The 107,027-nt window shown below is 60.6% G+C and carries 88 protein-coding genes, 3 tRNA genes and 1 other RNA gene; 55 read left to right on the top strand and 37 right to left on the bottom strand.

The genetic code is table 11. The features are described 5' to 3' along the window. Nucleotides 1-889: 889 nt before the first annotated feature. Complete coding sequence (locus CRO75_RS24335; protein ID WP_097138735.1) at nt 890-1,273, top strand: hypothetical protein; 384 nt, start codon at nt 890-892, stop codon at nt 1,271-1,273. Between the two features lie 221 nt (nt 1,274-1,494). On the opposite strand, the gene CRO75_RS24330 is transcribed toward CRO75_RS24335, so the two are convergent. Next, nucleotides 1,495-3,414 (bottom strand): methyl-accepting chemotaxis protein, encoded by a 1,920-nt coding sequence (locus tag CRO75_RS24330; RefSeq protein ID WP_009042080.1) that lies wholly within the window; start codon nt 3,412-3,414, stop codon nt 1,495-1,497. A 382-nt stretch (nt 3,415-3,796) separates the two neighbouring features. Between CRO75_RS24330 and CRO75_RS24325 the strand changes: the two genes are divergently transcribed. The 3 genes from CRO75_RS24325 to CRO75_RS24315 all read left to right on the top strand — a co-directional run bounded on the left by CRO75_RS24325 (nt 3,797) and on the right by CRO75_RS24315 (nt 5,821). Beyond that, nucleotides 3,797-4,453, top strand: a complete 657-nt coding sequence (locus CRO75_RS24325; protein ID WP_097138733.1) for a histidine phosphatase family protein — start codon at nt 3,797-3,799, stop codon at nt 4,451-4,453. Nucleotides 4,454-4,478: 25 nt separating this feature from the next. Then, nucleotides 4,479-5,345: a phosphatase PAP2 family protein gene (locus CRO75_RS24320; RefSeq protein WP_097138731.1), complete on the top strand. Its 867-nt coding sequence runs from the start codon at nt 4,479-4,481 to the stop codon at nt 5,343-5,345. A gap of 140 nt (nt 5,346-5,485) precedes the next feature. After that, nucleotides 5,486-5,821, top strand: coding sequence for a hypothetical protein (locus tag CRO75_RS24315; RefSeq protein WP_097138729.1), 336 nt, complete (start codon nt 5,486-5,488; stop codon nt 5,819-5,821). 89 nt (nt 5,822-5,910) lie between these two features. Here CRO75_RS24315 and CRO75_RS24310 read toward each other — a convergent pair whose 3' ends face one another. From CRO75_RS24310 to CRO75_RS24285, 6 genes are all read right to left on the bottom strand, one after another. Then, nucleotides 5,911-7,365 carry a phospholipid carrier-dependent glycosyltransferase gene (locus tag CRO75_RS24310; RefSeq protein ID WP_097138727.1) on the bottom strand — a complete coding sequence of 485 codons (1,455 nt, stop codon included), beginning with the start codon at nt 7,363-7,365 and terminating at the stop codon, nt 5,911-5,913. Between the two features lie 240 nt (nt 7,366-7,605). Then, nucleotides 7,606-8,373: an ATP-binding cassette domain-containing protein gene (locus CRO75_RS24305; protein ID WP_097138725.1), complete on the bottom strand. Its 768-nt coding sequence runs from the start codon at nt 8,371-8,373 to the stop codon at nt 7,606-7,608. Between the two features lie 21 nt (nt 8,374-8,394). Beyond that, nucleotides 8,395-9,108 (bottom strand): ABC transporter permease, encoded by a 714-nt coding sequence (locus tag CRO75_RS24300; protein ID WP_097138723.1) that lies wholly within the window; start codon nt 9,106-9,108, stop codon nt 8,395-8,397. Continuing rightward, nucleotides 9,105-9,794: a histidine ABC transporter permease HisQ gene (gene hisQ, locus CRO75_RS24295; RefSeq protein WP_097138720.1), complete on the bottom strand. Its 690-nt coding sequence runs from the start codon at nt 9,792-9,794 to the stop codon at nt 9,105-9,107. Before hisQ ends, CRO75_RS24300 begins: the two co-directional genes overlap by 4 nt. Nucleotides 9,795-9,888: 94 nt before the next feature. Next, entirely contained in the window at nt 9,889-10,677 is a 789-nt protein-coding gene (locus CRO75_RS24290) for an ABC transporter substrate-binding protein (RefSeq protein ID WP_097138718.1), read from the bottom strand. 73 nt (nt 10,678-10,750) lie between these two features. After that, nucleotides 10,751-11,920: a M20 aminoacylase family protein gene (locus CRO75_RS24285; protein ID WP_097138716.1), complete on the bottom strand. Its 1,170-nt coding sequence runs from the start codon at nt 11,918-11,920 to the stop codon at nt 10,751-10,753. 152 nt (nt 11,921-12,072) lie between these two features. Between CRO75_RS24285 and CRO75_RS24280 the strand changes: the two genes are divergently transcribed. Next, nucleotides 12,073-13,026, top strand: coding sequence for a LysR substrate-binding domain-containing protein (locus CRO75_RS24280; RefSeq protein ID WP_097138713.1), 954 nt, complete (start codon nt 12,073-12,075; stop codon nt 13,024-13,026). Nucleotides 13,027-13,154: 128 nt separating this feature from the next. After that, complete coding sequence (locus CRO75_RS24275) at nt 13,155-13,499, top strand: hypothetical protein (protein ID WP_009042086.1); 345 nt, start codon at nt 13,155-13,157, stop codon at nt 13,497-13,499. A gap of 6 nt (nt 13,500-13,505) precedes the next feature. Here the strand turns inward: CRO75_RS24275 and CRO75_RS24270 are convergent, their stop codons facing one another. Next, nucleotides 13,506-14,060 (bottom strand): GNAT family N-acetyltransferase, encoded by a 555-nt coding sequence (locus CRO75_RS24270; protein WP_097138711.1) that lies wholly within the window; start codon nt 14,058-14,060, stop codon nt 13,506-13,508. A gap of 339 nt (nt 14,061-14,399) precedes the next feature. Here CRO75_RS24270 and CRO75_RS24265 point away from each other — a divergent pair, with 339 nt between their 5' ends. Then, a complete protein-coding gene (locus CRO75_RS24265) occupies nt 14,400-14,717 on the top strand; it encodes a hypothetical protein (protein WP_097138709.1) in 318 nt (105 codons plus the stop codon). Nucleotides 14,718-14,796: 79 nt separating this feature from the next. Here the strand turns inward: CRO75_RS24265 and CRO75_RS24260 are convergent, their stop codons facing one another. Then, on the bottom strand, nt 14,797-15,402 hold the full coding sequence (locus CRO75_RS24260; protein ID WP_097138707.1) for a TetR/AcrR family transcriptional regulator: 606 nt from the start codon (nt 15,400-15,402) through the stop codon (nt 14,797-14,799). Nucleotides 15,403-15,532: 130 nt separating this feature from the next. Between CRO75_RS24260 and CRO75_RS24255 the strand changes: the two genes are divergently transcribed. The 3 genes from CRO75_RS24255 to CRO75_RS24245 all read left to right on the top strand — a co-directional run bounded on the left by CRO75_RS24255 (nt 15,533) and on the right by CRO75_RS24245 (nt 19,305). After that, nucleotides 15,533-16,609, top strand: a complete 1,077-nt coding sequence (locus tag CRO75_RS24255; RefSeq protein WP_097138705.1) for a sugar phosphate isomerase/epimerase — start codon at nt 15,533-15,535, stop codon at nt 16,607-16,609. A 2-nt stretch (nt 16,610-16,611) separates the two neighbouring features. Next, entirely contained in the window at nt 16,612-17,493 is an 882-nt protein-coding gene (locus CRO75_RS24250) for an alpha/beta hydrolase (RefSeq protein WP_097138703.1), read from the top strand. A gap of 174 nt (nt 17,494-17,667) precedes the next feature. Continuing rightward, nucleotides 17,668-19,305, top strand: a complete 1,638-nt coding sequence (locus CRO75_RS24245) for a glycosyltransferase family 39 protein (RefSeq protein WP_097138701.1) — start codon at nt 17,668-17,670, stop codon at nt 19,303-19,305. A 39-nt stretch (nt 19,306-19,344) separates the two neighbouring features. Here CRO75_RS24245 and CRO75_RS24240 read toward each other — a convergent pair whose 3' ends face one another. Both CRO75_RS24240 and CRO75_RS24235 read right to left on the bottom strand, forming a co-directional pair. After that, nucleotides 19,345-20,445, bottom strand: coding sequence for a polyamine ABC transporter substrate-binding protein (locus CRO75_RS24240; protein ID WP_097138699.1), 1,101 nt, complete (start codon nt 20,443-20,445; stop codon nt 19,345-19,347). Between the two features lie 245 nt (nt 20,446-20,690). Next, nucleotides 20,691-21,596: a LysR family transcriptional regulator gene (locus tag CRO75_RS24235; protein ID WP_097138697.1), complete on the bottom strand. Its 906-nt coding sequence runs from the start codon at nt 21,594-21,596 to the stop codon at nt 20,691-20,693. A gap of 109 nt (nt 21,597-21,705) precedes the next feature. Here CRO75_RS24235 and CRO75_RS24230 point away from each other — a divergent pair, with 109 nt between their 5' ends. Further along, complete coding sequence (locus CRO75_RS24230; RefSeq protein WP_097138695.1) at nt 21,706-22,944, top strand: SGNH/GDSL hydrolase family protein; 1,239 nt, start codon at nt 21,706-21,708, stop codon at nt 22,942-22,944. 142 nt (nt 22,945-23,086) lie between these two features. On the opposite strand, the gene CRO75_RS24225 is transcribed toward CRO75_RS24230, so the two are convergent. The 16 genes from CRO75_RS24225 to CRO75_RS24145 all read right to left on the bottom strand — a co-directional run bounded on the left by CRO75_RS24225 (nt 23,087) and on the right by CRO75_RS24145 (nt 45,731). Beyond that, nucleotides 23,087-23,473 carry a hypothetical protein gene (locus CRO75_RS24225; protein ID WP_097138693.1) on the bottom strand — a complete coding sequence of 129 codons (387 nt, stop codon included), beginning with the start codon at nt 23,471-23,473 and terminating at the stop codon, nt 23,087-23,089. Nucleotides 23,474-24,167: 694 nt separating this feature from the next. Further along, complete coding sequence (locus CRO75_RS24220; protein ID WP_097138691.1) at nt 24,168-25,103, bottom strand: restriction endonuclease; 936 nt, start codon at nt 25,101-25,103, stop codon at nt 24,168-24,170. A gap of 24 nt (nt 25,104-25,127) precedes the next feature. Further along, entirely contained in the window at nt 25,128-26,546 is a 1,419-nt protein-coding gene (locus tag CRO75_RS24215; RefSeq protein WP_097138689.1) for a restriction endonuclease subunit S, read from the bottom strand. Then, complete coding sequence (locus tag CRO75_RS24210; RefSeq protein ID WP_097138687.1) at nt 26,539-28,086, bottom strand: class I SAM-dependent DNA methyltransferase; 1,548 nt, start codon at nt 28,084-28,086, stop codon at nt 26,539-26,541. The genes CRO75_RS24215 and CRO75_RS24210 overlap by 8 nt, the downstream gene beginning before the upstream one ends. Nucleotides 28,087-28,153: 67 nt before the next feature. After that, nucleotides 28,154-29,665, bottom strand: coding sequence for an RNA-binding domain-containing protein (locus CRO75_RS24205; protein WP_097138685.1), 1,512 nt, complete (start codon nt 29,663-29,665; stop codon nt 28,154-28,156). A gap of 98 nt (nt 29,666-29,763) precedes the next feature. After that, the gene (gene hsdR / locus CRO75_RS24200) at nt 29,764-33,228 is read right to left on the bottom strand and encodes a type I restriction-modification system endonuclease (RefSeq protein WP_097138683.1); all 3,465 of its coding nucleotides are present in this window, start codon (nt 33,226-33,228) and stop codon (nt 29,764-29,766) included. 289 nt (nt 33,229-33,517) lie between these two features. After that, nucleotides 33,518-33,793 carry a hypothetical protein gene (locus tag CRO75_RS24195; protein ID WP_081095874.1) on the bottom strand — a complete coding sequence of 92 codons (276 nt, stop codon included), beginning with the start codon at nt 33,791-33,793 and terminating at the stop codon, nt 33,518-33,520. After that, entirely contained in the window at nt 33,790-34,770 is a 981-nt protein-coding gene (locus CRO75_RS24190) for an integrase domain-containing protein (RefSeq protein WP_097138681.1), read from the bottom strand. The genes CRO75_RS24195 and CRO75_RS24190 overlap by 4 nt, the downstream gene beginning before the upstream one ends. Before the next feature lie 943 nt (nt 34,771-35,713). Next, complete coding sequence (locus CRO75_RS24180) at nt 35,714-36,970, bottom strand: integrase domain-containing protein (protein ID WP_097138679.1); 1,257 nt, start codon at nt 36,968-36,970, stop codon at nt 35,714-35,716. 187 nt (nt 36,971-37,157) lie between these two features. Beyond that, nucleotides 37,158-37,549, bottom strand: a transfer-messenger RNA (tmRNA) gene (gene ssrA, locus CRO75_RS24175). Between the two features lie 79 nt (nt 37,550-37,628). Next, entirely contained in the window at nt 37,629-37,916 is a 288-nt protein-coding gene (locus CRO75_RS24170) for a hypothetical protein (protein ID WP_009042107.1), read from the bottom strand. A 231-nt stretch (nt 37,917-38,147) separates the two neighbouring features. Then, a complete protein-coding gene (locus tag CRO75_RS24165) occupies nt 38,148-40,958 on the bottom strand; it encodes an FAD-binding and (Fe-S)-binding domain-containing protein (RefSeq protein WP_097138677.1) in 2,811 nt (936 codons plus the stop codon). Continuing rightward, entirely contained in the window at nt 40,955-41,626 is a 672-nt protein-coding gene (locus CRO75_RS24160) for a lactate utilization protein (RefSeq protein ID WP_097138675.1), read from the bottom strand. Before CRO75_RS24160 ends, CRO75_RS24165 begins: the two co-directional genes overlap by 4 nt. Beyond that, the gene (locus CRO75_RS24155) at nt 41,623-43,080 is read right to left on the bottom strand and encodes a LutB/LldF family L-lactate oxidation iron-sulfur protein (RefSeq protein WP_097138673.1); all 1,458 of its coding nucleotides are present in this window, start codon (nt 43,078-43,080) and stop codon (nt 41,623-41,625) included. Before CRO75_RS24155 ends, CRO75_RS24160 begins: the two co-directional genes overlap by 4 nt. After that, a complete protein-coding gene (locus CRO75_RS24150; protein ID WP_053259597.1) occupies nt 43,077-43,901 on the bottom strand; it encodes a (Fe-S)-binding protein in 825 nt (274 codons plus the stop codon). Before CRO75_RS24150 ends, CRO75_RS24155 begins: the two co-directional genes overlap by 4 nt. 144 nt (nt 43,902-44,045) lie before the next feature. Beyond that, nucleotides 44,046-45,731 carry a lactate permease LctP family transporter gene (locus CRO75_RS24145; RefSeq protein WP_097138671.1) on the bottom strand — a complete coding sequence of 562 codons (1,686 nt, stop codon included), beginning with the start codon at nt 45,729-45,731 and terminating at the stop codon, nt 44,046-44,048. 261 nt (nt 45,732-45,992) lie between these two features. On the opposite strand from CRO75_RS24145, the gene CRO75_RS24140 reads away from it, so the two are divergent. Beyond that, entirely contained in the window at nt 45,993-46,760 is a 768-nt protein-coding gene (locus CRO75_RS24140) for an FCD domain-containing protein (RefSeq protein ID WP_097138669.1), read from the top strand. A 79-nt stretch (nt 46,761-46,839) separates the two neighbouring features. Here the strand turns inward: CRO75_RS24140 and smpB are convergent, their stop codons facing one another. Beyond that, on the bottom strand, nt 46,840-47,322 hold the full coding sequence (smpB, locus tag CRO75_RS24135) for an SsrA-binding protein SmpB (protein ID WP_009042112.1): 483 nt from the start codon (nt 47,320-47,322) through the stop codon (nt 46,840-46,842). Between the two features lie 117 nt (nt 47,323-47,439). Here smpB and CRO75_RS24130 point away from each other — a divergent pair, with 117 nt between their 5' ends. The 3 genes from CRO75_RS24130 to CRO75_RS24120 are packed head-to-tail and all read left to right on the top strand — an operon-like array spanning nt 47,440 to nt 49,598. Further along, nucleotides 47,440-48,843 carry a sodium-dependent transporter gene (locus tag CRO75_RS24130; RefSeq protein ID WP_097138667.1) on the top strand — a complete coding sequence of 468 codons (1,404 nt, stop codon included), beginning with the start codon at nt 47,440-47,442 and terminating at the stop codon, nt 48,841-48,843. Between the two features lie 7 nt (nt 48,844-48,850). Beyond that, entirely contained in the window at nt 48,851-49,285 is a 435-nt protein-coding gene (locus CRO75_RS24125) for a type II toxin-antitoxin system RatA family toxin (RefSeq protein WP_007920838.1), read from the top strand. After that, complete coding sequence (locus CRO75_RS24120; protein ID WP_177409785.1) at nt 49,278-49,598, top strand: RnfH family protein; 321 nt, start codon at nt 49,278-49,280, stop codon at nt 49,596-49,598. The genes CRO75_RS24125 and CRO75_RS24120 overlap by 8 nt, the downstream gene beginning before the upstream one ends. Nucleotides 49,599-49,656: 58 nt before the next feature. Here the strand turns inward: CRO75_RS24120 and CRO75_RS24115 are convergent, their stop codons facing one another. Further along, nucleotides 49,657-50,184: an outer membrane protein assembly factor BamE gene (locus tag CRO75_RS24115; protein WP_007920839.1), complete on the bottom strand. Its 528-nt coding sequence runs from the start codon at nt 50,182-50,184 to the stop codon at nt 49,657-49,659. Nucleotides 50,185-50,282: 98 nt separating this feature from the next. On the opposite strand from CRO75_RS24115, the gene fur reads away from it, so the two are divergent. Next, nucleotides 50,283-50,687 carry a ferric iron uptake transcriptional regulator gene (gene fur, locus CRO75_RS24110; protein WP_007920840.1) on the top strand — a complete coding sequence of 135 codons (405 nt, stop codon included), beginning with the start codon at nt 50,283-50,285 and terminating at the stop codon, nt 50,685-50,687. A gap of 90 nt (nt 50,688-50,777) precedes the next feature. On the opposite strand, the gene recN is transcribed toward fur, so the two are convergent. Further along, nucleotides 50,778-52,451: a DNA repair protein RecN gene (gene recN, locus CRO75_RS24105; protein WP_062823704.1), complete on the bottom strand. Its 1,674-nt coding sequence runs from the start codon at nt 52,449-52,451 to the stop codon at nt 50,778-50,780. 253 nt (nt 52,452-52,704) lie between these two features. Here recN and grpE point away from each other — a divergent pair, with 253 nt between their 5' ends. The 8 genes from grpE to CRO75_RS24065 all read left to right on the top strand — a co-directional run bounded on the left by grpE (nt 52,705) and on the right by CRO75_RS24065 (nt 63,183). Next, complete coding sequence (gene grpE, locus CRO75_RS24100) at nt 52,705-53,271, top strand: nucleotide exchange factor GrpE (RefSeq protein ID WP_009042116.1); 567 nt, start codon at nt 52,705-52,707, stop codon at nt 53,269-53,271. Between the two features lie 102 nt (nt 53,272-53,373). Further along, complete coding sequence (gene dnaK / locus CRO75_RS24095; protein ID WP_025810034.1) at nt 53,374-55,290, top strand: molecular chaperone DnaK; 1,917 nt, start codon at nt 53,374-53,376, stop codon at nt 55,288-55,290. A gap of 324 nt (nt 55,291-55,614) precedes the next feature. Then, the gene (gene dnaJ, locus CRO75_RS24090; RefSeq protein ID WP_009042118.1) at nt 55,615-56,739 is read left to right on the top strand and encodes a molecular chaperone DnaJ; all 1,125 of its coding nucleotides are present in this window, start codon (nt 55,615-55,617) and stop codon (nt 56,737-56,739) included. 10 nt (nt 56,740-56,749) lie between these two features. After that, nucleotides 56,750-57,556 carry a 4-hydroxy-tetrahydrodipicolinate reductase gene (gene dapB, locus CRO75_RS24085; protein ID WP_097138663.1) on the top strand — a complete coding sequence of 269 codons (807 nt, stop codon included), beginning with the start codon at nt 56,750-56,752 and terminating at the stop codon, nt 57,554-57,556. 258 nt (nt 57,557-57,814) lie between these two features. After that, nucleotides 57,815-58,951, top strand: a complete 1,137-nt coding sequence (gene carA, locus CRO75_RS24080; RefSeq protein ID WP_097138661.1) for a glutamine-hydrolyzing carbamoyl-phosphate synthase small subunit — start codon at nt 57,815-57,817, stop codon at nt 58,949-58,951. Nucleotides 58,952-59,055: 104 nt separating this feature from the next. After that, entirely contained in the window at nt 59,056-62,277 is a 3,222-nt protein-coding gene (carB, locus tag CRO75_RS24075; protein WP_007920860.1) for a carbamoyl-phosphate synthase large subunit, read from the top strand. Next, nucleotides 62,274-62,750 carry a transcription elongation factor GreA gene (gene greA / locus CRO75_RS24070; RefSeq protein WP_009042122.1) on the top strand — a complete coding sequence of 159 codons (477 nt, stop codon included), beginning with the start codon at nt 62,274-62,276 and terminating at the stop codon, nt 62,748-62,750. Before carB ends, greA begins: the two co-directional genes overlap by 4 nt. 28 nt (nt 62,751-62,778) lie before the next feature. Then, on the top strand, nt 62,779-63,183 hold the full coding sequence (locus tag CRO75_RS24065; RefSeq protein ID WP_062823700.1) for a hypothetical protein: 405 nt from the start codon (nt 62,779-62,781) through the stop codon (nt 63,181-63,183). Nucleotides 63,184-63,195: 12 nt separating this feature from the next. On the opposite strand, the gene CRO75_RS24060 is transcribed toward CRO75_RS24065, so the two are convergent. Beyond that, nucleotides 63,196-63,504, bottom strand: coding sequence for a YhbY family RNA-binding protein (locus tag CRO75_RS24060; protein ID WP_007920867.1), 309 nt, complete (start codon nt 63,502-63,504; stop codon nt 63,196-63,198). 106 nt (nt 63,505-63,610) lie between these two features. On the opposite strand from CRO75_RS24060, the gene rlmE reads away from it, so the two are divergent. From rlmE to trfA, 19 genes are all read left to right on the top strand, one after another. Next, on the top strand, nt 63,611-64,240 hold the full coding sequence (rlmE, locus tag CRO75_RS24055) for a 23S rRNA (uridine(2552)-2'-O)-methyltransferase RlmE (protein WP_097138659.1): 630 nt from the start codon (nt 63,611-63,613) through the stop codon (nt 64,238-64,240). Between the two features lie 201 nt (nt 64,241-64,441). After that, nucleotides 64,442-66,346, top strand: coding sequence for an ATP-dependent zinc metalloprotease FtsH (gene ftsH, locus CRO75_RS24050; RefSeq protein ID WP_097138658.1), 1,905 nt, complete (start codon nt 64,442-64,444; stop codon nt 66,344-66,346). 8 nt (nt 66,347-66,354) lie between these two features. Further along, the gene (gene folP / locus CRO75_RS24045) at nt 66,355-67,206 is read left to right on the top strand and encodes a dihydropteroate synthase (RefSeq protein ID WP_097138656.1); all 852 of its coding nucleotides are present in this window, start codon (nt 66,355-66,357) and stop codon (nt 67,204-67,206) included. Nucleotides 67,207-67,222: 16 nt separating this feature from the next. Further along, entirely contained in the window at nt 67,223-68,560 is a 1,338-nt protein-coding gene (glmM, locus tag CRO75_RS24040) for a phosphoglucosamine mutase (protein WP_097138654.1), read from the top strand. A gap of 66 nt (nt 68,561-68,626) precedes the next feature. Further along, nucleotides 68,627-69,382: a triose-phosphate isomerase gene (gene tpiA / locus CRO75_RS24035; protein WP_007920876.1), complete on the top strand. Its 756-nt coding sequence runs from the start codon at nt 68,627-68,629 to the stop codon at nt 69,380-69,382. 4 nt (nt 69,383-69,386) lie between these two features. Then, complete coding sequence (gene secG, locus CRO75_RS24030; RefSeq protein ID WP_009042126.1) at nt 69,387-69,770, top strand: preprotein translocase subunit SecG; 384 nt, start codon at nt 69,387-69,389, stop codon at nt 69,768-69,770. A gap of 29 nt (nt 69,771-69,799) precedes the next feature. Beyond that, nucleotides 69,800-69,885: transfer RNA gene (locus CRO75_RS24025), tRNA-Leu, on the top strand. Between the two features lie 96 nt (nt 69,886-69,981). Further along, nucleotides 69,982-70,058: transfer RNA gene (locus CRO75_RS24020), tRNA-Met, on the top strand. A gap of 130 nt (nt 70,059-70,188) precedes the next feature. Then, nucleotides 70,189-70,647, top strand: a complete 459-nt coding sequence (rimP, locus tag CRO75_RS24015; RefSeq protein ID WP_007920877.1) for a ribosome maturation factor RimP — start codon at nt 70,189-70,191, stop codon at nt 70,645-70,647. Nucleotides 70,648-70,694: 47 nt separating this feature from the next. Beyond that, nucleotides 70,695-72,176, top strand: coding sequence for a transcription termination factor NusA (gene nusA, locus CRO75_RS24010; RefSeq protein ID WP_007920878.1), 1,482 nt, complete (start codon nt 70,695-70,697; stop codon nt 72,174-72,176). A 26-nt stretch (nt 72,177-72,202) separates the two neighbouring features. Beyond that, the gene (infB, locus tag CRO75_RS24005; protein WP_007920879.1) at nt 72,203-74,716 is read left to right on the top strand and encodes a translation initiation factor IF-2; all 2,514 of its coding nucleotides are present in this window, start codon (nt 72,203-72,205) and stop codon (nt 74,714-74,716) included. 159 nt (nt 74,717-74,875) lie between these two features. Next, nucleotides 74,876-75,271 (top strand): 30S ribosome-binding factor RbfA, encoded by a 396-nt coding sequence (gene rbfA, locus CRO75_RS24000; protein WP_007920881.1) that lies wholly within the window; start codon nt 74,876-74,878, stop codon nt 75,269-75,271. 3 nt (nt 75,272-75,274) lie between these two features. Next, nucleotides 75,275-76,192 (top strand): tRNA pseudouridine(55) synthase TruB, encoded by a 918-nt coding sequence (gene truB, locus CRO75_RS23995; RefSeq protein WP_007920884.1) that lies wholly within the window; start codon nt 75,275-75,277, stop codon nt 76,190-76,192. 141 nt (nt 76,193-76,333) lie between these two features. Beyond that, a complete protein-coding gene (rpsO, locus tag CRO75_RS23990; RefSeq protein WP_009042128.1) occupies nt 76,334-76,603 on the top strand; it encodes a 30S ribosomal protein S15 in 270 nt (89 codons plus the stop codon). Nucleotides 76,604-76,799: 196 nt separating this feature from the next. Continuing rightward, the gene (gene pnp, locus CRO75_RS23985; RefSeq protein WP_097138652.1) at nt 76,800-78,905 is read left to right on the top strand and encodes a polyribonucleotide nucleotidyltransferase; all 2,106 of its coding nucleotides are present in this window, start codon (nt 76,800-76,802) and stop codon (nt 78,903-78,905) included. Between the two features lie 138 nt (nt 78,906-79,043). Continuing rightward, nucleotides 79,044-79,119, top strand: a tRNA-Thr gene (locus CRO75_RS23980). Between the two features lie 166 nt (nt 79,120-79,285). Next, nucleotides 79,286-80,245, top strand: a complete 960-nt coding sequence (locus CRO75_RS33330; protein WP_239990633.1) for an integrase arm-type DNA-binding domain-containing protein — start codon at nt 79,286-79,288, stop codon at nt 80,243-80,245. A 139-nt stretch (nt 80,246-80,384) separates the two neighbouring features. Beyond that, the gene (locus CRO75_RS23970; protein ID WP_097138650.1) at nt 80,385-80,588 is read left to right on the top strand and encodes an AlpA family phage regulatory protein; all 204 of its coding nucleotides are present in this window, start codon (nt 80,385-80,387) and stop codon (nt 80,586-80,588) included. Between the two features lie 5 nt (nt 80,589-80,593). Then, entirely contained in the window at nt 80,594-82,432 is a 1,839-nt protein-coding gene (gene trfA / locus CRO75_RS23965; protein WP_097138647.1) for a plasmid replication initiator TrfA, read from the top strand. A gap of 79 nt (nt 82,433-82,511) precedes the next feature. On the opposite strand, the gene CRO75_RS23960 is transcribed toward trfA, so the two are convergent. Then, nucleotides 82,512-82,904 carry a hypothetical protein gene (locus tag CRO75_RS23960; RefSeq protein WP_239990632.1) on the bottom strand — a complete coding sequence of 131 codons (393 nt, stop codon included), beginning with the start codon at nt 82,902-82,904 and terminating at the stop codon, nt 82,512-82,514. Here CRO75_RS23960 and CRO75_RS23955 point away from each other — a divergent pair. The 3 genes from CRO75_RS23955 (at nt 82,879) to CRO75_RS23945 (ending at nt 88,722) form a co-directional block, all read left to right on the top strand. Beyond that, nucleotides 82,879-83,289, top strand: coding sequence for a putative toxin-antitoxin system toxin component, PIN family (locus CRO75_RS23955; RefSeq protein WP_097138643.1), 411 nt, complete (start codon nt 82,879-82,881; stop codon nt 83,287-83,289). The genes CRO75_RS23960 and CRO75_RS23955 overlap by 26 nt on opposite strands. 3 nt (nt 83,290-83,292) lie before the next feature. Next, nucleotides 83,293-86,289 (top strand): Tn3 family transposase, encoded by a 2,997-nt coding sequence (locus CRO75_RS23950; RefSeq protein WP_097138641.1) that lies wholly within the window; start codon nt 83,293-83,295, stop codon nt 86,287-86,289. A 687-nt stretch (nt 86,290-86,976) separates the two neighbouring features. After that, the gene (locus CRO75_RS23945; protein WP_275657185.1) at nt 86,977-88,722 is read left to right on the top strand and encodes a restriction endonuclease; all 1,746 of its coding nucleotides are present in this window, start codon (nt 86,977-86,979) and stop codon (nt 88,720-88,722) included. 251 nt (nt 88,723-88,973) lie between these two features. Here CRO75_RS23945 and CRO75_RS23940 read toward each other — a convergent pair whose 3' ends face one another. Beyond that, nucleotides 88,974-89,669, bottom strand: coding sequence for a hypothetical protein (locus CRO75_RS23940; RefSeq protein WP_177409784.1), 696 nt, complete (start codon nt 89,667-89,669; stop codon nt 88,974-88,976). 380 nt (nt 89,670-90,049) lie between these two features. Continuing rightward, nucleotides 90,050-91,063, bottom strand: a complete 1,014-nt coding sequence (locus CRO75_RS23935) for a hypothetical protein (RefSeq protein ID WP_097138639.1) — start codon at nt 91,061-91,063, stop codon at nt 90,050-90,052. 338 nt (nt 91,064-91,401) lie between these two features. Between CRO75_RS23935 and CRO75_RS23930 the strand changes: the two genes are divergently transcribed. Continuing rightward, complete coding sequence (locus tag CRO75_RS23930; RefSeq protein ID WP_177409783.1) at nt 91,402-91,698, top strand: DUF6388 family protein; 297 nt, start codon at nt 91,402-91,404, stop codon at nt 91,696-91,698. A 66-nt stretch (nt 91,699-91,764) separates the two neighbouring features. Here CRO75_RS23930 and nadC read toward each other — a convergent pair whose 3' ends face one another. Further along, nucleotides 91,765-92,613, bottom strand: coding sequence for a carboxylating nicotinate-nucleotide diphosphorylase (nadC, locus tag CRO75_RS23925; protein ID WP_009046940.1), 849 nt, complete (start codon nt 92,611-92,613; stop codon nt 91,765-91,767). 342 nt (nt 92,614-92,955) lie between these two features. On the opposite strand from nadC, the gene CRO75_RS23920 reads away from it, so the two are divergent. The 4 genes from CRO75_RS23920 to CRO75_RS23905 all read left to right on the top strand — a co-directional run bounded on the left by CRO75_RS23920 (nt 92,956) and on the right by CRO75_RS23905 (nt 98,849). Next, nucleotides 92,956-95,160 (top strand): DUF1631 domain-containing protein, encoded by a 2,205-nt coding sequence (locus tag CRO75_RS23920; protein ID WP_097138635.1) that lies wholly within the window; start codon nt 92,956-92,958, stop codon nt 95,158-95,160. 62 nt (nt 95,161-95,222) lie between these two features. Beyond that, on the top strand, nt 95,223-95,783 hold the full coding sequence (ampD, locus tag CRO75_RS23915) for a 1,6-anhydro-N-acetylmuramyl-L-alanine amidase AmpD (RefSeq protein ID WP_097138633.1): 561 nt from the start codon (nt 95,223-95,225) through the stop codon (nt 95,781-95,783). Further along, a complete protein-coding gene (gene ampE, locus CRO75_RS23910; protein ID WP_097138631.1) occupies nt 95,780-96,616 on the top strand; it encodes a regulatory signaling modulator protein AmpE in 837 nt (278 codons plus the stop codon). Before ampD ends, ampE begins: the two co-directional genes overlap by 4 nt. Nucleotides 96,617-96,818: 202 nt before the next feature. Further along, complete coding sequence (locus CRO75_RS23905) at nt 96,819-98,849, top strand: methyl-accepting chemotaxis protein (protein WP_097138629.1); 2,031 nt, start codon at nt 96,819-96,821, stop codon at nt 98,847-98,849. Between the two features lies 1 nt (nt 98,850). Here CRO75_RS23905 and CRO75_RS23900 read toward each other — a convergent pair whose 3' ends face one another. Then, nucleotides 98,851-99,639, bottom strand: a complete 789-nt coding sequence (locus CRO75_RS23900; RefSeq protein ID WP_097138627.1) for a TatD family hydrolase — start codon at nt 99,637-99,639, stop codon at nt 98,851-98,853. A gap of 2 nt (nt 99,640-99,641) precedes the next feature. Further along, nucleotides 99,642-100,637 (bottom strand): catabolite repressor/activator, encoded by a 996-nt coding sequence (gene cra, locus CRO75_RS23895; protein WP_009042138.1) that lies wholly within the window; start codon nt 100,635-100,637, stop codon nt 99,642-99,644. A gap of 296 nt (nt 100,638-100,933) precedes the next feature. On the opposite strand from cra, the gene ptsP reads away from it, so the two are divergent. The 4 genes from ptsP to CRO75_RS23875 form a co-directional block, all read left to right on the top strand. Continuing rightward, a complete protein-coding gene (ptsP, locus tag CRO75_RS23890) occupies nt 100,934-103,795 on the top strand; it encodes a phosphoenolpyruvate--protein phosphotransferase (RefSeq protein ID WP_097138624.1) in 2,862 nt (953 codons plus the stop codon). After that, a complete protein-coding gene (pfkB, locus tag CRO75_RS23885) occupies nt 103,795-104,736 on the top strand; it encodes a 1-phosphofructokinase (protein ID WP_097138623.1) in 942 nt (313 codons plus the stop codon). Before ptsP ends, pfkB begins: the two co-directional genes overlap by 1 nt. A gap of 11 nt (nt 104,737-104,747) precedes the next feature. After that, the gene (locus tag CRO75_RS23880; protein WP_097138621.1) at nt 104,748-106,490 is read left to right on the top strand and encodes a PTS fructose-like transporter subunit IIB; all 1,743 of its coding nucleotides are present in this window, start codon (nt 104,748-104,750) and stop codon (nt 106,488-106,490) included. A 324-nt stretch (nt 106,491-106,814) separates the two neighbouring features. After that, on the top strand, nt 106,815-107,027 hold a 213-nt coding region (locus CRO75_RS23875), incomplete at its 3' end, for a helix-turn-helix domain-containing protein (RefSeq protein WP_139217379.1).

The raw sequence follows: 107,027 nt of genomic DNA, 5'->3' as shown, positions 1-107,027 counted from the left end.
TCAAGTTGGGTCGCTTTGATTTGAAAGATGCCCAGGACGGTTACATCAGGCTCAGTCCGGCGTCATAGGCCTGATTTGGTGTTACCTATGTGCCTGAACTTTTCTGTTACCTATGTGGTTGTCCCGTTCACGCCCCTGGCGTACGGCCTTCGCTGCGCTCAGGTTCCCTCGCTCCGGCGTCCATCAGGGGGCATCGACTCCGGTCGGCTTCGCTTCGACCTCCATACGATGTCCTCGACTGCGTCGAGGGGCGCTGCGCGCCATCCCCCTGATGAACGCCTCCACTCGGCCTCCCGATGGGGCGGGTAGATCAAAATCAAAAGCCAAAGCTGCGCCATGCGCGACCTACCGGTCGGCGCTAGCCCTGTAGCCGCTGCCGAGCTTGCGAGGCTGCGATCGACCCCGAAGGGGGCGCAGGGATTTTGAAACCGCTGGAGGACCTTCGGTCCTATCGCAGCCTCGCGGGCTCGGCAGCGGCTACAGACCGGTTATATCGGCGCTTTTTGTAGGAGCGAGCTTGCTCGCGATCAGGTCCCGCGGCTGACAGGTTTGTCGTGTAGGACGCTGTCTGAAAGTGAGGCTCTTCGCTTTCTTTTGTAAGGCTTTTCCGAGAAACTCCGGGGCGCTTGCGTCTGGGAAGGGGGCTCTCTAGCCTCGGGTTCGTCACCGGTTTTTCGGTGATCGGGTTTAGCAGCTCGCTTCCAAGTCACGCAGGTATCGCTGTCAGCTCAACCAATGATGTTCGGTTGCTGTTTGCTGTCATGGCGGCTGTGCGTGGGGCACCTTCGGGTGCGCCGGAATCTTGGACCGGTCTGCTAACCCGCGTACAGCTGCCACCCTCATTCGTTTAGCAGCGGTAGGTGGTGGCTCCATTCCAAGAGGATCCGCCATGAAAAAGCTCGTCCCCGATCCACCCGTTTCCCTTCCGTGCTCACGTAGAAATCCTGAGCATGATCGTGCCAATGAAAGCATGCTTCAGGCGCTGTGCCGGCATCGTGGTGATGGTTCGCCGATGGATGCGCTCAAGCCAACCGTGGGGACTGTCGTTGGCCGTGACTCGTTGTTTTGTGTTCGCGAGGGCATCAGCGCCGAGGAGGCGTTGCTTCACGTTTCGATCCTGCTCAAGGCCGCCGAAGAGGTGTCCGATGAGATCACCGAGCGGGCCAGTGGCGTGGAGCGTGGCCTGATCTGGTCGATGATCCACAACGTGGAGATGGCGCGGGGTGTGGTGGATGCGCTGCTCGACGGCAGCCGCCCGCCAACGCAGGTCTGAACCCGAACCCCGAACCCCGAACCCCGAATCTGGAATCTGGAACCCGAACCCTGTAGCCGCTGCCGAGCCCGCGAGGCTGCGATCGGCCGCGAAGCGGACGCAGGGGCTTGAGACCGCTGGAGGACCTTCGGTCCTATCGCAGCCTGCGGCAGCGGCTACAGGGATTGGGGAGGGTGGGCGGCCTGTCGCGAGCGAGTGTGCTCGCGACAGGGCCTTGAGGGTCAGACGCGGAAGTGGCTGACCATCATTTGCAGCTGGTTGCCCAGGCGCGCCAGTTCGACGCTGGAGGCGGCGGTTTCATCGCTGGCGGCGGCGGTCTGTTCCGAGACGTCGCGCACGTTGATGATGCTGCGGCTGATTTCCTCGGCCACGGCGCTCTGCTGTTCGGCAGCGGCGGCGATCTGCTGGTTCATCGACTGGATGTTCGACACCGTGCGGGTGATGTTCTCCAGGGAGACACCGGCCTTGCGGGTCAGGTCGACGCTGCTGTCGGTCAGGCTGCGGCTGTTGTTCATCACATTGGCCACTTGCTGGGTGCCGTTCTGCAGGCCGGCCACCAGGCCTTCGATTTCCTCGGTGGACTTCTGCGTGCGTTGCGCCAGGGCGCGGACTTCGTCGGCGACCACGGCGAAACCGCGACCGGCTTCACCGGCGCGGGCGGCTTCGATGGCGGCGTTCAGCGCCAGCAGGTTGGTCTGTTCGGCCACGGCCTTGATCACGTCCATGACGCTGCCGATCTTCTGGCTTTCCTGTTGCAGCACGCTCATGGCGTCGGTGGAACGCACCACTTCGCTGGCCAGGCGTTCGATCTGGGCGATGGCTTCGGCCACCACCTTGTCGCCTTCGCGGGCTTCGCCGTCGGCGGCGGCCGCGGCTTGCGAGGCTTCTTCGGCGTTGCGCGCGACTTCCTGCACGGTGGCGGTCATCTCGTGCATGGCGGTGGCCACCTGGTCGGTCTCGACCTTCTGGCTGTTGACCCCGGCGCTGGTTTCCTCGGTCACCGCCGACAGCTCTTCGGCGGCGCTGGCGATCTGGGTCACGCCGTCGCGGATGCCCGTGATCAGTTCGCGCAGGGTCACGCCCATGCGGCCGATGCCTTGTTGCAGCACGCCGAGTTCGTCGCGGCGGGTGACGCGCACGTCCTGGGTCAGGTCGCCGGACGCGATGCGCTCGACCACGGTCATGGTTTCACGCAGTGGGCGGGTGATCTGGCGGGTGATGATCACCGCGGCCAGGATGCCCACCAGCAGCGCCAGCAGGGTGCTGATCAGTTGCAGGCTGCGGGCCTGGACGCTTTCTTCGTCGCGGCGGTCGAGCTGGAACTGGTACAGCTCTTCGCTCTGGCTGACGATCAGGGCACCCTGTTCGGTCATTTCCTTGCGCGCCTGGCCGGCTTCGCTGACCGCGGCCTTGAAGGTCAGCAGGGAGGTGCGGTAGTCATCCAGCGCTGTTTTCAACTGGCGCAGGGCATCGCCCTGGGTGCTGCTGAAATGGCTGTCCAGGCCACCCAGCGCGGCAATCGCCGCGTTCATCTGGGCGGCGGCATTGCGTTCGGCTTCCGCGGTGCTGTTGTAGATGTATTCACGGACTTCGAAACGCGCCAGCAGGAACTCCTCACGGGCCTTGGTGATGGCCTGGAACTGTTCGAAGCGCTGGTCGCTCAGGGGCATTTGCTGAACGCGCGTGGTGATGCTGTTGATCAGGTTGCGCGCCGTTTCCGAGTTGCCGTTCATCACCGCGCGGGCGGCGTTGGCGTTGCGGTAGGCATTGCGCATCTTGTTCAGGGACGCCTGGTAGGCGCTGATGGTGGCGCCCTGTTCCTTGAGCAGCTTGATGTTGGCCGGGTTCTTGAAGCTGTTCTGCAGCTTTTGTTGCTGGGCCGAGAAGTCGTCCAGGGAGGCCTGCACATTCTGCGCGGCGGTTTCGTCGCCGTTGGTCAGCATGTATTGCAGGCGGGTCACGCGCAGCTTGGTCAGCCCGGCGTTCAGTTGGGTGATGTCGCTCATCCAGTTGCTGCGGTCGATCAGACCGCCCAGGCTGGTCCAGCCCGTGATGGCGAGGATGGTAGTCAGGGCCAGGACCAGGCCGAAGCCCAGGCCTAACTTGAGATTGACGCTGATGTTGCCGAACCAGCTATTCATGCAATTCCTCCAGGAACGTTGTGCTGCTTGATCGTGTATCGCTGGAAGATTGTTGTTATTGGTGGCCAGCAAGGATTTGTTCGCAGGTGTGTATCGGCGGCAAGGGCAATAGCTGAAACGATTTCGTCGCATTAGTTTTTTGCACCATTTTGGGGCTTTTCAAGGGCCGGATTTCGCTCCAGAAACCGCCTGGCCGATTGAGCTTTTTTTCACATCCGTTTCACCCCTGGCCCACGCCAGGCTCCCTAGAGTCCGTCCATCGATCGGGTGCCTCGCACTCGATTTGTCATGAGCGGCGGTTAGCGTCTGCTGCGCTGCTCAACTCAATGTCTGGTGGTCATATAGGGGCGGCTCGCACGTGGCGTCAGGACTCAGTCTTCCGGTGGCAAAGCCCGCGCTCGTCGCGAGCCGTTTTGCCCGTTATCGCAATACCCTGGTGATCGCCCTGGTGGCCTTGCTGGTGCTGCCGCTGGTGTTCTTTGTGCTCAAGCCCGCGGCGGTGCCGGACCTGGCCCACGGCAACCTGGCCGGCGCCAGGGCCTTGAGCGCCGGCTGGGCCAAGGGCCAGATGATTGTGCTGATTCGTCACGTCGAGCGTTGCGACCATTCCAGGGCCGCCTGCCTGAACGTGCCCGACGGCATCACCGACCGTGCCCGTGACGTGGCGGTGGGTGTGGGCGCGCAGTTCGAACACCTGGGGCTGGACAAGGCCGACATCTACCACAGCCCGCTGACCCGCGCGGTACAGACCTCGGGTTATATGTTCAGCAAGGCCGGCAGTGGCGAAGACTGGCTGTTCGACTGCAAACGCAGCCTGTTGCGCGATGCCCTGGCGCACAAGGTGGCCGGGCGCAACCTGGTGCTGGTGACCCACAGCGAATGCATGGCCGCGCTGGAGAAGGCGCTGAAGCTGCCGTCCTCGACCCTGGGCTACGGCGCCTCGTTGTTCGTCTCCACCGATCCCCTCGACGGGCGTCCGCACATGCTCGGCTTCATCGAAGCCAGCGACTGGCGTTCCGTTGCCTTCAATCGCCCCTGACCGTCCCTTGCCCGAGACTCTGCATATGCCGGCGCTTTCCCGTTCCCGCTTTACGGCCTGGAGCTTTTATAAATGGAACCTTGGCCTGCCGCTGCTGTGCGCGGCGCTGGTGTTCCTGATGTTCGACATGACCCGGATCGACATCGCCTTCAGCGACCTGTTCTTCGATCCGCTGAGCCAGACCTTCCCGCTGGATCACTCCCATCTGTTCGAGAAGATCACCCACAAATGGGCGCGGATCATCCCCAACTGGACCGGCGAGCTGGCGCTGATCGGGCTGCTGCTGTCGTTTGTCTGGCCGTTGTTCAAGGGCGCAAGGTTCGGCCGCGGCAAGGCCTTGCTGGAGAGGCTCCGCGTGGCGCCGGTATTGCGTTTTACCGCGCGCCATCGCCGGGACCTGCTGTTCGTGGTGGTGGCCTTCGCCCTGTGCACCGGGGCTATTCACTACCTCAAGGGCCACACCAGCGTGTACTGCCCGGTGGAAACCACCCAGTACGCCGGCAAGATCGAGCACAAGGAGTGGTATGAGAACTTCGAGCTGTTGAAGACCGCCGGTGACGGCCGCTGCTGGCCGGGCGGCCATGCCTCGGGCGGTTTCACCCTGCTGGCACTGTACTTCGTGGCCCGGCGTTATCGCTGGCGCCACGCCAAGGCGCTGCTGTACGGCTCGCTGCTGCTGGGTTTCGTCTATGGCACCACCCGGGTGCTGCAGGGTTGGCACTACATGTCCCATACCTTCTGGGCGGGGATCGTGGTGTGGATCACCTGCCTGCTGACGGCGCTGCTGTTTTATGGCCGCGCGCGCCTGGAACAACCGGTGCTGGCGCACAGCGAACCGGGGGCCGAGCAGTCCGCGGCGCCGATCGATAACGGCGCTTCAGTAGCTGACTGAATCGTCAGTGCGAGGCACCTGGCGGGAGAGGGCCCCGGCGCAATTTTTGGCGCTTGCCGATGTTTTTTGGGTGACCAGAACTGTTAGGGTGCGCGCCCCGGAGAAAAGAGTTCCCGGGTTCCTGGTTTATGGAGTCATGCATGAAACACTTGAGCAAAGTTGCCGCCTCGGCGCTGGTTGTCCTGGCCATGGCTGGCTGCACCGGCACTGCGATGAAAACTCAGCAACTGGATAGTAGCCAGTACACCGTGGTCGGTCACAGCGAAGCAACGGCTACCGGCATCATGCTGTTCGGGGTCATTCCAATCCGGCAGAACAACCGCTTCGTCCGCGCCCAGACTGCGGCCATCCAGGCCAAGGGCGGTGACGCGATGATCAACACCCAGATCCAGGAAAACTGGTTCTGGGCCTGGGTCCTGAGCGGTTACACCACCAAGGTCTCCGGCGATGTGGTCAAGCTGAAATCCGTTCAGTGAGCCATGTCGGCGCCGGTGCGAAAGCCTGGCGACGAGATAAAAAAAGGCACCCATGAGGGTGCCTTTTTTATGGGCGCTCACTGTGCCGGTCAGTGGCCGACAAAGTAGTAGGCCTGGCGACTGACCGTGACCTTCTTCAGTACCTTGAGCGGTGGCTTGGGGTCTTCCTCCAGGGCCATGACCGCTACGTTGTTCGGCGAGGTGCCGAGAAACTCATTCAGTTGGGCTTCGGTCTGCACATCCTTGAGCAGGCTCTGGGTGTAGAACACGCTGGCGCCGGCCGCGCGTTCGTTGGCCTGATACAGCGCCACCTGTTTCCCGGCGGCCTGTAGCGTCTGGATCTCGCTGATCAGCGGCACAAAGGACAGCTTGCGATCGGCCCGTGGCGCGGCCCACTGCGCGGCCACCAGGTAACTGCACACCACCAGCGTCAGCACGCCAATGGCCAGGCCGCGGCGCTGACGCCCCACGATGCTCCAGAACCCATCACCCGCGGCGCGCTGGCGCAGGCGTTCGTACAGCACTGCCGCGTATTCGGCCGCCAGCACCGCCGCGGCCGGGGTCAGCGACATCAGGTACACGGTGCGCTTGCTCGACGCCAGGCACAGCAGGGTGAACTGGGCTACGAGCCACAGGCTGAAAAACAGCAGGTAGCGGTTTTTCACCAGGCTTTTGCGAAAGTGCCACAGGCCCAGGTAGACCAGGATGTTCCACGGCAGGAAGGCTTGCGGCAGCTTAGCCAGGTAGTAATAGAAGGGCTCGTAATGCCCGGCCTCGACAAAGGAGCCATCGAAACGCCCGACGCTGTTGGTCCACAGCACTTCGCCCAGGGCTTGCAGGCCCCCGCGCTGGTACAGGAAATACAGCCAGATCAGCAGTGGCACCAGACCGAGCAGGGTCAGCAGGGCGGGTTTGAGCCAATGGCCGAGGGCGAAGCGCTTTTCGATCAGGCTGTCGGCCAGCAGCCAGGCGAAGATCACCACGCCCGGCATCGCCAAGCCCAGCACGCCCTTGCTCAGGGTGGCGATAGCGATGCCGAGGGCGAACAGCAGCCAGCCCAGGGTGGCCGGCTGGCCTTCGGCCTGGCGCCGTTGGGTGTGGAAAAACGCCAGCAGCGCCAGGGTCACGCCGAGGCTGAGCAGGGCGTCTTCACCAACCCCGCGCACATTGCCCCAGTAACTGGCCATGGTCGCCAGCATGGCCCCGGCGACCCAGGCCACCGCTGGCGGCCGGCCGAAGCGGCGCAGCATGGCGTACAGCAGCATCACGCTGAACAGCCCGGCGAAGGCCGAGGCCAGGCGCACCGCCCACGGCGTGCCGCCGAATACGCGGATGGCGCTGGCATCGAGCCACAGGCTCAGCGGCGGTTTTTCCAGGAAGGGCTGGCCGAACAGGCGCGGCGTCACCCAGTCATCGTCCAGGTGCATCTGCATGGCGATCCCGGCGACCCGGGCTTCGGTGGAGCCTTGCAACTGGTGGTTGCCCAGGGCGAAGAAGAACAGCAGGGCGGCAAGCAGAAGCAACAGCGGTGCGGGTCGCGACATGAGGGGACTGCCGAAGAGATTGCGCCGGGGAGGATCAGGCGCTCCGAGTATACGGAGGTGATTCTTAACAAATCGTGAACGAGGGAGGGATTGGGCGGCGACGCTGGCGGCTGGCGGTTTATCCGGGGCGGTGGCGAAGTACCGCGCTCCCGGGCGCCAGGCCAATCCCTGGTCCTGGCGCCCGAACGCGGCCCCGCCGCCGGGTGTAAGGGGCCACACCCGACGGCCTTGCTCAGGACTCTATTTGAGGCTGCCGCAAAGAAACTGCTTCAAGCGCTCGCTGCTGGGGGTTTCCAGTACGCGCTCGGGCGGTCCTTCCTCTTCCACCCGGCCCTGGTGCAGGAACATGACGTGGTTGGAGACTTCGCGGGCGAAGGCCATCTCGTGGGTAACCACCACCATGGTCCGGCCTTCCTCGGCCAGTTGCTGCATGACCCGCAGCACCTCCGACACCAGCTCCGGGTCGAGGGCCGAGGTCGGCTCGTCGAACAGCATTACCTGTGGCTCCATGGCCAGCGCCCGGGCGATGGCCACGCGCTGTTGCTGGCCGCCGGACAGGTAGGACGGGTACTGGGCCTCGACCTTGGCCGGCAGGCCGACTTTGTCCAGGTACTTGCGGGCCCGCTCGATGGCCTCGTCACGGGCGATGCCCAGCACATTCATCGGGCATTCGATGATGTTTTCCAGCACTGTCATGTGGCTCCACAGGTTGAAGTGCTGGAACACCATCGCCAGCTTGCTGCGCATCGCTTGCAGCTGCTTCGGGTCGGCCGCGCACAGTTCGCCCAGGCGGTTCTTGCGGGTGCGCAGCTCTTCGGCGTTGACCACGATGCGTCCGCCGGACGGTTGTTCAAGGTAGTTGATGCAGCGCAGGAAGGTGCTTTTGCCGGAACCGGAGGAGCCGATGATGCTGATCACATCGCCGGCCTTGGCCTTGAGCGACACACCCTTGAGCACCTCGTGGCTACCGTAGTTCTTGTGCAGGTCTTCGACGATCAATTTGTACATGCGAGCCTCTCCCGTAAGGGATCAGTGAGTCTGTGGCTTGAGGTAGGCCAGCCAGCGCAGTTCGGCGCGGCGGAACAGCCAGATCAGGACAAAGGCGCTGCAGGCGTAGAGCACGCCGGCAATGCCGAAGGCGCTGAAGGAGGCGTAGGTGGCCGAGTTGACGTCGCGGGCGACCTTGAGCAGGTCCGGCACCGTGGCGGTAAAGGCCACGGAGGTGGAGTGCAGCATCAGGATCACTTCGTTGCTGAAGGACGGCAGCGCCCGGCGCAAGGCCGATGGCAGGAGGATGCGCCGGTAGAAGGTGAAGCGGTTCATGCCATAGGCCTTCGCCGCTTCCACCTCGCCATGGGCGATGGAGCGGATGGAGCCGGCGAAAATCTCCGTCATGTAGGCGCAGGTGTTGAGCCCGAACGCCAGCACCGTGCAGTTGAAACCGTCGCGAAAGAACGCGTCGAGAAAGTCCTGGGCGCGCACCACGCTCAGGCTGTAGACCCCGGCGTAGAAGAACAGCAGCTGGATGTACAGCGGCGTGCCGCGAAACACATAGGTGTAGAGCCACACCGGGGTGCGCAGCAGTGGGTTGCGGCTGACCCGGGCCAGGGACAAGGGTACCGCCAGGGTGAAGCCGACCAACACCGACAGCACCAGCAACCATAGGGTCATGGCCAGCCCGGACAGCTGCGCGGCATCGCTCCACAGGTAGGCCTGCCAGTACTCCTGGAGAATATCGGTCATAGCGCGGCCCTCTTCACACCGACCGAGTAACGCTGGCTCAGCCAGATCAACACCAGGTTGGAAAGACTGGTGATAGCCAGGTATATCAGGCCGCCGACCAGGGTGAAGTAAAAGAACTGCATCGAACCCTTGCCGGCGTCCTGGGTGGCCTTGACCACGTCGCTCAGGCCGATGATCGACACCAGCGCCGTGGACTTGATCAGCACCAGCCAGTTGTTGCCGATGCCCGGCAAGGCATGGCGCAACATCTGCGGGAACAGCACTTTGCGAAAGGTCTGGGCGCGGCTCATGCCGTAGGCCCTGGCCGCTTCCTGCTGGCCCCGGGGCACCGCCTGGAACGCGCCGCGAAAGGTCTCGGTGAAGTAGGCACCGTAGATGAAGGCCAGGGTCAGCACCCCGGCGAGGAATGGGTCGATGTCGATCTGCGCCATCTGCAGCCAGTCGGTGAGCTGGTTGAGCAGCATCTGCAGGCTGAAGAACAACAGCAGCATGATCACCAGGTCGGGCATGCTGCGGATCAGCGTGGTGTAGCCGCCGGCGAGCGCTTGCAGGCCACGGTTGCCAGAGGCCTTGGCGCTGGCGCCGAGCAGGCCCAGGAGCACCGCCAGCAGCAGTGACGACAGGGCCAGTTTGAGGGTGGTCAGGGTGCCCTGCAGAATCTGCGGGCCAAAACCTTCCAGAAGCATTTCACGCCCCTTGTTGTTATTAGAGTGAGCTGAAAAAGGCGGCGACGCGGCCGTGGCGGCGGCGGGCGTCGCGCCTGGCGTTGCGCAGTCGCGGTCAGGGCCCGCCGTAGATGTCGAAGTCGAAGTATTTGCGGTTGATCCTGGCGTAGGTGCCGTTGGCCAGGATGGTCGCCAGCGCCTTGTTCAGGTCCTCGCGCAGTTCCACATCGTCCTTGCGCAGGCCGATGCCGTCGCCGACACCGAAAAAGCCCGGGTCGCTGAGGGTGTCGCCGGCGAACTCGAAATCCTTGCCCATGGGTTTGGACAGGAAGCCGTAGCTGGCCTGGATCGACGACTGCAACGAGGCGTCGAGACGCCCGACGATCAGGTCGGCGTACACCTGGTCCTGGCTCTGGTAGGAGAGAATCTGCACCCCTTGGGCGCCCCACTTGGCCTTGGCGTAGGCCTCCTGGGCCGAGCCCTGTTCGACGCCGACCCGCTTGCCCTTGAGCGAGTCGAGGGTCGGCACCAGGCCCGCGCCGCGCTTGGCGATCAGCCGCGCGGGGGCGTTGGATATCTTGTCGGTGAAGGCGATGCGGGTCATGCGCTTGGGGGTGACGGTCATCGACGAGGCGATGGCGTCGAACTTGCGCGCCAGCAGGGCGGGGATCATCCCGTCCCAGCTGCTTTCGACCCACACGCAGCGGGCCTTCAGCTCGGCGCACAGGGCTTCGGCGATGTCGATGCCAAAGCCGCTCAGCTTGCCGTCGGGGTCTTTGTATTCCAGGGGCGGGTAGGTCGGGTCCACGCCCAGCTTCAGCACCTTGCCCGACCAGTCGGCCGCGCCGGCGCTGGCCGACACCGACAACAGCACCCATGAAACCGCAGCGATCATTTTTTTCATTGTTTTTTCCTCGGTTAATCGCCGGCTACGTCAGTGATGACACTGCTACAGCCTTTTGTCGCTACCTGACCACTCAGCCAAGAAAACGCTCGGCCAGCTTGACCCAATAGGTCGCGCCGATGGGCAGGCAGTGGTCGTTGAAGTCGTAACCCGGGTTGTGTAGCAGGCAGCTACCCTCGCCCTGGCCATTGCCGATCACCAGGTAGCTGCCGGGGCAGCGTTCGAGCATGAAGGCGAAGTCTTCGCTGGCGGTGAACGGCTTGAGGTCGTGGATCAACTGTTCGTCGCCCAGCCACTCGCGGGCCACTTCCCGGGCCAGGGCGGTTTCCTCGGGGTGGTTGATCAGCACCGGATGGCAGTGCTGATAGTCGATCTGCGCCTGGGCGCCAAAGCTCGCGGCCTGGCCGTGCACCAGCTCGGTGATGCGTCGTTCGAGCAACTGGCGCACCTCGGGCGTCAGGGCGCGCACGCTGATGCTCATGTCGGCCGAAGCGGGGATCACGTTGGAGACGGTGCCGGAATGGATCGCGCCGACGCTGACGATGGCCGTGTCCTGGGGGTTGATATTACGCGCGACGATGCTTTGCAGGGCGACCACGATCGAGGCACAGACCAGCACCGGGTCGACCGCCTTGTGCGGCACCGCGCCATGCCCGCCATGGCCGATGATCTTCACGCTCACGGTGTCGGCCGAGGCCATGAACGGGCCGCTGTAGAAGCCCAGATGCCCGGTCGGATGGCCCGGCACGTTGTGCATCGCGAACACCGCGTCGCAGGGGAAACGCTCGAACAGGCCGTCATCGAGCATCGCCCGGGCGCCGCCCAGGCCTTCTTCGGCGGGCTGGAAAATCATCTGCAGGGTGCCCTTGAAGTTGCGCGAGCGCGCCAGGTAGTGCGCCGCCGCCAGCAGGGTGGCGGTATGCCCGTCGTGGCCGCAGGCATGCATCACCCCGTCGATCCGGCTGGCATGGGGCACGCCGCTGGTTTCCTGGATCGGCAGGGCGTCCATGTCGGCCCGCAGGCCGAGCGCGCGGCCCTGGCCATTCTTCAGGGTGGCCACCACGCCGGTGCGGCCGACGCCGGTGCTGACTTCATAACCCCATTCGCGCAGTTGCCCGGCCACCAGTTCGCTGGTGACGAACTCTTCGAAACCCAGTTCGGGATGGGCGTGGATCCTGCGGCGCAGGGCGATCATCGCGTTCTGCTGCTCGGCTATTTCGGGTAGCACGTAACGGGCGTTCATGGTGGGGCTCCTCGGCCAGGGTCGCTCGCCAGCTCGGACCCGTCGGGCGAATCGTCGAGGCGCTGTCGGGCTGATCTTAGGCATCGGGTGGCCTGTCGGGGAGGCTCAGTTTGGTTATGATGACAACCTGAAGTTGTCACCTGGGCACGCCGATGAAATTGCATCAACTCCAAGCCTTGATCGCCAGCGCCGAGACCGGCAGTATCCGCGGCGCCGCGCGTTCGCTGAACCTGTCCCAGGCGGCCGTGACCAAGGCGCTGCGCGAGCTGGAAACCGCCCAGCAGCTGCCGCTGTTCGTCCGCACCCCCAGCGGCCTGAACTTCACCGAGTACGGCAAGGTGCTGCTGACCCACGCCCGGCTGGTGCTCAAGCAACTGGAGCATGCCCAGGCCGAACTGGACCAGTTGCGCGGCAAGAACAGCGGCCGCCTGTGTGTCGGGGTCACGCCATGGATCGCCCTGACCCTGTTGCCCGAGGTGGTGCTGGAGTTTCGCCAGCGCATGCCGCAGGTGCGCCTGGAGCTGTTCGAAAGCCTGATGGCGGTGGCCCAGCCGCTGCTGCGCGACGGCAGCATGGACTTCGCCATCGGCCAGTTGCACCCGTCCCAGGCGCCCCAGGACTTTTCCTGCGAGACCCTGCTGGACTATCAGACCTCGGTATTGGTGCGCCAGGGCCATGCCCGGCAGAACGCCCGCTCGATCCATGAGCTGCTCGATCAGCAATGGACTTTGAACTACGCCCCGGATGGCCACGACGCGCTGATGCAGGACCTGTTCTGGCGCCACGGCGCGCAGATCGACGAACGCCGCATCGTCCGTGCCCATTCCCTGGCGATCCTGCAAATGATGGTCGAGCGCGCCGACATGTGTACCTGGGGTCCGACCATCATGAGCACCGCGCCGCCGTTCCTCGGGCGCCTGGTGTCGTTGCAACTGGAGGAGCAGTTCGAACCCCGGCACCTGAGCATCGTCACCCGCTGCAACGTCGCCCTGAGCAACCCGGCGCTGTGTTTCACCGATTGCCTGCTGCAGGTGATCCGCCGGCATGCGCGCTCGGCGCGCAAAGAGGACCGGGCCTTGTTCGAGACCGTGCGCCTGCGAGTCTGAGGCGGGCCGCGGAGTGCAAGCAGGTTGCGGCAATCGTCACTACGCTGGGAGGTGCGCCCGGCGGGTGATTGATCTTTGAAAACGCCCAGGGCGCCTTTCTTTCCTGCGGCTGAACAGGTGCCTTAAACATGCGCAAACTGTGGCGAAAGTATCTGGACCTGCTGGACGGCGACCTGAACACGCGGGTCTTCGACAACGTCAAGAACCTGCTGGTCTGCGCCTTGCTGTTCGCCGCCGGGACCAACGCGCTGCACAGCGACCACCACCTGTTCCTGGGCCTGTTCGGCTCCAGCCTGACCGGCTGGGGGCTGATCGGGGTGTCGGCGCTGCTGATGCTGCTCAATGTCAGCGACGGCCTGCGCCGGCTGGCCAGGCTGCCTTATCACCGGCTGCTGCAGGTCGCGCTGTTCCTGGTGTACCTGGTCCTGGCGGTGCGGGTGGTGGAGATCGTCTGGAACTTCCGGGCCGAGTAGCGCCAGTCACACCAGGGCGTCGTTGACCCGCGCGGTGAGCACATGATCCTGCCAGCGCCCGGCGATCTGCAGGTAGACCCTGGCATAACCTTCGCGCTCGAACCCCTGGCGTTCCAGCAATGCGGCACTGCGCTGGTTGTCGGGGATGTAGTTGGCCATGATCCGGTGCAGCTTCAGCTCGTCGAACATATGGCCGATGGCGGTCTGCAGCGCCTCGTGCATCAATCCCCGGCCCTGATGGGCCGCGGCAAGGGAATAACCCAGGTAACAGGCTTGGAACGCCCCGCGCATGATCCCGGTGAAATTGCACGTGCCGATCATCTGGCCGCTGGCCTTTTCCAGCAGGGCGAAATGCACGGCATTGCCAATACCATAGGCGACTGCCTGCTGTTCCAGGCGCAGGCGTACCTGTTCGGTGCTGTAGTAGTGGGCCGGTCGTAACGGCGACCAGGGCGCCAGGTGTTGCTGGTTGTCCAGGTGATAGGCGCTTTCGAGTTCGGCCTGGGCCGGGCTCAGCACCACCAGGTCGAGGCGGGCGCTGTGGAGTTCAAGGAGGGCCATGAAAGTATCTCGACATAAGGAGGACAAAGGCTTGCTGTCATCGCGACAACAGACAAAAACTCTACAAAAAAACGCGTGTCGACCACCCCGGAAATACCCTATACAGAGAGCGGCCCGCAATCGCCCATGGCGTTCGCGGGCGCCCGTACCACCCACCACGCAGGAGATGGACATGTTCAGGTTCCTCACGGTCACTGAATTAGAGCAAACCCCTCGGCATCGTCATGGCGGCTCCGTCAGCGGAGCCATTACTGCCTGGGAGCTGAAAAATCTGGCTCTCAATACCAAGGGGTTTGTCATATGTCCAAAGAATTACTCGGAGTTTCTGCTGTAGGGCTGATGGTGCTGGGCGAGTTTTGCGCGATCTACAGCGAAGTGGCCGCCGCCCGCCTGGCGCATACGGGCAACACGTCATGGTCGGACCTGGCGTTGCCTGTACTGATCATGTGTTTCGCCGGCATCTGCCTGATTGGCGCCTATTGGCTGGGCTATTTGGCGGTCGGCGATATCTGGATGATCACGGTGGTGTCGGTGACCTCGCTGTTGCTGCTCGAACCGCTGGTGATCTGGTCGGTGTTCCGTGAGTTGCCGGGGCGCGGCACCCTGATCGGCTGTTGCCTGGGCGCGCTGGGCATGCTCTCGGCGGTCTTTCTGTAACTCGCGCAATGACTCGAATACGGCCTGGCGGCGATCCCGCCGGGCCGTTTTTTTGTCCGCGATTGGCGGCTCGCCAGTGTTAAGTGGCCGCTTCGGTTTGCGCATCGAAGGCCGCCATGGCCATGGGAATCATCGCCAATAGGCGCGACCTGCCGATGCCATCCCGAGCCTGCACCGACAGCCCATGTAGCACCGTGGCATAGCAGTCCCCGAGGGACGTCACGTCGGTGCGCTTGGGCAGCTCGCCGGAGCGCACGGCCTGCTCCAGGCGCTCGATGATGGAGCGGGTCCTGTCGCGGCGGTGTTCGGCCAGCCATTCTCTGATGCCGTCGTTGTCCGCCGAGCAATTGGTGGCGGAGGACACCACCATGCAACCCAGTGGCCGGTCGGGCTGGGTATAGAGTTCGACGGCTTCCCTGAGCATGCGCTCGATGGCATCGCGGGCACTGATATCGTCGCCCAAGGCCGCGTCGGCAAAGGCGCCGTCGCCCGACTCGTAGACTTCGATGGCTTCGCGAAACAACGCTTCCTTGGAGCCAAAGGCCGCATAGATGCGCGCCGAGGCGATGCCCAGTGCGTCCACCAGGTCGGACATGGACGTGGCCTCGAAGCCGCGCTGCCAGAACACATCGCGCGCCTTGTACAGGGCCTGCTTTCGGTCGAATTCGCGGGGTCTGCCAGCCATGTCCAGTTCTCGATGCAAAGGGAGTGCTGTCAATTATTGGTCGATCGACAAAAAAATCAAGCCATCGTATTGACGGGGTGTTGAGGGCAGTCCTATTTTTTGTCGACCGACAAACAATAGGGCGTGAACCATGAAAACCCTCAAGGGACCGAGCCTGCACCTGGCTCAATTCAGTGATGCGGCACCGCCATTCAATACCCTGCCCGCCATTGCCGCCTGGGCGGCGGGGCTGGGCTTCAAGGCGCTGCAAGTACCGGCCTGGGATGAACGGCTGTTCGATGTCCGCCTGGCGGCCAGCAGCCAGGATTATTGCGATGAGGTCAGCGGCACCCTGGCCGAGCATGGGCTGGTGATCAGCGAACTGACTACCCACCTGTTCGGCCAGTTGGTGGCCGTGCATCCCGCCTACGACAGCCTGTGCGATGGCTTCGCCCCGGCGGCTCTGCGGGGCGACAGTGGCGCCAGGACCCAGTGGGCTCTCGAACAGTTGAAACTGTCCGCCAAGGCTTCGCGCCGGTTGGGCCTCAGCGATATGGGGACCTTTTCCGGCTCGTTCGCCTGGCCCTATTTCTTTCCCTTTCCACAGCGCCCGGAAGGCCTGATCGACTCGGCGTTCAATGAACTGGCCAAGCGCTGGCTGCCGATTCTCGACGCCTGTGACGAGCAGGGGGTGAACCTGTGCTACGAGATCCACCCTGGCGAGGACCTGCATGACGGTGTGAGCTTCGAGATGTTCCTGAAGCGGGTCGGCAACCACCCACGCTGCAAGATGCTCTTCGACCCCAGCCATTTCGTCCTGCAGCAACTCAATTACCTGGACTACCTGGATATCTACCACGAGTTCATTCGCATGTTTCATGTGAAGGACGCCGAGTTCAATCCCACCGGCCGCCAGGGCATCTACGGCGGTTATCAGCCCTGGGCCGAGCGGGCCGGGCGGTTCCGTTCGCTGGGCGACGGGCAGGTGGATTTCAAGGGGATCTTTTCCAAGCTGGCGCTCTATGACTATGCCGGCTGGGCGACCCTGGAATGGGAGTGCTGCCTGAAAGACCAGGAGCAGGGCGCGCGCGAAGGCGTGGCCTTTATCAATGAGCACATCATCCAGGTGACGGACAAAGTCTTCGACGACTTCGCCGGCGCGCCGCTGGACCAGGCCCAGATCAACCGACTGCTGGGCATTGCCCAGCCCTCCCATCAAGGACGCTGAACATGGATCTTTTCGAGCAGCAGGCTTTTGCCGGGCGTGACTACCGCCATGGCTACGTACAGGTGGACGGCGGGCGCATTCACTATGTCAGTGAGGGCCAGGGCAAGCCTGTGTTGTTGATCCCCGGGTGGCCGCAGACCTGGTTCACCTGGCGCCACGTCATGCAGGCGCTGGCCTGGCAGGGTTACCGGGCGATCGCGGTCGACCTCCCCGGCATGGGCTTGTCCGATCGCCCCGAACAGGGCTACGACACCGGCACCACGGCGTCTCGCCTGCAGGCCTTGATGCTGGCGTTGGGTTACAGCCAGTACTCGGTGGTGGGGCACGATGTCGGCATGTGGGTGGCCTACGCCTTGGCCAGCGACTATCCGCAGGCGGTGGAGAAACTGGCCCTGACGGAGGCGGTGATTCCCGGCCTGGCCGAGGCGCCGACGATCTTCGCGCCTGCGGGGCAGAACATCTTTCTCTGGCACTTCATGTTCAACCAGTTGCAGGACCTGCCGGAGATGCTGATCGCCGGGCGGGAGGCGCAGTACCTGGCTTACATGTTCGAAAAGTGGTCGGTGCATCAGGAGCGGGTCGCGATCCAGACCTATGTCAAAGCCTACTCGGTGCCCGGTGGGCTGCGGGGCGGGTTCGCCTATTACCGGGCCATCCCCGAGAGCATCCGACAGAACCGCGAGCGTGCCAGCCGCCCACTGGAAATGCCGGTCCTGGCGATTGGCGCCGAACACGCCACCAACGATGCGCCGCTGCTGACGATGAAGGGCAATGCCCTGAGACTTCAGGGGGCGATAGTGCCGGGGTGTGGCCACTTCATTACCGAAGAGGCACCCGAGGCCTTTATTGCTCATCTGCTGCCGTTTCTTCGGCAGGAGGACTGAACACGCCAAGCTGAGTGATCAAGGGGAGGGGGCGCCAGCCTGTCTTTGCGAGTGGGGCTGATGGGAGGCCAGCATTTTTTTGCAGGCTGTTCAGGGATGGTTCAGGGCCTGGCGCTGCAACATGGCAGCCGGCATGCCCAGCCTTCGGGCAGTGCACCTTCTGACGGATCATCCATGGACCACCACCGCATTCGCATCGAGATGTTGGGCGTCTTTCTGTTGGGCCTGCTGCTGTTCACCCTGGGCATCTGGGACCAGCCGGCGCAAGGCTTCGATGGGCGCTGGATGTTGTTCTTGCAGGAGATGTTCCGCCACGGCGCGAGCCTGTTTCCCACCACCTATGGCGAGCCTTATCCGGACTATCCGGGCACCGCTACCTTATTCAGCTATGGCTTTGCCCAGCTGTTCGGCACCCCTAACGAATTGGCCAATATCTTGCCCACGGCGCTGGCCTCGGCCGGGGTGCTGGCGTTGCTGTACCGCCTGCTGGCGCCGTTCGACCGTACCTGGGCGCTGCTGGCGGTGCTGCTCACGGCGCTGACCACCCAGTGGCTGGAGAAGTCGCGCTCGGTATGCCTGGACCAGATGGTCTCGTTGCTGTGCCTGGGCTGTTTTTACCTGCTGCACAGCGGCGAGCAGCTGGGTTCCAAATGGCGCCAGTACGCGATTTTTCCGCTGTTCGTCATCGCCTTCGCCATCCGCGGTCCCCTGGGGTTGATCGAGGTCTGCGGCGTGGCCTGTACCTACTGGGCATTGAGTACTTGCCGGGCACCGGGTGACGGCTGGCGGCTGTTGAGCAAGGTGCTCGCCCATGGGCTGATCGGCCTGATCCTGCTGGCTGCCTGCTGGTGGGCGTTGATGCAACTGGCGCAGTTCAGTGGCGGCGAAGCCTTCGCCCGGCAGGTCTACCAGATGCAGGTGGGCGGGCGCCTCGATGAAAGCGGCGAGCCGCTGTATTTCTACTTTCAGCTCAGCCTCTACCGGTACTTCCCGGTGGTGCCGCTGGCGCTGGCGACACTGTTCGTCCTGCGCCGGCAATGGTCCATGCGGCACTCCGACGACACGCTGCAACTGCTGGCGCGCCTGGGTGCCTGCGGGCTGATGATCCTGCTCGGCTTGTCGGTGCCGCACTTCAAGCGTGCCTATTACATCCTGCCCATGGTGCCGATGTTCGCGGCGGTCGCGGCATACGGCCTGCTCCACCCGCAGCGCTGGCTGCTCAGGGGGCGCTGGTTTTATCTCGGCCTGGTGGCGCTGTTGCCGGGCTTGTGCGCCGTGGCGCTGCTGGTCTGCCGCCACAGTTGGCAGAAGCATGGTTACTGGCCGGCGCTGTCATTGCCGCTGATGATGGCGGTGTTTTTCGGCCTGCAGGTGCTGGCGCTGCATGTCTGGCAAACCACTCGCAATGCGCCCGGGCGGCGCCTGGTGCTGCTCAGCTTGTTGGCCCTGGCGGCGCAGTGGTGGCTGCTGGTGAAGGTGATCGAGCCGGCCAAGGATCTGCAATTCGCCACCCGGGGTTTTGTCGACCAGGTCGAGCAACTGCGTGGGGAGGACCGCGGCACCCTGGTGTTTCTCAACCTGGGCAAAGACACTTGGGCGGTGCGCTACATGATGAACCTGGACCACGACGAGCAGCCGCGGTTTATCGGCAAGGACGATCTGGCGCCGCTGGCGTCGTTGCCACGTCCGGCCTGGGTGATCCTGGCGCGCAAGGATCGGGCATTGCTGGCGGGAACGGCCCTGGAGCAGGCGACCCCGGTGTTCGAGGGGCGCTTGAACGGCAATCCCTGTCTGGTGTTCGAGCTGAAGTGAAGGCCAGGCAACCCCAGGGCGGGGCTGCCTGAGGGCGGATTATTTATCCGACTTGATGCTGGTCCAGACTCGCGTCCGCACGCGCTCCAGCTTTTGCGGCAGCGGCTGCACCACATAGAGCTTCTTCAGGGCTTCGGGGGTTGGCGTCAGGTCGGTATTGCCGGTGATCTCCTTGTTGATCAACGCAATCGAATCCTTGTTGGCGTTCGGGTAACCGAGGAAATCACTGATGGGCGCGATGACTTTCGGGTCCAGCAGGGTGTTGAGGAACTCATGGGCCTCGGCGACATTCTTCGCGCTCTTGGGAATGGCGAAGGTGTCGAACCAGATCGGCGCGCCTTCCTTGGGCAGGCGCCAGTCCACCACCACGCCGTTGCCAGCCTCTTTGGCGCGATTGCCGAACTGGTAGAAGCTGCCGGAATAGCCGATGGCCACGCAGATGTCGCCGTTGGCGATATCGGTCATGTATTTGGCCGAGTTGAAGTAGGTGACATAGGGGCGGACTTTCAGCATCAGTTCCTTGGCTTTTTCATAGTCCTGCGGGTTCTGGCTGTTGGGATCCAGGCCCAGGTAATGCAGGGCCAGCGGCAGGATTTCCGACGGCGAGTCGAGCATGGCCACGCCGCAGGACTTGAGCTTCTCCATGTTCTCCGGCTTGAACACCAGGTCCCAGCTGTCCACCGGCGCGTTGTCGCCCAGCGCGGCCTTGACCTTGGCAGGGTTGAAGCCGATCAGCACCGTACCGTACATGTAGGGCACGCCGTACTGGTTGCCCGGGTCGTTGCGGTCCAGCAGCTTGAGCAGCTCGGGGTCCTGGTGCTTCCAGTTGGGCAGCTTGGACTTGTCGAGCTTCTGGAACACCCCGGCCTTGATCTGGGTGTCGAGGAACTGGTTCGACGGCACCACCAGGTCGTAGCCCGAGTTGCCGGTCAGCAGCTTGGCTTCGAGGGATTCGTTGGTGTCGAAGGTGTCCCAGGTGACCTTGATGCCGCTGTTCTTGGCGAAGTCCTTGGGCACCGACGGCAGGATGTAGTCGGCCCAGTTGTACACCCGCAGCTCACGCTGCTCGGCCTGTGCCGCGCCGGCCAGCAGCGACAGCCCACAAACGGTGGCACTCAGTATGCGTTTCATAGTGGCCATGAATGGTTTCCCCAGCGTGGCGATGGTTTTTATGTTCTGTACGCGGCAGGCGGTCCTTGAAAGGCAAAGGACAAAGAGGGTCAAGGTTCACAAGGGCGGTTCTGGTGACAGCCTGGGCCATCGAGTCAGTGGTCCGGGTTCGATTCTTGCCGACGGCCCCTGGGATTCACAGCACGGGGTTGGCCAAAAGGGGATCGTAATGGCCATTGATCGTGTCCATGGCAGGCAACGCGCTGGCCCTGGGTTCAGGGAATGAAGCCCGGCAACCGCGCCACCCGCTCGGCCAGGTACTCCATGAGCAAACGCACGCGCAGGGGCCGGTAGCGGCGCTCGGGGTAGATCAGGAACGCCTCGTTGGCTGGCCCGCTCCAGTCGGGCAGGACCCGCACCAGTTGCCCGCTGTCCAGCAGGTCGCTGACCAGCCAGGCCGGGGTGACACAGAGCCCGGCGCCCTGCAGCACGCCGTCACGGATGGCCAACGAGCTGTTGCTCCGGTAGCGCCCTTGGGGGGTGACGCTGACCTTCTCGCCGCTCGGGCCGCTCAGCTCCAGGCGGTCGCCCGCCGCCAGCCAGGCGAAGCGCAGGAAGTTGTGCTCGCCCAGGTCGGCCGGGTTGTTCAAGGGTGCATGCTGGCGCAGGTACTCCGGGGCCGCCACCAGGTAGCGCGGCGACGTGGCGATGCGCCGGGCGATGGCGTTGGGCGGCAAGTCACCGCCCAGGCGCAGGGCCAGGTCGACGTTCTCCTCGGTGAGGTCGACGAAGCGATCGTTGAGATTCAGTTCCACCTCGATGTCCGGGTATTGCGCCATGAACGCCAGCAGCAAGGCATTGAGGTGCAGCACGCCCAGGCTCACCGGCACATTGACCCGCAGCACGCCCTCGGGGCGTTCGGTCAGGCCGCGCACCTCGGCCACCGCTTCGCTGTATTCCTCCAGCACGGCTTTCGCCCGTTCGTAGAAGCGCTTGCCCTGTTCGGTGGGTGTCAGCCCACTGGTACCGCGGGTGAGCAGGCGGGTGCCCAGCTGTTTTTCCAGGGCCGCTACCAGCTTGCTGACGGTAGGCTGGGTGCTGCCCAGTTCCCGGGCGGCCGACGACAGGCTGCCCAGCTCGACGGCGCGGACGAAACAGTGCATCGCTTTGAGACTGTCCATGGGTATTCGATATCGGAATGGGCTGTATGAAGTTATGCCTTCTATCACGGTTATTTCGAATGGAGCAATCTGGCTCGCCTCAGCCTTATGGCCTCAAGGAGCTACCTGGATGAAAGCTCTGCACTCAAGCTTTTCCCTGCCGCTGATAGTCACGACCCTGCTCGCCGCAGGCCCGGTCCTGGCCCAGGACAACTGGCTCACCACCTGGATGGCCAGCCCGCAACCGACCTGGGGCAACGAGCTGCCGCTGCCCACGCGGATTCCCGAAACCTTGGCCGACAGCACCATCCAGCAGAAGCTGCGCGTCAGCGTCGGTGGCAGCCGGGTGCGGGTGGTGGTGTCCAACGAATACGGCCAGCAGCCGCTGCGGATTGGCGCGGCGCGGGTCGCTGCGATGGAGGGCGCGGCTTCCGTTCGCGCAGGCTCCGGGCAGGCCCTGACGTTTGGCGGCGCGCCGCAAGTCAGCATCGCGCCGGGCGAGACCCGCACCAGCGACCCGGTCGCGTTGGCGATGCCGGCCCTCGGCGAACTGCTGGTCTCGCTATACCTGCCGCAACCCACGCCGCTGACCACCTTCCACTGGGACGGCAAGCAAACCGCGTTTATCGCTGCGGGCAACCACGTCGACACTCAGCAGTTAGCGGGTGAGCGGCAAGTGGAAGCGCGGCTGTTCCTCAGCGACATCCTGGTGGACGCCGCGCCCGACAGCCGGGCGCTGGTGGTGCTCGGCGACTCCATTACCGACGGCAACGGCTCGACCCTGGACAGCAACCGCCGCTGGCCGGACTTCCTCGCCCAACGCCTGGCCGCCGAGAACATCGCCGTGCTCAACGGCGGCATATCCGGCGCGCGCCTGCTCGAAGACGGCATGGGCGCCAGCGCACGGGCACGTTTCGAGCGCGACGTGCTGAGCAAACCCGGCGTGAAAAGCGTGGTGCTGATGCTGGGGATCAACGACATCAGCTGGCCCGGCACCGCCTTCGCGCCCAACGCACCCTTGCCTACACTGGACGAGCTGATCGCCGGCTATCGACAACTGATCGACCAGGCGCATCGCCACAACCTGCGCATCATCGGCACCACGCTATTGCCCTTCGAAGGCGCCCTGGAAGGCAGCATCATCGAGCACTACCACAGCCCACAAAAGGAACAACTGCGCCAGGCGCTCAACCAATGGATACGCACCGGCCAGGCATTCGATGCGGTGATTGATTTTGATCGGATGACCCGCGATCCGCGGTATCCGACTCGGTTGTTGCCACTTATGGATTCGGGCGATCACCTGCATCCGGGGGATGCGGGGAATAGGGGGATGGCGGAGGGGGTGGATTTGAAGGTGCTGTTTTGAGTGTTTGGCGGGGGCGTTGAATTCGAATGCGCCCAGCATTCCAGGCCGGTTCAGGCCGTGTCTGTTTTCCACATGCGCAGGTGATGTCATTAAGGAACAGCGCGGCAGGTCATGCTGCCGCGCTGTGCGTTCGCGGGGCGTTCTACTTCAGCGATGGCGTGTGGCGACTGCCATCGAGCAAGGCGTCTACCACGGCCCGCGCCATCTCCACCGAGTGCACCATAGACCAGATCAAACCGCGCTCGATGCCACTGCCGCGCTCGGTGATTTCATCGGAAACCTCCTCGGCGCTTTTCAGCAGCAGGGAGACATGGAGCAGTGCTTCTTCGGCGTTGACGCCTTCCCGAACCGAGAACAAGGAGTCGCGACTCACCGGGATACTGACGGTTTTTTTGAGCGACTGAATCAGAGACACATCAGCAGGCTGAACTGAAAGCTTCTGCCTGATGTGCTGATTGGCCAGATCGTGTTCGAGGTTTCTGACGCGGTGGGTAGCACTACGGGGAGGATCGGGGACGAGCTTTTTCATGGTGTAACTCCTAGTACAGAGATAGGAGCCATCACCGTCGCTGCTAAACGATAGGGTGGCGGCCGTTTGCAGGTTAGCAGACCGGTGACTAGGACCCCGGCGCACCCGAAGGTGCCCTGCGCACGGCCGCCATAAAACGGAGCCAAAAAAGCACCACGTAATGGGGGCGCCATGCGCCTAGTTACACGTCGAGCTGCTAAACCCGGTCACTGAATTTGCAGTGACAGAACGAGGCTAGCCAGCGGGTACACCAGGCGCAAGCGGCTAGGAGTTTCTAGGAAAGTTCGCACAATAGAAAGAGACTTAACGCTGCTTCAGGGGAAGGAAGGCTCGGCACTGTGAGTGCGGGGAGGGTGCGGTTGGTGATGGTGGCGGAACGTTAAGGCCAGAAACAACAAAGCCCGCACAAGGCGGGCTTTGTTGGTGCTTCGTTTGGTGGGCCGGGGTAATCTGAAATAAGCCTGTAGAAAGCTGCTTTTATTGACTAATAGTTGATTGGTCAAATTGCTTGGAATACCACTTGGAATGCTGCGTAATCTGGCTTCCCATGGATGATGCTTGTTGAGCTCAGCCTCTATCAGGATTCGAGATCGAAGTGTAGCCGACGGCTTTTGATAACTACGTTCATTCCTGATTTTAAGGTACGTAGGAGCGACACCCAGCTGCGCTCAGGTATTTGGGCTGCAACGTCGGCTCAGCCGAGTGATTCGTCAAAGTAATCGCTGTCGAGCCTGGGGACCTTGTAAATCTGCGAGCTAATGCCCACATCGTGGTCGAGCATCAGATTGACTAGGCGTTTGCCATCGACCAGTACCAGCCCCTCGACCGATCGTGCGAAGTCAACGGCCTGGGCCGTGAAGCCGGAAGTGGTGATGAATACACCGCGTTTGGCTTTCTGCCCGGCCAGGGCGCCATAAAACGCTTGCAGGTCGGGGCGGCCGACGGTGCTCTGCCAGCGTTTGGCCTGCACGTAGACTTTTTCCAGCCCCAGCGCGTCCAGTGAGATCACGCCGTCAATGCCGCCGTCGCCACTGCCGCCGACTTGTTGCAGCGCCTGACGATTCGCGCCGTAGCCCAAGCTGTGCAGCACATCGAGTACGATGTGCTCGAAGCGCGTCGGGCTCGCTTGCAGCAGGCTGTCCAGCAGGTCGCCCGCGACGCTGGTACGCAGCTCGAGGATGGCTTGGTTCAAGCGCTCCTGCGGGCTGCTAGTGGCGAGGTCGGTCTGGGCAATCGGCGTTGACGTGTCGTTGCTTTCATCCAGCGAGGCGGCATCCGGCGCTGTCTTCAGCTTCACGCTCATGAAGTTCACAGCTAGATGCTCGACCTGTTCTGCGCTCAACGGGGCAGGGTTGGCCTGAGCGAATGCGCGGCCGGTGTCGGTCAGCTGCCAGTAGCCACGCTTTGCGCTGCTGGAATAACCGGCGCGCTTTAACCGGTCATGCGCCCAGCCCGAACGGTTTTTGTAGGTGGCCTGGCCACTGGCGATGGTCTCCTGCCGCTGTGCCTCGCTGAGGCCAAGCGTGACGGCGGCCGCTTCGTGGGCCTCGCCCGCAGTGGAGCCTTCCGGATGGGCAGAGAGAAAACGCAGGATGGGCTCGATGAACTGGTCGTAGGTCGGGACAGGCATGGTTCGTTTTCTTCCTTGTATGGCTTAGCTTAACTGAGTGGCCGGGCGCCCACGCCTGGCTTTGGGCGCGGTGGCGCGTTGGGTCTTGATGCGCTCCAATAGCACGCTGGCGGGTTCGTCGTTCGGATCTTGTGGCACCAGTTCGCCTCGGAAGGCTTTAGCCAGAATGCTCTGGGCCAAGTGGTCGACGCGGCTTTTAGCCAAGACAACTTTCGCTTCCACCTGCTCGGCAAAGGCGAAGAGTTGTGTAGTCCGGCAGGCTATTTCAGCCTGCTCTTCAATTGGGGGACTTGGGATAAGACACTTTTTGATGTGCTCTGAGCCGACGTTGCCTTGACTCACTTGACCAGTTTCACCGGAGAAAAATTGCTCGCGAAACCTTGCAGTTTGCAGGCACAGCAACAAAAAACGGCCATCTACCTTGTCCCTCTGCGGTCGTAATTTACCTACCCTTTGATTTACAAGAATCCCGGCAGGAGCACCGCATGCATTGCCATAGTCTCTTTTGTATCTTGTGCCTGTCATCGATAGAAGGATGTCACCCTCTAAGGTCATAAAGCGCTGGTATTCAGAGCCGACCGTATAGGAAACAAATGCTGGGGAGTTACTCAAGTCTACTTTTCCGTTTCTAACATTTCCAATCTTGGCGACCTGAATATCCCCAGTTTTTGAAAACCAATCACTTTTGAAGGCGAATCCGTTTTGAAAGTCAGCGAGCGAATCTAGGGGGACCTCGAGATAGGCGCTATGATCTCGCTGATCGGCAGAAGCTATCTTCAAGCGCCATTCTTCTGTTAATTTCCCGGAAACTGCAGCGGCGAGGACGGATTGGCGGAAGCGCTTAAGCAGCGCGGGGATGCTGTCGATACGGGCTTTCAGGGTATCGACCCGGGCCAGCAGCTCGTCGAGTTTTTTAGCAATCTGGATTTGTTCGTTGAGCGGCGCTAATCGCACTGGAAGTGAAAAGAAGCGGTCGCGGGTCATGTTCATGCCACTTTCACTTATCCCTGTCTTTATTCCGTCTATTTTTTCTTTCAGCTCGGAAGTCCTGAGCAAATGGGTCAAGAATTTTGGTGCTACAAAATTTTCATTTGGACGAAATCGATAGATTTTTCCAGAGAAAATTAGCTTTTCTCGTGTGTTCTCGATATGACAGATAACGCCACATCTTGAGCGAGGCCCGGCACAAGTCATCAGCAGGTCGCCAGCTTTAACTTCAAGCTCAGATTTTGGATTTAGTGATGATGGAAGTTTTTTATTTTCTGTTTCAAGAAAATAGCCATCTTGAATGGCAGTTGTTTTAAGAACGCCCCATTCACCTTCAGCGGCAGGAACGCTGTCACACTGAGGACTCCACCCCTGCTGGAGGACTTTTCCATTTTCTAATTGGCCAAGCAAGTCTTCGAGCAAACAGTCGGCCCAGGCACTCGGCAGCTCATTCATCCCCAACCTCCTTAGCCACCGTCAACCCCATCACTTCCGCCATCAACTGCTTCTGGGCGGCCACTTCATCGCCTGCCCCCAGTGCTTTCATAAGCTCTTCCAACTCATGTAGAGCCTCGGTCAATTCGGCCATGGCTTCACCTGCTAGTACTTCCGGAGCGGGTAGCTCGGCGGCGTCTAGGGTGTCGGCATCCTTGAGCCAGCTGATATCCAATGAGTCGTCGCGTTGTTTGATCTGCTCACGTGAAAATACGCGGAAGCGGCTGAGTTCCCCTATGCCTTCGACGTTTTCAGCTCGTGGGCTACTTCCGTTTGGATCTTCCCCGTAGGCGTCTTCAAAGGGTTTAAGGTGACCAGCGCCGAACGGCGTGCGTTTTCCAAAACTAGGCATGTTACTGCGCAAGTCGTATATCCATACGCGTCGGGTACAGGCTTGTTCCTGCCGAGGGTTGTCGGCAGTACCCTTCTGGAAGAGCAAAACGTTAGTCTTCACCCCCTGTGCGTAGAAGATGCCAGTAGGCAGGCGCAGGATGGTGTGCAGGTTACACTTGTCCATCAGGTCGCGACGCACGTCGGTGCCAACGCCGGCCTCGAACAGCACGTTATCCGGCAGCACCACGGCGGCGCGGCCGCCCGGCTTGAGGCCACGATAGATGTGTTGGAGAAAGGCCAACTGCTTGTTACTGGTGCGGTACGTGAGGTCATCACGAGTCGGGCCACCGCCACCCTTGGCGGTGCCGAACGGTGGGTTGGAAAGGATGACGTCAACCTTGGGCAAATTGGCCCCGGTCTGACCCAGGGCGTTGCCCAGGTGCACCACGCCTTCTTCGTCGCCTTCCATGCCATGCAGCAGTGTGTTCATTAGCGCCAGACGGCGAGTGCCGGGCACCAGCTCTACGCCAACAAAGGCGCGGTTGCGCTGGAAGGCCTGGTCTTTGGCGTTAAGGTCATAGTAATCGTCGGTTTGGCTTTTGATGTAAGCGTCAGCAGCGATCAAAAAGCCCGCAGTGCCGGCGGCCGGGTCTTGTATGGTCTCGCCCGGCTGTGGCTTGATGCAGCGGATGATGCTGTCGATCAGCGGACGCGGGGTGAAGTACTGGCCGGCGCCGGATTTGGTCTCGCTGGCGTTTTTTTCCAGCAGGCCTTCATAAAGATCACCGAGGCCGTCTTGGCGGGCGCTGAACCAGTCGATACCGTCGAGGCTCTTGATCAGTTGCTCTAGATGGCGCGGTTCCTTGAGACGAGTCTGAGCATCCGCGTAGATGGCGGCAATCAGCGGGTCCGGGTTTTTGCCAAGGTCCAGCAGCATCTGCCGGTAGTGATCGAGCAGGTTAACGCCGGACTTGCCAGCCAGGTCTGGCCAGCGCGAGCCTTCGGGCAGCTTGTGGCCGAAGCTGTCGTTATTCTGCACCTGTTCGTATTCCATCTTGATGAACAGCAGAAGCACGAGCTCGGTGACGTAGTCGCTGTAGTTGATGCCATCGTCGCGCAGGACGTCGCAGAGGTTCCAGAGTTTCTGGACGATATCGGAGTTGGTCATGGGGTACCTGTGGCGAAAATGTGCAAAGCGCCGGATTGTGCTGGCGCAAAAGCGTGGTTGTCCGGGTTCAGTCGTCTGGGGAGCGTTGTTCAGCCTTTAGCTCTCGGCCAGCTGCGGTCAGACGATAGCGTTGCTTGCTGCTATTAGGTTTGTCTGGAATGGTCATCTCGACCACGCCAAGCGCCAGTAGTGGGGCCAATACCTGCTCGCGGAATTTGCTGCGGTTGCTGCGCCCGACGAACGTCATCAGCTCTGGCGCAGTGTGATCGCCTGTCATCTTGTACAGCAGCGTTATCTGCTCTTGCTGTAAAGACAGGCGAGTTTCGGCTTGTTCTCCTTCGACAGCGGACTCAGTCCCTACTTGGTCCCTACTTGGTCCCGACTTAGTCCCTACTTGGTCCCCACTTGGGCCCGAAAGAGGCCCTTTTTCAACGGCGCGCTGAATCACCACCTTGAACTGATTACTCTGCCGGTCGTCCTCCAGCCGGATCATTGGCCAAGCATCGATAGCGCGCGGGATGCCGGTGCCCAAACCGCGATAGGGGAGAATGTGCACAGCATGGGAGGTGAGCGTCGGGTTACGACGGTTGGACAGGCCGAATCGAATTTTCTCGGTATCGAGCACGTCAGGCAGGTGCCCGGGGCTGATCAGTTCGATGCGATCGGCGAAGATCATGATCCGGATGGAGGCGCTGACAAAGTAGTCGCGGTGGATCAGGGCATTGACCAGCAGTTCTTCAAACACCTCCTCCGGCACTTCCAGCTGGCCGAGGGTATTGAAGCCCTGCTGACGCTGCACGTGGTGTAGGTTGCGCTTTATGAAGGCAAGGCTGCGTCGGTACTGTTCCTGCAGATTGCCGTCGATATCTTCGCTGTCTAGATAGTGGCGGTCATGCAGAACCGTGCCCGGAAACGCCACGGCCTTGATATCGAACGCCGGGCACAGGCGTTGTGGCGTTTGGCAGAAGAGCAGCAAACCGGCCAAATTGGGTGTGTCGCCACTGGCGAGGCCAAGATTTTCCAGGATGCGGGTGGTTTCCAAACCTGTCTGTTCGGGGTTCTGCCGAAAGCGTCTTTGGAAGTACTCGCCAAGCGCTTTGGCGTCGATATCCGCCACGCTGCTGCCCGCGACCGGTACCGCATCGGCGCACACCAGTCCGGCCTGCTGGAACAACCGCTGCAGTTCTTCACGGGCCGTGACCCGACGCTTGTCGGCGCCGTTCTTTACCCAGATGCGACCCTGGTTGTCGACATAGGGTTTATTCAGCCCTTGTTCGACTGTCACCACCATGACCAGCCCGTGCTCGGTCTGAAGGTTGCTGGACAATGGATTGATCGCCGGGCGGACATTCTGTGAGGCCGCGTTGGAGAGCAGCTGATTGAGTCGCGAAATGTCAGCGCTACTCAACCCGCTCACCGCGCCGGAGTCGTCTACGCCAATCAGCAAGTAGCCACCGGACGTATTGGCGAACGCCACCAACTCGGCTGCCAAGGCATCGATATTGCTGAAATCGCGCTTGAACTGATGGCGGCTGTCCTCACCACGGTCAAGGATCTGATGAAGCTCGGCAAGGGTCATTAAGCGTCTCTAGGTGTTGCAGTCGATAACTCGTGCAATAGGAGGGCATTATCCCTCATGAACGAGTACGGTGGCCAACCCAGCGTTCAGGATCGGCCTCATCCCGTCTGTGCCCACAGGTTGTCATTCAGGGCGTCCAGTACCACGCTCAGGTTGCCGCCGAGCATCTTGTCCAGCCGCGTGCTGCCGCCATCGCTCTTGAACGCCTCACCAATCTGCTTCTTGTCAATAACGACCTCGTGCACCAGTTGCTTGGCCAGGCGGTCAAGCCACTTACGCTGAATTTGAGTCCAAGGCTGCAGGGTATAAATCGTCTCCATCGCCTTGGTTACGCGCTGCTCGAATGGTAACAAAGCCTCTCCGAGGGCGGCGCGGCGGATGAAGCCCACGATACTGGCAGCGATTTCCTGGTTGGTTTGGTTGCGCCAGGCGCTTTGCAGGTTCACCTCACTGTAGCCATGCCCGTCGAGCAGCAGGCGCACTTCGCGCAATTGTTCACGAGTCAGGTCTTGCGGGCGGCTGACCACTACGCCGAGGGCCACTGACTGGTTCAACTGATTCTTAATGAAGTCGTTGAAGCTTTCCAGATAGTCCGCGGGCTTTTGGTAATCGCCGTAGTTCTGCTCACGGACCATCAGTTCGTCCGTGTGAGTGGAGATCACCGGGTAGTTCAGCGATCCCAGCAGGGCATTAACCGTGGCGAGCTGATCGAGCAGTTGGGCATGCTGTTGGATGAACTGGGCAGCTTGCTGTGGGCCGAGCTGGTGCAGGTGCTGATGCAGTTTGTCCGGGACTACGCCCCAGGTGTTCTCCAGTTCGGCGAGCTTGGCCTTTAGGGTTGGCTTTTGCTCGGCCTTATGGCTGGCCTTGCGCAGAATACGCATGATCCGCTGGCTGAGCTGGTCCAGGACGTCGTGGGCATGACTAGTGTCTGGCTGGTTACCAGGAGCATCGAGGCTGGCTGGGTTGCTTAGCTCGCTGACCAGCTGTTCGAGGCTTATGCTTGGGTCTTTCACTAGCGGCTTCATTGTATCTACTGGCTCGAGGGCAGCGTACAGATCAACCGGATCGTAGATTCTGAATACCGTCTTGCCGATTTCATCGCAGCGGCGAGTCGCGCGGCCCTTCATCTGTTCGTAGAGAATGCGCGAACGCACCCGGCGCATGAACACCAAGTGGCAAATGCGTGGTACGTCGATACCGGTGGTCAACAGGTCGACCGTGATGGCAATGCTCGGGTAGCGCTCGTTCTTGTACTGGCGGATCAGTTGTTTGACCTTGTCACTTTGCCTGGTGATGATCTGTACAGCTGCCTGGTTGTAATCCTCGCCGTGAACGTCCTTGAAGGCTTCGTCGAGAAGGTTTTTGACTCGCTCGGCATGGGCTTGGTTAACGCAAAAGATCATCGTTTTTTCGTCGCCCGATGGGTCGAGCTCTTGTGCCAGTTGCTCGCAGATGACCTTGTCGAAACCGGGTGTAATCACGCGACGATTGAAGGACTCGATTTCAAAGTCGAGTTCGTCCTCGAGCTCGGCGACATCTACCTCGCCGGTGCTCGTATCGATGACGCTGACGCTCTCGCCCTTGGCAAAGTGGATGCCATTCTGGCTCAGCAGGGTTTGGTAGCGGATTGGAGGTTCGTGGTCAATCAGCCAGTCGTCAGCCACGGCCTCACGGTAGCTGTAGGTGTATATCGGAGCCCCGAAGACCTCGCTGGTGTGCTTGGCTGGGGTAGCGGTGAGCCCGACGCGGCAGGCGTCGAAATAGTCGAGCACGCGACGATACTGCGATAGATACTGGTTGAAGTCGCGCACTGTCAGCTCGCCTTCAGTCATTTCCTGATCGAGGGTGTAACCGCGGTGGGCTTCGTCGACGATGATGCAGTCGAAGGCATCGATGGGCGGCGGAGTGTCCGACTGGAAGATGCGCTTGACCATGGCCTGCACAGTGGCGACCTGAACCCGTGTTTCAGCTTCGGCAGCCATGTCACCTAGTTCTTTGACGTCGTAGATCTGTGCCAGCGTGTGGTTCTGTTCCAGCGTCGCCTCATTGAAGGCTTCGATGGCCTGTTCCCCCAAGGCGCTGCGATCGACCAGGAAAAGAATACGGCGAAAGCGTTCGGCCTTCAGCAGGCGGTACATCAAGCCAATGATAGTGCGCGTTTTGCCGGTTCCGGTCGCCATGGCCAGCAGACAGTTGCGGCGATTGGCGGCTAGGGCCTGTTCGACGGCGCGGATGGCGTTTTCCTGATAGTCACGCAGCTTGAGATAGGCGAAGCCTTCCTGCTGTAGTTTCGCCTCGGCGTCCTCACGGCTGCGTTTGAGCAGGTCGAGTAGGCCGCCCGGCGTGTGGAAGTCCTGCAGCGGCCGGCGCAGGTTGGCCGGGCTGCGCAAGTCACGAAACCAGATGCCAGAAAGCTCAGCGAGCTGCTTAATGAAGGGCCGGCCATTGCAGGCAAAGGCAAACGGGACTTTGAAGTGGCCGCCCTGGCCATCCGCCCAGCCCGTGTTCTGCCCGGCCGGTTGCAGATTGTCGGTAACGATCAGTTGGCGTGAATAGCGCTCGGCTTGGGGAATGCGGTCCGCTATGTTGACACGCTTGCGCTTGGCTTCGACGATGGCGACTGGGATTAGGCCGGCGAACAGCACGTAATCAGCGTTTTCTTTCGGCTTGCTGGTTGGCCATTCGGCGATGGCCTTGTTCTTGCCCTTTTCGGGCCGAGCGCCCTTGCTGTAGGTAAGATCGAGCGAATCGGCTTCCCAGCCGGCATCGTTCAACTGTTGATCGATGAGAATACGGGTGAGGTCTTCATTGAGGTCGAACTGGCTGCTTGCCTGCTGAGTTTTACGCGTGACCTGCTGGGCAGCTTGCGGCTGATCTTCAAGCTGTTGTTGCAGCACTTTCAGCCGCGCCTCGAAATCGACTCGGGCCTTCGATAGTTCTGCCTCGCGTTCAAGGGCAATCTGCTCGTAGACGCGGGCTTCCTCGTTCATCTGCCCAACAAGACTGGCTTGCTCATGCTTTTCTTGCGCCAGTAGCTCGGCTAATTGGTGGTTGTTCTCCAATTGCTGGCGACTGTCGCCCAGCTCTGCGCGAAGTTTTTCGATCTGCCCCTGCAGCTCACGTAGAGGCTCACTCGGATCGGCCGGAACCATGAAAGGCCCAGGCTTAAAGATGTTGCCGCCCGTGCCAAATGACTGGTGATACCAGATCGCCAAGGCGCGGGCGACCCTCAGCCCGTCCAGTGCCTCACGATGCTGGGTGCGGAATTCATGGGTAGCCTTATTGCCTTCGATGCGCAGCGTATGGAATAGGTTACGGATGTTACCGTCGAGCTGGATTTCACGACTCAGGCGGAACAGCAGATCAGCTTGGGAAGTGGTGGCGTCGAAGTCAATGCCTGCTCTTACCGCCAGATCCTGGGCGAGCGCTTCGCCCAACTGGCGCAGTTTGATCAGCGTCGTGTTGGGGTCACTGGAAAATACTCGCTCGGCCGCATTGGCAAGTTGGAAAAAAACCGGATCGTGTTCTTTGAAAAAGGCGAAGTTGCTGTTCTCTGCCATGTTCCATCCCTTGAGTTCGTCACCAGCCATCCCGAGAGTGGTGGCGCTATAAAGGCATAATGCCAGACGAAGCGTGGTGCGTGTATAACCATACGCCGTCGGTCCAGCGTGACCAGCTTCTGGCCGAGGGCGAGATGTTACGCTTGTATGCGGCGCGACTTGCGCATAATCGGGCTGACGTTTAAAAGTCATGATTTCCTCAGCACTGAGGAGGTTGCTTATAGGCGCGTTGACGCCATGATTTTCCGAGGCGGTGGCGATTACCGATGGTTAGGAACGGGAGCTCCACTCAACGCTTAAAAACCCATGGCCTTTCCAGGCGTCGTGCGAGCAGTTGGACAGTAAGCAAATAGTAATACTGTGTTGCCTCACTGCGGCCGGTGAGGAAATGTTCAAGAAACCAAACCAAATGCTTTCGCTGCCAGGCCCAAGGAGTTGATCGCTGCCAGCGTTTTGCGATTTCAGATTGGATGATTCTCGCCTGCCGCAAATGCCGGTGCCGCGTCGCATGCGATCCTGTCAGCACGGCACTCAAGAACAACTCCATATCAAACGCCTTAGTCATACCCTCCCCCCTATGTAGGCAGCGACCACTTCAATCCGTCCATGCCCCAGCTCATCGCTGATCTGCATGCGAGCCTCAAGATCTAGGCGCCGGTCTATGGCGTAGCACTGACCACCATTTACAGGCGCACGGTGATGTGTGATCTGTTCATAGCGCTCACATGCAAACGCCGCCCGAAGTTCGTGAAAGCCTTTGAGGTCGTGTGCTTTCAGGACCTCTCTCGCTGGCTGTGCTATTTCCTGCAGAACGTTCAGATAGCTCTCGTTTGGAGCAATCAGGTTGCGGCTATCTGTGGGGGATACTTGCAACGCAAATCTAAGTGCGCCACGAATATGGTCATCCACCTTAATCCAGCGGGGGGCAGATGCACCGGCGCGGCCGCCTTTTGTGCCATCCTGAATATTGATTTTGCCGTAGAGCGCGGCTTCACGGCTCAGCCGTGGCAGGTCAGCCAGGATGGCCTCGCGCAAACGCATCCCCGTGGCTCGCGTCAACTGAACTATCGCTGCTGCTCGCATCTGACCACGGCTACAAAGCATCTCGACGATCTGCTGTACCTGTTCGCGGTCTTGGCCTTGCGGCGCCGATTGACGTACCCCGGTGCGCTGCATACCCAAGGCCTTGCTCGGACTTGGCAATTTTACATATTGATCACCGCGAAGCGCTGCCATGGTTCGGTTAACGCTGGATAGCCGGTTTTGTGCAGTGCTGATTGCTAGGTCGCCGTGCTCAACCAGGCCGCGAAGGTATGCGGCATAATCCGACAACACCTCGCGATCAATCTGCCGCGCATCATTGACCCCGGGCCCCGCTTCAGACCGACACCACTTCACGAATGCCAACCACCGATCAGAGTGCGCCTTGACCGTGCCGTAGTGGCCTCCGCCGAACATGTCTTTCAGCGCCTGCGGCCCTGCGTAGCTCAATTGCCTGCCGTAGCCAAAATTGCGGCCTTCTCGCCTGCCTACTAATACCATTTCGGTTACCTCGCCTAATTCACCAGGTCTTCGCCCCACATCATCCCGCCAAGAATGCTGAGTGTTATCAGGGATCAAGGCCCCTGCGGCCTGTGGGGATGTCCACTTACGCGGGACTGGTGGCTCCTTACGGCCAAGAGCTTGGGCATCTCATGATCTGGCCCCCTGAGCACCGAAACCGGTGGGCGGGTGGAGGCTGCGTTGGCTGACGAAACCAGCGCCGCGAGATCCTGAGTCGGGTGAAGGCAACGACGCGATGACAGGGGCGTGCCTGGCTGTCAGCCAGGTGCAGTCCAGTTAAGGTCTGTGGCACCATCATCTACATCGTTGTTGTAGGTGGCTTCGGCGTTTGTCACGCCGATTGTCACGAGGAGGATTGCAGCAAAGCTACGTATTACCTTGCCGGCAGCGGTGGTATGTGCGCCCGTCTCTTTCCTTAGAAAGAGACGGGCAAAGGGATGGCGCATATGAAATGGCCATGCGAATGGGTTGCTACAAGGCAGCAAGAGGGTAGGGTGGTTGCCGCATGGGCAACGAAGTGAAGTAGGCATCCATCACGTGGGTAGTGACCGTACGAGCTGCCGGACGCGAATCGTACTTAGGTTGAGCCACCGCGTTAGCGGCATGACCTTGAAGGCTCTGGCCATCTGGGGTGCTGCCAACGGCAGCGTTTGGAAGCTTCGTTTTAATGGCGTTGGGGGTATGGGTCAATGGCGAAACGCGCCTGGAATTGCGCCAATTGAAAGCGTTGGCGTGGAGTGGAAATCGGTGGCATTCAGTAGCGGCGCGGCCGCTCGTCGCTTTTATAGTGTTAGCCCCTGGGTATGGGGATGCGAAGCCTCCCCATACCCAGGGGCTGGGCCGGAGAGGCTTAGAGCAAAGTGAGTTGGCCACTGCCGTCAGTGAGTCTGACGGCGCGCTTTCTGCCACCGATGCCGCAGCGCTACCGGATCGGCACCACGATGCGATCACGCGTCACGTTGATCGCGGTTGCCGAAAGGTTGCCCGTCGCCGCTTTCTGAATGTATTCACTCCACCACGCCATCATCGGCCGTCGGCGCTCGATATAATCCGCACGGTTGTACGCACTGCGCACTTCATCCTTGTCCACATGCGCCAGCGCGACCTCGATCAGCTCGGGGTCCCAGCCATGCTCGTTAAGAATGGTGCTGGCCATCGAGCGCAGACCGTGGCTGACCAGGCGGTCTTGGAAGCCCATCCTCTTGAGCGCCATATTCGCGGTCTGGCTATTGGCGTGGGTGCGGGGGTTGCGGTCAGAGGGAAACACATATTCACGATTGCCGCTGTGCGGCCTAACCGTGGCAAGCAGTGCGAGCGCCTGCTCGGTGAGGGGGACCGCGTGGGGGCGGCGCTTCTTCATGCGCTCGGCGGGGATCACCCATAACGCTTTATCGAAGTCGATATCGGCCCATCGAGTGGTGGCCGCTTCGGCGGGGCGGGTCATGGTGTGCAGTTGCCATTCGAGCAGGCAGCGGGTGATGCGCTTGATACTGGCGTTGGCGATTTCCATCATTAGCTCGGGAAGCTCTTCGGGCGGAAGCGCGGCCATGTTTTCTTTCTTGGGCTTTTTGAAAACTGCGCGAATGCCACTGAGCGGGTTGGCGAAGATCAGCCCGGAGTTAACGCCGTAGGTCATGATCTCGTTGAGCCGCTGGGTCAAGCGTTTCACCGTTTCCAAGCTGCCTTTGGCTTCGAGCGGGCGAAGCAGCTCGATCACCATCGGGGCAGTGATCTTCACCAGTGGCGTGATCCTCATACTCGGCAGCACGTGCAGCGTGAGCGAGCGCCAAATGTCTTCGGCGTAGGCTGGGGTGACCGAGTCTTTCTTGAGCTCGAACCAGGCGAGAGCGACGTTCTCGAAGGTGTGTTCAGTTTCGGCTCGTCTGGCTTCATTTAGCATGTTGCGCTGCACTTTGGGGTCGATGCCTTGCGCGAGCAGTTCGCGCGCTTCGACAGCCTTCTTTCGTGCATTCGCTAGTGACAGCTCGGGGTAGGTCCCGAAGCCCATGTTGATGCGTTTTTTGGTCACCGGTTCGCGGTAATTGAAATTCCACAGCAACGAGCCGTTGCTGCGTACGCGGAGCTGCAAACCGTCGCCGTCGGTGAGGACGTAATCCTTGGACGCCGGTTTGACTCCCTTGAGTTGTCGGTCCGAGAGGCGGAGGGCTGGAGCAGGCATGAGATCTACCTCAGGCGCTGTTTTGGTATTCCAGAGATTAACCCCGGAGGGACTGGAATACCACTTGGAATACCTGAACGGTCAGAACTCTGCGGATGCCAAAAAACCTCAGAAGCGCTGAAGCCCTTGATTTTATTGAGTTTCCGGCACAAAAAAAGACGTCCGTGGACGTCTTTAGATGTTGAAGTGGTGGAGCCGGGGGGATTTGAACCCCCGTCCGCCAGTACTCCGCTGTCGGTACTACATGCGTAGCCGTGTCTATTGAGTTAACCCTCAGCGACCCGACGGGCAGGGTGCTTTGGGCGAGTTGTGTAAGTTTTAGCCGCTTCGTCCACAACGTACTGCACGGCGATTCTGTTCTGTATGACAATCATTTCGGGTTTACAGACATCCCCTGATGATTGCTGGACCCGAAGGTACCAGAAGGAAGGCTAGCGCCGCTTACGCAGCGAGAGCGTATTCCCCGTAGGTTTCGTCATTGGCAACTATAGGAAGTTGCAACAGTGGATTTACGAGTTCTGTTACCAACTCGGCATGCACCTAAAGTTTCGCAACCGGCGTCGAATCCTAAACGGCCCCGAACCTGCTGTGCATTACCAGCAGGTTTGTACAGTCTACGCCAAAATGGCCCGCAAGGCCATCCCGAAGGCGGGGCCTGTTAGCCGCCGCCTTCACCCTTGGTGCTGTTCTGGATGGTCTGGATCGCGCGGGTGGTCAGGGCGATGCATTCCTTGGTGCCTTCCTCGGTGTTTTTCGCCTGGGCCGCCTGGGCTTGTTGCACAGTGGCGTCGATGTTGGCCTGCAGGTCCGCGGCCTGGATGGTGGTCCGTGCATCACGGATGGTTTGCAGGTTCACCTGGCACAGGTCTTCCTGGTTCCCGGCGAAGCCGGGGGAAGCCAGGACCGAAGCGGTGACGAACAGGCCTAACAGTACAGAGCGTTTCATGGGCGTCTCCTTGAACTGAAGGGCCAAGCACTGCTGGCCATCAGTACGAACTGCCGGGTTTCAGGAAGCTCCCGTTTTCGGGGGCTTGATTGGTGGACTGCGGTGGTTCGCCAGGGTTCTATTTTTCTGCCCAGGGTCGCGACCACTGAACCTGCGGGCGTAAAAAGGGGCGAAACACCTAATGCCTGTGTAGGAGCGAGCAAGCTCGCTCCTACAGTGGGTACATGCCGATCAAGCCGTTCTAGCCCGGGTCACCCGGTCCACCAGATAGACCAGCCCGTGATAATCGATCCCGCCATGCTGGCTCAGGCCGATTTCACAGGTGCGGCTGGTGGAGATGCCTTCGCTGCAGTGCTGTACCGCGTCCTTGAGGCTACGCAGGGAGTGAGCGTTGAGCTCTGGTGTGGTGAAACCTTTATCGCCGGCGAAGCCGCAGCAATGGATGCCTTCCGGGATCACCACATTGTTGCTGCAACGCCGCGCCAGGTCGATCAGCGCCTGGCTTTCGCCCAGGTGCTGGGTGCTGCAGGTGACATGCACGGCGACCGGCGCTTCCTGAGGGGTGAACTCGAGCTTGTCCATCAGGTGGGTGCGGATGAAGCGCACCGGGTCGTACAGGTCCAGGCGCACGTCGCCCAGGTCCTGCACCAGGCGCAGGGTGCAGGGGCTGGTGTCGCAGTAGATCGGATCGAGGCCACCGCGGCTGGCGTGGAGCAGGGCGCCGATCAGTTCCTGGCGCTTGTGCTCGGCCTGTTCCGCGTAGCCCTTGGAGGCGAACGGCTGGCCGCAGCACAGGCTTTCGACGTTGTCCGGGATCACCACCTGGTAACCGGCTTTTTCCAGCAGGCCGCGGGTCTTGTCGTAGAGCGAGCTTTGCTCCTTGTCCCCGGCCGCCGGGCCCATGACCCGCGACACACAGGCCGCCAGGTAGACCACCCGTGGCCGCTGATCGCTGACGGCCGGGCTGAACCGAATGGCCCGTTCCGGCTGTGGCATGGCGCTGGTCCATTGCGGCACCTGGCCCTTGGACAGCCTGGTCAGTGCCGCCGAAACCCTGGCCAGGCGTGGTGCCCCCAGCAGCATCCGCGCGCCGTTGGCCACGTGCAGGGTGAGCCGCGCGCCCTGCAGGGTGGTGGCGAAGTGCGAGCCGAGCCAATCGGCCGCCTGGGTGTGCGTGGCGTGCCGGCTGCGCAGCTTCTTCACCAGCTCGCCAGTGTTGATGCCCACCGGGCAGCGCTGGGCGCACAGGCCGGTGGCGGCGCAGGTGTCGATGCCCTGGTATTGATAGGCCGCTTCCAGTTCCGTGGTGTCGATACCGGCGCGCTTGCGGGCCTGGATATCGCGCCAGATCACGATGCGCTGGCGCGGGCTCAGGGTCAGCCCCTTGGACGGGCACACCGGTTCGCAGAAGCCGCATTCGATGCACTTATCCACAATCTCGTCGGCCGCCGGCAGCGGCTTGAGGTGCTTGAGGTGGATCTGCGGGTCTTCGCTGAGCACCACGTCCGGATTGAGGATGCCGTTGGGGTCGAGCAGGCGCTTGAGTTGCCACATCAACTGGTAGGCATCGCTGCCCCATTCCAGTTCGACGAAGGGCGCCATGTTGCGCCCGGTGCCGTGCTCGGCCTTGAGCGAGCCGCCGAACTCCACCGCCACCAGTTGCGCCACGTCATCCATGAAGGCCTGGTAACGCGCGACTTCCTCGGCGCTGTTGAAGCCCTGGGTGAAGACGAAATGCAGGTTGCCCTCCAGCGCATGGCCGAACAGGATCGCTTCGTCGTAGCGGTGTTTGTCGAACAGCGCGATCAGGCGGTTGACGCCGATGGCCAGCTGTTCCACCGGGAAGGTCACGTCTTCGATGATCACCGTGGTGCCGGTCTTGCGCACCGCGCCGACGGCGGGAAAGGTGTCCTTGCGGATCGCCCAGAGCTTGGCGTTTTCCTTCGGGTCTTCGGTGAAGTCGACCTGCTTCTCCACCGGGAAGGAGGCGAGGGACGCCATGATCTGCGCCAGTTGTTCCTGCAGCAGCGCGGAAGACGCGGCGCGGGACTCGATCAGCAGCGCACAGGCATTGGCGGACAGTTGCTGGACGAAGGCCGGCATCCCGGGTTTGTCCTGCACCGAGCGCAGGCTGCGGCGGTCCAGCAGTTCCACGGCGGACACCGGCTGGTTTTTCAGCACGGTTACCGCGTTGCAGCAGGTTTCCACATTCGGGAAGACGATCAGCGCCGAGGCTTTGTGTGGGTGGTCGATCACCGTGTCGTAGGTCACCGCGCTGATAAAGCCCAGGGTGCCTTCGGAGCCCACCAGCAGGTGGCTGAGGATGTCCAGCGGCTCATCGAAATCCACCAGGGCGTTGAGGGACAGGCCGGTGGTGTTTTTCAGGCGATATTTGTGGCGGATCTTCGCCGCCAGTTCACTGTTGGCGCGGGTCTCGCGGCCGAGGCTGGCCAGGCGTTCCAGCAGTTCGCCGTGGCTGCTGCGGAAGGCCGCGACGCTGGCGGTATCTTCGGTGTCCAGGCGAGTGCCGTCGGCCAACACCAGGCGCAGGCCGGCCAGGGTGTGGTAGGTGTTTTGCGCGGTGCCGCAGCACATGCCGCTGGCATTGTTGGCGACGATGCCGCCGATCTTGCAGGCGTTGATCGAGGCTGGGTCGGGACCGATCTTGCGCCCGAACGGCGCCAGCCAGACGTTGGCCTGGGCGCCGATTACCCCCGGTTGCAGACGGATCTGCTGGCCCTGGTCGCGGATCTCGCGGCCATTCCAGTTATCGCCGAGCACCAGCAGCACCGAATCGCTGATGGCCTGTCCCGACAGGCTGGTGCCGGCGGCGCGAAAGGTCACCGGTACGCGGTCGCGCTGGGCCAGCTTGAGCAGGGCCACCACTTCGTCTTCGGACTCGACGCGGATCACCAGTTGCGGAATCAGCCGATAAAAACTTGCATCGGTGCCGAAGGCCAGGGTGGAGAGCGGATCGTCGAAACGCCGCTCCTGGGGGATTAGTTGTTGGGTATCACGCAGAAAAGCCACCGGTAGACTCATTGGTCCTCCAGAATCAGCACCACCAGGTCTTTCGGGCCGTGGGCGCCGTACGCCAGGACCTGCTCGATATCGGCGGTCTTCGACGGCCCGGACACCAGCAGCGCGTTGGTCGGCATGCCCTGGGCCCAGGCGTATTCCTGCTGGACCTGATAGAAGTTGTCGCGGATCTCGCTGGCCTTGAGCAGGGCGAAATGCACCGGCGGCACCAGGCTCATCAGCCGCGGTTCTTCGCGGGTCGGCCAGAGGATCAGGCTGCCGGTGGCAGCGATGGCGCCGAGGGTAGTGGTGAGGCTGGCCGGGGTGTCGTTGAACAGCTCGGCTTTCCATTCCTCGACGGGCCGATCGTAGGCCTTCAACGCCGGTAACCCGGGATGCTCGGCCCAGTATTGGCTGACGCGCCGGCCGTGGGGCGTGGTCGGTGCGATCAGCAGGCTCGGCAATTGGCGTTCGCCCAGCAGGCGGGCGAGCAGCGCCGGCCAGTCCTGGGCGGTGGTCTGATGAATCTCGGTGTGCACCGCTTCCATCTGCTTGCGCAGCTGCGGGATGCGTTGTTCCGGTGTGTAGGTATAAGGCTCGGTGACCAGGGCCTCATCGAAGTTATCCACAATCGGCGTGGTGCCAGTCAGGCTGCTGCGCAGCTTGCCGAGGATGTTCTGTTTGGCGCTCATCGACGTTCTCCCTGTTTGGCCAGATGCTCGCGGGCCAGGTCATGCAAGGACCGGGCGGCGGGTTTCGGTGCGCTGTGGTTTTGCGTCCAGGGGCCGACGTTGCTCGGGGTCAGCGCGCGCAGGCGGGTGGCCGCCAGGCTGAACAGGCGATACAGCGTGGGCGAACTGTTGAGCCTGGCCCAGGCGTTCCAGATAAAACGTTCCTTGCGCGAGTACTTGCTGCCCTGGCCGCGCATCACCTGATGGGGGCTGTCCGGAGCCTTGACGTTCTCTTCGCGCAGGCGGCGCAGTAGGCTCGGGATCGGGATCTTCACCGGACACACTTCGCCGCAGGCGCCACACAACGAAGATGCGCTCGGATGGTCCGGCACCTTGGCCAGGCCGACCATGTGCGGGGTGATGATCTTGCCGATGGGGCCGGGGTAGACCTCGCCGTAGGCGTGGCCGCCGATGCGGGTGTAGACCGGGCAATGGTTCATGCAGGCGCCGCAGCGGATGCAGTTCAGGGTCTGGCGCAATTCGCTGTCGGCAAAGGCCTGGCTGCGACCGTTGTCGAGCAGCACCAGGTGCACTTGCTGCGGGCCATCCAGCTCATGCTCCTTGCGCGGGCCGGAGATCATGTTGACGTAGGTGGTGATCGGCTGGCCCAGCGCCGAGCGGGTCAGCAGCGACAGCAGCGGCACCACGTCGCGCAGGTTCTCGACGACCTTCTCGATGCCGGTGACGGCGATGTGCACGGGCGGCACCGTGGTCGACATGCGGCCGTTGCCTTCGTTTTCCACCAGCAGCAGCGTGCCGGTCTCGGCCACGGCGAAGTTGACGCCGGAGACGCCGATGTCCGCTTCGAAGAATTTCTGCCGCAGGACCCTGCGACCGATCTGAATGAGTTGGTCAACGTCCTTGGTGTACTCCACGCCAAGTTTGTCGTGGAACAAGGACGCGACCTGACCGGCGTTCTTGTGGATCGCCGGCATGATTATGTGTGAAGGCTTCTCGTGGTCGAGCTGGACGATGAACTCGCCCATGTCCGACTCAAGGCATTCAATGCCTTGTTCAGCGAGGACATGGTTCATCTCCATCTCTTCGCTGACCATCGATTTGCCCTTGATCACTTGCCGCGCCTCGTGAGCCCGGATGATCGAGAGGACGATGCCATTGGCCTCGTCCACCGTTTCCGCCCAGTGCACTGTCACACCGTTGCGGGTCAGGTTCTGTTCAAGCTGCTCGAGCAGGTCGGGCAGCTTGGATAACGCACGGGCCTTGATCGCATTGCCCAGGGCCCGCAGGTGTTCGCGCTCGTGGGCATCGCTGAACGACGCCGCACGTTTGGCCATGAGGGAATCCATGGCGCTGCGAAAGTTGTTTCGCAGTTGTCGGTCACCCAGGGCCTGGTGGGCCCGGGTGCGAAAATCGTCCGACACGGTCAGGGTCGGAATAAGCTCCGGGGTGCTCATGCGGCACCTCCGGTACGCTGCCAGAGGAAGCTGGCCAGGTGTTGGCCGCGCAGCGCTTCCCGTTGTTTCTCCAGCGAACCGTTGATGTTCATCAAGCAGCCGCAGTCGGCGCTCAGCACCTGGTGGGCGCCGGATTCCTTCAGCGCGCGGGTCTTGTCCGCGACCATCGCGCCGGAGATGTCCGGCATTCGGACGCTGAAAGTCCCGCCAAAGCCACAGCATTCGCTTTCGTGGTCGTGTTCTACCCGCTCCACGTTGCCCAGTTGTGCCAGCAGCTCACGACCGTGCAGGTGGGTATTCATCTCGCGCCGTGCCGAGCAGGAGGTGTGCAGCGCCACCTTGATCGGCTCGCCACTGTCCTTGAGCTGCACCTTGCATACGTGCAACAGGAACTCAGCCAGCTCGTAGGTGCGTTCGGCCAGGGCCTGCACCTGCTTCAAGGTTTGCGGCTCATCCTTGAACAAGTCCGCGTAGTGCTCGCGCAGCATGCCCGCGCAGGAACCCGACGGCACCACCACCGGATAGTCGCCGGCGAACAGCGCCAGTTGCGAGCGGGCCACGGTGCGCGCCTGCTCGGTGTAACCCGAGGTGTAGGCCGGTTGTCCGCAGCAGCTTTGCCCTTGCGGGTACTCCACGCGAATGCCTTCGCGCTCGAGCAGGTGAATCGCATCCATCCCGGCTTCGGGATAGAACAGGTCGACCACACAGGTGCCGAACAGGTAGACCCGCGACGGTTTCTCGCTGGGGTACTGGCGCGGTTCGGCCAAGGGCGGTGCGACACGGGTCGCGTTAGGCACGGCGTTGTAAAAAAGCTCGCTCATCAGGCGTGTCTCCGGGTGGTCCCGGTTATCCGTCTGCGGCGGCTGCTGAATATAGAGAGACAAGCTTTCAGCAGCCTTGCAGACCGGGTTGTGAGTTGCAGGCGCCGCAAGGGTGCTCCGGCGCCGGTTCTTTCGGTGTCGCGATCAGTGCACCAGCATGCCGGTGAACCAGTAGGCCTGGGCCAGGGTGATCAGGCCGACGATGGTGGCAAAGAATAGGCTGTGCTTGAGGGTGAAGCGGAACAGGTCCGATTCCTTGCCTACCAGGCCGGTGGCGGCGCAGGCCACGGCGATCGATTGTGGCGAGATCATCTTGCCGGTCACGCCGCCGCTGGTGTTGGCCGCCACCAGCAGGGTGTCGTTGACGCCGATCTGATGCGCGGTGGTGGCTTGCAGCGAGCTGAACAGGGCATTGGACGAAGTGTCTGAACCGGTCAGGAACACCCCCAGCCAGCCGAGGAACGGCGAGAAGAACGGGAACGCCGCGCCGGTACCGGCCAGCACCAGGGCCATGGTCGAGGACATGCCGGAGTAGTTGGTGACAAAGGCGAAGGCCAGCACCATACCGATGGACAGGATCGGCCAGCGCAGTTCGTAGAAGGTCTCTTTCAAAGTGGTCAGACCAGTTTTGAAATTGATCTTCAGCACCAGCATCGAGATCAGCGCGGAGAAGAAAATCGCTGTGCCGGTGGCGGAAATCGGGTCGAGCTTGAACACCGCCGGAATCGCGGTCGGAGTGGCGACGATCGGCGCGCTCTTGATCACCAGTTGGTCCAGGTGCGGAATCGCGAAGTTGAATACCCAGCTGTACATCGAGCCGCCGGCGGCGAACATCGCCTTGAACGGTTTGAGGGTCCAGATGGTGACCAGTACGGTGAGAATCAGGAATGGCGACCAGGCCTTGAAGATTTCACCGAAGCTGTAGGGCGAAGGCTGGGTGGTGCGCGGTTGGCCAAAACCGCCGTTGCGCACGGCCGCGGCGCCGACGCTGGCGGTGGCCGCGGCGAACGAACGCTTGGGTTGCCAGACCTTGAGGAACAGCGTCAGGGAAACCAGGCTGGCCAGGGCCGAGGTGATGTCCGGCAGCTCCGGGCCGATGAAGTTCGAGGTGAAGTACTGGGTCACGGCAAAGCTCAGGCCGGCCACCAGCGCCGCGGGCCAGGTCTCTTTGACGCCGCGCAGGCCGTCCATCATGAACACCAGCCAGAACGGCACGAACAGTGACAGCAGCGGCAGCTGGCGGCCGGTCATAGCGCCGATCTTGAACGCGTCGATGCCGGTTACCTGGCCCGCCACGATGATCGGAATGCCCAGGGCGCCAAAGGCCACCGGGGCGGTGTTGGCGATCAGGCACAGGCCGGCGGCGTACAGCGGATTGAACCCCAGGCCCACCAGCAGCGCGGCGGTAATGGCGACCGGCGCACCGAAACCGGCGGCACCTTCGAGGAAGGCCCCGAAGCAGAAACCGATCAGCAGCACTTGCAGGCGCTGGTCGTCGGTGATCGACAGCACGGAGCTGCGGATCACCTCGAACTGGCCGCTCTTGACCGTCAGTTTATAGAGGAATACGGCGGCGACGATGATCCAGGCGATGGGCCACAGACCGTAGGCAAATCCATAGCCAGCGGCGGCAAGCGCCATGTCGGTGGGCATCTGGAAGGCGAAGATCGCCACCAGGATCGATAGCGCCAGGGTGATGCTGCCGGCGACGTGTCCTTTGAGGCGGAACACGGCCAGAGCCAGGAAGAAGAAGACGATCGGGATGACGGCGGCGAGGGCGGACAGGCCGAGGCTGCCGAGCGGGCTGTAAAGCTGTTGCCAGGTTTGCATATGGGGTGGCCCCTAATTGTTGTTGGTCAGGCACTGGTCAGCGTATTTGGTTAATTGGTAATACCAATTTACAATCGCTGTTGGCTAGGGTAAAAGCCTTGTGAGCGGTGTGTCAATTTGCCGCCCTAAAACTTTTGTCGAAGGTGCGGTGCAGATGGCATCTGATCCGCTCGCCAACCTGCGTTCTGATAGGTGCTGGCACAGCCCCGATAGGCCAGAATAGAGAGTCCGGCGCGCGGTCGGGATCGTGGAGAGTGAGTTATGGGGTTTGATCAGATTCGTCAGCGCCGTTTGTCTGACGATATTGTCGAGCGGCTCGAGGGGATGATCCTCGAGGGCACGCTGAAGTCCGGTGAGCGCCTGCCGGCGGAGCGTGCGTTGGCGGAGCAGTTCGGTGTCTCGCGACCGTCGTTGCGCGAGGCGATCCAGAAACTCACGGCCAAGGGCTTGCTGGTCAGTCGCCAGGGCGGCGGCAACTATGTGGTGGAGTCGCTGGGCTCGACTTTCAGCGATCCGCTGCTGCAGTTGCTGGAAAGCAACCCTGAAGCCCAGCGTGACTTGCTGGAGTTTCGCCACACCCTGGAAGCCTCATGCGCCTATTACGCAGCATTGCGTGCCACCGAGGTGGATCGTGAACGGCTCACCGCGGCTTTCGAGGAGCTGCAGGATTGCTATTCCCGGGCCGGGGATGTGAGCCGGGTGGAAGAGGGCGCGGCAGACGCGCAATTTCACCTGGCGATTGCCGAGGCCAGTCACAACGCTGTCTTGCTGCACACCATTCGCGGGCTGTTCGATCTGCTCAAGCGCAACGTGGTGACCAACATTGGCGGCATGTACAAGCAGCGCACCGAAACCCGCGACATGCTGATCAGCCAGCACCGCGATCTGTACCAGGCGATTATCGAAGGGCGGGCCGAGCAGGCGCGCGAAGTCTCCAGCCGGCACATTCTGTATGTGCAGGAAGTGCTGGAAGAGGTGCGTCAGGAAGTGCAGCGCGTGGCCCGGGCGGAGCGGCGCAAGGGGATTTAGTTGGGAGATTCATCGCTGACCAGCTCACTCCTGGTAGGAACGAGTTGGCCAGCGATCATGGCATCAAGGTAGAAGGGCGTTACTCTTCCTTGCCCTTGTTGCGCACCGCGCGATGCAGCTCACGATCGGAGTCGCGTTCGCGTTCGGTATGACGCTTGTCGTATTCCTTCTTGCCCTTGCCGAGAGCGATCTCGCACTTGACCATGTGCTTGCTCCAGTAGAGCGACAGGCACACGCAGGCATAGCCTTTCTGCTGCACGGCAGCGAACAGCTTCTCCAGCTCGCGCTTGTTGAGCAGCAGTTTGCGCGAGCGCACGGGGTCGGCGATCACATGGGTGCTGGCAGTGGTCAGTGGCGTGAAGTGGCTGCCCAGCAGCCAGGCTTCGCCGTCCTTGAGCAGCACGTAACTGTCGACCAGTTGTGCCTTGCCCGCACGCAGACTCTTTACTTCCCAGCCGGCCAGGACCATGCCAGCCTCGAACCGATGTTCGATGAAGTAATCGTGACGCGCCTTTTTATTTTGCGCGATGGTCCCTGTTGGGTGTTTCTTCTGTTTAGCCATAGGGGCGGCATTATAGGCAGTTGCACGCGTGTCGGCTACGGTGAAGCAGCGTGCTTGAGCAGGTTGAGTGAATCCCGGACAATGCGCCCTCTTTTTTCTCGGTTGGGCGCGTTTTTGATGTCGACGGACAAGGTTTCTGTCCACGGCGGCTGGGCCAGTCGCTGGGTTTTCATACTCGCTGCGACTGGTTCTGCCGTGGGCCTGGGCAGTATCTGGAAATTCCCATATATGGTCGGCGTCTACGGTGGCGGCGCCTTTGTCCTGGTATTTCTCGCCTGCATCGCGCTGATCGGTGTGCTGGTGATGCTGGCGGAAACCCTGATCGGCCGTCGCGCCCGGCAAAGCCCGGCCAATGCCTTGAAGGCGCTGGCCCTGGAGGCGGGGCATTCGGCCAAGTGGTCCTGGGGCGCGTTCGCCGGAATGATCACGGCCTTGTTGATTCTTTCCTTCTACAGCGTTGTTGGTGGTTGGTCGCTGGACTACATCATCGATATGGGGCGTGGTGATTTCCAGGGCGTGACGGCGGATCAGGTCGGCGCCTATTTCGGCACGGTGATTGCCGACCCCTGGCGGCTGACGCTGTGGCACACACTGTTCATGCTGTTGTCGGCGGCGGTCATCGCCAAGGGCGTGGTGGCCGGGCTTGAGCGCAGCCTGCGGATCATGATGCCGCTGTTGTTCGTGATGCTGCTGATCCTGCTGGGTTACAGCCTGACCACCGGGCATTTCATGGAAGGCGTGCATTTCATGTTCGACTTCAGCACCGACAAGCTGCTCGACGGCCTGTTGCCGGCCATGGGACATGCATTCTTTTCCCTGAGCGTCGGTGTCGGTTCCATCATGATCTACGGCGCTTACATGCCAAAGCATTCGTCCATTTCCGGCACTATTGTCGGCGTGGCGCTGCTGGATACCTTCGTTTCGCTGCTGGCGGGGCTGGCGCTGTTCCCGATCGTGTTTGCCGCGGGGTTGAACCCGAGTGAAGGTCCAGGGCTGATGTTTGTCAGTTTGCCTTTTGCCTTTGGTAATGTGGCGTTCGGCCAGCTGATGGGGGTGGTGTTTTTTGTCCTGGTGGCCATTGCTGCCTGGAGCTCGGCGATCTCGCTGCTGGAGCCGATGGTGGCTTACCTGGTGGAGCGGACTCGAATCCGCCGCGGCTGGGTGACATTCTGGCTGGCGTTTACCTGCTGGTTCGTCGGATTGGGAACGGTGTTCTCCTTCAATATCTGGCAGCAGGCCAAGTTTTTCGTGAACGAAGGCGGGGCTTTCCACCTCTACCAATGGGGGGCGGCGGGTGGTCTGGATTTCTTCGGGGTGATCGATTTCTTCACCTCGCGGATCATGTTGCCCTTGGGTGGCCTCTGCTTTGTGGTGTTCGCGGGTTGGGTGATGGGGCGCGAGGCGGTTCGTGATGAGCTGTCGATTCGCAGCCCGCTGCTTTTTGCCCTGACCCTGTTTTTGATGCGCTATGTGGCGCCCATCGGCATTCTTATAGTGTTTGCCGCCCAGTTGTGGAAATGACGCTGACATGACGACACATATTCAACGCTCGGCCCTGTTGCCTTATCCGGCGCAGTTTTTGTACGACCTGGTCAACGACGTGGCGCGCTACCCGGAGTTTTTACCCTGGTGTTCGTCGGCCGAGGTGCTGGAGAGCAGCGAGGTGCAGATGCGCGCCAGCCTGGCCGTTGCCAAGGGCGGGCTCAGCCAGCATTTCGTGACGCGCAATACCCTGGTGCCGGGCCAGTCGATCGAGATGAACCTGGAAGAAGGGCCGTTCAACCAGTTGCACGGCGTGTGGATTTTCAAGCCGCTGGGCGAGAAGGCCTGCAAGATCAGCCTGGATTTGTCGTTCGACTACGCCGGTCCACTGGTTCGCGCGACCTTGGGGCCTTTGTTCAACCAGGCGGCCAACACCCTGGTCGATGCGTTTTGTCAGCGGGCCAAGCAGTTGCATGCTTGAGCCAATGATCGAAGTCGAGGTGGTGTATGCCGCGGTCGACCGGCAGGTATTGCTCAGTGTTGCGGTGCCAACGGGGACCACTGTTCGTGCGGCAGTGAAAGGCTCCGGGATAGGCGCGCAATTTCCAGAATTGGATCTGGACAGTTGTCCGCTGGGGATCTTTGGCAAAGCGGTTGCGGACCCAGGGAAGCAGCCGGTTCGGGCGGGCGATCGCATCGAAATCTACCGACCGCTGCTGGCTGACCCTAAAGAGGTCCGACGTCTGCGCGCGGCAAAGGCGGCGCAGGCCCGGGGTCGTACTTCAGAGTCCTGAGCAAATCGACAGGCAACAAAAAGCCCGGACTCGCCGGGCTTTTTTATTCCGCCACAAATTATTGCGGCGAGGTGTCCAGAGGTTCTGGCGTTGGCACCGGAACGGTCTCGACGTTGTCGACGTCCTTCTGGATCTGATCGAGCAGAGAGCCAGGCTTGGCCGGTTTTTCCGGTTTTGGCTGTTCGGCGTTTTCAGTAGGGGCGGTCACGGTGGTGCCACTGTCCTTGCCCAGGATGGCTTCGTCGCGGCTTACGCCAGGCATGAAGTCACCGGAAAGGCTTACCAGTTGGTCGTTACCGTTGAAGATAACGCTGACGCGCTCCTGCTGGCGTTCACCGCCACCGGGTTGCAGGCTGTACAGGTAATCCCAGCGATCGGCGTGGAACGTGTCGGTCAACAGAGGGTTGCCCATGATAAACCGTACTTGCCGGCGGGTCATTCCCGGGCGTAACTGGTCTATCATGTCCTGCGTGACGACATTGCCCTGCTGGATGTCGATTTTGTAAACCCCGGGGAATGAACAACCGGCGAGTGCGAGCAGTCCCACGAAGGTGAAACTGGTTAGCAAGAGCTTGGTGTTTTGCATCGGTGGGCGACTTCCACTATCTTGGCTGGGACAACGTAAACCCCGATCATACCCGCATTAAGAGGAGCTGCGAAGCAGCATCCGCGAGAAAGCTGACCATGGTTGAAAATAGCGAACTACGTAAAGCCGGCCTTAAAGTGACTCTGCCACGGGTCAAAATTCTACAAATGCTCGATTCCGCCGAGCAGCGACACATGAGTGCCGAGGATGTTTACAAGGCGCTGATGGAAGCTGGCGAGGATGTCGGTCTGGCCACGGTTTACCGTGTTCTGACCCAGTTTGAAGCAGCAGGCCTTGTGGTACGCCACAACTTTGATGGCGGTCATGCTGTATTCGAACTGGCTGACGGCGGTCACCACGACCACATGGTCAACGTGGATTCCGGTGAGGTGATCGAATTCTTCGACGAAGAAATCGAGAAGCTTCAGAAGGCGATTGTCGAGAAGCATGGCTTCGAGTTGGTGGATCACAACTTGGTGCTGTACGTACGCACGAAGAAATAAGCATGTCGCGCGGACATAGTCCGCGAAACGATCGAAGGCGACCCAAGGGTCGCCTTCGTGCTTTCTGCTCTTTATTAAAGTGGCAGGGGCTCAAGCCTTGGCGGTAACCACCATTTTTTTCGCGTGGGCCAGCGACTCCTTGGTCAGGTCGATGCCGCCCAGCATCCGCGCTACCTCTTCGATCCGCTCGGTCTTGCCCAGTTTGGAAACCGCAGTGTGAGTCGCATCGCTGCCGCGTACCTTGTGCACAAAAAGATGTTGATGGCCCTGGGCTGCCACCTGCGGCAAGTGGGTGACCGTCAATACTTGGCCGCGCTCGCCGAGGCGACGTAGCAGTTGGCCGACGATCTCCGCGGTCGGGCCGCCGATGCCGACGTCTACTTCGTCGAATACCAGGGTAGGGACACGAGAGGTCTGTGCGGTAATCACCTGGATTGCCAGGCTGATCCGCGACAGTTCGCCCCCGGATGCCACTTTGGCCAGTGCCTTGAGTGGCTGGCCGGGGTTGGCGCTGACCAGCAGCTCGACCTGCTCGAGGCCGTTGGGCTGCAGTTCATCGCCGCTGTTGGCGTGCAGTTCGATGGTGAAGCGGCCGCCAGGCATGCCCAGGCGCTGGATTTCCTGTTCGACGGCGCTGGCCAGGCTGGTTGCGGCCTGCTGGCGCAGCTCGCTCAACTCCCTGGCTTTTTCATGATAGTGCCGGGCAAAGGATTTCAGCTCATCGCCCAGGCGCTCAATGGATTCGTCATTGGCATCCAGAGTTTCGATTTCCTCCAGCAGTTTCTGCTGCATGGCTGCCACCTCGGTGGGCTGGATCCGGTGTTTGCGGGCCAGGGTATAGATGGCGTCCAGCCGCTCCTCCAGTTGTTGCAGGCGCGCCGGGTCCGCATCGAAATGGTCGACGAAGCGATTCAGTTCGCCGACGGCTTCTTCGACCTGGATTTGCGCGCTGGCCAGCAGGTTGGTGGCTTCCGCCAGGGCGCCGGAGGTATTGCCGATGCTCGACAGGCGATTGAGGCTCGCTGTCAGGGCGCTGAGGACGTTGCCCGAATCACTTTCGCTGCAATGCTCGACGACCTGCCGGCAGATGCCCAGCAGGCTTTCGGCATTGGTCAGGTTCTTGTGTTCGAGTTCCAGTTGTTCGAGTTCGCTTTCACCCAGGGCCAGGTTCTCCAGTTCCTCCAGCTGATAGCTGAGGAGCTGGTGGCGCGCCCGCTGCTCGTCCCCGGAGTTGGACAGGCGCTCCAGTTCCTGGCGGGTCTGGCGCCAGCGCTGGGCTGCCAGCGATACCTGGCGAGCCAGGTCGGTGGCACCGGCGTATTCGTCGAGCAGGCGGCGGTGGGTATCGGTTTTCAGCAGCGACTGGTGTTCATGCTGGCTGTGGATGTCGATCAGCAGTTCGCCGAGGGCCTTGAGGTCGCCTAGCGGGCACGGGGAGCCATTGATGTAGCCGCGGGAACGGCCTTCGGCGGTGATGACCCGGCGCAGGATGCATGGGCTGTCGTTGTCCAGGTCGCGTTCGGCGAGCCAGGTGCGGGCCTCGGGAATGTCTTCCAGGTCGAAGGTGGCGAGAATGTCGGCCTTGTCGGCACCTGGGCGTACCACGCCACTGTCGGCGCGATCACCCAGGGTCAGCCCCAGGGCGTCGAGCATGATCGATTTGCCGGCGCCGGTTTCACCCGTGATGACGCTCATCCCGCGATCCAGTTCCAGATCGAGATGTTCAACGATGGCGTAGTTGTGTACGGACAGGTGCACCAGCATAAAGGCCGCTCCCAAGCTTTAGGTCTGGTTATTTATACAGTGTTTTGTTTTCGGCTGACAATGCCCGCCCTTAGCTCGATTCGCTTGCTTGGCGGATTTTTTTATCGTGTGCGGGAATAATTAGCGACCGGCGTTTGGGGGGCATCCAATGATTTTTGCCGAGGGCGCGGCCCTTGAACCTGGAAAATGCGACCCCATATATCGGGGCAGAAGCGTGAGTTGAGCTCGCGGACGATATTGAAAGGAGAATTTTATGGCTGACGAACAGACGCTGGATACGCAAAATCTCGACGCCAATCAGGCCCCCGAGACTTCGGGCGAAGATCTGGCGGCTCGTGTGCAAGTGCTCGAAGAGCAGTTGGCTGGCGCTCAGGATCAGGCACTGCGTGTTGCGGCCGATCTGCAGAACGTCCGCCGCCGTGCCGAGCAGGATGTAGAAAAAGCTCACAAATTCGCCCTCGAGCGTTTTGCTGGCGACCTGCTGCCAGTAATCGACAGTCTCGAGCGCGGTCTTGAGTTGTCCAGCCCGGACGACGAAAGCATTCGCCCGATGCGTGAAGGTATCGAGCTGACCCTGAAGATGTTCCAGGACACCCTGAAGCGTTATCAGCTGGAAGCGATCGATCCGCATGGCGAACCGTTCAACGCTGAACAGCATCAGGCGATGGCCATGCAGGAAAGTGCCGACGTCGAGCCGAACAGCGTTCTCAAGGTGTTCCAGAAGGGCTATCAGCTCAACGGTCGCCTGCTGCGCCCGGCCATGGTCGTGGTCAGCAAGGCACCTGCACCGGTTTCGCCTTCGATTGACGAGAAGGCTTGAAATCGCGCGCAGGGCCCCCATTTATAGGTCAAGCGTTTAAGTGCTACCGCAGTCGGCCACCACTGCTGTGGCAACAAAATCTAAAGTTTCGGGAGAGTTAACATGGGCAAAATTATCGGTATCGACCTGGGGACTACCAACTCCTGCGTCTCCATTCTTGAAAACGGCAATGTAAAAGTTATCGAAAACGCTGAAGGCGCGCGTACCACGCCGTCCATCATCGCTTACGCCAACGATGGCGAAATCCTGGTTGGCCAGTCGGCCAAGCGTCAGGCCGTGACCAACCCGCACAACACCCTGTACGCGGTGAAGCGTCTAATTGGTCGCCGTTTCGACGAAGAGGTCGTACAGAAAGACATCCAGATGGTCCCTTACAAGATCGTCAAGGCTGACAACAACGACGCCTGGGTTGAAGTGAACGGCCAGAAAATGGCTCCGCCACAGATCTCGGCTGAAATCCTCAAGAAAATGAAGAAGACCGCCGAAGACTACCTCGGCGAGGCTGTGACCGAAGCGGTGATCACCGTTCCGGCCTACTTCAACGACAGCCAGCGCCAGGCGACCAAAGACGCCGGCCGCATCGCGGGCCTGGACGTAAAACGTATCATCAACGAACCGACCGCGGCCGCTCTGGCTTACGGCATGGACAAGGCCAAGGGCGATCACACCGTGATCGTTTATGACCTGGGTGGCGGTACCTTCGACGTATCCGTGATCGAAATCGCTGAAGTCGATGGCGAGCACCAGTTCGAAGTACTGGCAACCAACGGTGACACCTTCCTCGGTGGTGAAGACTTCGACATCCGTCTGATCGACTACCTCGTGGACGAGTTCAAGAAAGAAAGCGGCATGAACCTCAAGGGTGACCCGCTGGCCATGCAGCGCCTGAAAGAAGCCGCTGAAAAAGCCAAGATCGAGCTGTCCTCGAGCCAGCAGACCGACGTCAACCTGCCGTACATCACTGCAGACGCCACCGGTCCTAAGCACCTGAACGTGAAGATCTCTCGTGCCAAGCTGGAATCGCTGGTTGAAGACCTGGTTCAGCGCACCATCGAGCCTTGCCGCATCGCCATGAAGGACGCCGGTATCGACGTCAGCAAGATCGACGACGTGATTCTGGTCGGCGGTCAGACCCGTATGCCGCTGGTGCAGAAGCTGGTGACCGATTTCTTCGGTAAAGAAGCACGCAAGGACGTGAACCCGGACGAAGCCGTTGCCATGGGTGCTGCCATCCAGGGCGCGGTACTGGCCGGTGACGTGAAAGACGTACTGCTGCTGGACGTCAGCCCGCTGACCCTGGGTATTGAAACCATGGGCGGCGTGATGACCGCGCTGATCGAGAAAAACACCACGATTCCTACCAAGAAATCGCAAGTGTTCTCGACTGCCGACGACAACCAGGGCGCAGTGACCATTCACGTGCTGCAGGGCGAGCGTAAACAAGCCGCGCAGAACAAGTCCCTGGGCAAGTTCGACCTGGCCGAGATTCCACCAGCTCCACGTGGCGTGCCGCAAATCGAAGTGACCTTCGACATCGACGCCAACGGCATCCTGCACGTAGGTGCGAAAGACAAGGCGACCGGCAAGACCCAGTCGATCGTGATCAAGGCCAACTCCGGTCTGTCCGAGGAAGAAATTCAGCAGATGGTTCGTGATGCTGAAGTCAACGCCGAAGAAGACCGCAAGTTCGAAGAGTTGGCCAGCGCGCGTAACCAGGGCGATGCCCTGGTTCACTCGACTCGCAAGATGATCGCTGATGCGGGCGACAAAGTGACCGCTGAAGAGAAAACCGCGATCGAAGCTGCCGTGGTTGCCCTTGAAGCCGCTATCAAAGGCGATGACAAGGCTGCCATCGACGCCAAGGTCGAAGAGCTGTCGAAGGTGTCGGCTCCGGTCGCTCAGAAGATGTACGCCGAGCAGGCTCAGCCGGCAGAAGGCGCAGCTTCGCAGGCCGAGTCGGCCGAGAAAGCCGACGATGTCGTCGACGCCGAGTTCGAAGAAGTAAAAGACCACAAGTAAGACTGCTTGTTGGTCGGCCGGTTGACTGCCTTTGTGCGGTGACTGGTAGGATGTCGCCGCGCGGGAGCTTGCTCCCGCGTTGGCGTGTCTGGAGCAAGCGAATTTTTTACGGTGTGCGATTCTTTTCGCGCGCTGGCGGTACGGTCGGAAATGCTCCTGCTTTCCGTTCGGGATTACCGCAATTGTCGGCCAGTCTGTTGGTCGTCTATCCAAGACCAGGATCGTTGAATTGACGTGAGTTGGGTCCGGGCCTGTATTGGGGCTCAACGAGTTTGGCGAGGCTCAGGAGGGCATTGTCGAACGTCCTTAAGAGTGTGAAGACTTATGGCAAAGCGTGACTATTACGAAGTATTGGGTGTGGAGCGAGGCTCGAGCGAAGCTGACCTGAAAAAGGCTTACCGCCGCCTGGCGATGAAGCACCACCCGGACCGTAATCCCGGCGACAAAGCGTCGGAAGATATGTTCAAGGAGGCCAACGAGGCCTACGAAGTATTGTCTGACTCGAGCAAGCGCGCGGCTTATGACCAATATGGTCATGCCGGTGTCGATCCGAGCATGGGCGGTGGTGGTGCCGGCTTCGGTGGCCAGAACTTCTCCGACATCTTTGGCGATGTCTTCAGTGATTTCTTTGGCGGTGGTCGTGGCGGCTCCCGTGGCGGGGCTCAGCGTGGCAGCGACTTGCGCTACACCCTGGAGCTGAACCTGGAAGAGGCGGTGCGCGGCACCACCGTGAATATCCGTGTTCCGACGCTGGTCAACTGCAAGCCTTGCGACGGCTCGGGCGCCAAGAAAGGCTCCTCGCCTGTTACCTGTCCGACCTGTGGCGGTATCGGTCAGGTGCGCATGCAGCAGGGCTTCTTCTCGGTGCAGCAGACCTGCCCGCGTTGTCATGGCCAGGGCAAGATCATTTCCGATCCGTGCGATTCCTGTCATGGCGAAGGTCGCGTCGAAGAGTACAAGACGCTGTCGGTGAAAGTGCCAGCGGGTGTCGATACCGGCGACCGCATTCGTCTGTCCGGCGAGGGGGAGGCGGGTACCCAGGGTGGCCCTACGGGCGACCTGTATGTGGTGATCAATGTGCGTGAGCACGCGATCTTCCAGCGCGACGGCAAGCACCTGTTCTGTGAAGTGCCTATCAGCTTCGTTGATGCGGCGCTGGGCGGCGAGCTGGAAATCCCGACGCTGGATGGCCGGGTCAAACTGAAGATTCCTGAGGGCACCCAGACCGGCAAGCAGTTCCGTGTGCGTGGCAAGGGTGTGGCTCCGGTACGTGGCGGCGGTGCTGGCGACTTGATGTGCCGGGTTGCGGTGGAGACTCCGGTAAACCTGAGTCGCCGTCAGCGTGAGTTGCTCGAAGAGTTGCGTGGTTCCCTGGCGGACGACAATACCCACTCGCCAAAAACCACTGGCTGGTTCGAAGGCGTGAAGCGCTTCTTCGGCGACCTGTAAGGAGCGTGGCATGCGACGTATAGCTGTAATGGGCGCCGCAGGGCGCATGGGTAAGAACCTGGTTGAGGCCGTGCAACAGCGCTCGCCGCTCTCCGGGCTTACCGCAGCCATCGTACGGCCTGGCAGTTCCTTGGTCGGTGCCGATGCGGGCGAGCTGGCCTCGCTGGGGCGCATCGGTGTGCCGATGTCCGACAGTCTGGAAAAGGTCGCCGATGAGTTCGATGTGTTGATCGATTTCACGCTTCCGGAAGTGATGCTGAAGAACCTGGCGTTCTGTCGCAAGGCGGGCAAGGCCATGGTGATCGGTACCACGGGGCTGGGCGCCAAGGAAAAGCAGGTGCTGGCCGAGGCGGGCAAGGATATTCCGATCGTGTTCGCCGCCAACTTCAGCGTTGGCGTCAACCTGTCGCTGAAGTTGCTCGACATGGCGGCCCGTGTGCTGGGCGATGATGCGGACATCGAAATCATCGAGGCGCATCACCGGCACAAGATCGACGCGCCTTCGGGGACGGCCTTGCGCATGGGCGAGGTGATTGCCGATGCGCTGGGACGTGATCTGCAGAAGGTCGCGGTGTATGGTCGTGAAGGTCATACCGGTGCACGTGAGCGTGAGACCATTGGTTTCGCCACGATCCGGGGTGGTGATGTGGTGGGCGATCACACGGTGCTGTTCGCTGCTGAGGGCGAGCGTCTAGAGATTACCCACAAGGCTTCCAGCCGCATGACTTTCGCCAAGGGGGCGGTACGTGCTGCGTTGTGGTTGGACGGTCGTCCGGCGGGTCTTTATGACATGCAGGATGTGCTGGATCTGCGTTGAGATGCATCCAAAACAGGGCCAGGCTTCGCGCTTGAGCCCTGTTTTTATCCGCTAAGCGATGTTCTGTCGCATTCCTCTGCCTTTAAGGCTCTTTAGCGGTGGACCAAAAAAGCCTTTTTCTGTAAGCTACAGCTTTAGTGTGTCCACTAAAAGCGCGCAGAATAATTCGGTGAAGAAGCGGGGTGACGTGTCCATACGTCACTCCGCTTTTTTACAACCTGCGATCGCCCTTTCAGGCTTTATTTACGGGAGGTCTTCTTGACTAAGCCAGCCATACTCGCCCTTGCTGATGGCAGCATTTTTCGCGGCGAAGCCATTGGAGCCGACGGTCAAACCGTTGGTGAGGTGGTGTTTAACACCGCAATGACCGGCTATCAGGAAATCCTTACCGATCCTTCCTACGCCCAACAGATCGTTACCCTGACTTACCCACATATCGGCAATACCGGCACCACGCCGGAGGACGCCGAGTCCGATCGTGTCTGGTCGGCCGGTCTGGTGATTCGCGACCTGCCACTGGTTGCGAGCAACTGGCGTAACACCCTGTCCCTGTCCGACTACCTGAAAGCCAACAACGTTGTGGCGATCGCCGGTATCGACACCCGTCGCCTGACGCGCATCCTGCGCGAGAAAGGCGCGCAGAACGGCTGCATCATGGCCGGCGACAATATCTCCGACGAAGCGGCGATTGCCGCAGCGCGCGGCTTCCCTGGCCTGAAAGGCATGGATCTGGCGAAGGTCGTCAGCACCAAGGAAAGCTACGAGTGGCGCTCCAGCGTCTGGAGCCTGAAGACTGACAGTCATCCGACTATCGAGGCTTCCGAGCTGCCATACCACGTGGTCGCCTACGACTACGGCGTCAAGCTGAACATCCTGCGCATGCTGGTCGAGCGCGGTTGCCGCGTGACCGTAGTGCCTGCGCAAACTCCGGCCAGCGACGTCCTGGCACTCAAGCCTGACGGTGTGTTCCTGTCCAACGGCCCTGGCGACCCCGAGCCTTGCGATTACGCCATCCAGGCGATCAAGGACGTGCTGGAAACCGAGATCCCGGTCTTCGGTATCTGCCTGGGCCACCAACTGCTGGCACTGGCCTCCGGCGCCAAGACGGTGAAGATGGGCCACGGCCACCACGGTGCCAACCACCCGGTCCAGGACCTGGACAGCGGTGTAGTGATGATCACCAGCCAGAACCACGGTTTTGCGGTGGATGAAGCCACCCTGCCAGGCAACGTGCGGGCGATCCACAAATCGCTGTTCGACGGCACCCTGCAAGGCATCGAGCTGACCGACAAGAGCGCATTCAGCTTCCAGGGCCACCCTGAAGCGAGCCCGGGCCCGAACGATGTGGCGCCGCTGTTCGATCGTTTCATCAACGAGATGGCCAAGCGACGCTGAGTGCTCGCCCCTGAAGGTGGCCCCGGCCTCGGCGGCCCCTTCAGCGCTTCAGAGATTTGATCAAGACGGCTTGCCGACTGACCTGCGGATTTGAGTGACAACCCATGCCAAAACGTACAGACATTAAAAGCATCCTGATTCTCGGCGCTGGCCCGATCGTGATCGGCCAGGCCTGCGAATTCGACTACTCCGGCGCCCAGGCGTGCAAGGCCCTGCGTGAAGAGGGTTACCGGGTCATCCTGGTGAACTCCAACCCGGCGACCATCATGACCGACCCGGCCATGGCCGACGCCACCTACATCGAGCCGATCAAGTGGCAGACCGTTGCCAAGATCATCGAGAAAGAGCGTCCGGACGCTCTGCTGCCGACCATGGGTGGCCAGACTGCGCTGAACTGCGCCCTGGACCTGGAGCGCGAAGGCGTTCTGGAGAAGTTCGGCGTGGAAATGATCGGTGCCAATGCCGACACCATCGACAAGGCCGAAGACCGTTCGCGCTTCGACACCGCGATGAAGGCGATCGGCCTGGAGTGCCCGCGCTCCGGTATCGCTCACAGCATGGACGAGGCCAATGCAGTCCTCGAGAAGCTGGGCTTCCCGTGCATCATCCGTCCGTCCTTCACTATGGGCGGCACCGGTGGCGGTATCGCCTACAACCGTGAAGAGTTCGAAGAGATCTGTGCCCGCGGCCTGGACCTGTCGCCGACCAAGGAACTGCTGATCGACGAATCGCTGATCGGCTGGAAAGAGTACGAGATGGAGGTGGTCCGCGATAAAAAGGACAACTGCATCATCGTTTGCTCGATCGAGAACTTCGACCCGATGGGCGTGCACACCGGTGATTCGATCACCGTGGCTCCAGCACAGACCTTGACTGACAAGGAATACCAGATCCTGCGTAACGCCTCCCTGGCGGTACTGCGCGAGATCGGCGTGGAAACCGGTGGCTCCAACGTCCAGTTCGGCATCTGCCCGAACACTGGCCGTATGGTGGTGATCGAGATGAACCCGCGGGTATCCCGTTCTTCGGCCCTGGCTTCGAAAGCCACCGGCTTCCCGATCGCCAAGGTCGCGGCCAAGCTGGCCGTGGGTTACACCCTGGACGAGCTGTCGAACGACATCACCGGCGGTAAGACCCCGGCCTCCTTCGAGCCGTCCATCGACTACGTCGTGACCAAGCTGCCACGCTTCGCCTTCGAGAAGTTCGCCAAGGCTGACGCTCGCCTGACCACTCAGATGAAGTCGGTGGGTGAAGTAATGGCCATCGGCCGGACCTTCCAGGAGTCCCTGCAGAAAGCGCTGCGCGGCCTGGAAGTGGGTGTCTGCGGCCTGGATCCGAAGCTCGACCTGAGCAACCCGGAAAGCATGAACGTGCTCAAGCGCGAACTGACCGTGCCGGGCGCCGAGCGCATCTGGTACGTGGCTGACGCCTTCCGTGCCGGCATGACCGTCGAGCAGATCTTCGGCATGAACATGATCGACCCTTGGTTCCTGGTGCAGATCGAAGATCTGATCAAGGAAGAGGAGAAGGTCAAGACGCTGGGCCTGTCGGCCATCGACCGCGACCTGATGTTCCGCCTCAAGCGCAAAGGCTTCTCCGATCAGCGTCTGGCCAAGCTGCTGGGCGTGACCGAGAAGAACCTGCGCACTCATCGCCACAAGCTGGAAGTGTTCCCGGTCTACAAGCGCGTCGACACCTGCGCGGCCGAGTTCGCCACCGATACCGCCTACCTGTACTCGACCTACGAGGAAGAGTGCGAGGCTGCACCTTCGGGTCGCGACAAGATCATGATCCTGGGTGGCGGTCCGAACCGTATCGGCCAGGGTATCGAGTTCGACTACTGCTGCGTGCACGCCGCATTGGCGCTGCGTGACGATGGTTACGAAACCATCATGGTCAACTGCAACCCGGAAACCGTTTCCACTGACTACGACACCTCCGATCGCCTGTACTTCGAGCCGGTGACCCTGGAAGACGTATTGGAAATCGTCCGCGTCGAGAAGCCAAAAGGCGTGATTGTCCAGTACGGCGGCCAGACTCCTCTGAAACTGGCGCGTGCCCTGGAAGCGGCCGGCGTGCCGATCATCGGTACCAGCCCTGATGCCATCGACCGTGCCGAAGACCGTGAGCGCTTCCAGCAAATGGTCGAGCGCCTGAATCTGCGTCAGCCGCCAAACGCCACCGTGCGCAGCGAAGACGAAGCGATTCGTGCCGCGGCCAAGATCGGCTACCCGCTGGTGGTGCGTCCGTCTTATGTACTGGGCGGTCGGGCGATGGAAATCGTTTACGAAGAAGAAGAACTCAAGCGCTACCTGCGTGAAGCGGTGCAAGTGTCCAACGACAGCCCGGTGCTGCTGGACCACTTCCTCAACTGCGCCATCGAGATGGATGTGGATGCGGTCTGCGACGGCAAGGATGTGGTGATCGGCGCGATCATGCAGCACATCGAACAGGCTGGCGTGCACTCCGGTGACTCCGCTTGCTCGCTGCCGCCGTACTCGCTGCCCGCGCACATCCAGGACGAGATGCGCGAACAGGTCAAGAAGATGGCCCTGGAGCTGGGCGTGGTCGGCCTGATGAACGTGCAGCTGGCCCTGCAGGGCGAGCAGATCTACGTCATCGAAGTGAACCCGCGTGCTTCCCGTACCGTGCCGTTCGTTTCCAAGTGCATCGGTGTCTCCCTGGCGATGATCGCCGCGCGCGTCATGGCGGGTAAGACCCTGAAAGAGCTGGGCTTCACCAAGGAAATCATTCCTAACTTCTACAGTGTCAAGGAAGCGGTGTTCCCGTTCGCCAAATTCCCGGGCGTTGACCCGATCCTCGGCCCAGAGATGAAGTCGACCGGCGAAGTGATGGGTGTCGGTGACACCTTCGGCGAAGCCTTCGCCAAGGCCCAGATGGGCGCTAGCGAAGTGCTGCCGACTGGTGGTACCGCGTTCATCAGCGTGCGCGACGATGACAAGCCACTGGTTGCAGGCGTGGCTCGTGATCTGATCAACTTGGGCTTCGAAGTGGTCGCCACTGCCGGTACTGCCAAGCTGATCGAGGCGGCAGGCCTGAAGGTGCGCCGCGTGAACAAGGTGACTGAAGGTCGTCCGCACGTGGTCGACATGATCAAGAATGACGAAGTCACGCTGATCATCAACACCACCGAGGGTCGTCAGTCGATCGCTGACTCTTATTCCATTCGTCGTAACGCCTTGCAGCACAAGATCTACTGCACCACCACCATTGCTGCGGGCGAGGCTATCTGTGAAGCGCTCAAGTTCGGTCCGGAAAAGACCGTGCGCCGCTTGCAGGATCTACATGCAGGATTGAAGGCATGAATAAATACCCAATGACCGTCCAGGGCTCCAAGGCCCTGGAAGAAGAGTTGACGTTCCTCAGCAAGGTCGAGCGGCCGCGCTTGAGCCAGGCCATCGGTGAGGCTCGAGAACTCGGTGACCTCAAGGAAAACGCGGAATACCATGCTGCCCGCGAGGAGCAGGGAATGGTTGAAGCGCGCATCCGGGATATTGAGGGCCGCCTGCAAAACTCGGTTGTCATCGATGTGACGAGCATTCCTCATACAGGTAAGGTGATTTTCGGCACTACCGTCGAAATCGCCAACGTCGAAACCGATGAGAGCGTCACTTACCAGATCGTTGGTGAGGATGAGGCTGACATCAAGCTCGGAAAGATCTCTGTAGGCTCGCCCATTGCCCGTGCCTTGATCGCCAAGGAAGAGGGTGATGTGGTTGCCGTTAAAACGCCTAGCGGCGTGATCGAGTACGAGATTGTCGAAGTCCGCCACATCTGAACGAGGGCGCCTGCTGAATGCCGGCGCCATGCTTTGGCAGCTGACTCAGATGTTATGGGTCGGTGGTGTGTGGTTGTTGCATGTCGGCTTGTTGCCGGTGCTGGGCCAGATTGGCCTGGCGCCGCTGCTGATCGAAGAGATCGGTAATGTGCTGAGTGCGCTGCTGGTTGGTTTTTCAGCGGTATGCATCGTTCTTCAGATGCTGGTATTGGTACGTGCTGAAGGGCTGGCGAGCCTGTGGCGGGATATGCGAGGGCAGCTGTTGTTGGTGGCGTTATGTGCGTGCACGATGTATTTCGTGGTGCGCTTCGGGCTGTCGGATGTCGAGCGCTGGCAGTTGTTCAGCTATCTTGTCTTGGCTTTTTCCGGTCTGGTGCTGGTCTTGCAGCCGGTGCCTGGGTGGAGTGGCAGGGCGCGCGAAGCACGCCCTTGACCCCTGTCGACGTCAGTGGAAGCGATGGACGTTGGACAGTTGCTTGTTTACCTTGGCGTTCTTGCGATAAATCAACGCCATTTTGCCGATGACCTGCACCAGATCCGCTTTGCCAGCCTTGCACAATTCTGCAATGGCTTCCAGGCGGGACTCGCGTTCGAGGATGTTGAGCTTGATCTTGATCAGCTCATGATCGCTCAAGGCGCGTTCAAGTTCGGCCAACACACCTTCGGTCAAACCGTTGTCAGCCACAGTCAATACTGGTTTCAGATGGTGGCCAATGGATTTGTACTGTTTCTTCTGCTCTTGAGTGAGCGGCATAATCTGACCCCTGCGTCTGATCTTGTAAAAAGCGGCGGCCAGTTTACCCGAGCGCGTCCGGGACCGCCCAGTTAATCACGACCCGTTTTATTTTTTGAGGTGGCCCGTGGCCCGTTCCAAGACAAGCCATAACTGGCTGAAAGAGCACTTCAACGACCCGTTCGTCAAAATGGCGCAAAAAGATGGGTACCGTTCGCGTGCCAGCTACAAATTGCTGGAAATCCAGGAAAAGGATCGTTTGATCCGGCCGGGAATGAGCGTAATCGACCTGGGCGCGGCGCCAGGAGGCTGGTCGCAGGTGACCAGTCGTCTGATTGGTGGGCAGGGGAGGCTGATCGCTTCCGACATCCTGGAAATGGACAGCATCCCTGATGTCACCTTTATTCAGGGCGACTTCACCGAAGACGCTGTGTTAGCTCAAATTCTCGAGGCGGTCGGAAATTCCCAGGTTGACCTTGTGATTTCCGATATGGCCCCCAATATGAGTGGTACGCCTGCCGTAGATATGCCGCGGGCGATGTTTCTGTGCGAGTTGGCACTTGATTTGGCGGGGCGGGTTCTTCGTCCCGGTGGCGACTTCCTGATAAAGATTTTCCAGGGAGAAGGTTTCGACGAATACCACAAGAACGTTCGCAAGATGTTCGACAAGGTAGTGATGCGCAAACCGAGTTCTTCCCGTGATCGTTCTCGCGAGCAATATCTGCTGGGACGTGGCTTTCGCGGGCCTATCGAGTAAAGGTTGTTTTTGACCGAGTTGATAGTTTTTTCGTATTTCGCCCCGGGGGCTTAAGCGAATATTGTGTAATCTGGGTTTCACAAAGGGTTACAGACAGCGCCTGCCAGAGCTGTAGGTAATGTAGTAAGTTAGGTCGGTGAATATCATGCGAAGCGCGCGCCAGCAGCGGAGCTTGCTTCAGAGGGTAGTTAATTGAACGATATGGCAAAGAATCTGATCCTGTGGTTGATCATCGCGGCTGTCCTGGTGACGGTGATGAACAACTTCTCCAGCCCTAACGAGCCGCAGACCCTCAACTATTCCGACTTTATCCAGCAAGTTAAGGATGGCAAGGTCGAGCGCGTAGCCGTTGATGGTTATGTGATTACCGGCAAGCGCAACGATGGCGATAGCTTCAAGACCATTCGTCCTGCGATTCAGGACAACGGCCTGATCGGTGACCTGGTGGATAACCATGTGGTCGTCGAAGGCAAGCAGCCTGAACAGCAAAGCATCTGGACCCAACTGCTGGTCGCCAGCTTCCCGATCCTGGTGATCATCGCCGTCTTCATGTTCTTCATGCGGCAGATGCAGGGTGGTGCCGGTGGCAAAGGCGGGCCGATGAGCTTTGGCAAGAGCAAGGCGCGCCTGTTGTCCGAAGATCAGGTGAAAACCACCCTGGCGGATGTCGCGGGTTGCGACGAGGCCAAGGAAGAAGTGGGCGAGCTGGTTGAGTTTCTCCGCGATCCAGGCAAGTTCCAGCGTCTGGGCGGTCGTATTCCTCGTGGCGTGCTCATGGTTGGCCCGCCGGGTACCGGTAAGACCTTGCTGGCCAAGGCCATTGCTGGTGAAGCCAAGGTTCCGTTCTTCACCATTTCCGGTTCCGACTTCGTCGAAATGTTCGTTGGTGTAGGTGCCAGCCGCGTTCGCGATATGTTCGAGCAGGCCAAGAAACATGCTCCGTGCATCATCTTCATCGACGAAATCGATGCTGTCGGTCGCCATCGTGGTGCCGGCATGGGTGGTGGTCATGATGAGCGTGAGCAGACTCTCAACCAGTTGCTGGTCGAGATGGATGGCTTTGAAATGAATGACGGCATCATTGTCATTGCCGCTACCAACCGTCCTGATGTGCTGGACCCGGCGTTGCTGCGTCCAGGCCGCTTCGACCGTCAGGTCGTGGTTGGTCTGCCGGATATTCGTGGTCGTGAGCAGATCCTGAAAGTCCATATGCGTAAAGTGCCAATGGGTGAGGATGTTGCACCGGCAGTGATCGCTCGTGGTACGCCCGGCTTCTCTGGTGCCGATCTGGCCAACCTGGTGAACGAGGCGTCGCTCTTCGCTGCCCGTAGCGGCAAGCGCATCGTCGAGATGAAAGAGTTCGAGCTGGCAAAAGACAAGATCATGATGGGCGCAGAGCGCAAATCCATGGTCATGTCCGAAAAGGAAAAGCAGAACACGGCTTATCACGAAGCTGGCCACGCCATTGTCGGTCGCGTAGTGCCTGAGCACGATCCGGTCTACAAGGTTTCGATCATCCCGCGTGGTCGGGCTCTGGGCGTGACCATGTTCCTGCCGGAAGAAGATCGCTACAGTCTGTCCAAGCGTGCGCTGATCAGTCAGATCTGCTCGCTGTACGGCGGTCGTATCGCTGAAGAAATGACATTGGGCTTTGACGGTGTAACTACCGGTGCTTCCAACGACATCATGCGCGCCAGCCAGATTGCGCGGAACATGGTGACCAAGTGGGGGTTGTCTGAAAAACTGGGCCCGTTGATGTACGCCGAAGAAGAGGGCGAGGTTTTCCTGGGGCGCAGTGCTGGCAGCCAGCATGCCAGCCTGTCTGCGGAAACCGCCAAGCTGATTGACTCCGAAGTTCGTAGCATCATCGACCAGTGCTATGGCACCGCCAAGCAGATCCTCACGGATAACCGCGACAAGCTGGATGCGATGGCCGATGCCTTGATGAAGTATGAAACCATCGATGCCGAGCAGATCGACGACATCATGGCTGGTCGTACCCCTCGCGAGCCTCGCGATTGGGAGGGCGGCTCGGGTACCACACCTCCGGTGGTGCAGAACGAACGTCCAGAGACACCGATCGGCGGCCCGGCTGCTGACCGCTAAGGTTTGAAATGACTTCTATGTCGTCCTCGACCCGGTTGCCTTGCGGCAACCGGGTTCTTGATTTGGCCCATACGCATGTCATGGGCATTCTTAATGTAACTCCCGACTCCTTCTCCGATGGTGGCCGTTTCAGTCAGCTTGATGCTGCCTTGCGCCATGCCGAAGGTATGGTGCTGGCGGGCGCAACGCTCATCGATGTGGGGGGCGAGTCCACTCGTCCTGGTGCGCGGGCGGTATCGCCGCTTGAAGAGCTTGAGCGGGTAGCACCTATCGTCGAACGCATCCATCGTGAACTGGATGTCATTATTTCGGTCGATACATCCACGCCTGCGGTCATGCGCGAAACTGCGCGCCTGGGCGCGGGATTGATCAATGATGTCCGCTCGTTGCGGCGGGATGGCGCGCTGGATGCTGCAGCGGCCACAGGTTTACCGGTCTGTCTTATGCATATGCTCGGTGAGCCTGGCGATATGCAAGACAATCCGCAGTATCGGGATGTAACCAAGGAAGTGGGGGTATTCCTGGCTGAGCGTATGGCTCAGTGTGCTGCAGTGGGTATCGGGTCGGAACGGATCATTCTGGATCCGGGTTTTGGCTTCGCAAAGACCCTGCAGCACAACTTGAGCCTGTTCAAGCATATGGATGCCCTGCATGCCCTTGGTCGACCTCTGCTGGTCGGGGTTTCACGAAAGAGCATGATAGGTCAGGCATTGAGTCGCCCCGTCGGTGAGCGCCTGTATGGCGGGCTGGCTCTTGCCGCTCTGGCAATGTCCAAAGGGGCAAAGATCCTGCGGGTCCATGATGTGGCCGAGACGGTGGATGTCGTGCGGATGATTACAGCTGTGGAATCAGCCGAATAAGAATGATGGAGCACTTATGAGCAAGAAATACTTTGGCACCGACGGCATTCGCGGTCGTGTGGGCGTGTACCCTATTACTCCCGATTTCATGCTCAAGCTGGGCTGGGCTGCGGGTATGGCCTTTCGCAGTATGGGCGCCTGTCGTGTGTTGGTGGGCAAAGATACGCGCATTTCCGGTTACATGTTCGAGTCCGCGCTTGAGGCGGGTCTGTCCGCTGCCGGCGCGGATGTAATGCTGCTGGGCCCGATGCCTACTCCGGCCATCGCCTACCTGACCCGCACTTTCCATGCAGAGGCGGGGATCGTGATCAGCGCGTCGCATAATCCTCACGATGACAACGGCATCAAGTTCTTCTCGGGGGAAGGCACCAAGCTCCCGGATGAAGTCGAGTTGATGATCGAAGAGTTGCTGGACGCGCCGATGACCGTGGTGGAGTCCAGCAAGCTGGGTAAGGTATCGCGCATCAATGACGCCTCGGGCCGTTACATTGAATTCTGTAAGAGCAGCGTTCCTTCCGGTACCAGCTTTGCGGGTCTGAAGATTGTTGTCGATTGTGCCCACGGTGCGACCTACAAGGTCGCACCAAGTGTTTTCCGTGAGTTGGGCGCTGAAGTGGTGGTGCTCTCCGCACAGCCTAACGGTCTGAACATCAACGACAATTGCGGCTCGACCCACATGGGGCAGTTACAGGCTGCGGTATTGGCCGAGCACGCCGATCTGGGTATCGCCTTCGATGGTGATGGCGACCGGGTGTTGATGGTCGACCATACAGGCGCCATCGTCGACGGCGACGAACTTCTGTTCATCATTGCTCGGGACCTGCACGCGCGTAACAAGCTGCAGGGCGGTGTGGTCGGTACCTTGATGAGCAATCTGGGGCTTGAGCTGGCCTTGGCTGATCTGGGTATTCCATTCGTGCGCGCCAATGTCGGTGACCGTTATGTCATTGCCGAGCTGCTTGAGCGCCAATGGCTGGTAGGCGGTGAAAACTCCGGCCATATCGTGTGCTTCCAGCACACCACTACGGGTGATGCGATCATTGCCGCCCTGCAGGTGCTGATGGCACTGAAACGGCGTGATGAAAGTTTGGCACAGTCGCGCCAGGCGCTGCGCAAATGTCCGCAGATTCTGGTCAATGTCCGTTTTGGCGGTGGTGCCAATCCTGTCGAGCATCCGGCTGTGAAAGAGGCCTGCGCGCGCGTCACTACCGCGATGGCTGGGCGTGGGCGGGTGTTGCTGCGCAAGTCGGGCACCGAGCCTTTGGTTCGCGTCATGGTCGAGGGCGATGATGAAACCCAGGTCCGTGGCTATGCTGACGAACTGGCAAAACTGGTTGCGGAAGTTTCTGCCTGATTTCGGCTTGCCAGTGTTGATGCGGTTGGGTAACATCTGCGCCCACTTTGACCGACGAGGTACAGCATGCGTCGCCCTATGGTAGCTGGTAACTGGAAAATGCACGGTACCCGCGCCAGCGTCGCTGAGCTGATCAATGGCCTGCGTCATCTGGCCTTGCCTAGCGGTGTTGATGTCGCGGTATTCCCGCCTTGCTTGTATATCAATCAGGTGATTGATGGCTTGAAAGGCAAGTCGATTTCGGTCGGCGCGCAGAACTCTGCGGTGGAGCCCATGCAAGGTGCGCTGACAGGAGAGATAGCTCCGAGTCAGCTGGTGGATGCAGGTTGTTCCCTGGTGTTGGTCGGGCATTCCGAGCGTCGCCTGATGATGGGTGAGCGTGACGGTACGCTGAATCGCAAATTCGCAGCAGCACAGGCTTGTGGCTTGAAGCCGGTCTTGTGTGTAGGGGAAACCCTCGAGCAGCGCGAGGCCGGGAAGACTCTTGAAGTTGTCGGGCGTCAGTTGGGCAGCATTATCGAAGAGTTGGGTGTTGGTGCGTTTGCCAATGCCGTTATTGCTTACGAGCCGGTCTGGGCCATTGGTACCGGGCTGACTGCTTCGCCGCAACAGGCCCAGGATGTGCACGCAGCCATCCGGGCGCAGTTGGCGGCAGAGAATTCTGAAGTGGCACGAGGTGTGCGGCTTCTATACGGCGGCAGCGTGAAGGCGGCCAATGCGGTCGAACTGTTCGGCATGCCGGATATCGATGGGGGGCTCATTGGTGGAGCTTCCCTGAATGCAGATGAGTTCGGTGCGATTTGTCGCGCCGCGGGAAACTGAAAAAATGCTGGAAACAGTCGTAGTCGTTTTTCATCTGCTGGGTGCGCTGGGCGTAGTAGCTCTGGTATTGCTGCAGCAGGGTAAAGGTGCGGACGCTGGCGCGTCTTTCGGAGCCGGTGCTTCAAATACTGTGTTCGGAAGCCAAGGTTCCTCTACCTTTCTTAGTAAGTTTACTGCTATACTTGCCGCAGGTTTTTTCATAACCAGCTTGGGGTTAGGTTACTTTGCTAAAGAGAAAGCTCATGAGCTGACTCAAGTAGGTTTGCCAGATCCAGCGGTGCTTGAAGCGCCAAAGCAAAAACCGGCTTCTGATGATGTCCCGGTGCTCCAAGAGCAAAAGTCGGCAACCAATGCGACTGACGTACCTCCAGCTCAAGAGCAGAAGTAAGAAGAGTTTCACGCAGTAACGTAGTCTATGCCGAGGTGGTGGAATTGGTAGACACGCAACCTTGAGGTGGTTGTGCCCATAGGGTGTAGGGGTTCGAGTCCCCTTCTCGGTACCAATTATCAGGAGAGCCCGCTGTTGCGGGCTTTCTTGTAGGTGGAAGGTTACATTGACCCAAAAAGGGATCGGTCGTATACTTCCGCCCCAGCTTTGTCGCGGGGTGGAGCAGTCTGGTAGCTCGTCGGGCTCATAACCCGAAGGTCGTCGGTTCAAATCCGGCCCCCGCAACCAGTTTTAGCGGAGCCCCTTTTTAGGGGCTTTTTGTTAGCTGGACACTTTATAACGCCGCTATTCAACGGCGTTTCCGGGATGGGCGCTTCGCCCATTTTTTATTTGCACAAGCATGCACGAGGGGGTTCAGGTGTCGAGCAAGCTAGAACAGTTGCAGGCCTTGTTGGCCCCGGTGGTCGTGGCCCTTGGCTATGAATGCTGGGGTATCGAGTTTTCGGCTCAAGGTCGCCACTCACTGTTGCGCGTTTATATCGATAAAGAAGGCGGTGTGCTGGTGGACGACTGCGCCATCGTCAGCCGTCAGATCAGCGGCGTTCTGGATGTCGAAGATCCGATCTCCGTTGAATACACCCTTGAAGTTTCCTCTCCTGGCATGGAACGCCCGCTGTTCACCCTTGAACAGTTTGCCAAGTATGTCGGTGAACAAGTGAAGATCAAGCTGCGCTCGCCTTTTGAAGGCCGGCGTAATTTTCAGGGCCTTCTCCGCGGGGTGGAGGAGCAGGACGTCGTGGTGCAGGTGGAAGACCACGAGTTCCTGTTGCCGATCGACATGATCGACAAGGCCCACATAATTCCCAGTTTTGACTGAGACGCGGATCCCGCGGATCCAATGGCTTGCGAAAGGCGAGGCGTACGATGAGCAAAGAAGTACTGCTGGTTGTTGAGTCGGTATCCAATGAAAAGGGTGTACCGGCAAGCGTAATTTTTGAAGCGCTGGAGCTGGCTCTGGCCACTGCTACCAAAAAGCGTTTCGAGGACGAAGTCGATCTGCGTGTGGAAATCAATCGCCACACCGGTGCTTACGAGACTTTCCGTCGCTGGACGGTAGTCGAGGAAGCCGATCTGGACGATCCGGCTGTGGAAACCTGGCCGAGCAAGGTCCAGGAAACCCATCCGGGCGCGAAAGTCGGTGATGTCGTCGAGGAAAAGATCGAGTCGATCGAATTCGGCCGCATTGCTGCGCAGACCGCCAAACAGGTCATCGTGCAGAAAGTCCGCGAAGCCGAGCGTGCTCAAGTCGTTGACGCTTACCGCGAGCGCTTGGGTGAAATCATCTCCGGCACCGTGAAAAAAGTGACCCGCGACAATGTGATCGTCGACCTGGGTAACAACGCTGAAGCGCTGTTGGCCCGCGAAGACATCATTTCCCGCGAGACTTTCCGTGTTGGCGTGCGTCTTCGTGCGCTGCTCAAGGAAATCCGCACCGAGAACCGCGGCCCGCAGCTGATCCTGTCGCGCACCGCGCCGGAAATGCTGATCGAGCTGTTCCGTATCGAAGTGCCGGAAATCGCCGAAGGCCTGATCGAAGTCATGGCTGCCTCCCGTGATCCGGGTTCGCGCGCCAAGATTGCGGTCCGTTCCAAAGACAAGCGCATTGACCCTCAGGGTGCGTGCATTGGCATGCGCGGTTCGCGCGTCCAGGCCGTTTCCGGTGAGTTGGGCGGTGAGCGTGTGGATATCGTCCTGTGGGACGACAACCCGGCGCAGTTCGTGATCAACGCCATGTCGCCGGCTGAAGTCGCGGCAATTATCGTCGACGAAGATGCCCATGCCATGGACATCGCCGTTGGCGCAGACAATCTGGCTCAGGCCATCGGTCGCGGTGGTCAGAACGTGCGTCTGGCCAGCCAGTTGACTGGCTGGACCCTGAACGTGATGACCGAATCGGACATCCAGGCTAAGCAGCAAGCTGAAACCGGCGACATCCTGCGCAACTTCATCGACGAGCTGGAAGTCGACGAAGAGCTGGCACAGGTGCTGGTTGATGAAGGCTTCACCAGCCTGGAAGAGATTGCCTACGTACCGTTGGAAGAAATGCTCAACATCGACGGCTTTGACGAAGACATCGTCAACGAGCTTCGCGCTCGTGCCAAGGATCGCTTGTTGACTAAAGCCATCGCTACTGAGGAAAAGCTGGCAGACGCCCATCCGGCCGAAGACCTGCTCTCGCTTGAGGGTATGGACAAGGATTTGGCGATGGAACTGGCGGTGCGCGGCGTAATTACCCGCGAAGACCTGGCCGAGCAGTCTATTGACGACCTGCTCGACATCGACGGCATTGACGATGATCGTGCCGGCAAGTTGATCATGGCCGCCCGAGCCCATTGGTTCGAGTAATAGGCGCGGCCTGAGGAGAGAAGTGCATGACGCAAGTCACGGTGAAACAACTGGCCGATGAGGTCAAAACACCGGTAGAGCGCCTGTTGCAGCAGATGCGTGAGGCAGGTCTGCCGCACACCGCCGCCGAGGAACATGTGACCGACAGTGAGAAGCAATCGTTGCTGACTCACTTGAAGAGCAGCCACAAGGCGAAAGTGGAAGAACCGCGCAAGATCACGTTGCAGCGTAAAACCACCAGCACCCTGCGCGTGGCCGGCAGCAAAAGCATCAGCGTTGAAGTACGCAAGAAGAAAGTCTTCGTACAGCGCAGCCCGGAAGAAATCGAAGCCGAGCGCCAGCGTGAACTGGAAGAACGTCGCGCAGTAGAAAATGCTGCACGTCAGAAGGCTGAAGAAGAAGCCAAGCGTCGCGCCGAAGAAGAAGCGCGTCGCCAGCCTGCTGCTGCGCAACCTGCTGCCGTTGAAGCGGTTGCCGCACCTGCGGTGGTTGCCGAGCCGATTGTTGAAGATGTTCCTGTTGTCGCTCCAGCGCCGGTCGCTGAAGTGCGCAAGAAGGACGAGCAGCGTCGCCCGGACAAGAGCCGTAACGACGACAACCGTCGTGGTGGCGATGGCGAGCGTAAAAACGCTCCGCATCGTGCTTCCGTCAAGGAAAAGGCTCCGGCTCCACGCGTTGCCCCACGTACCACCGACGAAGAAAGCGATGGCTTCCGTCGTGGTGGTCGCGGCAAGGCCAAGCTGAAGAAACGCAACGCTCACGGCTTCCAGAGCCCAACCGGCCCGGTCGTGCGTGAAGTGAAGATCGGCGAAACCATCACTGTTGGCGATCTCGCCCAGCAGATGTCGGTCAAGGCTGCCGAAATCATCAAGTTCATGTTCAAGCTGGGCACACCGGCCACCATCAACCAGGTACTGGACCAGGAAACTGCCCAGCTGGTTGCTGAAGAACTGGGCCACAAAGTGACCCTGATCAGCGACACCGCCCTGGAAGATTCTCTGGCCGAGTCCCTGAAGTTTGAAGGTGAAGCGGTTCCTCGTGCGCCAGTCGTGACCGTAATGGGTCACGTTGACCACGGTAAGACCTCGCTGCTCGACTACATCCGTCGTGCCAAGGTAGCGGCTGGCGAAGCCGGCGGCATCACCCAGCACATCGGTGCGTACCACGTTGAAACCGAACGCGGCATGGTCACCTTCCTCGATACCCCGGGTCACGCCGCGTTTACCGCCATGCGTGCTCGTGGTGCCAAGGCGACCGACATCGTGATCCTGGTGGTTGCAGCGGACGACGGCGTGATGCCGCAGACCGTTGAAGCCGTTCAGCACGCTCAGGCGGCTGGCGTACCTCTGGTGGTCGCGGTGAACAAGATCGACAAGCCGGGTGCCGACCTCGATCGCATCCGTAGCGAACTGTCGGTTCACGGCGTGACTTCCGAAGACTGGGGTGGCGATACTCCATTCGTTCCGGTTTCCGCGAAGATGGGTACCGGCGTCGACGAATTGCTCGAAGCCGTACTGCTGCAGGCCGAAGTGCTCGAACTAACCGCCACTCCTTCGGCTCCTGGCCGTGGTGTCGTGGTTGAATCGCGTCTCGACAAGGGCCGTGGCCCGGTGGCGACCGTACTGGTTCAGGACGGTACCCTGCGTCAAGGCGACATGGTGCTGGTCGGCTCGAACTATGGCCGCGTGCGCGCCATGCTCGACGAGAACGGCAAGCCGATCAAGGAAGCCGGTCCGGCCATTCCGGTCGAGATCCTCGGCCTGGACGGTACCCCGGACGCTGGCGACGAGATGAGCGTGGTTGCCGACGAGAAGAAAGCCCGTGAAGTGGCTCTGTTCCGTCAAGGCAAGTTCCGCGAAGTCAAACTGGCTCGCGCTCACGCCGGCAAGCTGGAAAACATCTTCGAAAGCATGGGCCAGGAAGAGAAGAAGACGCTCAACATCGTCCTCAAATCCGACGTCCGTGGTTCGCTGGAAGCTCTGCAAGGCGCTCTGAACGGCCTGGGCAACGACGAAGTGCAAGTGCGCGTAGTCGGCGGCGGCGTCGGTGGTATCACCGAAAGCGACGCCAACCTGGCCCTGGCTTCCAACGCTGTCCTGTTCGGCTTCAACGTGCGTGCCGATGCCGGCGCTCGCAAGATCGTCGAGCAGGAAGGTTTGGATATGCGTTATTACAACGTGATCTACGACATCATCGAAGACGTCAAGAAAGCCTTGACCGGTATGCTGGGCAGCGACGTTCGGGAGAACATCCTGGGTGTTGCCGAGGTTCGTGACGTGTTCCGTTCGCCGAAGTTCGGCGCGATCGCCGGTTGCATGGTGATCGAGGGTGTCGTTCACCGTAACCGTCCAATCCGTGTACTGCGTGAAGACATCGTTATCTTCGAAGGCGAGCTGGAATCCCTGCGCCGCTTCAAGGATGACGCTTCCGAAGTGCGTGCCGGCATGGAATGCGGTATCGGCGTGAAGAGCTACAACGACGTCAAAGTCGGCGACAAGATCGAAGTCTTCGAGAAGGTTCAGGTTGCTCGCAGCCTCTAACTCGCGCACTTCAAGAGCCATGATGGCCAGTTGCATGCAAATGCACGGCGCATCGTCCGGACTCTAAACGCAACGCCCGGTCTGGCTTCTGTCAGGCCGGGCGTTTGCCGCTTTCAGACCTTGCGGGTTTCACCGCGAGGCAGCAACAGGTAACAAGACATGGCAAAAGAATACAGCCGTACCCAACGTATCGGCGACCAGATGCAGCGTGAGCTCGCTCAGCTGATCCGTCGTGAAGTCAAAGATCCGCGCGTCGGCCTGGTCACCATCACCGCCGTTGAAGTCAGCCGTGACGTCGGTCACGCCAAGATCTTCATCACCGTGATGGGCCAGGACAACGCTGACGATATCGCTCAGAGCATCAAGGTGCTCAATTCGGCCGCCGGCTTCCTGCGTATGCAGCTGGCTCGCGAGATGAAGTTGCGCAGCGTTCCACAACTGCACTTCCACTACGACGAAAGCGTCGTGCGGGGTGCGCATCTGTCGGCCCTGATCGAGCGCGCCGTGGCCGAAGACAGCCAGCACGCCGCTACACCCGAAGACGCCAAGGAGTAAGCGGTGGCTCAGGTCAAGCGTATCCGTCGTAACGTCAGCGGTATCATCCTGCTCGACAAGCCGCTGGGGTTCACCTCCAACGCGGCGCTGCAGAAAGTCCGCTGGTTGCTCAACGCCGAGAAGGCCGGGCATACCGGCAGCCTCGATCCCCTGGCCACCGGCGTGTTGCCGTTGTGCTTTGGCGAGGCGACCAAGTTCTCGCAATACCTGCTCGATTCCGACAAGGGTTACGAAACCCTGATGCAGTTGGGCAAGACCACCACCACGGCCGATGCCGAGGGTGAAGTCCTGCAGACTCGCGAAGTGACCGTTGGTCGCGCCGATATTGAAGCGGTGCTGCCGGAATTTCGTGGGCAAATCAGCCAGATACCGCCGATGTACTCGGCCCTCAAGCGTGATGGCCAGCCACTTTACAAGCTGGCCCGTGCAGGCGAAGTGGTGGAGCGCGAAGCGCGTTCTGTTACTATTGCGCGCTTGGAATTACTGGCCTTTGAAGGCGATACTGCGCGGCTAGCGGTGGACTGCAGCAAAGGCACCTATATTCGCACCCTGGTGGAGGATATCGGTGAGAAGCTGGGTTGTGGTGCATATGTCGCGGAACTGCGTCGCACCCAGGCCGGCCCTTTCAGTCTGGCCCAGACCGTCACGCTGGAAGAGCTTGAAGCGGTACATGCCGAAGGCGGAAACGAAGCGGTGGATCGCTTCCTGATGCCATCGGACAGCGGCCTGCTGGATTGGCCGCTGCTGCAGTTCTCCGAGCACAGCGCGTTCTACTGGCTCAACGGCCAGCCGGTACGGGCTCCCGATGCACCGAAGTTCGGCATGGTGCGGGTACAGGATCATAACGGTCGCTTTATCGGTATCGGTGAAGTGAGCGAAGACGGGCGCATCGCGCCGCGTCGACTGATTCGGTCGGAATGACCGGAAACCAGCCTGTGTAACAGCAGGCTGGAGAGGGTGGCTGTTAACAGGCACGGTCACAGCTCATTTATAGATACGGGGATTTGTCCCTGGCCTGTTGGTGGCGTTTCTCGGAACGCTGCCTTTTGAGAGGAAAGCCAAATGGCACTCAGCGTTGAAGAAAAAGCTCAAATCGTAACCGACTACCAGCAAGCTGTTGGTGACACTGGTTCGCCAGAAGTGCAAGTTGCACTGCTGACCGCCAACATCAACAAACTGCAAGGTCACTTCAAGGCCAACGGTAAAGACCACCACTCCCGTCGTGGTCTGATCCGCATGGTTAACCAGCGTCGTAAGCTGCTGGACTACCTGAAAGGCAAAGACCTGAGCCGTTACAGCGCTCTGATCGGTCGCCTGGGTCTGCGTCGCTAATCAGCGATTGCGCTAGAGGTTGGTTGTTTGCCGTGCGTCAGTGGGTTTCCCGCAGGCGCATGGCAGGCTCCCAGCCTCAAGTTTTATCTGGACCGTAGTTTTACCTGGACAATAAAGGCCGGGCCGATTCCCGGGATTGCCCAAGAATTTCGCAAGAAACCAGTTCCCCCAAGAGCCACAAAGAAGGTAGGACACCGTGAACCCGGTAATCAAAAAATTCCAGTTCGGTCAGTCGACCGTTACCCTCGAGACTGGCCGTATCGCCCGTCAGGCCTCCGGCGCAGTATTGGTCACCGTTGACGACGACGTCAGCGTATTGGTGACCGTGGTTGGCGCCAAGCAAGCCGATCCAGGCAAGGGTTTCTTCCCTCTGTCTGTTCACTACCAGGAAAAGACTTACGCTGCCGGTAAGATCCCTGGCGGTTTCTTCAAGCGTGAAGGCCGTCCTTCCGAGAAAGAAACCCTGACCTCGCGTCTGATCGACCGCCCGATTCGCCCTCTGTTCCCAGAAGGCTTCATGAACGAAGTGCAGGTTGTCTGCACCGTGGTTTCCACCAGCAAGAAGACCGATCCGGACATCGCTGCGATGATCGGTACCTCGGCTGCGCTGGCGATTTCCGGCATTCCTTTCGATGGTCCGATCGGTGCTGCCCGCGTTGCTTTCCACGAAAGCACCGGCTACCTGCTGAACCCGACTTACGAGCAGCTTCAGGCATCTAGTCTGGACATGGTCGTAGCCGGTACCGAAGAAGCGGTACTGATGGTTGAATCGGAAGCCAAAGAGCTGACCGAAGACCAGATGCTGGGCGCCGTACTGTTCGCCCACGACGAATTCCAGGCCGTTATCCAGGCCGTCAAAGAGCTGGCTACCGAAGCCGCCAAGCCAACCTGGGACTGGGCTCCGGCTCCAGAAGCCACCGACCTGCTGGGCGCTATCCGCTCCGAGTTCGGCGAAGCGATCTCCCAGGCTTACACCATCACCGTCAAGGCCGACCGTTATGCACGCCTGGGCGAGCTGAAAGACCTGGTCGTCGCCAAGCTGTCCGGCGAAGAAGGCCAGCCTTCCGCTGCCGATGTCAAAGCCGCTTTCGGTGAAATCGAATACCGCACCGTTCGCGAAAACATCGTCAACGGCAAGCCACGTATCGACGGCCGCGACACCCGCACCGTACGTCCACTGAACATCGAAGTCGGCGTTCTGCCGAAGACCCACGGTTCGGCCCTGTTCACCCGTGGCGAGACTCAGGCCCTGGTCGTCGCGACCCTGGGTACCGCCCGTGACGCACAGCTGCTGGACACTTTGGAAGGCGAGAAAAAAGACCCCTTCATGCTGCACTACAACTTCCCTCCGTTCTCGGTGGGCGAGTGTGGTCGCATGGGCGGCGCTGGTCGTCGTGAAATCGGTCACGGCCGTCTGGCCCGTCGTTCGGTCCAGGCCATGCTGCCAGCCGCCGACGTGTTCCCCTACACCATCCGCGTGGTATCGGAAATCACCGAGTCCAACGGTTCCAGCTCCATGGCTTCCGTGTGCGGTGCTTCCCTGGCGCTGATGGACGCTGGTGTGCCGATGAAGGCGCCGGTTGCCGGTATCGCCATGGGCCTGGTTAAAGAAGGCGAGAAATTCGCCGTCCTGACCGACATCCTGGGTGACGAAGACCACCTGGGCGACATGGACTTCAAGGTAGCCGGTACCGCCAAAGGCGTCACCGCGCTGCAGATGGACATCAAGATCAAGGGCATCACCGAAGAAATCATGGAGATCGCCCTGGGCCAGGCCCTGGAAGCTCGCCTGAACATCCTCGGCCAGATGAACCAGATCATTGGCCAGTCGCGTACCGAACTGTCGGCCAACGCTCCGACCATGATCGCGATGAAGATCGACACCGACAAAATCCGTGATGTCATCGGTAAAGGCGGCGCGACCATCCGTGCGATCTGCGAAGAGACCAAGGCTTCGATCGACATCGAAGACGACGGCTCGATCAAGATCTTCGGCGAAACCAAGGAAGCCGCAGAAGCTGCGCGTCAGCGCGTTCTGGGCATCACCGCGGAAGCCGAGATCGGCAAGATCTACGTTGGCAAGGTTGAGCGCATCGTCGACTTCGGCGCATTCGTCAACATCCTGCCTGGCAAGGACGGTCTGGTTCACATCTCCATGCTGAGCGATGCTCGCGTCGAGAAAGTGACCGACATCCTGAAAGAAGGTCAGGAAGTGGAAGTGCTGGTGCTGGACGTGGACAACCGCGGCCGTATCAAGCTGTCCATCAAAGACGTGGCAGCAGCCAAGGCTTCGGGCGTTTAAGACCCCCTGACGCTGTAAGCTGAACAAGCAAACGCCCCGACTGGTTCGGGGCGTTTTGCTATCTGCCGCTTGTGCCTTGCTCCCTGCCGGGCGGGTGACATGGCAAAACCCCGGTCCCGGTGCTAGGTTTAGCCCAGCGCCCGTGTAGCTCAGCCGGTAGAGCAGCGCACTCGTAACGCGAAGGTCGCAGGTTCGATTCCTGTCTCGGGCACCATTAAATAGATTCATGCAGTACCAAGCGGTTGCATGAGTCCATCAAGAGGTCAACCTAGTGAGGGCTTCTTGTTCCGTGCAGTGCCATCCGGTCTCACCCAAGCGCTTGTCATCTGAGTGCCTCTGCGAGTACCTTTGGGTTGTTCAATAATCTATGGGTACTCGGTATGCCATTGACGGCTTTGCAGGTGAAGAATGCTGCGCCACGCGAGAGGGACTATGGCCTTGCCGATGGCGGTGGTCTATTCCTCTGGATTCGAGCGGTAGGCGGCAAATCGTGGCGCTTCCGATTTCGTCTGGATGGCAAGCAGTCGCATATTTCCCTTGGCACCATCAACAAGGTAACGCTCGCACAGGCGAGGCAGCTTGCTTCTGACGCTCGCCAGCTTGTGGCTCAGGGGCGGCACCCTGGGCTTGAGAGGAAGGTCGCGCGTGCCCAAGCGGCGATCTCTCGCGCTAATACGTTTAAGAGTCTCGCGCTGGAGTGGCATCAGCATAAGTCGCTGCGCTGGTCGGCAGGTTATGCCGGTGACGTTATGGAGGCTTTCGAGCTGGACATCTTCCCCCAGGTGGGAAATTTGCCGTTAACCGACATCAAGCCTATGCACTGGTTACAGGTCTTCCGCCGCATAGAGGCGCGAGGGGCATTGGAGAAGCTGCGCAAGGTCCGGCAACGGTGTCAGGAGGTTTACCGTTTCGCGATTGCCACGGGGCGTGCCGAGTACAACCCCATCGCAGACATCGGAGGGGCACTGCAGACCCCTAGCGAATGGGTGTTGACTGCCGGTATTGAGCCTCCAGAGTTTATATTGGGTCTCTGGGCGGACGAGCATGCTAAGAAGAATGATAAAGGCGGGGAGCTCAAGACAAAGGAGCTTAACGCTATTGGGAAAATAGTAAGTGGCCTTATTGAGTTGGTTAAGGAGGTTCATAATGCTCATGCTGAGTCGGCAATGGGTGATGAAGCCAATAGGCGTGCTGAAAGAATTATAAAAGCTGCATCTAGACTTAACTCAGATCGTAAGAATTTTTGCCCGTACATGGCAATCATATCGCTTGCTGACGATGCAGGAATTGATATGGTGAAAGACCATAGAACTCTAGAGAGGTACGCGAAGGGGAAGTGATCCCGTTGCGGATTTGAGATCCCATAGGGGGGCGTTTTTTTGGCATTTCCTTGAAAAAGTTGCAAATGCCAAGACCACCTCGCATGACGTGCCATTCAATCCATGGCCATCCAATCCGGTTCCAAGGAGACCCGACCAGATGGCTACTCAATCTGTCTCGCCAGCACTACTACGCCTTCCCGCTGTCTGCGCCCTGGTGGGGCTAAGCAAATCACAGATATATCGACTGATTCAGGCGGGAGAGTTTCCTGCGGCTATTTCGCTCGGCGCGAACTCTGTGGCCTGGCCTGCTGAGCGAGTTCATGTCTGGATTGCCGACAAAATCAACTCCTCAGCACAGTAGCTGAAATGCCGAGTTTGTCTCGACAGCTTGCTATGCTTGAGGAGCGGTCTCAGCCCTCACTCACGCGGCAACTCAAATTAGAGTCAAATCTAGACTCGCAGCTGCATTGTTTATTACCCCATTGGCCAGACTCTGTTCGGCGTGTACCAAACGTTGCCCTTCGTTCAGCGTTATTTGGCGCAATCAGCAAGGGACACCGCCCATACTTGGAGCGAGTGGAGATTCATGCCCAGGGCGGGATCAGTATTTTTTACACAGGAGCCCTTCTCGATCAGGGTGATTTGGATGTATGGGAAACCGTGCTGCACATGGCTCGGGCTCAGGAGTTGGGGGCGGAGTGCCGGGTGACGGCCTATCGACTCCTTAAGGAGCTCGGTAAAACCGATTCAGGAAAGAACCGCACGATTCTTGATAGGCACCTGAGCAGAATGAAGGCGACCGCCTTGCAGGTACGAGTAGGCGACCATTCGTACGAGGGGAGCTTGATTCACGAGGTCTACCGCGACCATGGAACTCGGTGTTATGTCATTCGACTGAATCCAATGCTTCGCGTATTTTTCCTTGGCGACCAGTTCACTGATGTGGATTGGTCTGTTCGCCAAGCGCTGCATGGAAAGCCGCTTGCGCAATGGCTGCATAGTTTCTATGAGCACAAGACGATCAAGCTCAACCTCGACGCCACGCAACTACTGGCCCATCTCAGCCATACGCACGGAGTGCTACCTGACAAATACCCCATCAAGAGAGGGCTCGGTGGCGGCGATCGCATGCAATGTGGCAGCCGGAACCTGAACGTTTCCGACTTTCTCACCAAGGAGCTCCATCTGCCTTGGCCAGAGGCTGCGGCCATTCTGCGTGATGTGTACGAACAACAGATCGCTAGTGCTTCTGCGATGCCGAGAGCCCGGATTAGCGGCAGTTTATGGGCGTCCTACCGTCAGACCTGGCCGGCTCGAACACAAGCAAGAGAGGCAGACTGGGCTTCACAGAGGGCTGACGAGGTGAAGCGCCGCGCTCATATTAAGTCGGCCTATCTCTTCGATCGCCAGCTGATAAAGGCTGACCTGGACAAGAAACCTAGTGAGCGAAAAGCGGCTTACTCGCTGGCCAGCATGCACAAGGTCATGGCCGATGCGCAGCTCTATCGTGAGATAGCCCTGGAGCGTCAGGTTCTACGCGAGAAGCACAGAGCACCAGGACACGATGGCTACAAGCGGTTCCTGGTAGTGCTGGCTAGCGATTGGAATACGAGCGCACTGACAGAGCTGCGGCGGCTGGCCTCCCCCGGTAAGAGCACGCCATCTAGTAACGGCTTCGGTGCAGGGCAGGAGCTGATGGCCTCTATGCCGGCGCTTTTGCCAGCTGTTCACTTCACCGTGAATCAGCGTGGAGATGTTACGTACTACGCAGACCACGAGAAGGCGCTAGCGATCCTGCTCGATGGTGGTCAGTTTGTGGAGGTGCTGGATGAGTCTGCTCGATCAGTTGAAGCTGGTCTGCGGCTTGCCGTACAGAAGTTTGGGAGTGCGCTCGATATACATGGCACTCCCGAGTTCCGGTCTCAGGTGCTCGATGTGGTGCTCAAGTCGGGGCTGCGGGTCACATTCAAAGACCCAGCCTTGGCGAATGAGCTCGCACAAATGAAGGCCCGAGCCGCCAGCATCGATGAGGAAGAAGCGAGTTACTCAAGGAAAACAGAGCAGCAGCTGGAGGCCGAATATGCAGGTGAGGCCTTTGATGATGACCGACACCGCGGGAAAGAAAGGAGCCTCAATACAGCCGAACAAGAGGCTCCATCCCCCGTCCGGCCAGGTCGTAGTCGGACATTCAGCCCCAGCCCATGATGGCTAGAGAACAAGGCCGTCAGCCATCTGTATGAGCATGGGGTTTGGGGAGCAACGGAACAGAAAGTGCACTTAAGCCCTACCAGCGTCGTTGAGTACCTTCTTCCCAGGCATCCGCCCCGATAAAGCAGTTGCGCATCTCGGCTTCCTGACTGATCTCGCTCAGCAGGTCATGCACCGCCTTATCCAATTCCTCGTCGCTCTGATAGGGAACTGTCAGTTCATAGTTTCCCGACTCCAGGCGCTTCACGCCCAATGGCTCCAGGCAATAGCGCTCAATGTTCTCCTTGGCCCTCTTCCGACCACGCACGAACTTGCTGTCGTTCTCCACCGCCAAACGCAACGTAACGGTGGCAACCCGTTCAACGTCCGACTCTGCCGGCGACACGACATTGCGCTGCTCGCCCCGCGGCTGAGGAAGCGCTCGACTGGGCACGTAAGCGCTGATGCGGGTCGTATTGGATACCAACATCCTGTTCAGTGCGCTGATCTCACCGCACGGGGCTCCCGATGCAATCTATCGGGCCTGGCGTTCGGCTCGCTTCGAGGTAGTGACCTCAAGGGCACAGCTCGATGAGATTCGTCGTGCCAGTCGTTACCCCAAGCTTCAGTCCATCCTGCAGCTTGCCGAAGTGGGGGCTATGATCAATAACCTACAACGTGCTGTGGTATTGGAACGGTTGATCATTGAGGTTGAAGCCGATGATCCGGATGACTCCTTTCTGCTGGCCATGGCATTGGCAGGAAATGCGGACTACCTGGTAACCGGTGATCGCCGCGCAGGCCTCTTGCAGCGTGGGCATATCGAACGCACGCGGATTGTCACCCCCACGGTGTTCTGCGCCGAGGTACTGTGATCGATGCCGGTTGGTTTTCTGACTCAGGAGCAGCGCGACGGCTTTGGTCGCTATGTCGATCCTCCTAGCCGCGAAGAGCTGGAACGCTACTTCCACCTGAGCGACGACGACCACAAAGCCCTCCTGCCTTTACGCGGCGAACACAACCGTCTCGGCTACGCCACGCAACTGACCAGCGTCCGCTACCTGGGAACCTTCCCTGAAGATTTTTCAGTCATTCCGGATGAGGTGCTGCAAGCGCTCAGCCGTCAGCTCGGCATCAATGATCCAACTTGCATCTTGGCCTATGCCGAAACCCGCCAACGTCAACGTCATGCCGGCAAGATTCAGGAGCGTTATGGTTATCGGGTGTTTGCTGACTCCATCGTCGGCTTTCGACTTGCCCGCTGGCTGTATGCGCTCTGCTGGACAGGGACAGATCGTCCTGGCGAGCTTTTCAATCGGGCGACGACCTGGTTGCTGACGCATAAGGTTTTACTGCCAGGCGTAACCGTACTGGAGCGGTTTATCGCCCAACTGCGTAGCCGGGTCGAAGAACGCCTCTGGCTCACCTTGGGCCGCAGCGTGACCGAGGAACAGAGACAGCATCTGCAAGATTTGCTGGTAGTGGCCGAAGGCAACCGTAGCTCCCGGCTGGATCAATTGCGCTCCGGCCCGGTAATGATCAGTGGTCCCGCGCTGGTCCGGGCGCTGCGACGACTCGATGACGTGTGCGGCATCGGCATCGTCTTGCCCGCAGCGGCGCATATCCCACCCAGCCGTATCGCGGCTCTGGCACGCTTTGCCAACACGGCCAAGGTCACAGCGATCAACCGGCTGCCGGCGTCGCGACGGATGGCGACGCTGGTGGCGTTCGCGCTTTGTCTGGAGGCGACTGCGCATGACGACGCCCTGGAAGTTCTGGAAGCCTTGCTGCGCGACCTGTTCAGCAACGCAGAGAGGGCCGACAAGAAAGCTCGGTTGCGTAGTCTAAAAGACCTGGATCGCTCGGCGGCAACGCTCGCCGCCGCATGCAAGGTGCTGCTGGATAGCTCGATTAGCGATGACAACGTCCGTGCCTGGCTGTTCAACGACCTGCCACGTATCACGCTGGAGAAAGCCCTCGAAGAGGTCACCGCGTTGATCCGTCCGGCCAACGATGTGTATTACCTCGCCCTGGAGCAGCGCTATCGCAGCGTGCGCCGTTTCCTTCCCGACCTATTGAAGCATATTTGCTTCGGCTTCAGCCCGGCTGGCAAGGGCGTGGCGGCTAGTCTGGACTGGTTGCAACTGAACCTACCTCGTAGAAAACCGGAAGATGATGCTCCGCAGGAGATCGTGGCCAAGGCTTGGCAACAGCACATCACCCGCGAAGGTGGCTCCCTCGACATGGGGGCCTATGTGTTCTGTACGCTTGATGCACTGCGCACGGCCTTACGCCGGCGCGATGTCTTTGTTTCACCCAGTTGGCGCTATGCCGACCCGCGTATCGGCCTGCTCGATGGTGCTGAATGGCTGACGGCGCGGCCGATCATCTGCCGCTCGCTGGGCCTGACCATCGATGCCAAAACCACCTTGGACGCCTTGTCTGTCGAGCTGGATGCAACGTGGCAGGCGGTCGCCGCCCGACTGCCCGACAACCCGGCCATTCAGTTGAGCGAGAACGCTGATGGTAAAACCGAACTGTCCCTCGGAGCGCTCGACAAGCTGGAGGAGCCTAACTCGCTGCTGCAATTACGTGCGGCTGTCGCCGACTTGATGCCGCGTGTCGATCTGCCGGAAATCCTTTTGGAAATCGCCGCCCGTACCGGCTTCGCTGAGGCCTTCACCCATGTGTCCGAACGCAATGCGCGGGCCGATAGCCTGGTGACGAGCCTGTGTGCAGTGCTTCTGGGCGGGGCCTGTAACACCGGTCTGGAACCATTGATCCGCAATGATAACCAAGCGCTGCGCCGTGACCGGCTGTCCTGGGTCAGTCAGAACTATCTCCGCGACGACACCCTGTCAGCAGCCAATGCCATTTTGGTGGCTGCTCAAAGCCAACTGGAACTGGCTCAGGTTTGGGGCGGCGGCGAGGTGGCCTCAGCCGATGGCATGCGTTTTGTCGTACCGGTGCGCACCGTGCATGCCGGCCCCAACCCGAAGTACTTCGGTACCGGCCGGGGCGTCACCTGGTACAACCTGATTTCTGATCAGTTCTCTGGCCTGAACGCTATCACGGTGCCCGGCACTTTGCGCGACAGCCTGGTACTGCTAGCGGTTGTGCTGGAACAACAGACCGAATTGCAGCCAACACAAATCATGACCGATACCGGTGCCTACAGCGATGTGGTGTTCGGGTTGTTCCGTCTGCTCGGCTATCACTTCTGTCCGCGCCTGGCTGATGTCGGCGGCACCCGCTTCTGGCGCACGCGCCCAGAGGCGGATTACGGCAAGCTCAACGGACTTGCCCGTCAGTCGGTCAAACTTGACCTGATCGCCGAGCACTGGGATGACTTGTTGCGCCTGGCGGGGTCGCTCAAGCTCGGCCGAGTACCAGCGACAGGCATCATGCGCACGCTGCAAACGGGGGATCGTCCGACCCGCTTGGCTCAGGCACTGGCTGAGTTCGGGCGGATTGAGAAAACGTTGCACACGCTGACCTACATCGATGATGAATCCAAGCGCCGGGCCACCCTGACCCAACTGAATCGCGGCGAAGGTCGGCACAGCCTGGCCCGCGCCGTGTTCCATGGCAAACGCGGCGAGCTTCGCCAGCGCTACCGAGAAGGTCAGGAGGATCAACTCGGCGCCTTGGGCTTGGTGGTAAACATCATCGTGCTGTGGAACACCCTCTACATGACGGCCGCCGTAGAACGGCTAAGGCAGCACGGCTATCCGGTGCAGGACGAGGATCTGGCTCGGCTGTCGCCGCTGATCTTCGAGCACATCAATATGTTAGGACGGTACTCCTTCGCGGTACCGGAAGAGGTCGCCCGAGGTGAGCTACGGCCGCTGCGCAATCCAGAGGACGATCAGTGATCCCTCCGGCAAAAAGGTCGCATCCTTCAGGGGTTGACCTGACCCGCTCCGACACCCTATCGGCGCTTTAGTCAGCGACACATATAACTATGCACACTTAGATTCACTCCCTCCCTTCAGCGCGCCTAATCCAGGTTTTCCGTTTTGAAAAAATTTGCGCGTTTTTTGAAAGACATGGCCATTGGGCGTTGTTTAGGCTGAAGCAGCCTCAGCAGCGGTGCTTTCCACGGAGCTGAGCCATGTTCATCAAACATCCTAATAGTTTGAGGTTGCAAATATGCAGTGAACCAGTGCTTCACTTCAAGGTAGAAGTGCAGACTCTGGATCACTCTGCCACGCTGTACAATGTTTTCATGCAGCAAACAATATACAGGGCGTGTTCATACATACTCGCCGCGAGTTGCGGCCAATGCACAGGAAAATTTGACCAGAAGAATTCTATAGTAGCGTAAACAAGAGCGGGTATCGCAAGCTCATGTTGGACTCCGGGAACTTTCTGGATACTTTTTAGAGAGGATAACCACAATACTTATTGGACAAAATTTGCATTACATGCAACCCGCTGTAACAGGCTCTGGCACTACAGAACAGGCCCCGCTCGCAGCCAGTCAGGCTATAAGCAACACCAATACGTCACTGGACCCGCATCGAGTACGCGAACTGACGTTCATAGGAGTAGGTAGTAGTGTGGCCTATCTGCTGAATGAACTTAATGGTCGCTTTACAGAAGACGGAGTAACTTCACCACTTTCAGGAAAAGTCAGTATTGTCGGCAAGGAGGACTCTTGGTCGCCGAACGTTCGTGGTCAGGGCTATCTCAATCAGCCAACCGAACTCGTCAGTCAATGGGGGCAGCAGGTACCGGCATATGACCCCAGTTATGCTGACCGTAGTGAATTCGCTGCAGGCAACCAACAACAGTTGATACGAGCAATAGGGTTGGGCGCAGAGCATCTGGAGGCGCTGGTGACGAGCATTACACGACTGGATGACAACTGCTTCCGAATCCAGTTGGACAATGGTCAGGCTCTGGACAGTCGGCAGGTTGTATTGGGGGCTGGTGGCGGGCCTCATACCAGTATCTGGAACAGTGCTACACCATACACTCAAGCAGAAAAACGACTGGACAACATCAAATTGCATGATCAGGAAGCCTTGCGTGGCAAGGTGTTGGACCTGGATGAGTTTATGCGGGCGAGTGATGCCTCTCCGCAGAGGTTTGCTGGAAAAACAGTGGTGGTACATGGACCAAATGCTGGTATTGATGCAGTTGAACGCGCCGGAAAGCTTGGGGCAAATGTGCTTTGGTTTACCCGCAGTACCAATCCGCTGCTGCTAGATGGAAACCACCTAAAGTTTGCACCAGCGTTGGCTCAACGCGCCTTGCATAAAGTGGATGCGCTAGATATATATCCAATCAAACAAGGGGACGAGTCGGCATTGCGACTGAATTACAGTTCGCCAGGACAAGGTTCCCAAGAACCCAAAAAAAACCTGGAGGCGGATTATTACGTTTATGCCTTGGGTCAAGATATTCATAAGCAGGGTAGTGCTGGAGCCATGCTAGGTAGTCTTCTTGATCATCTGGAGCCTGTATATGACTACGATCAAGTCTATAGCGACCAGCCCTACAAGACAGTAATAGGCTTACAAAGTCGCGGCTCCAATAGCGATAACGGCTTGATTATTGTTGGGGCGGCGGTTGCCCAGTTGGCTGGTAATGTTCAGCATAGCTACAAGGATCATGCTCTAGACCGCATATTTGAGGAAATGACCAGGTTTCCAGGCAAACAGGCAGAAGAGTTGTCGCAAATGTTGTTAGAGGGTGCGACATCGAAGCAGGTCCAGGCACATCTGCAAACTTGGCAAGTTGATAGCGCTCAATCGCCCGACAAGCAGGTATTGCAGAATCAAGTAGAAGATTATTTGGCGGCCCGCGACTACTTTCAGCAACAAACTGACGAAAAAAAGGGCAACCTGCGCGGGGTCGCCGCAGAGGTGGAAAATCAAACCTTGACCGAGGTGGCATCTGTCATCGTGTCGCCACAGTTAGGCACGGTCAAGGCCTCGGCTGCAGCATTGTCGGGACTGATGCCAGCTTATGTGGCCAATGGCGAAAATAACTTTACCACCGACAATCGCACCATGCTCCGCGCAGGCATTGCAGATAGATACCCGAATATAGGTAACGCTGAAGCCAGTGGGTTTATCGATGAAGTAGTTGGTTTGCGTCACCTTGATCGTCAGCGTTTTATTGACAAAGTAGCAGGCGAAATGATGGACAAAGGAGTCCAACCATTGGTGTCATTGCAGCCCCCGGTACTTGGTGTCCCGGAGCCGGTCAGGACTGCTTATGAGGCGCGCTTGCAAGCATTGAATTCTGGAGCGCGCGATGATACGCCGTTAAGTCAGCGCTGGTTGCCCGAAAAATAGTTCCAGAGGCGAATTGCGAATATTAGGCCTTGTCCGGATGCCTGTTTTTTTCGATGTGCGGTGTTTGATCCTTCACCGCACAACCGCCGAATTCACACTTCCTCCCCACACTCGTTCGCCCTCATGCAGTTACGCTTCACTTCGTTCGCTGTGGTCAGCTCACGGCGGGACTTTCACCCACAAGACTGCGCCCATGCTGGGAACACCAATCATATGCGAAAGGGCATCACACCTCGCTGAGCGGCTCCCAGCTATGTGAATGCCAATGACGTGCGGGTAATGGTGACAAGGCGAAGGATGCGGTCGACCGGGCGGTACTCCAGGGCCACAACTACACGTTCCGGGTGGCCGCCAACTCGCGGGAACTCAAGCAGGATGTTGAATTTGCTGAGCTGGTGGGTCGGTTGGCTCACCCACTCGAGGTTGTACAGGTAGTTCATCCGCAGCTTGCTTCGGATTGCGGTCTCAAGCTCGGCCTTGGTCAGTTCTGCCAGGCCGGCCTTTTGCAGTTTTCCTAGCTTCGTGGTCTGAAGGTACTTTTCGAACTTGGCATCCTCAATGAGGACCGTGAACTCTGCCAGCGGTGCTACAGCAGGCGACATGGCCCTTACCGCGATCTCCAGGTCGTCGTCGGTGAGATCGAGCAGCAGGCGTTCAGGCTTGTATGAGAGGAATGTGCCGAAGTAGATCGACTGAATGCTCCTGAGTCGGAAACCCTGTGTCACGTAGTCATGCTGGTGGAGGTTGAAATCCTGCGTGTTCGGTCGATCATCTTCGTGCCCCATGATGACTGTGCCGCCATGCTTGATCACATAATTCATCAGGTTCAGCGAGGTGAAGGTTTTGGCTGCGCTTGAGTAAGTGCACGGCAAGTAGCCGACGTAGGCAGGAAGCTGCTGGAGTTTGGAGTCGACGGCAGCAATAGCACCTGCGGACAGGTTGTTCACGTACAGGACGAAGCACGTAAGTATTTAGCGCTTGAGAGTTAGTGGATCGCTCGACTTTTCATTTCGCACTGCGAAATATGGGGTGGTGGTATGCCGCTGGGGGGGTGGGCCTCCAGTAGCATTTTGAGACCAGGGTAGGCGAGAGGGGGGGCGCTGAAGATTTGGGGTTGCAGGCTCAAGCAGGTGGGCGGCTGGTGGGGCGCAAGAGGGGTGAGTGCCTTATTGAGTACCTTTTTCTTCCCTGTACTGGTTTTGTGTAGAGTTTTAGATGGGTTTGGTGAGTTGAGTTTCACTCCTGTCTCGGCACCAGTTGGCAGTTCAAGACGTATAAACAACAAAGCCCGCATCGAGCGGGCTTTGTCGTGTTTATTGGCCTTGAATCACTTCACCTTGCTTCTCAGATCCTCGAGGCTGCGTTTGAGTTGGTCCAGATTCTGGCCCTGATTGCTGACCTCGCTCTTGAGGCTGGACAGCTCGCTGGAGCTCGAACTGGAGCTTGAGCTGCTGCCACGCTTGAGGTCATCGATCTGATTCGCCAGCTTGTCCAGGGTGCTGGCCTGGCTGCTGACTGTGCTCTTGAGGTTAGACAGCTCGCTGGAGCTCGAACTGGAGCTTGAGCTGCTGCCGCGCTTGAGGTCATCGATCTGACTCGCCAGCTTATCCAGGGTGCTGGCTTGTGTGCTGACCGTGCTCTTTAGGCTATTCAGCTCGCTGGAGCTCGAACTGGAGCTTGAGCTGTTGCCACGCTTGAGCTCCTCGATCTGCTTGCCGAGCTTGTCCAATTCACTGGCCTGGCTACTGACCGTGCTCTTGAGGCTGTTCAGCTCGCTGGAGTTCGAGCTGGAGCTTGAACTGCTGCCACGCTTGAGCTCCTCGATCTGTTTGCCGAGCTTGTCCAGTTCGCTGGCCTGGTCGCTGGTAACGCGCTTGAGGCTGTTCACTTCACTGGCGCTCGAACTGGAGCTTGTGCCGCTGTTGCGCTTGAACTCTTCAAGCTGGGTTTCCAGTTTCTTCAGCTGATTGGCTTGCTCGCCGGTGGTTTTCTTGAGGTTGCTCACCTCGCTGGCAGTGGAGCTGGAGCTGCTGCCGGTGTTGCGTTTGAGCTCTTCGATCAGGCGCGCCTGGCTGTTGACGACGTCCTTGAGCTTTTCCAGCTCGACGCTGCTGCTCTTGAGGCCATCCTGCAGCTTTTGCAGGTCGTCCACGGTGAAGCCGCTGGGGCGGACGGTGTACTTGAGGTCTACTTCCTGGTGCAGGGCCGAGATCCTGTCCGAGTACGAGGCGCTGCTGGAATTGAATTCGACGGCCTGGGCGGGGAGTGACAGGCTGCTGAGGATCAGGGTGGAGAGGCTGGTGGCGAGGAAGGCGGACGAACGCTGAGTGCGGCTGAACATCACTGGGTTTCCTTGTGAAGTGCCGATATGGCACATCGCTATGACTGCGTTCCTGCCTTCTTGTTCCAGGGGCAAGAAGGCGGCTCGGGGAGAGGAATGTAACAACGTATTTTTCGTGAAAGTGCCTTGAGCGAACGGACAGGTTTTTTGTCGGTGCGCTGTAAGGATTCATATGCATCCGCAGACAAAGGCCCTATATTCGCAGCCTGTCTGAATGGTTTTCAGATGATCCCGAATGGTTCACGGCCAGATAAATCGGCTTTCACAGCGTTTTTTTGCGGCAAAGAGATCCCAACGATCCAGATCCATCTTCCATTCCCATGATCAGAGAGAACGAGATGATTCCTAAAGAAGCCAGAATTGACGTAGCCCTTGAAAAGTACCTGGCTGCCACGCCTTCCTTGCAGGAAGAAATCAGCGCCCTGAGCCCGCAGGAGCAGAAGCAACAGGCCCTGTGGGCGTTCGAGGACGAAGCGGAGTCGCGCGGCATCGAGCCGTGGGAGCTTGTGCTGGAATTGATCGCCGAGTCGCCCGAGGAACTCAAGGCCATGCGGCTGGAGGTCCACCAGGAAGTCGCTGAGGCCCTGGGCATGGACCTTCAGGACTACCTGGAACTCAACGAAATCGACGACTGATGCAAAAACGCCAGCCTTTCAGGGGCTGGCGTTTTTCTTTGGGGTACTGCGCAAAGCTTTTGAAAATCAGAGGCTCAAGCGCATCGACAGGTCGACCGCCTTCACATCCTTGGTCATCGCCCCGATCGAAATGTAATCGACGCCGGTCTCGGCGATCGGGCGCAAGGTGCTTTCATTGATCCCGCCGCTGGCTTCCAGCTTGGCTTTGCCGGCATTCAGGCGAACCGCTTCACGCATGTCGTCCAGGCTCAACTCGTCGAGCATGATGATGTCCGCGCCCGCCGCCAGGGCTTCCTTGAGTTCTTCCAGGCTTTCCACTTCGACTTCCACCGGCTTGCCCGGGGCGATCTTGTGGGCGGCGCTAATCGCCTGGGCGATACCGCCGCACGCGGCAATATGGTTTTCCTTGATCAGGAAGGCGTCGTAAAGGCCGATGCGGTGGTTGTGGCAGCCACCACAGGTCACCGCGTACTTCTGCGCCAGGCGCAGCCCTGGCAGGGTCTTACGGGTATCCAGCAACTTGACCTGGGTATCGGCGACGAAGTCGGCGTAGTACTGCGCGCGGGTGGCCACGCCGGATAGCAACTGCAGGAAGTTCAGGGCGCAGCGTTCGCCGCTGAGCAGCGAACGGGCCGGACCTTCGAGGTGGAACAGGGCCTGGTTGGGGCTGACGCGCTCGCCGTCACGCACCTGCCAATGCACGGCGACCCGCGGGTCGAGCTGGCGGAACACCGCGTCGACCCAGGCCGTGCCACTGATGATCGCCGCTTCGCGGGTAATGATGGTGGCTTTGGCCAGGCGTTCGGCCGGGATCAGTTGCGCGGTGATATCGCCGCTGCCGATGTCTTCCAGCAACGCACGGCGCACGTTGGCTTCGATTTCGGCGGTCAGGTCGGCGAGGCGTAGATTCGGCATAGCGGGCTCCACAAACAAAGTGGCCCGATTATAGGGCCATGGCGCAAGCGAACCCAAGGCGGCGCCCCTCCAGTACCTGCATTTGGTCGCCTGGCATGAGCCGTTTGCGAGAAAGGGCGGTCGCTATATGAGCACTATTTCAAAGCCCGCGCAGAGTCTGCTGGCACAAGAAGGGGCTTTTGCCAGATAATCCGACTTCTAATTGACGTCATAGCTTTGACGTTTGCCTGGCTCCCCACTATTTGAAATGCAGCGGTGCGTATCGATGCCCGCTGGGACTCGACTGTGAGCGTCGACCGACCTTTTCTTGCGCGGCAGAGAAAAACCTTTCAGGAGGCTTGGATGCACAACGACGGGAATGTAGTGCCTTTGCACAAGGCCGCTACGGATCAGGCGACCGCTTCGCCACTCGCCCGCCTGCCTGTGATTCTGCTTCAGGTCCGTGACAAGGCCGCCCAGCAACTGCGCCATGGCCTGCAGGAACTGTTCGATAACGCCGACGACACCTTGTTCGAGATGGCCGACCGGGCCCAGAACAATGTCGACCAGAACACCTTTTTCGAAGCCATGCGCGACCTGCGCCTGAAACGCAAAAGCATCGAGCGCGGCTTCCTGGAAAAACTCTTCGAGGCCTTTGTCGACCTGGTCCAGTACGACCCCGCGCCGGCGATCGCCCAGGCCGTCGCCTACGTCCCACCCGCTGACACCTGCCAGGATGACCTGGAGCGCACCGTGGCCCTCGAGGCGATGGTCGCCAAGGCGGGCAACCGCGACGGTTTTGCCCTTGGCCAGCTCACCGCGCGCCTGAGCGCGCTGCTGGGCAAGCACCTGGATGACCGCAGCAACCCCTTGGGCCCGGCCATGCTCTGCGAGTATTTCCTCGAGTCCGGGCGCAGCCTGGGGGTGGAGATCAAGGTCAAGCTGATCGTTCTCAAACTGTTCGAACGTTATGTGCTCAGCGAAGCCGACCAGCTGTACGCCGAAGCCAATCAGCTGTTGGCCGCCACGGGCGTGTTGCCGGAGCTCAAGCCCGCGCCGGCGCGCCGGTCTATCGACCAGGCGGCCGCGAGTATCCAGGCCACGCCGGAGCCCGGCGTGGCGCAGATGGACGAAAGCGTTCAGCAAGTGTTCGCCGCCTTGCAGGAGCTGCTGTTGCATGTCCGTGGCAGCGTGGTGCCGACCCTCGAGGCGAGCGCCGAAACCCAGCCCATTTCCACCCGTGACCTGCTGCGCCTGCTGTCTCACCTGCAGCACTACGTGCCGGCCAGCGCCCAGGACGATTTCGACCTGCGCAACCAGCTGGAACAGCTGTTGACCCGGGTCAGCGTAAAGAGCGGCAAGTCGCGGGTGGTCGGAGTGGCCGACGAGGATGTGATCAACCTGGTGGCCATGCTCTTCAAATTCATCCTGGCCGATCGCAACCTGCCGGAGTCCTTGAAGACCCTGATCGGCCGCTTGCAGATCCCCATGCTCAAGGTCGCGGTGCTGGACAAGAGTTTCTTCAGCCGCAGCAGCCATCCCGCCCGCCGCCTGCTCAATGAAATCGCCGCGGCGGCCATGGGCTGGGGCAGTTGCGACGATTATCAGCGCGACAGCCTGTACCTGCGTATCGAGCAGGTGGTGCAGCGGTTGTTGAGTGACTTCGTCGACGACCCGGCGATCTTTTCCGAGCTGCTCGCCGAGTTTCTCGCCTTCACCAGTGACGAGCGGCGCCGCAGCGAGCTGCTGGAACAGCGCACCCGTGACGCCGAAGAGGGCCGGGCCAAGGCTGAACTGGCGCGCCGTCGCGTCGAGCAGGCGTTGAACGAGGAGTTGCTGGGCAAGGTCCTGCCGCTGACGGTCGTCGAGTTCGTGCAACAGGCCTGGAGCAAGGTCTTGCTGCTGGCCTGTCTCAAGCATGGCGAGCAGTCCAGCGAATGGCGCCAAGGGCTGCAGACCATGGAGCAACTGATCTGGAGCGTGCAGCGTCACACCGATCCGGATGCCGCCATGCAGTTGCTGGCGCTGGTGCCCGACCTGCTCAAGGCGCTGCGCGACGGCTTGAACAGCGCGGCGTTCGATCCATTCGCCACCAGCGAGTTCTTCAGCCAGTTGGAAGCCTTGCACCTGCAGGCGTTCGAGCACTTTGCTCAGAACGCCGGGCAGCATCGGCCGGGCGTGGCGGACGAGCAGCCAGCGATGGTCGCGGTCGAGGAGCAAATCACCCTGCCCTGTGCCGAAGAGGGCCCGCTGGAGGCCGCGCCCCTGGCGCTGGCGGCCAACGATCCCGGGTTGCTGCGGGTCGAACAGCTGCGGCTGGGGGCCTGGGTCGAATTCCTCGAGGACGAGGACAACAGCGTGCGCTGCAAGCTGGCGGCCATCGTGCAACCCGGCGACAAGTACATCTTCGTCAACCGCACCGGCATGAAGGTCCTGGAGCGCACCCGGGTCGGCCTGGCCCTGGAGTTTCAGCGCGGGGCCGTGCGTGAGCTGGACGACACCTTGCTGTTCGACCGGGCGCTGGAATCGGTGATCGGCAGTTTGCAGCGACTCAATCGCGGCAAGTGATCGCAACCTGGGCGTGGAACGCGGCATACTGAGCCGTCACAGGCTTCGTTGAAGGAATCGGTATGCAGTTGGACCCCGCAAGCGGCTGGTGTCACGGCGTTCGCCATTGCCCGTCACCCAATTTCAACGCACGCCCCGCGGATGAAATTTCCCTGCTGGTGATCCACAACATCAGCCTGCCGCCGGCCCAGTTCGCGACGGGCAAAGTGCAGGAATTCTTCCAGAACCGTCTCGATGCCACAGAGCACCCCTATTTTGCCGGGATCGCCGACCTGCGCGTGTCCGCGCATTTTTTGATCGAACGTGACGGAACCGTGACTCAGTTTGTCTCCTGTCTGGACCGCGCCTGGCACGCTGGCGTGTCGTGGTTCGACGGGCGCGAAAGCTGCAATGATTTTTCCCTGGGGATCGAACTGGAAGGCACCGACGAGCTGCCATTCACCGATGCCCAGTACGACGCGCTGATTGCCTTGACCCGGCAGTTGCGGCAGGCCTTCAAGGCCATCACCCCACAGCGGATTTGTGGGCACAGCGATATCGCTCCGGGGCGCAAGACCGATCCGGGGCCCGGATTCGACTGGGTACGCTATCGCGCGGCCCTGAACGAAGGGGAAGGACAATGAGTTTTCTGGTGTTGTTGCTGGCGGTCTGGATCGAGAAGTTCTCGGCCTTGCGCCAGCGCGTTCAGCATGACGAGCCGTGGCTGCGCCAATTGCTTGGGCAGGAGGCCAGCCCGCGTCTGGCCAAGCATCCCTGGTGGGTGCTGGCGCTGCTGGTGCTGTTGCCGGCAGTGCTGCTGGGGTTGCTGTTGCTGGTCCTGGAGCCGCTGGCCTACGGCCTGCTGGCGTTGCCGGTGCATCTGCTGGTGGTGATCTACAGCCTGGGGCGGGGCGACCTGCTGGGGGAACTCGGACCGTTCCGCGATGCCTGGCGCCGTGAAGACCTGCAAGCCGCGGCGCATGTCGCCAAGCGCGATCTGGATATCTGCGCCGACAGTGGCGAGCAGTTGCTCGAGCGGGTTCAGGGGCATCTGCTGTGGCAGGCCTACCAGAGCTTTTTCGCGGTGATCTTCTGGTACTTCCTGCTGGGCCCGGTGGCCGCATTGAGCTATCGCCTGCTGGCGCTGGCCGCCGAGCACAGCAAGAACCCGGCGGTCGCCGAGCGCGCCGGGCAGCTGCGGCATGCCTTCGACTGGTTGCCGGTACGCCTGCTGGCGGCCAGTTTCGCCCTGGTGGGCAACTTCGTCGCGGTCAGCCGCGTAATGCTCCACGAACTGCTGAATTGGAACATCAGCGCCGCGCAGTTGGTGGAAAAGGTCGGCCTGGTCGCCGCGGAAATCCCCGCGCCGCTCACCGGGCCGGACGGCATTGTCAGCCTGGACCGGATCTGGGAGCTGTTGCTGCGGGCCGCGGTGCTCTGGTACGCCGGTTTCGCCCTGTGGACCGTGCTGCCCTGACGACAAGCAGCGACTGAGCGCTGGCGAGCCGCGGTCTCGCCAGCGCAACTGAAGCCTTCCATCCGTCCGCCGTCCCCGCGGTTAACCTTAAGTTACAAACCCTCTTGCCGATTTGAGCTATACAGAAGCAGCGCCAAATAGTGGCTATCTGCCGTCTTCGCGTACCTGCCAATAAAAATAAAAGCAAAAAGGGAGACTTCTTGTGAAGAGCTTGCTCTATCCCGCCATTGCCCTGATGAACCGCCTGAGCTTCGGCATGAAGTTCAGCCTGATCAGCGTGCTGTTTTTCCTGCCGATGCTGGTCACCAACTTTTATCTGGTGCGCGATTCCTACCGTGAATTCCAGGGCACCCAGGTCGAGCTGCAGAGCCTGGACCTGCTGGGCAGCAGCCTGACCCTGCGCCGTGACCTGGAAACCCTGAACAACCTGGTGCAGATCAACGCGACCCTGGGGCAGTCCGGCAAGGCCGGGGATATCGAGAGCAAGATCGTTGCCCTGGAAAAGTCCGTGCTCGAACGCTTGCAGAGCCTGGCCGCGGTCACCGTGGACCCCGAGCAGATCGGCGTATTCGACGGCAAACGCGATGAAATGATCGCCGCCTTCAAGGCGCAACAGGCGGAAAGCTCGCTGCAAAGCAAAAGCGCGCTGATCGGCAAGCTCCTGGGCAGTGCGCAGATTTTCAGCCAGATCATCGCCAGCCAGTCCGGCCTGAGCCGCGATACCCAGAGCGATGTGCGGCAGTTGAGCGAACTGCTGACCAGCGTCACGCCGCAGGTCACGCAGGTTCTTGGCGAAGGCCGGGCGATGGGCTCGTATTCCCTGGGCCAGGGCTTTCTCAACTCATCCGCCAGCACCCGTTTCGACGAGTTGCTGGTGCAGATCGAAAAACTCCAAGCCGAATACGGCCTGAAACTGCAGGATGCGCTGGGCTCGAGCAAGGCCGCCCAGGGCGCGCTGAATGCCCAGGCCAGCGCCAGCAAGGGCAGCCTCAAGCAAGCCAGCGAGCTGTTCGAAGAGCAGGTGGTGATGGCCGATACCCTGGATGCGCCCTGGCAGGGCTTTTATGAGCAGGTCAGCGGGCTGATGGCGCAGACCTACCAGCTCAACGAGGCGACCCTGAAGTTCCTCGGCGAAGAGCTGCAGCAGCGGCTGGGGCAGAACCGCACACACATGTTGCTGCTGGTGGCGGCGCTGGCGGCGGTGTTCCTGCTGATCTTCTATCTCTACGGCGCGTTCTACGTCTCGACCCGCACCACCCTCAAGCGCCTGGGCGCGATGATGGACAAGGTGGCGGCCGGCGACATGACCGTCACCTTCGATGCCCAGAGCCGCGATGAGCTGGGGGAACTGGGCACTGTGTTCAACGGCACCGTGGCGAAGATCCATGACCTGATCGAGCGGGTGGGCAAGACCGTCGGCGAAGTCGAGCACCAGGCCGGGCAGGTGGAAGCCGTGTCGGCCCAGAGCAACCAGGCGGTGGCTGGGCAGCGCAGCCAGATCGAGCAGGTGGCGACGGCGATGAACCAGATGTCCGCCACGTCCCAGGAAGTCGCGCGCAGCGCCGCGGCGGCGGTCAGCAGCGCCCACAGCGTCAACGACGAGACCATCAGCGGGCGCGGGCTGGTGGAATCCCAGCAAGGCAGCATTGCCCGGTTGGCCAGCGAGATCGACCAGTCGGTGCTGGTGATCAATCAGCTGGCCAGCGACAGCCAGGCCATCAGCCGGGTGCTGGAAGTCATCAAGAGCATCGCCGAGCAGACCAACCTGCTGGCCCTCAACGCTGCCATCGAAGCGGCCCGCGCTGGTGAGCAGGGCCGGGGCTTCGCGGTGGTGGCCGACGAAGTGCGGACCCTGGCCAAGCGTACCCAGCAATCGACCGAGGAAATCGAGCAGATGATCGTCAAGCTCCACGGCGGCGTGGGGGCTGCGGTCAAGGCCATGGGCATCAGCCATGAAATGGCCAATGGCACGGTCGGGCAGTCGGAAAAGGTCCAGCAGGCGCTGGAGAACATCCTCGGCGCGGTGGGCATGATCGTCGACCAGAACCAGCAGATCGCCGCGGCGGTGGAGCAGCAGACCGCGGTGGCCCACGACATCGATCAGAACATCGTCGAGATCAACCGCGCCGGCGAGCGCACCGCCGAAGGTGCGTACCAAACTGAAAACGCCAGCCGCCAGCTGTCCGCGCAGGTGGTGCAGCTGAAGCAGTTGATCAGCGCCTTCCGGGTCTGATTCAGGCGTTGTGCGGCCAGCCGAACAGCGCGCAGGCGTTGGCGGTACTGGCCGCCGCCAGCTGTTCGGGGCTGACGGCCATGATCTCGGCCAGGGCCGCGCAGATCTCCGGCAGGTGTTGCGGGCTGTTGCGTTGGCCGGGGTACATGGCCGGCGCCATGTCCGGCGAGTCGGTTTCCAGCACCACCGCGTCCAGCGGCAAGTCGGCGATGACCTTGCGCAGGCGCAGGGCCTGCGGCCAGGTTGCGGCGCCCCCCAAGCCCAGTTTGAACCCCAGCTTGAGGTACTCGCGGGCTTCCTCGCGGCTGCCGGCGAAGGCGTGGATGATGCCGGCGCGCTTGAGCTTGAAGCGCTTGAGGGTGGCAATCACCGCGGCATGGCTGCGCCGTACATGGAGCAGGGCCGGCAGTTGGAAGTCCGCGGCCAGTTGCAGTTGCGCTTCGAACAGTTGCTGCTGGCGCTGGCGATCCAGCTGCTCGAGAAAATAATCCAGGCCGAACTCACCCACCGCGCACAGCTGCGGATGGCCCGCCAGGCGGCTCAGCCAGTCGCCCAGCTCAACCAGGTCGGCCGGGCTGTGCTCGTCGAGATAGACCGGGTGCAGGCCGAAGGCGGCGTGCAGGTCGGCATCGCTCTGCACCAGCTCCCAGAGCCGCTGCCAATTGCGCTGATAAACCCCCAGCACCACCATCCGCCGCACGCCGAGGGCGCGGCTGGCCGCCAGCAGCGCCTGACGATCCGCGTCGAAATCCGGAAAATCCAGATGGGTGTGGCTGTCGATCAGTTCCACGTTCAAGCCTCGTGAATGCGCTGCTTGAAGGTCCGGGCGATGGCGTTGACGCCGGGTTGGTAATGGGCTTCTTCAATGGCGGCCAGGGCCAGTTGCAGGGCCTTGTCGGCGATCAGCTGGTGCTGCTGGGCCATGGCATTGACCGGCAGCGGCAAAAAGTCCAGCAACTGGGTATCACCGAAGGTGCCCAGGCGCAGCGGCCGCGACTTGAGCGGGAAGTCGTGCAGCGCGTCGAACACCCCTTGCAGCAACACATAGGAGGTGGTCACCAGGGCATCCGGCAGATGGCCCAGGCGCTCCAGCAGCGCTACCATCAACTGGCGCCCGCAGTCGCGGCTGAAGGCTTCGCCCTGTTCGATCAGCACCTGGCCGTCGAAACCTTCCAGCGCCTGTTTGAAGCCGGCGGCGCGTTCGCGGCTGATGCCCAGCTCGGGGCGGGCGCCGATCAGGGCGATCTGCCGCGGCTGGGGCTGCAGCAGACTGCGGGTCAGTTGCAGGCTGGCTTGCTGGTCGTCGCTGATCACCGAGCAGAAAAACTCCGGTTCCATCACCCGGTCGATGGCGATGATCGGTAGGCCCTGGGCCTGCAACAGACGATAGGTGTCATCCTCCGGCGGCAGGCAACTGGCGACGAACAGCGCATCGCAGCGGCGCGCGCGGAACAGTTGCAGCAACTGCCGCTCGCTGTCCGGGGCATCGTCGGAGCTGGCGATCAGCAGCTGGTAGCCACGGGCGCGGGCACCTTGCTCGAGCAACTTGGCAATGCGCGCGTAACTGGGGTTTTCCAGGTCCGGCAGGATGAAACCCAGGGTCCGGGTCCGCCGACTGCGTAGCCCGGCGGCTTGAGGGTTGGGCGTGAAGCCATGCTCCTCGACCACCGCCCGGACCCGTTCGACGGTCGCGTTGCTGATGCGTTGCTGTTCGGCCTTGCCGTTGATGACGTAGCTGGCGGTGGTGACGGACACACCGGCCAGTCTGGCGATATCGCTGAGTTTCAACCCGGGTTTTCCTTGTTTTCTGGAGCTTGCCCCGACATTTTCGCCAATCCTAACCGATATGGGCAGGCGACCAATGTCGGAACGTGCAACCGACAGGTAGGACTTCAAGGATGATTGATTATCGAGTAACGTGCCCGTCATTGTAGATTAAACGTTTCAGCACGCGTATTTTCTAGGAATATAAGCAAACGGAAACAGGGCCTTGCCAAGCCGACGGTCCCGTTTGTGGCATTAACGCCGCCTGGCTGATTCACTCAAAACAATACCTAGCGCCCCAGCGCTAAATAGGAGAAAGCATGCTCGAGCTCACTATTGAGCAGATATCCATGGGCCAGTCGGCTGTGGATAAGTCCGCCGCACTGCACCTGCTCGCCGACAAACTGGTGGCCGACGGCCTGGTCGCCGAAGGTTACCTGGCGGGCCTGCAGGCCCGCGAAGCCCAGGGCTCGACTTTTCTCGGTCAAGGTATTGCCATTCCCCACGGCACCCCGGAAACCCGCGACCAGGTGTTCGCCACTGGCGTGCGCCTGCTGCAATTTCCCGAGGGCGTGGACTGGGGCGATGGCCAGATCGTCTACCTGGCGATCGGCATCGCCGCCAAATCCGACGAACACCTGCGCCTGCTGCAACTCTTGACCCGCGCCCTCGGCGAAACCGACCTGGGCCAGGCCCTGCGTCGCGCCAGCTCGCCCGAAGCCCTGCTGAAACTGCTGCAAGGCGCGCCACAGGAGCTGGCGCTGGATGCGCAGATGATCGGCCTGGGCGTGGCCGCCGAAGATTTCGAAGAACTGGTATGGCGCGGCGCCCGTCTGTTGCGCCAGGCCGACTGCGTCAGCAACGGTTTTGCCGCCGTGCTGCAACAGGTCGAGGCGCTGCCCCTGGGCGATGGCCTGTGGTGGCTGCACAGCGAGCAGACCGTCAAGCGCCCGGGCCTGGCCTTCGTCACCCCGGACAAACCGATTCGTTACCTCGGCCAACCCCTGGCCGGGCTGTTCTGCCTGGCCAGCCTGGGCGAGGCCCACCAGGCCCTGCTTGAGCGTCTGTGCGCGCTGCTGATCGAAGGCCGTGGCCATGAACTGGGCCGGGCCACCAGCAGCCGTGCGGTGCTTGAAGTGCTGGGCGGCGAACTGCCGGCCGACTGGCCGAGCGCGCGCATCGTGCTGGCCAACGCCCACGGCTTGCATGCGCGCCCGGCGAAGATCCTGGCGCAGTTGGCAAAAAGCTTCGAGGGTGAGATCCGCGTGCGCATCCTCGACACACCGGGCTCCGCCGTCTCGGTGAAGAGCCTGAGCAAGCTGCTGAGCCTCGGCGCCCGCCGTGGCCAGACCCTGGAGCTGATCGCCGAACCGAACATCGCCGCCGACGCCCTGCCAGCCTTGCTGGCGGCCATCGCCGAAGGGCTGGGGGAGGAAGTCGAGCCGGTGGCGCAAGCCAGCGTGCCCCAGGACGTGCCGGAAGAAATCGAGGTGCCCATCAGCGCGCCGGCTTCCGGCAGCCTGGTCCAGGCCATCCCGGCGGCGCCCGGCATCGCCATCGGCCCGGCGCATATCCAGGTGATCCAGCCTTTCGATTACCCGTTGCGCGGCGAATCCACCGCCAGCGAGCGCGAGCGTCTGCAACAGGCCCTGGCCGAGGTACGCCAGGACATCGACGGCCTGATCCAGCGCAGCAAGGCCAAGGCGATTCGCGAGATTTTCGTGACCCACCAGGAAATGCTCGACGACCCGGAACTGACCGACGAAGTCGACACCCGCCTCAAGCAGGGCGAAAGCGCCGCAGCGGCCTGGATGACGGTGATCGAAGCCGCCGCCCGGCAACAGGAAGCCTTGCACGATGCGCTGCTGGCCGAACGCGCCGCCGACCTGCGGGACATCGGCCGCCGGGTGCTGGCCCAGCTGTGCGGAGTGCAGACCCCGGTCGAGCCGGACGAACCCTACATCCTGGTGATGGATGAGGTCGGCCCGTCGGACGTGGCGCGCCTCGATCCGGCGCGGGTGGCCGGCATTCTTACTGCCCGTGGCGGCGCCACCGCCCACAGCGCGATCGTCGCCCGCGCCCTGGGGATTCCGGCGCTGGTCGGCGCCGGGGCTGGCGTGCTGCTGCTCAAGCCGGGCACGCCGCTGCTGCTCGATGGCCAGCGCGGTCGCCTGCATGTGGACGCCGATGCCGGCACCCTGCAACGGGCCACCGAAGAGCGTGATACCCGCGAGCAACGGCTCAAGGCCGCCGCCGAACAGCGCCATCAACTGGCGCACACCACCGACGGCCATCACGTCGAGGTCTTCGCCAATATCGGTGAAAGCGCCGGGGTGACCAGCGCCGTGGACAACGGCGCCGAAGGCATTGGCCTGCTGCGTACCGAACTGATTTTCATGGCCCACCCGCAAGCGCCGGACGAAGCCACCCAGGAAGCCGAATACCGCCGCGTGCTCGATGGCCTGGCCGGGCGGCCGCTGGTGGTGCGCACCCTGGATGTCGGCGGCGACAAACCGCTGCCGTACTGGCCGATCGCCAAGGAAGAAAACCCCTTTCTCGGCGTGCGCGGCATCCGCCTGACCCTGCAACGCCCGCAGATCATGGAAGCCCAGCTGCGCGCGCTGTTGCGCTCGGCGGACAACCGCCCGCTGCGGATCATGTTCCCCATGGTCGGCAGCGTCGACGAATGGCGCGCCGCCCGTGACATGACCGAGCGCCTGCGCCTGGAGATCCCGGTGGCCGACCTGCAACTGGGGATCATGATCGAAGTGCCGTCCGCCGCCTTGCTGGCGCCGGTGCTGGCCAAGGAAGTGGACTTCTTCAGCGTCGGCACCAACGACCTGACCCAATACACCCTGGCCATCGACCGTGGTCACCCGACCTTGTCGGCCCAGGCCGACGGCCTGCACCCGGCGGTGCTGCAACTGATCGATATCACCGTGCGCGCGGCCCATGCCCACGGCAAGTGGGTCGGCGTGTGCGGCGAGCTGGCGGCCGATCCGCTGGCGGTGCCGGTGCTGGTCGGCCTGGGTGTGGACGAACTGAGCGTCTCCGGACGCAGCATCGCCGAGGTCAAGGCACGCATTCGCGAACTCAGCCTGACCCAGGCGCAAACCCTTGCTGAACAGGCCCTGGCCGTCGGCAGCGCGAACGATGTGCGCGCCCTTGTGGAGGCCATGTAATGGCAAAGATTCTTACCCTGACCCTGAACCCGGCGCTGGACCTCACCGTCCAGCTGACGCGCCTGGAACCGGGGCAGGTCAACCGCAGCGAAGCCATGCACACTCACGCCGCTGGCAAGGGTGTGAACGTGGCCCAGGTGCTGGCCGACCTTGGCCATCAGCTGACCGTCAGCGGCTTTCTGGGTGCAGACAATCCCCAGGCGTTCGAGACGTTGTTCGCCCGCCGCGGTTTTGTCGACGCCTTTATTCGCGTGCCCGGGGAAACCCGCAGCAACATCAAGCTGGCCGAACAGGATGGGCGCATCACCGATCTCAACGGCCCCGGCCCGGAGGTCGACGCGGCGGCGCAACAGGCGCTGCTCGAACGCCTGGAACAGATCGCCCCGGGGCATGACGCGGTGGTGGTGGCCGGCAGCCTGCCGCGCGGCGTCAGCCCGCAATGGCTGCAAGCCTTGCTGACCCGTCTCAAGGCACTGGGGCTGAAAGTGGCGCTGGACACCAGCGGCGAAGCCCTGCGTGCCGGCCTGGCCGCCGGACCCTGGCTGGTCAAGCCGAACACCGAGGAACTGGCCGAAGCCCTGGGCAGCCCGCTGCTGTCGCTGGCGACCCAGGCCGCAGCCGCCAGGCGCCTGCACGCCCAGGGCGTCGAGCATGTGGTGATTTCCCATGGCGCCGAAGGTGTGAACTGGTTCAGTGCCGCGCCGGCCCTGCAGGCGTTGCCGCCCAAGGTCAGCGTGGCTAGTACCGTCGGCGCTGGCGACTCGTTGCTGGCCGGTATGCTCCACGGCCTGCTCAGCGCCCACGCTTTTGAACAGACCCTGCGCACCGCCACGGCCATCGCCGCTATGGCCGTGACCCAGATCGGTTTCGGCATCACCGATGCCGCGCAGTTGGCACAGCTTGAACAGGGGGTGCGCGTTCATCCCCTCATAGAACAATAAGAGGGTTGGTCATGAAGTTAGCCATTGTTACCGCCTGCCCGAATGGCATGGTCACCAGTGTGCTGTGCGCCCGGTTGCTGGACGCCGCGGCCCAGCGCCAGGGCTGGAGCACCAGCGTCGAAGTGCATGACGAGGCGCACCCGGAACGGCAGTTGTCGGCCGCCACCCTCGAAGCGGCCGAGTGGGTGCTGGTGGTCAGCACCGGGCCTTTGGACATGTCGCGTTTCGTCGGCAAGCGGGTGTTCCAGAGTTCGCCCTCCGTGGCCCTGCAGGACGTCGACGGCGTGCTGCGCCGTGGTGCCGAGGAGGCCCAGGTGTATGCCGCGGCCGAAGCCGTGGCCGAGCCGGCGTCGGCCAGCAAGAACGCCCCCCGGCTGGTGGCGGTCACCGCCTGCCCGACCGGCGTGGCCCACACCTTTATGGCGGCCGAGGCCTTGCAGCAGACCGCCAAGCGCCTGGGTTATGAGCTGCAAGTGGAAACCCAGGGCTCGGTCGGCGCGCGCAACCCGTTGAGCGCCGAGGCCATCGCCGCGGCGGATGTGGTGCTGCTGGCCGCGGACATCGAAGTGCCCACCGAGCGCTTCGCCGGCAAGAAGATTTACCGCTGCGGCACCGGCATCGCCCTCAAGCAAGCCGAGGCGACCCTGAACAAGGCCCTGGCCGAAGGCCAGGTGGAATCGGCAGCGGCGGGCGCTGGCGCGGCGCCGGCCAAGCAAGAGAAAACCGGGGTCTACAAGCACCTGCTGACCGGTGTGTCGTTCATGCTGCCGATGGTGGTGGCGGGGGGCTTGATGATTGCCTTGTCCTTCGTCTTCGGCATCACCGCGTTCAAGGAGGAGGGGACCCTGGCCGCGGCGCTGATGCAGATCGGCGGCGACACCGCGTTCAAGCTGATGGTGCCGCTGCTGGCCGGTTACATCGCCTATTCCATCGCCGACCGCCCGGGCCTGGCGCCGGGGATGATCGGCGGCATGCTCGCCAGCACCCTGGGCGCGGGCTTTATCGGAGGGATCATTGCCGGTTTCATCGCCGGCTATGCGGCCAAGGCCATCAGTAAATACGCGCGCTTGCCCCAGAGCCTGGATGCCTTGAAGCCGATCCTGATCATCCCGTTGCTGGCCAGCCTGTTCACCGGCCTGGTGATGATCTACGTGGTCGGCAAGCCGGTGGCGGGAATGCTCGCCGGCCTGACCCACTTCCTCGACAGCATGGGCACCACCAACGCGATCCTGCTGGGGGTGTTGCTCGGCGGCATGATGTGCGTCGACCTCGGCGGGCCGATCAACAAGGCGGCCTATGCCTTCTCCGTGGGGCTGCTGGCGTCGCAGAGTTATGCACCGATGGCGGCGACCATGGCCGCCGGCATGGTGCCGCCGATCGGCCTGGGCATCGCCACCTTTATCGCCCGGCGCAAGTTCGCCCAAAGCGAGCGTGAAGCCGGCAAGGCGGCGCTGGTGCTGGGGCTGTGCTTTATCTCCGAAGGGGCGATTCCGTTCGCCGCCAAGGACCCGTTGCGGGTGATCCCGGCGAGCATCGCCGGCGGCGCGCTGACCGGGGCGCTGTCGATGTATTTCGGCTGCAAGCTGATGGCGCCCCATGGTGGGTTGTTTGTGATGTTGATTCCGAATGCGATCAATCATGCGTTGTTGTATTTGCTGGCGATTGTCGCGGGGAGTCTGTTGACGGCGGTGGTGTATGCGGTGGTGAAGCGGCCGGAGGCGGCTGAGCTGGCGCTGGAGCCGGTCAAGGCCTGACGGCTGTTCTGCGTTGACTTCGATGGCGCCCGGGTGGCGCCATTGTTGTTTCTGGTGATCGCTGACTCTGTAGGAGTGGTTGGTCGACGTTCGATTGCCTGCGATGGCGGCGGTGGTTTCGCTGCTTGTTTTGGACGGGGTACATATCCATTTCTGCGGTAACGGCCACTTATGGTTTCGCCCTTACGGCGAGTCCCTTTTTACAAACGCCTAAAAAGGAACCAAAAACGCTTGCCGGTATGACTCACCCACATAGGTAACAGAAAAGTTCAAGCACATAGGTAACAGTTTTTAACTGGCAGGGTCGATTCCGAGGAGCTGACCATGCCGTGGCGAGAGCTGAACCCTATGGACCTTAAAGTGATGTTCATTGCCGACTATCTGTCGAGACGCTTTAACTTCCGCGAACTGTGTGCGGCACACAGCATCAGTCGAAAAACGGGCTACAAATGGGTAGCCCGTTACAACGCAGAGGGTGTGCAGGGCTTGGATGAGCGCAGTCGCAGTCGGCATGCTCAGGCACATATCATTCCCTTT

Source organism: Pseudomonas sp. LAMO17WK12:I10 (assembly GCF_900215185.1).
In the GTDB taxonomy this organism is placed as follows: Bacteria; Pseudomonadota; Gammaproteobacteria; order Pseudomonadales; family Pseudomonadaceae; genus Aquipseudomonas; species Aquipseudomonas chlororaphis.
This window is presented reverse-complemented; position numbering and strand designations above follow the sequence as displayed.

What these genes read in the sequence shown, in the direction of transcription:
- CRO75_RS24145 (WP_097138671.1), bottom strand. Translation starts at nt 45,731, where the DNA reads ATGCAAACCTGGCAACAGCTTTACAGCCCGCTCGGCAGCCTCGGCCTG.
- ftsH (WP_097138658.1), top strand. Translation starts at nt 64,442, where the DNA reads ATGGCAAAGAATCTGATCCTGTGGTTGATCATCGCGGCTGTCCTGGTG.
- CRO75_RS23960 (WP_239990632.1), bottom strand. Translation starts at nt 82,904, where the DNA reads ATGTTGGTATCCAATACGACCCGCATCAGCGCTTACGTGCCCAGTCGA.
- CRO75_RS24335 (WP_097138735.1), top strand. Translation starts at nt 890, where the DNA reads ATGAAAAAGCTCGTCCCCGATCCACCCGTTTCCCTTCCGTGCTCACGT.
- ampD (WP_097138633.1), top strand. Translation starts at nt 95,223, where the DNA reads ATGCAGTTGGACCCCGCAAGCGGCTGGTGTCACGGCGTTCGCCATTGC.
- dapB (WP_097138663.1), top strand. Translation starts at nt 56,750, where the DNA reads ATGCGACGTATAGCTGTAATGGGCGCCGCAGGGCGCATGGGTAAGAAC.
- hsdR (WP_097138683.1), bottom strand. Translation starts at nt 33,228, where the DNA reads ATGGCAGAGAACAGCAACTTCGCCTTTTTCAAAGAACACGATCCGGTT.
- CRO75_RS24150 (WP_053259597.1), bottom strand. Translation starts at nt 43,901, where the DNA reads ATGAGCGAGCTTTTTTACAACGCCGTGCCTAACGCGACCCGTGTCGCA.
- CRO75_RS24065 (WP_062823700.1), top strand. Translation starts at nt 62,779, where the DNA reads ATGCTTTGGCAGCTGACTCAGATGTTATGGGTCGGTGGTGTGTGGTTG.
- CRO75_RS24240 (WP_097138699.1), bottom strand. Translation starts at nt 20,445, where the DNA reads ATGGCCACTATGAAACGCATACTGAGTGCCACCGTTTGTGGGCTGTCG.
- carB (WP_007920860.1), top strand. Translation starts at nt 59,056, where the DNA reads ATGCCAAAACGTACAGACATTAAAAGCATCCTGATTCTCGGCGCTGGC.
- CRO75_RS24250 (WP_097138703.1), top strand. Translation starts at nt 16,612, where the DNA reads ATGGATCTTTTCGAGCAGCAGGCTTTTGCCGGGCGTGACTACCGCCAT.
- CRO75_RS24195 (WP_081095874.1), bottom strand. Translation starts at nt 33,793, where the DNA reads ATGACTAAGGCGTTTGATATGGAGTTGTTCTTGAGTGCCGTGCTGACA.
- CRO75_RS24170 (WP_009042107.1), bottom strand. Translation starts at nt 37,916, where the DNA reads ATGAAACGCTCTGTACTGTTAGGCCTGTTCGTCACCGCTTCGGTCCTG.
- secG (WP_009042126.1), top strand. Translation starts at nt 69,387, where the DNA reads ATGCTGGAAACAGTCGTAGTCGTTTTTCATCTGCTGGGTGCGCTGGGC.
- dnaJ (WP_009042118.1), top strand. Translation starts at nt 55,615, where the DNA reads ATGGCAAAGCGTGACTATTACGAAGTATTGGGTGTGGAGCGAGGCTCG.
- CRO75_RS24215 (WP_097138689.1), bottom strand. Translation starts at nt 26,546, where the DNA reads ATGAATGAGCTGCCGAGTGCCTGGGCCGACTGTTTGCTCGAAGACTTG.
- pfkB (WP_097138623.1), top strand. Translation starts at nt 103,795, where the DNA reads ATGGCAAAGATTCTTACCCTGACCCTGAACCCGGCGCTGGACCTCACC.
- nusA (WP_007920878.1), top strand. Translation starts at nt 70,695, where the DNA reads ATGAGCAAAGAAGTACTGCTGGTTGTTGAGTCGGTATCCAATGAAAAG.
- dnaK (WP_025810034.1), top strand. Translation starts at nt 53,374, where the DNA reads ATGGGCAAAATTATCGGTATCGACCTGGGGACTACCAACTCCTGCGTC.
- CRO75_RS24210 (WP_097138687.1), bottom strand. Translation starts at nt 28,086, where the DNA reads ATGACCAACTCCGATATCGTCCAGAAACTCTGGAACCTCTGCGACGTC.
- trfA (WP_097138647.1), top strand. Translation starts at nt 80,594, where the DNA reads ATGCCGAGTTTGTCTCGACAGCTTGCTATGCTTGAGGAGCGGTCTCAG.
- CRO75_RS23880 (WP_097138621.1), top strand. Translation starts at nt 104,748, where the DNA reads ATGAAGTTAGCCATTGTTACCGCCTGCCCGAATGGCATGGTCACCAGT.
- CRO75_RS24155 (WP_097138673.1), bottom strand. Translation starts at nt 43,080, where the DNA reads ATGAGCACCCCGGAGCTTATTCCGACCCTGACCGTGTCGGACGATTTT.
- ptsP (WP_097138624.1), top strand. Translation starts at nt 100,934, where the DNA reads ATGCTCGAGCTCACTATTGAGCAGATATCCATGGGCCAGTCGGCTGTG.
- CRO75_RS24190 (WP_097138681.1), bottom strand. Translation starts at nt 34,770, where the DNA reads ATGGTATTAGTAGGCAGGCGAGAAGGCCGCAATTTTGGCTACGGCAGG.
- CRO75_RS33330 (WP_239990633.1), top strand. Translation starts at nt 79,286, where the DNA reads ATGCCATTGACGGCTTTGCAGGTGAAGAATGCTGCGCCACGCGAGAGG.
- glmM (WP_097138654.1), top strand. Translation starts at nt 67,223, where the DNA reads ATGAGCAAGAAATACTTTGGCACCGACGGCATTCGCGGTCGTGTGGGC.
- CRO75_RS24265 (WP_097138709.1), top strand. Translation starts at nt 14,400, where the DNA reads ATGGTGCTGGGCGAGTTTTGCGCGATCTACAGCGAAGTGGCCGCCGCC.
- CRO75_RS24285 (WP_097138716.1), bottom strand. Translation starts at nt 11,920, where the DNA reads ATGAACGCCCGTTACGTGCTACCCGAAATAGCCGAGCAGCAGAACGCG.
- infB (WP_007920879.1), top strand. Translation starts at nt 72,203, where the DNA reads ATGACGCAAGTCACGGTGAAACAACTGGCCGATGAGGTCAAAACACCG.
- recN (WP_062823704.1), bottom strand. Translation starts at nt 52,451, where the DNA reads ATGCTGGTGCACCTGTCCGTACACAACTACGCCATCGTTGAACATCTC.
- CRO75_RS24245 (WP_097138701.1), top strand. Translation starts at nt 17,668, where the DNA reads ATGGACCACCACCGCATTCGCATCGAGATGTTGGGCGTCTTTCTGTTG.
- tpiA (WP_007920876.1), top strand. Translation starts at nt 68,627, where the DNA reads ATGCGTCGCCCTATGGTAGCTGGTAACTGGAAAATGCACGGTACCCGC.
- CRO75_RS24120 (WP_177409785.1), top strand. Translation starts at nt 49,278, where the DNA reads ATGCTTGAGCCAATGATCGAAGTCGAGGTGGTGTATGCCGCGGTCGAC.
- CRO75_RS24315 (WP_097138729.1), top strand. Translation starts at nt 5,486, where the DNA reads ATGAAACACTTGAGCAAAGTTGCCGCCTCGGCGCTGGTTGTCCTGGCC.
- CRO75_RS24320 (WP_097138731.1), top strand. Translation starts at nt 4,479, where the DNA reads ATGCCGGCGCTTTCCCGTTCCCGCTTTACGGCCTGGAGCTTTTATAAA.
- CRO75_RS24180 (WP_097138679.1), bottom strand. Translation starts at nt 36,970, where the DNA reads ATGCCTGCTCCAGCCCTCCGCCTCTCGGACCGACAACTCAAGGGAGTC.
- CRO75_RS23920 (WP_097138635.1), top strand. Translation starts at nt 92,956, where the DNA reads ATGCACAACGACGGGAATGTAGTGCCTTTGCACAAGGCCGCTACGGAT.
- CRO75_RS24275 (WP_009042086.1), top strand. Translation starts at nt 13,155, where the DNA reads ATGCGCAAACTGTGGCGAAAGTATCTGGACCTGCTGGACGGCGACCTG.
- CRO75_RS23950 (WP_097138641.1), top strand. Translation starts at nt 83,293, where the DNA reads ATGCCGGTTGGTTTTCTGACTCAGGAGCAGCGCGACGGCTTTGGTCGC.
- CRO75_RS24235 (WP_097138697.1), bottom strand. Translation starts at nt 21,596, where the DNA reads ATGGACAGTCTCAAAGCGATGCACTGTTTCGTCCGCGCCGTCGAGCTG.
- CRO75_RS24225 (WP_097138693.1), bottom strand. Translation starts at nt 23,473, where the DNA reads ATGAAAAAGCTCGTCCCCGATCCTCCCCGTAGTGCTACCCACCGCGTC.
- CRO75_RS23930 (WP_177409783.1), top strand. Translation starts at nt 91,402, where the DNA reads ATGATTCCTAAAGAAGCCAGAATTGACGTAGCCCTTGAAAAGTACCTG.
- CRO75_RS24060 (WP_007920867.1), bottom strand. Translation starts at nt 63,504, where the DNA reads ATGCCGCTCACTCAAGAGCAGAAGAAACAGTACAAATCCATTGGCCAC.
- CRO75_RS23935 (WP_097138639.1), bottom strand. Translation starts at nt 91,063, where the DNA reads ATGTTCAGCCGCACTCAGCGTTCGTCCGCCTTCCTCGCCACCAGCCTC.
- CRO75_RS24300 (WP_097138723.1), bottom strand. Translation starts at nt 9,108, where the DNA reads ATGACCGATATTCTCCAGGAGTACTGGCAGGCCTACCTGTGGAGCGAT.
- hisQ (WP_097138720.1), bottom strand. Translation starts at nt 9,794, where the DNA reads ATGCTTCTGGAAGGTTTTGGCCCGCAGATTCTGCAGGGCACCCTGACC.
- CRO75_RS24205 (WP_097138685.1), bottom strand. Translation starts at nt 29,665, where the DNA reads ATGACCCTTGCCGAGCTTCATCAGATCCTTGACCGTGGTGAGGACAGC.
- CRO75_RS24125 (WP_007920838.1), top strand. Translation starts at nt 48,851, where the DNA reads ATGACGACACATATTCAACGCTCGGCCCTGTTGCCTTATCCGGCGCAG.
- rbfA (WP_007920881.1), top strand. Translation starts at nt 74,876, where the DNA reads ATGGCAAAAGAATACAGCCGTACCCAACGTATCGGCGACCAGATGCAG.
- fur (WP_007920840.1), top strand. Translation starts at nt 50,283, where the DNA reads ATGGTTGAAAATAGCGAACTACGTAAAGCCGGCCTTAAAGTGACTCTG.
- CRO75_RS24255 (WP_097138705.1), top strand. Translation starts at nt 15,533, where the DNA reads ATGAAAACCCTCAAGGGACCGAGCCTGCACCTGGCTCAATTCAGTGAT.
- CRO75_RS23970 (WP_097138650.1), top strand. Translation starts at nt 80,385, where the DNA reads ATGGCTACTCAATCTGTCTCGCCAGCACTACTACGCCTTCCCGCTGTC.
- nadC (WP_009046940.1), bottom strand. Translation starts at nt 92,613, where the DNA reads ATGCCGAATCTACGCCTCGCCGACCTGACCGCCGAAATCGAAGCCAAC.
- CRO75_RS24140 (WP_097138669.1), top strand. Translation starts at nt 45,993, where the DNA reads ATGGGGTTTGATCAGATTCGTCAGCGCCGTTTGTCTGACGATATTGTC.
- CRO75_RS23955 (WP_097138643.1), top strand. Translation starts at nt 82,879, where the DNA reads ATGCGGGTCGTATTGGATACCAACATCCTGTTCAGTGCGCTGATCTCA.
- rpsO (WP_009042128.1), top strand. Translation starts at nt 76,334, where the DNA reads ATGGCACTCAGCGTTGAAGAAAAAGCTCAAATCGTAACCGACTACCAG.
- CRO75_RS24290 (WP_097138718.1), bottom strand. Translation starts at nt 10,677, where the DNA reads ATGAAAAAAATGATCGCTGCGGTTTCATGGGTGCTGTTGTCGGTGTCG.
- ampE (WP_097138631.1), top strand. Translation starts at nt 95,780, where the DNA reads ATGAGTTTTCTGGTGTTGTTGCTGGCGGTCTGGATCGAGAAGTTCTCG.
- folP (WP_097138656.1), top strand. Translation starts at nt 66,355, where the DNA reads ATGACTTCTATGTCGTCCTCGACCCGGTTGCCTTGCGGCAACCGGGTT.
- CRO75_RS24330 (WP_009042080.1), bottom strand. Translation starts at nt 3,414, where the DNA reads ATGAATAGCTGGTTCGGCAACATCAGCGTCAATCTCAAGTTAGGCCTG.
- CRO75_RS24310 (WP_097138727.1), bottom strand. Translation starts at nt 7,365, where the DNA reads ATGTCGCGACCCGCACCGCTGTTGCTTCTGCTTGCCGCCCTGCTGTTC.
- smpB (WP_009042112.1), bottom strand. Translation starts at nt 47,322, where the DNA reads ATGGCTAAACAGAAGAAACACCCAACAGGGACCATCGCGCAAAATAAA.
- CRO75_RS24230 (WP_097138695.1), top strand. Translation starts at nt 21,706, where the DNA reads ATGAAAGCTCTGCACTCAAGCTTTTCCCTGCCGCTGATAGTCACGACC.
- CRO75_RS24165 (WP_097138677.1), bottom strand. Translation starts at nt 40,958, where the DNA reads ATGAGTCTACCGGTGGCTTTTCTGCGTGATACCCAACAACTAATCCCC.
- CRO75_RS24305 (WP_097138725.1), bottom strand. Translation starts at nt 8,373, where the DNA reads ATGTACAAATTGATCGTCGAAGACCTGCACAAGAACTACGGTAGCCAC.
- CRO75_RS24220 (WP_097138691.1), bottom strand. Translation starts at nt 25,103, where the DNA reads ATGCCTGTCCCGACCTACGACCAGTTCATCGAGCCCATCCTGCGTTTT.
- CRO75_RS24160 (WP_097138675.1), bottom strand. Translation starts at nt 41,626, where the DNA reads ATGAGCGCCAAACAGAACATCCTCGGCAAGCTGCGCAGCAGCCTGACT.
- grpE (WP_009042116.1), top strand. Translation starts at nt 52,705, where the DNA reads ATGGCTGACGAACAGACGCTGGATACGCAAAATCTCGACGCCAATCAG.
- CRO75_RS24130 (WP_097138667.1), top strand. Translation starts at nt 47,440, where the DNA reads ATGTCGACGGACAAGGTTTCTGTCCACGGCGGCTGGGCCAGTCGCTGG.
- CRO75_RS24115 (WP_007920839.1), bottom strand. Translation starts at nt 50,184, where the DNA reads ATGCAAAACACCAAGCTCTTGCTAACCAGTTTCACCTTCGTGGGACTG.
- CRO75_RS24260 (WP_097138707.1), bottom strand. Translation starts at nt 15,402, where the DNA reads ATGGCTGGCAGACCCCGCGAATTCGACCGAAAGCAGGCCCTGTACAAG.
- greA (WP_009042122.1), top strand. Translation starts at nt 62,274, where the DNA reads ATGAATAAATACCCAATGACCGTCCAGGGCTCCAAGGCCCTGGAAGAA.
- CRO75_RS24280 (WP_097138713.1), top strand. Translation starts at nt 12,073, where the DNA reads ATGAAATTGCATCAACTCCAAGCCTTGATCGCCAGCGCCGAGACCGGC.
- CRO75_RS24270 (WP_097138711.1), bottom strand. Translation starts at nt 14,060, where the DNA reads ATGGCCCTCCTTGAACTCCACAGCGCCCGCCTCGACCTGGTGGTGCTG.